The sequence below is a fragment of the Streptomyces sp. NPDC093598 genome (assembly GCF_044764825.1).
Classification (GTDB): Bacteria; Actinomycetota; Actinomycetes; order Streptomycetales; family Streptomycetaceae; genus Streptomyces.
In genome coordinates, this window is the sequence record NZ_JBIWIV010000015.1 from 56,453 (window position 1) to 170,783 (window position 114,331).

Annotated in this window: 100 protein-coding genes and 4 pseudogenes (2 of these 104 cut by a window edge); 58 read left to right on the forward strand and 46 right to left on the reverse strand. The window is 71.7% G+C overall.

The features are described 5' to 3' along the window. The 6 genes and pseudogenes from ACIRDU_RS31280 to htpG form a co-directional block, all read left to right on the forward strand. Window positions 1-804 carry the 3' portion of an arabinose isomerase gene (locus ACIRDU_RS31280; protein WP_403585702.1) on the forward strand. 660 nt of this gene lie to the left of the window's left edge, so 804 of the gene's 1,464 nt are visible here — the last part of the coding sequence; the start codon falls outside the window, past its left edge; it ends in the stop codon at window positions 802-804. Then, window positions 805-1,854, forward strand: a pseudogene (locus ACIRDU_RS31285) (cation:proton antiporter); the annotation flags it as partial. A gap of 490 nt (window positions 1,855-2,344) precedes the next feature. Beyond that, window positions 2,345-2,632 (forward strand): DUF3040 domain-containing protein, encoded by a 288-nt coding sequence (locus ACIRDU_RS31290; protein WP_403585704.1) that lies wholly within the window; start codon window positions 2,345-2,347, stop codon window positions 2,630-2,632. Window positions 2,633-2,828: 196 nt separating this feature from the next. Further along, window positions 2,829-3,707, forward strand: a complete 879-nt coding sequence (locus ACIRDU_RS31295) for a hypothetical protein (RefSeq protein WP_403585706.1) — start codon at window positions 2,829-2,831, stop codon at window positions 3,705-3,707. Between the two features lie 116 nt (window positions 3,708-3,823). After that, on the forward strand, window positions 3,824-4,564 hold the full coding sequence (locus ACIRDU_RS31300; RefSeq protein WP_403585708.1) for a class F sortase: 741 nt from the start codon (window positions 3,824-3,826) through the stop codon (window positions 4,562-4,564). Window positions 4,565-4,650: 86 nt separating this feature from the next. Further along, window positions 4,651-6,549: a molecular chaperone HtpG gene (gene htpG, locus ACIRDU_RS31305; RefSeq protein WP_403585710.1), complete on the forward strand. Its 1,899-nt coding sequence runs from the start codon at window positions 4,651-4,653 to the stop codon at window positions 6,547-6,549. A 13-nt stretch (window positions 6,550-6,562) separates the two neighbouring features. Here the strand turns inward: htpG and ACIRDU_RS31310 are convergent, their stop codons facing one another. The 3 genes from ACIRDU_RS31310 to ACIRDU_RS31320 form a co-directional block, all read right to left on the reverse strand. Next, window positions 6,563-6,814 carry a twin-arginine translocase TatA/TatE family subunit gene (locus ACIRDU_RS31310; RefSeq protein ID WP_403585711.1) on the reverse strand — a complete coding sequence of 84 codons (252 nt, stop codon included), beginning with the start codon at window positions 6,812-6,814 and terminating at the stop codon, window positions 6,563-6,565. Next, a complete protein-coding gene (locus tag ACIRDU_RS31315) occupies window positions 6,802-7,263 on the reverse strand; it encodes a hypothetical protein (RefSeq protein WP_403585713.1) in 462 nt (153 codons plus the stop codon). The genes ACIRDU_RS31310 and ACIRDU_RS31315 overlap by 13 nt, the downstream gene beginning before the upstream one ends. Before the next feature lie 281 nt (window positions 7,264-7,544). Beyond that, window positions 7,545-8,120: a TerD family protein gene (locus ACIRDU_RS31320; RefSeq protein ID WP_403585716.1), complete on the reverse strand. Its 576-nt coding sequence runs from the start codon at window positions 8,118-8,120 to the stop codon at window positions 7,545-7,547. Between the two features lie 146 nt (window positions 8,121-8,266). Here ACIRDU_RS31320 and ACIRDU_RS31325 point away from each other — a divergent pair, with 146 nt between their 5' ends. After that, window positions 8,267-8,653: a BlaI/MecI/CopY family transcriptional regulator gene (locus ACIRDU_RS31325; protein ID WP_403585718.1), complete on the forward strand. Its 387-nt coding sequence runs from the start codon at window positions 8,267-8,269 to the stop codon at window positions 8,651-8,653. A 6-nt stretch (window positions 8,654-8,659) separates the two neighbouring features. Continuing rightward, on the forward strand, window positions 8,660-9,628 hold the full coding sequence (locus ACIRDU_RS31330) for a M56 family metallopeptidase (RefSeq protein WP_403585720.1): 969 nt from the start codon (window positions 8,660-8,662) through the stop codon (window positions 9,626-9,628). 31 nt (window positions 9,629-9,659) lie between these two features. Here ACIRDU_RS31330 and ACIRDU_RS31335 read toward each other — a convergent pair whose 3' ends face one another. The 7 genes from ACIRDU_RS31335 to ACIRDU_RS31365 form a co-directional block, all read right to left on the reverse strand. Further along, window positions 9,660-10,661 (reverse strand): sporulation protein, encoded by a 1,002-nt coding sequence (locus tag ACIRDU_RS31335; RefSeq protein WP_403585721.1) that lies wholly within the window; start codon window positions 10,659-10,661, stop codon window positions 9,660-9,662. 126 nt (window positions 10,662-10,787) lie between these two features. Further along, window positions 10,788-11,162 carry a hypothetical protein gene (locus tag ACIRDU_RS31340; RefSeq protein ID WP_403585723.1) on the reverse strand — a complete coding sequence of 125 codons (375 nt, stop codon included), beginning with the start codon at window positions 11,160-11,162 and terminating at the stop codon, window positions 10,788-10,790. A 148-nt stretch (window positions 11,163-11,310) separates the two neighbouring features. Then, entirely contained in the window at window positions 11,311-13,782 is a 2,472-nt protein-coding gene (locus ACIRDU_RS31345) for a CBM35 domain-containing protein (protein ID WP_403585725.1), read from the reverse strand. Window positions 13,783-13,868: 86 nt separating this feature from the next. Further along, window positions 13,869-14,693, reverse strand: a complete 825-nt coding sequence (locus ACIRDU_RS31350) for a carbohydrate ABC transporter permease (RefSeq protein ID WP_403585727.1) — start codon at window positions 14,691-14,693, stop codon at window positions 13,869-13,871. Continuing rightward, window positions 14,690-15,613, reverse strand: coding sequence for a carbohydrate ABC transporter permease (locus tag ACIRDU_RS31355; protein WP_403585730.1), 924 nt, complete (start codon window positions 15,611-15,613; stop codon window positions 14,690-14,692). Before ACIRDU_RS31355 ends, ACIRDU_RS31350 begins: the two co-directional genes overlap by 4 nt. 2 nt (window positions 15,614-15,615) lie before the next feature. After that, window positions 15,616-16,941, reverse strand: a complete 1,326-nt coding sequence (locus ACIRDU_RS31360; protein WP_403585733.1) for an ABC transporter substrate-binding protein — start codon at window positions 16,939-16,941, stop codon at window positions 15,616-15,618. 71 nt (window positions 16,942-17,012) lie between these two features. Beyond that, complete coding sequence (locus ACIRDU_RS31365; protein ID WP_403585736.1) at window positions 17,013-18,050, reverse strand: LacI family DNA-binding transcriptional regulator; 1,038 nt, start codon at window positions 18,048-18,050, stop codon at window positions 17,013-17,015. Window positions 18,051-18,183: 133 nt separating this feature from the next. Between ACIRDU_RS31365 and ACIRDU_RS31370 the strand changes: the two genes are divergently transcribed. Further along, window positions 18,184-20,292, forward strand: a complete 2,109-nt coding sequence (locus ACIRDU_RS31370) for an alpha-galactosidase (protein WP_403585968.1) — start codon at window positions 18,184-18,186, stop codon at window positions 20,290-20,292. 9 nt (window positions 20,293-20,301) lie between these two features. Here ACIRDU_RS31370 and ACIRDU_RS31375 read toward each other — a convergent pair whose 3' ends face one another. The 3 genes from ACIRDU_RS31375 to ACIRDU_RS31385 all read right to left on the reverse strand — a co-directional run bounded on the left by ACIRDU_RS31375 (window position 20,302) and on the right by ACIRDU_RS31385 (window position 24,506). Next, window positions 20,302-21,417 (reverse strand): acyltransferase family protein, encoded by a 1,116-nt coding sequence (locus ACIRDU_RS31375; RefSeq protein ID WP_403585739.1) that lies wholly within the window; start codon window positions 21,415-21,417, stop codon window positions 20,302-20,304. Between the two features lie 207 nt (window positions 21,418-21,624). After that, window positions 21,625-23,268 (reverse strand): cellulase family glycosylhydrolase, encoded by a 1,644-nt coding sequence (locus ACIRDU_RS31380; RefSeq protein ID WP_403585742.1) that lies wholly within the window; start codon window positions 23,266-23,268, stop codon window positions 21,625-21,627. Between the two features lie 128 nt (window positions 23,269-23,396). Continuing rightward, window positions 23,397-24,506 (reverse strand): GDSL-type esterase/lipase family protein, encoded by a 1,110-nt coding sequence (locus ACIRDU_RS31385; protein WP_403585745.1) that lies wholly within the window; start codon window positions 24,504-24,506, stop codon window positions 23,397-23,399. Between the two features lie 241 nt (window positions 24,507-24,747). Here ACIRDU_RS31385 and efeU point away from each other — a divergent pair, with 241 nt between their 5' ends. After that, window positions 24,748-26,784, forward strand: a complete 2,037-nt coding sequence (efeU, locus tag ACIRDU_RS31390) for an iron uptake transporter permease EfeU (protein WP_403585748.1) — start codon at window positions 24,748-24,750, stop codon at window positions 26,782-26,784. A gap of 50 nt (window positions 26,785-26,834) precedes the next feature. After that, entirely contained in the window at window positions 26,835-28,109 is a 1,275-nt protein-coding gene (gene efeB, locus ACIRDU_RS31395; RefSeq protein ID WP_403585750.1) for an iron uptake transporter deferrochelatase/peroxidase subunit, read from the forward strand. Window positions 28,110-28,260: 151 nt separating this feature from the next. Here the strand turns inward: efeB and ACIRDU_RS31400 are convergent, their stop codons facing one another. The 4 genes from ACIRDU_RS31400 to ACIRDU_RS31415 form a co-directional block, all read right to left on the reverse strand. Next, window positions 28,261-29,754 carry a tripartite tricarboxylate transporter permease gene (locus tag ACIRDU_RS31400; RefSeq protein ID WP_403585752.1) on the reverse strand — a complete coding sequence of 498 codons (1,494 nt, stop codon included), beginning with the start codon at window positions 29,752-29,754 and terminating at the stop codon, window positions 28,261-28,263. Window position 29,755: 1 nt separating this feature from the next. Further along, complete coding sequence (locus ACIRDU_RS31405; protein WP_403585754.1) at window positions 29,756-30,295, reverse strand: tripartite tricarboxylate transporter TctB family protein; 540 nt, start codon at window positions 30,293-30,295, stop codon at window positions 29,756-29,758. After that, window positions 30,292-31,275, reverse strand: a complete 984-nt coding sequence (locus ACIRDU_RS31410) for a Bug family tripartite tricarboxylate transporter substrate binding protein (protein WP_403585757.1) — start codon at window positions 31,273-31,275, stop codon at window positions 30,292-30,294. The genes ACIRDU_RS31405 and ACIRDU_RS31410 overlap by 4 nt, the downstream gene beginning before the upstream one ends. A 237-nt stretch (window positions 31,276-31,512) precedes the next feature. Then, window positions 31,513-33,516: a flavin monoamine oxidase family protein gene (locus ACIRDU_RS31415; protein ID WP_403585759.1), complete on the reverse strand. Its 2,004-nt coding sequence runs from the start codon at window positions 33,514-33,516 to the stop codon at window positions 31,513-31,515. Window positions 33,517-33,824: 308 nt separating this feature from the next. Here ACIRDU_RS31415 and ACIRDU_RS31420 point away from each other — a divergent pair, with 308 nt between their 5' ends. The 10 genes from ACIRDU_RS31420 (at window position 33,825) to ACIRDU_RS31465 (ending at window position 43,555) form a co-directional block, all read left to right on the forward strand. Further along, complete coding sequence (locus ACIRDU_RS31420) at window positions 33,825-35,723, forward strand: NAD-binding lipoprotein (protein ID WP_403585761.1); 1,899 nt, start codon at window positions 33,825-33,827, stop codon at window positions 35,721-35,723. A gap of 141 nt (window positions 35,724-35,864) precedes the next feature. Then, window positions 35,865-36,035, forward strand: coding sequence for a DUF5670 family protein (locus tag ACIRDU_RS31425; RefSeq protein ID WP_184567467.1), 171 nt, complete (start codon window positions 35,865-35,867; stop codon window positions 36,033-36,035). A gap of 91 nt (window positions 36,036-36,126) precedes the next feature. Next, the gene (locus ACIRDU_RS31430; RefSeq protein WP_403585763.1) at window positions 36,127-36,618 is read left to right on the forward strand and encodes a hemerythrin domain-containing protein; all 492 of its coding nucleotides are present in this window, start codon (window positions 36,127-36,129) and stop codon (window positions 36,616-36,618) included. Between the two features lie 412 nt (window positions 36,619-37,030). Next, window positions 37,031-38,146: a Gfo/Idh/MocA family protein gene (locus tag ACIRDU_RS31435; RefSeq protein WP_403585765.1), complete on the forward strand. Its 1,116-nt coding sequence runs from the start codon at window positions 37,031-37,033 to the stop codon at window positions 38,144-38,146. Further along, on the forward strand, window positions 38,143-39,069 hold the full coding sequence (locus ACIRDU_RS31440) for a PmoA family protein (RefSeq protein WP_403585767.1): 927 nt from the start codon (window positions 38,143-38,145) through the stop codon (window positions 39,067-39,069). Before ACIRDU_RS31435 ends, ACIRDU_RS31440 begins: the two co-directional genes overlap by 4 nt. Further along, window positions 39,063-39,824 (forward strand): cupin, encoded by a 762-nt coding sequence (locus ACIRDU_RS31445; RefSeq protein ID WP_403585769.1) that lies wholly within the window; start codon window positions 39,063-39,065, stop codon window positions 39,822-39,824. Before ACIRDU_RS31440 ends, ACIRDU_RS31445 begins: the two co-directional genes overlap by 7 nt. A gap of 59 nt (window positions 39,825-39,883) precedes the next feature. Beyond that, window positions 39,884-41,167: an ABC transporter substrate-binding protein gene (locus ACIRDU_RS31450; protein WP_403585771.1), complete on the forward strand. Its 1,284-nt coding sequence runs from the start codon at window positions 39,884-39,886 to the stop codon at window positions 41,165-41,167. Next, entirely contained in the window at window positions 41,164-42,099 is a 936-nt protein-coding gene (locus ACIRDU_RS31455; protein WP_403585773.1) for a carbohydrate ABC transporter permease, read from the forward strand. Before ACIRDU_RS31450 ends, ACIRDU_RS31455 begins: the two co-directional genes overlap by 4 nt. Next, on the forward strand, window positions 42,096-42,956 hold the full coding sequence (locus tag ACIRDU_RS31460; RefSeq protein WP_403585776.1) for a carbohydrate ABC transporter permease: 861 nt from the start codon (window positions 42,096-42,098) through the stop codon (window positions 42,954-42,956). The genes ACIRDU_RS31455 and ACIRDU_RS31460 overlap by 4 nt, the downstream gene beginning before the upstream one ends. 5 nt (window positions 42,957-42,961) lie before the next feature. Continuing rightward, window positions 42,962-43,555, forward strand: a complete 594-nt coding sequence (locus tag ACIRDU_RS31465; RefSeq protein ID WP_403585778.1) for a hypothetical protein — start codon at window positions 42,962-42,964, stop codon at window positions 43,553-43,555. 110 nt (window positions 43,556-43,665) lie between these two features. On the opposite strand, the gene ACIRDU_RS31470 is transcribed toward ACIRDU_RS31465, so the two are convergent. Continuing rightward, window positions 43,666-44,331, reverse strand: coding sequence for a phosphatase PAP2 family protein (locus tag ACIRDU_RS31470; RefSeq protein ID WP_403585781.1), 666 nt, complete (start codon window positions 44,329-44,331; stop codon window positions 43,666-43,668). 136 nt (window positions 44,332-44,467) lie between these two features. Between ACIRDU_RS31470 and ACIRDU_RS31475 the strand changes: the two are divergent. After that, a pseudogene (locus tag ACIRDU_RS31475) lies at window positions 44,468-45,120 on the forward strand (class I SAM-dependent methyltransferase). A 12-nt stretch (window positions 45,121-45,132) separates the two neighbouring features. Here ACIRDU_RS31475 and ACIRDU_RS31480 read toward each other — a convergent pair. Together ACIRDU_RS31480 and ACIRDU_RS31485 are read right to left on the reverse strand one after the other, a co-directional pair. Beyond that, on the reverse strand, window positions 45,133-47,382 hold the full coding sequence (locus ACIRDU_RS31480; RefSeq protein ID WP_403585783.1) for a heavy metal translocating P-type ATPase: 2,250 nt from the start codon (window positions 47,380-47,382) through the stop codon (window positions 45,133-45,135). A 3-nt stretch (window positions 47,383-47,385) separates the two neighbouring features. Then, entirely contained in the window at window positions 47,386-47,598 is a 213-nt protein-coding gene (locus ACIRDU_RS31485; protein WP_403585786.1) for a heavy-metal-associated domain-containing protein, read from the reverse strand. A 197-nt stretch (window positions 47,599-47,795) separates the two neighbouring features. Between ACIRDU_RS31485 and ACIRDU_RS31490 the strand changes: the two genes are divergently transcribed. Continuing rightward, complete coding sequence (locus ACIRDU_RS31490) at window positions 47,796-48,755, forward strand: hypothetical protein (RefSeq protein ID WP_403585789.1); 960 nt, start codon at window positions 47,796-47,798, stop codon at window positions 48,753-48,755. A gap of 3 nt (window positions 48,756-48,758) precedes the next feature. Here the strand turns inward: ACIRDU_RS31490 and ACIRDU_RS31495 are convergent, their stop codons facing one another. Then, window positions 48,759-50,594 (reverse strand): glycoside hydrolase family 15 protein, encoded by a 1,836-nt coding sequence (locus ACIRDU_RS31495; RefSeq protein ID WP_403585791.1) that lies wholly within the window; start codon window positions 50,592-50,594, stop codon window positions 48,759-48,761. A gap of 91 nt (window positions 50,595-50,685) precedes the next feature. Continuing rightward, window positions 50,686-51,465, reverse strand: coding sequence for a DeoR/GlpR family DNA-binding transcription regulator (locus ACIRDU_RS31500; RefSeq protein WP_403585794.1), 780 nt, complete (start codon window positions 51,463-51,465; stop codon window positions 50,686-50,688). Between the two features lie 116 nt (window positions 51,466-51,581). Between ACIRDU_RS31500 and ACIRDU_RS31505 the strand changes: the two genes are divergently transcribed. After that, window positions 51,582-52,463, forward strand: a complete 882-nt coding sequence (locus ACIRDU_RS31505; RefSeq protein WP_403585796.1) for an SIS domain-containing protein — start codon at window positions 51,582-51,584, stop codon at window positions 52,461-52,463. A 79-nt stretch (window positions 52,464-52,542) separates the two neighbouring features. Next, the gene (locus tag ACIRDU_RS31510) at window positions 52,543-53,403 is read left to right on the forward strand and encodes a ketose-bisphosphate aldolase (protein ID WP_403585799.1); all 861 of its coding nucleotides are present in this window, start codon (window positions 52,543-52,545) and stop codon (window positions 53,401-53,403) included. Here ACIRDU_RS31510 and ACIRDU_RS31515 read toward each other — a convergent pair. After that, a complete protein-coding gene (locus ACIRDU_RS31515) occupies window positions 53,393-54,523 on the reverse strand; it encodes a methyltransferase (RefSeq protein ID WP_403585801.1) in 1,131 nt (376 codons plus the stop codon). The two genes, ACIRDU_RS31510 and ACIRDU_RS31515, sit on opposite strands and share 11 nt — an antisense overlap. Window positions 54,524-54,591: 68 nt before the next feature. Here ACIRDU_RS31515 and ACIRDU_RS31520 point away from each other — a divergent pair, with 68 nt between their 5' ends. The 4 genes from ACIRDU_RS31520 (at window position 54,592) to ACIRDU_RS31535 (ending at window position 58,037) form a co-directional block, all read left to right on the forward strand. Further along, window positions 54,592-55,326: an alpha-ketoglutarate-dependent dioxygenase AlkB family protein gene (locus ACIRDU_RS31520; RefSeq protein WP_403585803.1), complete on the forward strand. Its 735-nt coding sequence runs from the start codon at window positions 54,592-54,594 to the stop codon at window positions 55,324-55,326. Further along, window positions 55,323-56,570, forward strand: a complete 1,248-nt coding sequence (locus ACIRDU_RS31525) for an ROK family protein (protein WP_403585805.1) — start codon at window positions 55,323-55,325, stop codon at window positions 56,568-56,570. The genes ACIRDU_RS31520 and ACIRDU_RS31525 overlap by 4 nt, the downstream gene beginning before the upstream one ends. Before the next feature lie 142 nt (window positions 56,571-56,712). Further along, complete coding sequence (locus tag ACIRDU_RS31530) at window positions 56,713-57,603, forward strand: NAD(P)-dependent oxidoreductase (RefSeq protein WP_403585807.1); 891 nt, start codon at window positions 56,713-56,715, stop codon at window positions 57,601-57,603. Between the two features lie 11 nt (window positions 57,604-57,614). Further along, window positions 57,615-58,037, forward strand: a complete 423-nt coding sequence (locus ACIRDU_RS31535; protein ID WP_403585809.1) for a PPOX class F420-dependent oxidoreductase — start codon at window positions 57,615-57,617, stop codon at window positions 58,035-58,037. An 18-nt stretch (window positions 58,038-58,055) separates the two neighbouring features. Here the strand turns inward: ACIRDU_RS31535 and ACIRDU_RS31540 are convergent, their stop codons facing one another. From ACIRDU_RS31540 to ACIRDU_RS31550, 3 genes are read right to left on the reverse strand one after another with little or no spacing between them, the layout of a single operon-like run. Next, a complete protein-coding gene (locus ACIRDU_RS31540) occupies window positions 58,056-58,964 on the reverse strand; it encodes a phosphotriesterase (protein ID WP_403585812.1) in 909 nt (302 codons plus the stop codon). Beyond that, window positions 58,961-59,539: a DUF4865 family protein gene (locus ACIRDU_RS31545; RefSeq protein WP_403585814.1), complete on the reverse strand. Its 579-nt coding sequence runs from the start codon at window positions 59,537-59,539 to the stop codon at window positions 58,961-58,963. Before ACIRDU_RS31545 ends, ACIRDU_RS31540 begins: the two co-directional genes overlap by 4 nt. Window positions 59,540-59,549: 10 nt before the next feature. Continuing rightward, window positions 59,550-60,128, reverse strand: coding sequence for a TetR/AcrR family transcriptional regulator (locus ACIRDU_RS31550; protein WP_403585816.1), 579 nt, complete (start codon window positions 60,126-60,128; stop codon window positions 59,550-59,552). 163 nt (window positions 60,129-60,291) lie between these two features. Between ACIRDU_RS31550 and ACIRDU_RS31555 the strand changes: the two genes are divergently transcribed. Further along, complete coding sequence (locus ACIRDU_RS31555) at window positions 60,292-60,576, forward strand: SHOCT domain-containing protein (RefSeq protein WP_403585817.1); 285 nt, start codon at window positions 60,292-60,294, stop codon at window positions 60,574-60,576. A 206-nt stretch (window positions 60,577-60,782) separates the two neighbouring features. On the opposite strand, the gene ACIRDU_RS31560 is transcribed toward ACIRDU_RS31555, so the two are convergent. Both ACIRDU_RS31560 and ACIRDU_RS31565 read right to left on the reverse strand, forming a co-directional pair. Continuing rightward, window positions 60,783-61,325: an ATP-binding protein gene (locus ACIRDU_RS31560; protein WP_403585820.1), complete on the reverse strand. Its 543-nt coding sequence runs from the start codon at window positions 61,323-61,325 to the stop codon at window positions 60,783-60,785. Between the two features lie 183 nt (window positions 61,326-61,508). Further along, on the reverse strand, window positions 61,509-61,832 hold the full coding sequence (locus ACIRDU_RS31565) for a hypothetical protein (protein WP_097214997.1): 324 nt from the start codon (window positions 61,830-61,832) through the stop codon (window positions 61,509-61,511). Window positions 61,833-62,338: 506 nt separating this feature from the next. On the opposite strand from ACIRDU_RS31565, the gene ACIRDU_RS31570 reads away from it, so the two are divergent. Further along, window positions 62,339-63,463 (forward strand): PLP-dependent cysteine synthase family protein, encoded by a 1,125-nt coding sequence (locus ACIRDU_RS31570; RefSeq protein ID WP_403585822.1) that lies wholly within the window; start codon window positions 62,339-62,341, stop codon window positions 63,461-63,463. A 10-nt stretch (window positions 63,464-63,473) separates the two neighbouring features. Here the strand turns inward: ACIRDU_RS31570 and ACIRDU_RS31575 are convergent, their stop codons facing one another. Together ACIRDU_RS31575 and ACIRDU_RS31580 are read right to left on the reverse strand one after the other, a co-directional pair. Continuing rightward, the gene (locus ACIRDU_RS31575) at window positions 63,474-63,941 is read right to left on the reverse strand and encodes an SRPBCC family protein (RefSeq protein ID WP_403585824.1); all 468 of its coding nucleotides are present in this window, start codon (window positions 63,939-63,941) and stop codon (window positions 63,474-63,476) included. Between the two features lie 63 nt (window positions 63,942-64,004). Next, complete coding sequence (locus ACIRDU_RS31580) at window positions 64,005-64,835, reverse strand: DeoR/GlpR family DNA-binding transcription regulator (RefSeq protein WP_403585827.1); 831 nt, start codon at window positions 64,833-64,835, stop codon at window positions 64,005-64,007. A gap of 288 nt (window positions 64,836-65,123) precedes the next feature. Here ACIRDU_RS31580 and ACIRDU_RS31585 point away from each other — a divergent pair, with 288 nt between their 5' ends. Then, entirely contained in the window at window positions 65,124-67,487 is a 2,364-nt protein-coding gene (locus ACIRDU_RS31585) for a hypothetical protein (RefSeq protein ID WP_403585829.1), read from the forward strand. Between the two features lie 7 nt (window positions 67,488-67,494). On the opposite strand, the gene ACIRDU_RS31590 is transcribed toward ACIRDU_RS31585, so the two are convergent. The 4 genes from ACIRDU_RS31590 to ACIRDU_RS31605 form a co-directional block, all read right to left on the reverse strand. Then, window positions 67,495-69,930: a right-handed parallel beta-helix repeat-containing protein gene (locus tag ACIRDU_RS31590; RefSeq protein ID WP_403585831.1), complete on the reverse strand. Its 2,436-nt coding sequence runs from the start codon at window positions 69,928-69,930 to the stop codon at window positions 67,495-67,497. Window positions 69,931-70,084: 154 nt separating this feature from the next. Then, window positions 70,085-70,690 carry a hypothetical protein gene (locus ACIRDU_RS31595; RefSeq protein WP_403585834.1) on the reverse strand — a complete coding sequence of 202 codons (606 nt, stop codon included), beginning with the start codon at window positions 70,688-70,690 and terminating at the stop codon, window positions 70,085-70,087. A gap of 109 nt (window positions 70,691-70,799) precedes the next feature. After that, a complete protein-coding gene (locus ACIRDU_RS31600) occupies window positions 70,800-71,681 on the reverse strand; it encodes an MOSC domain-containing protein (protein ID WP_403585836.1) in 882 nt (293 codons plus the stop codon). Window positions 71,682-71,725: 44 nt separating this feature from the next. After that, the gene (locus ACIRDU_RS31605) at window positions 71,726-72,154 is read right to left on the reverse strand and encodes a DUF6643 family protein (protein ID WP_403585839.1); all 429 of its coding nucleotides are present in this window, start codon (window positions 72,152-72,154) and stop codon (window positions 71,726-71,728) included. Between the two features lie 297 nt (window positions 72,155-72,451). On the opposite strand from ACIRDU_RS31605, the gene ACIRDU_RS31610 reads away from it, so the two are divergent. Continuing rightward, window positions 72,452-73,735, forward strand: a complete 1,284-nt coding sequence (locus ACIRDU_RS31610) for a TerD family protein (protein WP_403585971.1) — start codon at window positions 72,452-72,454, stop codon at window positions 73,733-73,735. Between the two features lie 13 nt (window positions 73,736-73,748). On the opposite strand, the gene ACIRDU_RS31615 is transcribed toward ACIRDU_RS31610, so the two are convergent. Beyond that, complete coding sequence (locus ACIRDU_RS31615) at window positions 73,749-74,939, reverse strand: glycosyltransferase (RefSeq protein WP_403585841.1); 1,191 nt, start codon at window positions 74,937-74,939, stop codon at window positions 73,749-73,751. 39 nt (window positions 74,940-74,978) lie between these two features. Between ACIRDU_RS31615 and ACIRDU_RS31620 the strand changes: the two genes are divergently transcribed. Beyond that, on the forward strand, window positions 74,979-75,764 hold the full coding sequence (locus ACIRDU_RS31620) for a glutamate racemase (RefSeq protein ID WP_403585844.1): 786 nt from the start codon (window positions 74,979-74,981) through the stop codon (window positions 75,762-75,764). A gap of 114 nt (window positions 75,765-75,878) precedes the next feature. Next, complete coding sequence (locus ACIRDU_RS31625) at window positions 75,879-76,433, forward strand: hypothetical protein (RefSeq protein ID WP_403585846.1); 555 nt, start codon at window positions 75,879-75,881, stop codon at window positions 76,431-76,433. A gap of 42 nt (window positions 76,434-76,475) precedes the next feature. On the opposite strand, the gene ACIRDU_RS31630 is transcribed toward ACIRDU_RS31625, so the two are convergent. Continuing rightward, complete coding sequence (locus ACIRDU_RS31630) at window positions 76,476-77,552, reverse strand: O-antigen ligase family protein (protein WP_403585848.1); 1,077 nt, start codon at window positions 77,550-77,552, stop codon at window positions 76,476-76,478. Window positions 77,553-77,769: 217 nt separating this feature from the next. On the opposite strand from ACIRDU_RS31630, the gene lnt reads away from it, so the two are divergent. From lnt to ACIRDU_RS31650, 4 genes are all read left to right on the forward strand, one after another. Continuing rightward, window positions 77,770-79,386: an apolipoprotein N-acyltransferase gene (lnt, locus tag ACIRDU_RS31635; protein WP_403585850.1), complete on the forward strand. Its 1,617-nt coding sequence runs from the start codon at window positions 77,770-77,772 to the stop codon at window positions 79,384-79,386. A 68-nt stretch (window positions 79,387-79,454) separates the two neighbouring features. Next, entirely contained in the window at window positions 79,455-79,934 is a 480-nt protein-coding gene (locus ACIRDU_RS31640; protein WP_403585852.1) for an NUDIX hydrolase, read from the forward strand. A gap of 54 nt (window positions 79,935-79,988) precedes the next feature. Then, window positions 79,989-80,789 carry a 3-hydroxybutyrate dehydrogenase gene (locus ACIRDU_RS31645; RefSeq protein WP_403585855.1) on the forward strand — a complete coding sequence of 267 codons (801 nt, stop codon included), beginning with the start codon at window positions 79,989-79,991 and terminating at the stop codon, window positions 80,787-80,789. Window positions 80,790-80,864: 75 nt separating this feature from the next. Beyond that, on the forward strand, window positions 80,865-82,769 hold the full coding sequence (locus ACIRDU_RS31650) for a helix-turn-helix domain-containing protein (protein ID WP_403585858.1): 1,905 nt from the start codon (window positions 80,865-80,867) through the stop codon (window positions 82,767-82,769). Window positions 82,770-82,811: 42 nt separating this feature from the next. Here the strand turns inward: ACIRDU_RS31650 and ACIRDU_RS31655 are convergent, their stop codons facing one another. Beyond that, window positions 82,812-84,203, reverse strand: a complete 1,392-nt coding sequence (locus ACIRDU_RS31655) for an MFS transporter (RefSeq protein ID WP_403585861.1) — start codon at window positions 84,201-84,203, stop codon at window positions 82,812-82,814. A gap of 660 nt (window positions 84,204-84,863) precedes the next feature. Between ACIRDU_RS31655 and ACIRDU_RS31660 the strand changes: the two genes are divergently transcribed. Continuing rightward, window positions 84,864-85,247, forward strand: coding sequence for a VOC family protein (locus ACIRDU_RS31660; protein WP_403585864.1), 384 nt, complete (start codon window positions 84,864-84,866; stop codon window positions 85,245-85,247). A gap of 26 nt (window positions 85,248-85,273) precedes the next feature. On the opposite strand, the gene ACIRDU_RS31665 is transcribed toward ACIRDU_RS31660, so the two are convergent. Both ACIRDU_RS31665 and ACIRDU_RS31670 read right to left on the reverse strand, forming a co-directional pair. Next, window positions 85,274-85,747 carry a transposase gene (locus ACIRDU_RS31665; protein ID WP_403585973.1) on the reverse strand — a complete coding sequence of 158 codons (474 nt, stop codon included), beginning with the start codon at window positions 85,745-85,747 and terminating at the stop codon, window positions 85,274-85,276. 44 nt (window positions 85,748-85,791) lie between these two features. Next, a pseudogene (locus ACIRDU_RS31670) lies at window positions 85,792-86,097 on the reverse strand (transposase); the annotation flags it as partial. Between the two features lie 518 nt (window positions 86,098-86,615). Between ACIRDU_RS31670 and ACIRDU_RS31675 the strand changes: the two are divergent. The 5 genes from ACIRDU_RS31675 (at window position 86,616) to ACIRDU_RS31695 (ending at window position 92,712) form a co-directional block, all read left to right on the forward strand. Beyond that, entirely contained in the window at window positions 86,616-87,785 is a 1,170-nt protein-coding gene (locus ACIRDU_RS31675; RefSeq protein WP_403585866.1) for an alpha/beta fold hydrolase, read from the forward strand. Between the two features lie 470 nt (window positions 87,786-88,255). After that, on the forward strand, window positions 88,256-90,844 hold the full coding sequence (locus ACIRDU_RS31680; RefSeq protein ID WP_403585869.1) for a hypothetical protein: 2,589 nt from the start codon (window positions 88,256-88,258) through the stop codon (window positions 90,842-90,844). Window positions 90,845-91,018: 174 nt separating this feature from the next. Next, window positions 91,019-91,144 (forward strand): hypothetical protein, encoded by a 126-nt coding sequence (locus ACIRDU_RS31685; RefSeq protein ID WP_403585872.1) that lies wholly within the window; start codon window positions 91,019-91,021, stop codon window positions 91,142-91,144. Window positions 91,145-91,343: 199 nt separating this feature from the next. Then, window positions 91,344-91,898: a GDSL-type esterase/lipase family protein gene (locus ACIRDU_RS31690; protein WP_403585874.1), complete on the forward strand. Its 555-nt coding sequence runs from the start codon at window positions 91,344-91,346 to the stop codon at window positions 91,896-91,898. A 430-nt stretch (window positions 91,899-92,328) separates the two neighbouring features. Continuing rightward, window positions 92,329-92,712 (forward strand): hypothetical protein, encoded by a 384-nt coding sequence (locus ACIRDU_RS31695; RefSeq protein ID WP_403585877.1) that lies wholly within the window; start codon window positions 92,329-92,331, stop codon window positions 92,710-92,712. Here the strand turns inward: ACIRDU_RS31695 and ACIRDU_RS31700 are convergent, their stop codons facing one another. The 3 genes and pseudogenes from ACIRDU_RS31700 to ACIRDU_RS31710 all read right to left on the reverse strand — a co-directional run bounded on the left by ACIRDU_RS31700 (window position 92,713) and on the right by ACIRDU_RS31710 (window position 94,368). Next, the gene (locus ACIRDU_RS31700; protein WP_403585879.1) at window positions 92,713-93,177 is read right to left on the reverse strand and encodes a hypothetical protein; all 465 of its coding nucleotides are present in this window, start codon (window positions 93,175-93,177) and stop codon (window positions 92,713-92,715) included. It lies immediately after the preceding gene. Between the two features lie 132 nt (window positions 93,178-93,309). After that, window positions 93,310-93,730, reverse strand: a pseudogene (locus tag ACIRDU_RS31705) (amino acid ABC transporter substrate-binding protein); the annotation flags it as partial. 308 nt (window positions 93,731-94,038) lie between these two features. Continuing rightward, window positions 94,039-94,368 carry a helix-turn-helix transcriptional regulator gene (locus tag ACIRDU_RS31710; protein ID WP_403585882.1) on the reverse strand — a complete coding sequence of 110 codons (330 nt, stop codon included), beginning with the start codon at window positions 94,366-94,368 and terminating at the stop codon, window positions 94,039-94,041. A gap of 129 nt (window positions 94,369-94,497) precedes the next feature. Between ACIRDU_RS31710 and ACIRDU_RS31715 the strand changes: the two genes are divergently transcribed. The 4 genes from ACIRDU_RS31715 (at window position 94,498) to ACIRDU_RS31730 (ending at window position 102,907) form a co-directional block, all read left to right on the forward strand. Next, complete coding sequence (locus ACIRDU_RS31715) at window positions 94,498-94,881, forward strand: STAS domain-containing protein (RefSeq protein ID WP_403585885.1); 384 nt, start codon at window positions 94,498-94,500, stop codon at window positions 94,879-94,881. Window positions 94,882-95,185: 304 nt separating this feature from the next. Then, entirely contained in the window at window positions 95,186-99,457 is a 4,272-nt protein-coding gene (locus tag ACIRDU_RS31720) for a HAMP domain-containing protein (protein WP_403585887.1), read from the forward strand. A 103-nt stretch (window positions 99,458-99,560) separates the two neighbouring features. Continuing rightward, the gene (locus ACIRDU_RS31725) at window positions 99,561-102,050 is read left to right on the forward strand and encodes a SpoIIE family protein phosphatase (protein WP_403585976.1); all 2,490 of its coding nucleotides are present in this window, start codon (window positions 99,561-99,563) and stop codon (window positions 102,048-102,050) included. Between the two features lie 119 nt (window positions 102,051-102,169). Then, the gene (locus ACIRDU_RS31730; RefSeq protein ID WP_403585890.1) at window positions 102,170-102,907 is read left to right on the forward strand and encodes an SDR family oxidoreductase; all 738 of its coding nucleotides are present in this window, start codon (window positions 102,170-102,172) and stop codon (window positions 102,905-102,907) included. Between the two features lie 8 nt (window positions 102,908-102,915). On the opposite strand, the gene sigJ is transcribed toward ACIRDU_RS31730, so the two are convergent. After that, complete coding sequence (sigJ, locus tag ACIRDU_RS31735; RefSeq protein WP_403585892.1) at window positions 102,916-103,830, reverse strand: RNA polymerase sigma factor SigJ; 915 nt, start codon at window positions 103,828-103,830, stop codon at window positions 102,916-102,918. 70 nt (window positions 103,831-103,900) lie between these two features. Next, on the reverse strand, window positions 103,901-105,577 hold the full coding sequence (locus tag ACIRDU_RS31740) for an NAD-dependent malic enzyme (RefSeq protein WP_403585893.1): 1,677 nt from the start codon (window positions 105,575-105,577) through the stop codon (window positions 103,901-103,903). A gap of 169 nt (window positions 105,578-105,746) precedes the next feature. On the opposite strand from ACIRDU_RS31740, the gene ACIRDU_RS31745 reads away from it, so the two are divergent. The 9 genes from ACIRDU_RS31745 to hypA all read left to right on the forward strand — a co-directional run bounded on the left by ACIRDU_RS31745 (window position 105,747) and on the right by hypA (window position 112,878). Further along, window positions 105,747-106,211 carry a DUF6069 family protein gene (locus tag ACIRDU_RS31745; protein WP_403585895.1) on the forward strand — a complete coding sequence of 155 codons (465 nt, stop codon included), beginning with the start codon at window positions 105,747-105,749 and terminating at the stop codon, window positions 106,209-106,211. Window positions 106,212-106,409: 198 nt separating this feature from the next. Further along, window positions 106,410-107,924, forward strand: coding sequence for a hypothetical protein (locus tag ACIRDU_RS31750; protein ID WP_403585897.1), 1,515 nt, complete (start codon window positions 106,410-106,412; stop codon window positions 107,922-107,924). Window position 107,925: 1 nt separating this feature from the next. Beyond that, window positions 107,926-109,014, forward strand: a complete 1,089-nt coding sequence (locus ACIRDU_RS31755) for a hydrogenase expression protein HypE (protein WP_403585900.1) — start codon at window positions 107,926-107,928, stop codon at window positions 109,012-109,014. Between the two features lie 94 nt (window positions 109,015-109,108). Beyond that, window positions 109,109-110,902, forward strand: coding sequence for a nickel-dependent hydrogenase large subunit (locus ACIRDU_RS31760; protein WP_403585902.1), 1,794 nt, complete (start codon window positions 109,109-109,111; stop codon window positions 110,900-110,902). Next, window positions 110,895-111,443 (forward strand): NifU family protein, encoded by a 549-nt coding sequence (locus tag ACIRDU_RS31765; protein WP_403585905.1) that lies wholly within the window; start codon window positions 110,895-110,897, stop codon window positions 111,441-111,443. Before ACIRDU_RS31760 ends, ACIRDU_RS31765 begins: the two co-directional genes overlap by 8 nt. Continuing rightward, on the forward strand, window positions 111,440-112,036 hold the full coding sequence (locus ACIRDU_RS31770) for a DUF5947 family protein (protein WP_403585907.1): 597 nt from the start codon (window positions 111,440-111,442) through the stop codon (window positions 112,034-112,036). The genes ACIRDU_RS31765 and ACIRDU_RS31770 overlap by 4 nt, the downstream gene beginning before the upstream one ends. A gap of 42 nt (window positions 112,037-112,078) precedes the next feature. After that, window positions 112,079-112,285, forward strand: a complete 207-nt coding sequence (locus tag ACIRDU_RS31775; RefSeq protein ID WP_403585910.1) for a hypothetical protein — start codon at window positions 112,079-112,081, stop codon at window positions 112,283-112,285. 85 nt (window positions 112,286-112,370) lie between these two features. Next, window positions 112,371-112,520 (forward strand): hypothetical protein, encoded by a 150-nt coding sequence (locus tag ACIRDU_RS31780; protein ID WP_403585912.1) that lies wholly within the window; start codon window positions 112,371-112,373, stop codon window positions 112,518-112,520. Between the two features lie 7 nt (window positions 112,521-112,527). Then, window positions 112,528-112,878 (forward strand): hydrogenase maturation nickel metallochaperone HypA, encoded by a 351-nt coding sequence (gene hypA / locus ACIRDU_RS31785; RefSeq protein ID WP_403585915.1) that lies wholly within the window; start codon window positions 112,528-112,530, stop codon window positions 112,876-112,878. A 52-nt stretch (window positions 112,879-112,930) separates the two neighbouring features. On the opposite strand, the gene hypE is transcribed toward hypA, so the two are convergent. Together hypE and hypD are read right to left on the reverse strand one after the other, a co-directional pair. After that, window positions 112,931-114,001, reverse strand: a complete 1,071-nt coding sequence (gene hypE, locus ACIRDU_RS31790; protein ID WP_403585917.1) for a hydrogenase expression/formation protein HypE — start codon at window positions 113,999-114,001, stop codon at window positions 112,931-112,933. Then, window positions 113,994-114,331 carry the end of a hydrogenase formation protein HypD gene (gene hypD / locus ACIRDU_RS31795; RefSeq protein WP_403585919.1) on the reverse strand. The gene runs 808 nt beyond the window's last position, so only the last 338 of its 1,146 coding nucleotides appear in the window; the start codon falls outside the window, past its right edge; its stop codon occupies window positions 113,994-113,996. Before hypD ends, hypE begins: the two co-directional genes overlap by 8 nt.

Genomic DNA, 114,331 nt, shown 5'->3' on the forward strand with positions numbered 1-114,331 from the left:
TTCGGCTCGCACGTGGAGGTGCTGGAGTTCGACGACCTGAGGCACCGCGTGGAGCGCGTGACCGAGGCGGAGACCCGGGAGCGGATGGCGCTCGCCCGGCAGATCTTCACCCTCGACGAGAGCGTGGTGGAGGAGGACTTCGCCTGGGGCGCGACCGTGTCCGTCGCCCTGGACCGGCTGGTGGCGGACTTCGAGCTCGACAGCCTCGCCTACTACCACCGCGGCCTCGACGGTGAACTGCACGAGCGGCTCGGCGCCGGCATGATCCTCGGCGCCTCACTGCTCACCGCCCGGGGCGTCCCCGCGGCCGGCGAGTACGAACTGCGCACGTCCGTCGCCCAGCTCGCCTCCCAGAGCGTCGGCGCCGGAGGCTCCTTCACCGAGATCCAGGCCCTCGACTTCGAGGACGGCGTGGTGGAGATGGGCCACGACGGCCCCGCCCACCTCGCGGTCGGCGCCCGCGACCCGCTGCTGCGCGGCCTCGGCGTCTACCACGGCAAACGCGGCTGGGGCGTGAGCGTCGAGTTCGACGTCCGGCACGGGCCCGTCACCCTGCTCGGCCTCGGCCAGGACGCCGACGGCAGCCTGTCGTTCGTCACCTCCGAGGGCACCGTCGTACCGGGACCGCTGCTGGAGATCGGCAACACCACCAGCCGCGTCGACTTCGGCCGCGACCCGGGTGAGTGGGTCGACGCCTGGAGCGCCACGGGCGTCGGCCATCACTGGTCCCTCGCGGTCGGACGCCACGCGGCCGACTTCAGGGCGGCCGCGAGCCTGCTGGGCATCGACCACCGGCAGGTGTGACACACCCCGGGCCTGGTCATCGTCGAGGACGCCCACGACTTCGAGATGCTCTCCGCGCTCGGACTGGTGCTGTTGCTGTTCTACCTGGGCCTGGAGTTCCACCTGGACGAGCTCAGGAGCGGCGGCCGGCGCCTGCTGACGGCGGGTGGCATCTACCTGCTGCTCAGTGTCGGCGCTGGGCTGGGATTCGGCTTCGCCCTGGGGTGGGGCGTCCGGGAGGCGCTGGTCCTCGCCGGTGTCCTCGGGATCTCCTCGTCCGCCATCGTCACCAAGATCCTCATCGACCTGGGCCGCATCGGCCGCCCGGAGACACGCCTCATCCTGGGCGTCATCGTGGTCGAGGACATCTTCCTCGCGCTGTACCTGGCCGCCCTCCAGCCGGTCATCGGCGGCGCCCACGGCGTCGGCGACATGGTCCTCCAGGGTGCCAAGGCCTTCGGCTTGCTGCTGTTGCTGGCCGCCGCGGCCCGCTACGGCACGAAGCTGGTCGGGCGGCTCGTCGCGACCCGCGACGATGAACTGCTCGTCATCGGCTTCCTCGGCGCGGCCGTCCTCGTGGCGGGAGTCGCCGAGGTCCTCGGGGTCGCCGACGCCATCGGCGCGTTCATGGTCGGCCTGATCCTGGCCGGTACCCCCTCCGGCCCGCGCATCCGGGACCTGGTGCACCCGCTGCGCGACGCCTTCGCGGCCATCTCCTTCTTCGCCTTCGGGCTCTCCGTCCACCCCGGCGACATCGTGTCCGTCGTCGGACCGGCCGCCGCGGCGGCCACCTTCGTCGCCCGCGGGGAGTTCGCGCTGATCCTGGCCGCCATGGCCGCCGGCGCCGGGCTCGACGCCCGGCTCGCCCCGTTCATAGCCGGGTACGTCCTCGTCCTCGCGGTCCTCGGACCCATCGCCGCCGGACGCGCGCACCTGCCCGCCCGCGTGCTCCGGGCCGGCCAGGGCCACCTGCCCCGCCCCCCGGCCCCGGCGCACGACACCGAGCCCGACGGCACACCGTCCGCTCCCGGGCACGCCCAGCGTTCGATCAGCCCCACACGGACGGCGTAGCGGGTCGGTTCCGGACGGTCCTCGCGGCCGAGCTTCCGGAGCAGGTCGGGCGCGGTGCCGCTCCACGTCCTCGACATCGCCCGGTGCGCCCGATCCCCGGCAGCAGAGCGGTCACGACGAGCGCGATGGGCGTTCAGCGGGAGAGTCCGCCGGAACGCGGGCACCGCGCACTGCCTCCTCGACACACCCGGCCGCGCCGCCATCCGTGACAGCACCCATTCCCGGACCGAACACCCCCTCGCGGCCGGGCGTTCGTACAGCACGGCCACCGGGAAGGATGAGGGTGGGGCCCGATGGTGGAAGCAGCTGGAGGGGGGAGACGCTGAAGCCCAGGTGAGACAGTCGCGGCCGGCCGCACCGCCGCACCGCCGCACCGCCGCACCGCCGGCCCGTCTCCCTCCGCACCGTCACAGGGCCCGACACCCCACGACGTGTCATGGCCTCGGCCGTGCCCTGTCTCGAAGCGCTCGGGTTCCGGGAAGGAGAAGCCGTGCCCCAGTCCGAGGACCAGCGTCTGGTCGATCTCGAAGCACGACTCGAGCGGGAGGACCCCCGGTTCACCCGGGCCCTGAGAACCGGTCGCCCGGCCCGGCTCCGGGAGTACCGCCGGACCGGAGCCTGGTGGGGGCTGGCACTCGGCGTGGCCGTGCTGGGATCCGGCATCGCCCTGGCCCATGGGCTGCTGATCGCGGGTGGGCTGGTCCTGGTCGGCATGGCGGCCCAGCTCGCCGATCCGGACCCGGCCCGTATGACGCACCGGGGGTTCGGGCGACGCTGACACGGGCGGAACCGCCGGGCCCCTCCGCCGACGGCCGGACACGCGCGGTGTGCCGCCGTCAGGGTGTCGTCGTAACCCATGTGACCGCCCTGGATGGTGGGACGGCCCGGCATGACTGACGGTGGTGCACGTCGAGGCCGGGTCTCGTGAGCTGGCGAGGCGTCAGCTGCCCGGCCCGCGACGGAAGGATTCACCGATGCGCTCTGCCCGCATGCTGCTCGCGACGGCCACCGCCACGGCCGCCCTCGCGATCACCGCACCCGCCGCCTATGCCGTGGCGATGGGTGACCAGGACCACGACTCCACTTCCTACAGCAAGGAGCACCACAAGGACGACAACCACCACGCGCCGCGTGGCGGCGTGCACGCGGGTGGCGGAGCGCTGGCCGCCGTGACCGCGGACGAGGACTGGGACAGCTCCAGGCACGACAAGGACGCCCACGGCGACAAGCGCGACGACGAGGGCAAGCACGAGGACCACGGCAAGGAGAACGGGCACGACAAGGGCTCCTGGGAGGGCAAGCACGACAAGCCGCACGGTGGGATGCACACCGGTGGCGGAGCGCTGGCCGCCGTGACCACGAACGACGACTGGGACAACTCCAGGCACGACAAGGACGCCCACGGCGACAAGCGTGACGACGAGGGCAAGCACGAGGACCACGGCAAGGAGAACGGGCACGACAAGGGCTCCTGGGAGGGCAAGCACGACAAGCCGCACGGTGGGATGCACACCGGTGGCGGAGCGCTGGCCGCCGTGACCGCGAACGACGACTGGGACAACTCCAAGCACGACCCGGACACGTACCGGGACGGCGAGCGCGGCGAGGACGGCTGGGGCGACAAGCACGAAGAGGACGCCTACGGCGACAAGGACTGGGGCGACAAGCACGAGAAGGGTTCCTGGGAGGGCAAGCACGACAAGCACGACAAGCCGCGCGGCGGGATGCACACCGGTGGCGGCGGTCTCGCCTCCGCGCCGGGCGTGACGGCCGGCGGTCTCGCGGCGCTGGCGGTGGCCGGCACGGGCCTGTACGCGCTGCGACGCCAGAAGGCCTCGCGGGGCACCGTCTGACCGATGCCCGACCTCATAGCAGCCGTGGCCGCCGCACGTGCCCCTCACGTCGCGGCGGCCCGGCTCGTCCTCCCACGTGCCGTGCCCGCTGCCGTGCCCGAACGAGGTGGTCCCTGATGGCAGACAGTCCCCCCGCTCCTCCCGTCCCCGGTCCCGACCCCGCCCCCGCCCCCGCCCCTGAACCGTCCAAGCGGCGATTGCGCAGCGTCGTGACGGTGCTCTGGGTGGCTGCCGCCCTCGCCCTGACCGTGAGCCTGGTCGGCGGCCGTGGCGAGTCGTCCGACGCCGCCGGCCCGCCGCACGCACCGCCGGCCGTGACCGCCTCGGCCGTACCCGACCTGCCCGACACGCCGACCACGTCCGCGGCGCCGCACCGGTCCGCCGCGTCCGAGGCCGGTCCGCACCTGCCGCCGTCCCGGCCGGTCCGCCTGCTCATCCCCAAGATCTCGGTCGACGCGCCCTTCACCGACCTCGCCATCGGCCCCTCGGGCCAACTGGAGCCCCCGCCGCCGAACGACACCAACCTCGTCGGCTGGTACGCCAAGGGGCACACGCCCGGAGAGGCGGGTACCGCGATCATCGCCGGCCACGTGGACACCAGGACCTCCCCGGCCGTGTTCGCGGGCCTCAGCGAGCTGAGGAAGGGCGACCGGTTCCAGGTGGTGCGGGCCGACGGCGGCAAGGCGACCTTCGTCGTCGACGCCACGGAGTCCTTCGACAAGGACGCCTTCCCCAGCGACCGCGTCTACGGCGACACAGCGGACGCCCAGGTCCGGCTCATCACCTGCTCGGGTGCCTACGACCGTGAGGCCCGGGACTACACCGAGAACCTGGTCGTCTTCGCCCACCTCGTCTGACTTCCGGGGCACCGGCCTGACTTGGTGTTTTACAGTGACTCTCACCAGTTCAGGCGACTGTGGGACCTGTGAGGGATTCGCGAACCATGACGACCGAAACGTTTGAGTTCCAGGTAGAGGCACGTCAGCTGCTCCAGCTGATGATCCACTCGGTCTACTCGAACAAGGATGTCTTCCTGCGGGAGCTCGTCTCCAACGCCTCCGACGCGCTCGACAAGCTGCGTCTGGAGAAGCTGCGGGACGACTCGCTCGACGCCGACGTGTCGGACCTGCACATCGAGCTCGACGTCGACAAGGAGGCCCGCACGCTCACGGTGCGGGACAACGGCATCGGCATGTCGTACGACGAGGTCGGGCGGCTCATCGGCACCATCGCCAACTCGGGAACGGCCACGTTCCTGAAGGAGCTGAAGGAGGCCGAGGACGCGGCCGGGGCCGACGGGCTCATCGGCCAGTTCGGTGTCGGCTTCTACTCCGGCTTCATGGCGGCGGACGAGGTGACGCTGGTGACCCGCCGCGCCGGCGAGAGCCAGGGGACCCGCTGGACGTCGCGCGGTGAGGCCACGTACACGCTGGAGAGGGTCGACGACGCGCCGCAGGGCACGTCCGTCACGCTCCACCTGAAGCCCGCCGACCCCGAGAACCAGCTGCACGACTACACCTCCGAGTGGACCATCCGGGAGATCGTCAAGCGCTACTCGGACTTCATCACCTGGCCCATCCGGATGGTCCCGGAGGCGAAGGACGGGGAGGACGCGCCCGAGCCCGAGACGCTGAACTCCATGAAGGCCCTGTGGGCACGCTCGCGCGACGAGGTGTCCGACGACGAGTACCACGAGCTGTACAAGCACATCAGCCACGACTGGCGCGAGCCGCTGGAGACGATCCGGCTCCAGGCCGAGGGCACCTTCGAGTACCAGGCCCTGCTCTTCGTCCCCTCGCACGCCCCGCACGACCTGTTCACGCGGGACTTCAAGCGCGGTGTCCAGCTGTATGTCAAGCGCGTCTTCATCATGGACGACTGCGAGGCGCTGCTGCCGCCGTACCTCCGCTTCGTCAAGGGCGTCGTCGACGCGCAGGACCTCTCGCTCAACGTCTCCCGCGAGATCCTCCAGCAGGACCGGCACATCCGGATGATGCAGCGCCGGCTGACCAAGAAGGTGCTGTCCACGGTCAAGGAGCTCATGACCCGCGACGCCGAGCGCTACGCCACGTTCTGGCGCGAGTTCGGCACCGCGCTGAAGGAGGGCCTGGTCACCGACCCCGAGAACCGCGACGCCCTCCTCGCCGTCTCCTCGTTCGCGACCACGCACTCCGACGACGAGCCGGCCACCCTCGCGCAGTACGTGGAGCGGATGAAGGACGGCCAGGACGACATCTACTACATCACCGGCGAGTCCCGGCAGAGCATCGAGAACTCCCCGCACATGGAGGCGTTCCGGGACAAGGGCATCGAGGTCCTGCTCCTCACCGACGCCGTCGACGAGGTGTGGGTCGACGCCGTGGGCGCGTACGAGGGCAGGAAGCTGCGGTCCGTCGCCAAGGGTGAGATCGACCTCGACGCCGAGGGTGCGGAGAAGGCCGGCGAGGAGCGGGAGAAGCAGGCCGAGGAGTACGCCGGGCTGCTGGGCTGGATGCGGGAGCGGCTGGACGAGGACATCAAGGAGGTGCGCCTCTCGACGCGGCTCACCGTCTCCCCGGCCTGCATCGTCTCCGACGCCCACGATCTGACCCCGGCCCTGGAGAACATGTACCGGGCGATGGGCCAGGAGGTGCCGCGCACCAAGCGGATCCTGGAGCTCAACCCCGGCCACCCGCTGGTGAAGGGCCTGCACCAGGCGTACCGGGCGAGCGAGGACCGCACGGAGCTCGCCGAGTCCGCCGAGTTGCTGCACACCCTGGCGGTGCTCGCCGAGGGCGGCCAGCCCAAGGACCCGGCGCGCTTCGTCAGGCTCGTGGCGGACCGCCTGGAGCGCACGCTGTAGTCACGGCGACGGGTCAGGGGTGGTCCGGGGCGCTCGCCGCCCGGGCGCCGGTCCCGGGTGTGCCGGTGCCCGGCGGGACGATCTCGCCCTGGACCACCCGCGGCGCGGGCGCCGTCCCGGCCTCCTCGTCCTTCGCCGCGCGCGCCTCGGCCTTGAGGATGCGGGCCGCCTTGCCGGCCGAGCGGGTCAGCTCGGGGAGTTTCTTCACCCCGATGACGGCTATGACGACGATGAGAATGATCGCGAGCTCGCTCAGTCCGAACATGGTGTCCTGTCCTCTCTCGCCCGGGCCGGGCACGGCGTGAGCGTATCGGGCGCGGAGCACGGCGTGATCGCCGTCCCGGGATGCGGCACCAGGTGCCGGCGCAGGTGCGGCAGCATCCCGCGGTCGAGCAGTTCCTGCCGCCGGACCAGGCGGGCGTGCTCCACCTGGTCGGCGGCCGGGAGCGCGCCGCGCCGGCGCAGGGCCGTGTGCAGTACGGCGGCCAGGGTGACGAGGCCGGTCACGGCCGCCACGAGCGCCAGGGTCCAGCCGGCCGCGACGAGCGACCCGGGCAGCGGGCCGAGGGCGTCGGCGGCGTGCAGCAGACCGCCGATCAGGAGCAGCGCCGCCGCGGACGTGCCCGCCACGAGCGGCGTGAGCACCGCGAGGGCCGGCAGCAGACTGCCCGACCCGAGCAGACCCCGTGCTTCGTGCCGGGCGGCCCTGCGCACGGCGAGACAGGAGCGGTACGGCTCGCCGGCCGCCGCCGCGATGTCGTCGGCGTGGGCGAGCGCGTGGGCGCGCAGGTGTGCTGCGGCCTCGCCGGTCGGGTCGGCGTCCAGGGCGCCGCGGATGTCCGCGGTGCCCTCGCCTGGTGCAGTACGGCTTCGAAGTCCGCGCGGTCCTCGGGGCGCAGGCGGAGCGGTTCGGCCACATGGTCTCCCGGTCGGTTGCCGATGCGCCGCCGGGCCCGGCCACACGCGGGCGGGCCCGGCGGCGCGGTCGGTCCCTGTCAGACGCTGACGCCGAAGTCGGAGGCGATCCCGGCCAGACCCGAGGCGTATCCCTGGCCGACGGCACGGAACTTCCACTCCGAGCCGTGCCGGTAGAGCTCGCCGAAGACCATCGCGGTCTCGGTGGATGCGTCCTCGGACAGGTCGTAGCGGGCGATCTCCTGACCGCCGGCCTGGTTCACGACCCGGATGAAGGCGTTGCGGACCTGCCCGAAGCTCTGGCCGCGGTTCTCGGCGTCGTGGATGGACACCGGGAACACGATCTTGTCGATCTCGGCCGGGACGGCGGCGAGGTTCACCTTGACGGACTCGTCGTCGCCCTCGCCCTCACCGGTGAGGTTGTCGCCGGTGTGCTCGACCGAACCGTCCGGGCTCTTGAGGTTGTTGTAGAAGACGAAGTGCTGGTCCGAGGGGACTTTGCCGGAGGCGTCGAGGAGCAGGGCGGAGGCGTCGAGGTCGTAGTCGGTGCCGGTGGTGGTGCGCACGTCCCAGCCCAGGCCGACGAGGACGGCGGTGAGACCGGGTGCCTCCTTGCTGAGCGAGACGTTGCCGCCCTTGGACAGGGAAACTCCCACGAGGTACTCCTTCTTGAGCGCTTGACGGGTGTGGTGTGGATGCCACTCTGAAATCTACAGCAATGTAGAAGTGGACGGGACCCGGACCGGCGGATCTATACGATGTCCGTACGGGCAACGCAGGGCGGCGAAAGGGAGGCAGGGCGGTGACGGACCCCGGGCAGCGTCCCCGGCGGGGACAGGGCGAGCTGGAGGCGCTGGTGCTGTCGGCGCTGCGGGAGGCGGACGGCCCGGCCACGGCCGGCTGGGTGCAGGAACGCCTCGGCGGTGACCTCGCGTACACGACGGTGATCACGATCCTGACCCGCCTGTTGGGCAAGGGGGCGGTCACCCGGGAGCGGGTGGGCCGGTCCTTCGCCTGGACACCCGCCTCCGACCAGGCGGGCCTGGCCGCCCGCAAGATGCGCAAGGTGCTGGACGCCGAGAGCGACCGGGGGGCCGTGCTGGCCAGCTTCGTCACCGGTCTCGGCCCGGACGAGGAGCAGTTGCTGCGTGACCTGCTGGATCAGGCCCAGGACGAAGGGGAAGACTGACGCCTCATGGGGGTCTTCGTCTTTCTGCCGCTGATCCTGCCGCTCACGACCTGGCCGGTCGCACGCCTCGCCGAACAGCATCTGCACCCGCGCACCGCGACCCGGCTGCTGACGGTGCTCGCCGTGGTGCTGGCGCTGTGCAGCACGGTGTGCCTGGCGCTGGTGATGGTGGTCGGCACCGCCCAACTGCCCGGCAATCCGCTGCCCGACGGCTGGTCCGACCCCGAGGTGCGGGCGGCGCTCCCGTACGACGAGGTCGTGGGCAAGGCCGCGATTCCCGCACTGTGTGCGGTGGTTGTCGCCTGTGTGCGGACGGTGCGGCGGCACGGACGGGTGCGCCGCCGGGCGCATCTCGCACTGGCCGGGCTGCGGGAGACCGAGGTGGCGGTGCTGCCCGACGCCGTGCCCTACGCGTACGCGCTGCCGCCCGCGGGGCGATGGGGCGGCGGTACGTCGCGTGTCGGCCCGGGGCGCGGACGCGTCGTGGTGACCACGGCGCTGCTGGACCGGCTCCGGCCGGCCGAGCGCCGGGCCCTGTTCGCCCACGAGCGGGCGCACCTCGCCGCACGGCACGACCGGTACCTGCTCGCCGTGCAGCTCGCGGCCCGGGCCAATCCGTTCCTGCGGCCGCTGCGTACCGCCGTGGCGTACACGGCGGAGCGGTGGGCGGACGAGGAGGCGGCCCGCGTGATCGGCAGCCGCCGCACGGTGGCGCGGGCGATCGGCACGGCCGCGCTCGTCTCGCGGGGCACCCCGCTGCCCACGCTCGCGGGCCTCGCCGCTCCGGGGCCGGTACCGCGCCGGGTGGCGGCGCTGCTCGGCCCGGCCCCGGCCGGGCACGACTGGCCGCCGGCGTTCACGTCGGTGGGACTGGCGGCATGGGGCGCGGCAGCGGGGACGGCCGTCTCGGCGATGTCGTCCGCGAACTCGGCCGTGACGATGGTCCTCATCCTGCACGCGGCGACGCCCCTCTGAGGGGGGCCGGGCGGGCTGCGAACGCCCGGTGTCAGCCCTCGTCTTCCTCGTCGCCCTCGAAGAAGTCCCCGACCTCGTCGACGACTTCGCCCGCGACCATGCCGCCGACGACCCCGGCTGCCAGTCCGGCCGCGCCCGCGGCGACGGCCGTACCCATGCCGGGGCCCGAGCGGTGGCCGTCGTGATGCCGGTCCTCGTGCCCCTGGCCGCCCGGGCCGAAGGGGGCGGGGGAGCCGTGGCCGGCGGGCGAGCCGTACGACGCCCGGTGCTCGGCCATGTGCCGCATCCAGCCGTCGACGATCGCGGGCCAGTCCTGCTGCTCGGCCCCTTCGTGGGAGACGGTGAACCGCATCAGCGCGTCGTGGCCCGACGACAGGAAACCGCCCCGCCTGTCCGCCTCCAGGACGACCTCCATGCCGCCCGGGTTCGCCAGGAACGTCAGCTCGACCTCGGTGAACTGCTGCGCGTACCGCGGAGAGGGGAGGAGTTCGATCTCCTGGTAGAAGGGCAGCCGCTGGCCCGACCCGCCGATGCGCCCGTATTCGAGGTCGGCCGACCTGAAGCCGAACCCGAGCCCGCCGAAGGCCTCGAGTACGGCCTCCTGCACGGGCAGCGGCGTGACGTTGAGCTGGTCCAGGTCGCCCTTGTCCCTCGCGCCCGCCACCGACAGCTCGGTGCGCACCCCGAGGACCACGCCCAGGCTCTGCCCGCGCAGTTCGGTGACCGGCGTCTCCCACGGCACGATGACGCTGAACGGCACGCTGCGCCGCTCGCCCTCCGCGAGCCGGAAGCCGCCGCCGACGGTGAAGCGGTCGAAGGCCACGACGCCCTGGCTCTCACCGCCCTCGTGCTCCGCCTCGACCCGGGCCACCAGCTCCAGGGTGATGTGCTCGATCTCGAAGTCGGCCTTGCCGCCCACGAGATGGACCTGTCCGGTGAGCGTGCCGCCGGGGCGGACGGAAGCGGGATCGAGAACCGTGTCGACCGTGGGACCGCCGACACCGAGCGCGCCGAGCAGTCGCTTGAACACCATGGTGGCGTCCACTCCTTCATGTGGGGGTACTTACATCTACAAACGTGTAGAAGTATAAGGGGTCGACACGACGGTGCCGCAGCCCGCCTCTCGGCGGACTGCGGCACCGGTACCCGCTGACGGAGGTCAGCAGTCGCGTATGGGGTTGGTCTCGCTGTAGATCGCGGTGTCCTTCATCCAGCCGAGCTGCCCGTTGTCGGCCACCGTCAGCACCCAGCGGGTGGGGTGCGGGCCGCCGACCCAGGCCTGGTTGTCGAGCTTGCAGTAGAACCAGCTCGGGTTGGAGTGCATGTAGCCCACCACCGTGGTGGGGTCGGGGTAGCGGCGGTTGTTGCCGACGGAGCCGTAGACCGCCGCGCCGGACACGTTGTGGCACCAGGTGCGGATGCCGTCCCCGTACGCCCAGCAGTTGTCGGCGGCGGAGGCGCTGGGCGCCATCGCGACCCCCAGGCCGCCGGCCAGAACCGTCGCCGCCAGAACCGAACCCAGCTTCGTACGCATGGAACTCCCCGTGGTCGTGGCCCGAACCGGGCCGTCGTCATGGCCGCCCGGACGTGCGGCGGCCATGGCAACAGACGGTGGGCGAGGGGACTTCGGTTGCGGAGGAGCACACCTCGATCCTCCGCAACCGTCCCGCGTCACCGCACGCTCAGCCCACGACCCGGCCGAGTTCGATCCGGTCGATGTCCGGCGCCCAGGCGGTGGCGTTGGACAACGTCACCTTGTTCGCGCCCTTCGCCAGATCGACCGGGACGCCGACCGTCCAGTAGTCGTCCTGGCTCCAGGTGTTCTTGAAGGTGACCTTCTGCGGCGCCGCGCTCCCTACCGTGATGTCCGCCGTACGGGACATGATGTCCGTGTTGTAGGCGTGGCCGTTGTCCCGGCGGTCGTTGTGGGCGTAGTGGACGACCAGCACATAGCGGCCGGACCGGGGTGCGTTCACCGTGAACTCGGCGGTGCTGGAGGGGCTGTTGCCCAGCCGGCCGATGTACGAGCCGGCGGACGCGTGCGGCGAGTCGACGAGACTCGCGCCACCCGCGAGCGCGGCCGAGGCGCCCTCGTAGGAGAGGGTGCCCGAGGTCGAGCCGTCACCGGAGACGTCCAGGGAGCGGACGGCGGCGTGGCCCGACGTCGTCGCGACGCGGTTGTTGCCCGCGACGAGGTAGAGCCGCAGCGGGCGGCCGGGCGCCGCCGTGACCGTCTCGCCGTGCAGGGCGAGCTTCACCGCCGCCGAGGTCCGCGGGGTCACCGTGTAGTAGCCGTCGCGCGGGGCGTAGACGTCGAAGACGGCCTTGTCGCCCGAGCGCAGGACCAGGGCGCCGGTGCCCACACCGGCCGAGGACGAGTAGTCGTACGACGGCTCGCCGCTGATGTCCGCCAGGGTGGCCTCGTACGAAGCCGAGGCAGCGCCGGTGCGGGCCGTCAGGTCGATCCGGTCGAGCGTGACCTCGGCGTCGCCCTTGGACAGCACCAACTGGTGTGTGCCCGCTTTCAGCCGGACGCCGACGACGTCCTTCTTGGCGCGGTAGGTCCAGTTCTCGGTGGACGGGTAGGTGACCGTCACCGGGTCGGCGCCGTCGACGATCAGCTTCTGTGTGGCGGGCCCGCCGGACTGGTTGCCGTACAGGATCGCCAGGTCGTAGGAGCCGTCCTTCGGCACGTTCACCGTGAAGGCGACCTTGCTGCCGGCCTGGTTGAGGGAGCCGACGTCCTTGGTGCCGGAGGCCGCGTAGCCGTTGGCGTTCTGCACGGTGCCCTGGGTGTAGACCTTGCCGTCGGTGAGGGCGGCGTCCTCGGCCTCGTACGACGCCGACCACGGGACGGAGGCGGCGGCCGGGGTGCCCGAGCCGCCGGGGGTGAGGACGATCCGGTACGCCGACATCTTGTGCAGGCCACGCAGCGGGACGGTCACCGAACCGTCGTCCGCGACCTTCACCTTGGTGCGCGCCAGGACGCGCGGGGCCGCGTGCTGCCCCTCGTATCCGGACCAGGCGGCCTCGGCGACGGTCGCGGTGACCGTACGGCCGAACACGGAGCGGGGGACGTTCTTCACGACCACGTCCGAGTCGCCGTCCGAGCCGCCGAGCAGCACCTGGGCCTGGCGGCGGGAGGTGTCCAGCGAGGCGAGACCCTGGAGGGTGTCGATGGTGTTCGGCTGCGGCGCCGTCACCTTCACGGTGTTCCCGGTCAGGCCCGCGTACCAGCGGAACAGCCACCAGCCGCCGTTGGGGATGTTGGAGCGCACCACGTGGCCGCTGAGATTGCCGGCGGCGTCCCAGTACGCCATGTTGGCGTACACCTTGTTGCGCTCGAACATCGACACCCACTGCACGAGCTGCCCCGGCACGGACAGGTCGCGGCGGTTGGCGTACTCGTCGATGTTGATCTTCAGCGGCGCGATGCCCGCCTCACGCTCCAGCTTGCGGTAGTCGTCGTAGTGCGCCTGGAAGTCGCGCAGGGAGCCGGAGCCGAGTTCGTGCCAGGTCATCACCTGGGGCACGACGTTCTCCCGCTTGGTGAAGGCGAGGAAGTCCTTCAACAGGCGCGTGTGATAGGCGGCTTCGTTGGGACCGGCGATCCGCGCGTCCGGGTCGATCGCACGGATCCGCTGGTACACCGTCTTCCAGTCCTTGAAGAACCGGTCGCGGTTCTTCTCGTACTGCGCCTGGTCCTGGACGTCGAGCTCGTACCAGATCTGGTCGGGCTCGTTGAACGGGATGTAGACGAAGCGGTCGCTGTTCGGGTCGGCCGACACCTCCTTGACGATCTTGTCGACCTTGGGGAGGTAGTCGTCGATGCCGAGGTCCTCGTACGGCCACTTGGCGTAGATGTCCTGCATCATCACGTTGATCTCGCCGCCGCCGCTGCGGAAGAACGACTTGGAGACTGTGAGCGCGTCGCCGTTGGGGTGCTGGGCGCCGCCCTCCGGCTTCTGCGAGATGCTGGTGATCTTCAGGGGCTCCATCACGGCGTCGCTGGGCACCCCGTCGTCGCTGAGCCCGTAGAGGGAGCCGTTGGCGCCGAGCATCACCGGGCCCTCGGAGGCGTCGAGGTCGACGGTGAGGCGTTGCGGGTCGGCTGCGGCTGCCGCGGGACCGGCCGCGGGGAGGGTGGCTGCCATGGCGGCTGCTCCAAGTAGTGCTGCGAACAGGGCGGTTCTGGTACGGGATCTCGTGCGGGTGGGGGTGATCACTGTTGGACCTCCAGTCACTTGACGGCTCCACTGGTGATTCCGGACACGATCTTTCGCTGGCCGACGAGGAACACGGCGACCATGGGCAGGCTCATCACCACGACGTACGCGAAGACGAGATGCCAGTTCTCGAGGTAGAGCTGGGCGCTGGCGACCTGGTAGAGGTTGAGCGGCAGGGTGGCCCGGTCTCCGCCGCCGAGGACGAAGAACGCGTAGAAGACATCGCTCCAGGCGTAGAGCATCACCATGATCGTCGCCGTGGCGATGACCGGCCGGAGCAGGGGCAGGACGATCCGCCAGAAGATCCGGGACGGCGTCGCCCCGTCCATCCGGGCGGCTTCCTCCAGTTCCACAGGGATGGCGCGGATGAAGCCGGTCATGAAGAAGATCGACGTCGACAGGTACATGCCGGTGTAGACGGCGATCATGCCGGGCCGGGAGTTGGCCAGCCCCAGCTGCCGCAGCTCCATGACGATGGTGATGACGGCGGGCGGCAGCAGCAGCCCGCTGATGCACAGCGCGTACGCCGCCGACACCAGCTTCGACTTCCGGCGCGCGAAGACCCAGGCGGCGCCCGCGCCCAGGAGCAGCACCAGGACCACCGAAGGCACCACGACCAGCAGGGAGTTGAGCAAGCCGCGCAGCATCTCGCCCTCGCCGACGGCGTCCGCGTAGTTGCCGGCGGGCTGCCAGTGCCGGGGCAGGTCCAGGTTGGGGGTGATCGCCTCCGCCTGCGGCTTGGCCGAGGTGACGGCGACCAGCCACAGCGGCACGCCCACGGCCAGCCCGGCCAGCAGCATGACCAGCGCGGGGCGGCCGTAGCGCCACACCGGGTTCATAGCATCTGCTCCCTTCGCCGGAGCCCCACGACCAGCGGAACCGCCACGGCGACCACGACCAGGAAGAGGACGAGGCTCATCGCGGAGGCCTGGGCGTACAGGCCCTGTCCGAAGATCCGGAACATGTAGATGTTGAAGACCTCGGTGGAGGCCGCCGGCCCGCCGCCGGTCGTGGCCTGGACGATGTCGAAGGTGTTCATCGAGCCGATCAGCGCCGTGGTGACGTTGAAGGTGACGGCTGGTGCGAGCATCGGCCAGCGCACCGACCAGAACGTCCGCCACGGCCCGGCTCCGTCGATCCGGGCGGCTTCCAGCATGTCGCCGGGAATGCCCTTCAGCCCCGCCAGATAGATCAGCATGGCCAGGCCCATCCACTTCCAGCCGTGGATGAGAGTGACGATCACCAGCGTCCAGGTCGTCGAGCCCAGCCACGGGATGTCCGTGCCCAGCACGGAGTTGACGGCTCCGTCCTGATCGAGGAGCGCCTGGAAGACGTATCCGGTCGCCAGGGCCGAGATCAGCACCGGCAGGAAGAAGACGGCCCGGAAGAACCGGTTGAAGCGGCTGTCGTCCTCCAGCAGCAGCGCCAGCACCAGCCCGAAACCGTTCTGGAACACCGCCGCCAGCAACGCGTACACCAGCGTCGTGCGGATCGCGCGCAGCAGCGAGCCGTCGTCGGCGATGGTCCGGAAGTTGTCCAGGCCCGTGAAGGCGATGTCCGCGTGGTACGACGACCAGTCGGTGAACGGGTAGTAGAAGTTGAGCAGGTTCGGGACCAGGAAGAAGCCCGCGAAGACGGCGATCGCCGGAAGCGCGAACCACCAGGGGTGGTGCACGGCGGCGCGCGGAAGCCGTCCCACGCCCTTGGGTGTGCCTGGTGCGGATGACTGCTTGCCGGTACGTACGATCGTGTCCGCCATCGTCAGAAACCGGGTGCGCCCTGGGCCTTGGCCACCTGTGCGAACTGGTCCTGGATCGCCTGCGCGACCTGCTGCGGGCTCTTCTTGCCGAAGATCATGTCGGCCAGGTAGAGGTGCGTGTCGGGCGCGACGATGGCCTTGGCCTGGAACACGCCGATGGCCTTGGGCAGGGCCGCGACCTGGGCCTTGGACGTCTCGGGCAGCCCGTCGGGCGTGGGGACGGACGGCTGCACGGACGGGATCTTCATCGCCTTGATGTAGTCCGGGTAGTCCGGCCCGAGCCAGAAGGCGAGGAACTGCCGGGCCGCGTTCTGCCGCTTCTCGTCACCGGTCTTGAAGGCCACCACCCCGTTGGTCTGGTCGGGGGAGTACAGGCCGGTCGCGGAGGAGTTGGCGACCGGGAACCAGCCGATCCTCTTGTCGATCTCGGCGGTGGAGTACTTGGCCTGCAACTGGCTTTGGAAGGAGGTGACGTTGAGGACCATGCCGGCCTCGCCCTTCCACAGGGCGTCGGCCTGCCCGGTGAACGTGCCCGTGCGGTAGTTCTTCTGAGCGAGCCCGGCGCCGAGCAGCTTGTCCTTGTACTTCTTGATCGCGCCGACCACGACCGGGTCGGTCCACTTCTTCTTGCCGGCGTTCAGGTCCGCCCACCACTGCCGGTCGAGGTCGGTGAGCTGGATCTGCATCTGCCACTGGAGCGGCCACTTGTCGCCGCCGGCCTCGTAGAAGGCGGCCGCGTCGGTCTTGTCGGCGACCTTGTGGCCGAGCGCCAGCAGCTCGTCGTAGGACTGGGGGAAGTCCTTCTCGGCGATGCCCGCCTGCCTGAAGACGTCCTTGTTGTAGTAGACGCCGAGCATGGCGGGGCTGGTGACGATCGCCGCGTAGCGCTTGCCGTCGATGACGCCGAGGGACTTCTCCGTGTCCCCGAGCTCGGAGACCCAGGGCTCGCCGTCGAGGGTGAGCAGGTTCTTCTGCGGCTGGACGAACGGCAGTGTGGAGATGGAAGGCTGCCAGAACATCAAGTCCGGGCGGTCGCCGGACGCCAGCTTCGTCGGCACGTTCTGCTCGTAGAGGTCCGGGATCGCCTGGGTGTCGACTTCGGCGCCGGTGGCCTTCTCGAAGGCGTCGATGACCTGCTTCGGCGCGTTGACCGTGTTCTGCGCGGTCCACATGGTCAGCTTCACGCCGTCCAGCCGCGCGGTCGGGTTCACCGCCGTCTGCTCGGCGTCGTCCGAACCGGAGTCCCCGGCGGTGGGATCACTGCACGCGGTGGCGGCCAGTCCGGCGGCACATATCAGCGCCAGGGCGGGGAGAACTCTTCTGTGCATCTCGTGCCTTTCCGAGCAGGCGGTTCGGTTCAGGAGGCGGTGCTCACAACTGCGGTGCTCTCACGGGCTGTTCAGTCGTCGGCGGGCGGGGGCCCGGAGCTCTCCCGCACCACCAGTTCCGGCACGGACACGGGGTGCGGGGCGACCGGGGCGGACTCCTCCAGCGCGCCGTGCAGCAGGGCGAACGCGGCCCGGCCGAGGCCGGTGAAATCCAGGCGTACGGTCGTCAGGGCCGGGGTGAGGAAGGCGGAGTGCGGGGCGTCGTCGAACCCGGCCACGCTGACCTCGCCCGGCACGGACCGGCCGGACTCGTGCAGGGCGCGGAGCACACCGAGCGCGAGGTCGTCGTTGCCGCACAGGATCGCGGTGACCGACGGGTCCCGCGCCAGCTTCAGCCCGGCCGCGTGACCGCCCGCCGGTCCCCAACTGCTCTGCGCCGGGCGGGGTTCGGGTGCGCCCGCCTCCTTCAGCGCCTGCCGCCAGCCGTTGGTGCGGGCGCTGGTGCGGCGGGTGCATGACGGGATGGCGACGTAGTGCACGGTCTCGTGGCCGAGCGAGAGCAGATGGCGGGTCGCCTGGTAGGCGGCCTCCCGGTCGTCGGTCCACACCCAGGGGCTGTCGCCGCCCGGCGGGCTCGCCGGGGTCTCGACCACGCCCACCACGGGCAGCCCGTCGGGAACGGCTCCCAGCGCCCGCACACCGGCCGGATCGTAGGCGATCACGACGATCCCGCCGCCCGCGTCCGCCGCGCGCTGCACCTCGGCGGCGACGGCCGCGTCCTCGGCGGATTCCAGGACGCCGATCCCCACGGCGTAGGACGCGGCGCGGGCGGACTCCTCGATGCCCTGGAGGATCGAGGCGTAGCCGTAGTGCGTGGTGTTCGCGGTGAGCACGGTCACGGTGCGGGTGCGCCCGCTGGCCAGGGCGAGGGCGGTGGCGTTGCGCCGGAAACCCAGCTCCTCGATGGCCGCCAGCACCCGCTCCCGGGTGGACGGCCGGACACTGGGATGGCCGTTGATCACCCGCGAGACCGTCTGGTACGAGACCCCGGCGGCCGTGGCGACGTCCCTGATGCTCGCAGGGCGCCTTGTGTGACCGGTCACATTCATGCGAGGATTGTGACCGGTCACACATGGGTCGTCAAGAGACCGTAACGAGGGATTCACGCGGACCTCCGCTCCCCGGCAACGGGGCGGGGCCAGGAGGGGGAGCACCTTGACCGGCACGGCGGATGCGGCGCACATGGCCTCCAACCAGCGGCGGAACGAGTTCACTTGGGGGCACGAGGCGCTCGACGCCCGGTTCGCCGTGGCCGCCGACGGGACGCCGCGACTTCTCCGGCTGGCGCACCCCGACGACGACCGCCGAGCCGTCTCGCAGTCGGCCGCGCTCCCGCTGGTGGAGCTCACCGCCCTCGGCCACGGCAGCGGCTGGTCCGGCCCCCGCTTCACCGGCACGGCCTTCGGCGCCCGGCTCGCCCACCGCGGCCACCGCACCGGCAGCCGCGAGGGCTGGGAGTGGCTGACCGTCGAACTCCACGACCCCGCAACCGGGTTGACGGCGTTCGCCGAACTCACCTCCCCCACCGGCCTGCCCGTCCTGCGCTCCCGTGTCCGGCTCCGCAACGACGGCCCTGAACCCCTGGTCGTCCAGTCGGTCAGCAGCCTGCTGCTCGGCGGGCTGCCCGCCCCGGACGCCCTCGACGTCCACCGGGCCCGCAACGACTGGCTCGCCGAATGCCGTTGGTACGCCGAGCCGCTGCGCGCGTCCGTCGCCGACATCAACACGGACGTCCACGAGCACGACAGCCGGGCCGCCCTCGCCCTCACCGGGCGCGGCAGCTGGCCCACCGACGGCCATCTCGCCATGGGCGCGCTGACCGAGCGGGACGGCGGCCGGGCCTGGGTGTGGCAGGTCGAGTCCCCGGCCGGCTGGCGCTGGGACCTCGGCGAACGCGCCCACGGCACCTGCCTGGCGCTGAACGGCCCCACGGACGCGGAGCACCAGTGGCGGGTCCGGCTCGCCCCGGGCGAGGAGTTCACCACCGTCCCCGGTGCCCTGGCCCTCGGCCCCGACCTCGACGCCGCACTGGGCGCCCTGACCTCCTACCGCCGGGCGGTCCGCCGCCCGCACCCCGACCACACCGCCCTCCCCGTCGTCTTCAACGACTACATGAACACCCTCATGGGCGACCCGACCACGGCCAGGCTGCTCCCGCTGATCGACGCCGCCGCCGACGCCGGCGCCGAGTACTTCTGCATCGACTCCGGCTGGTACGACGACGACACCCGGGGCTGGTGGGACAGCGTCGGCGCGTGGCAGCCCTCGCCGCGCCGCTTCCCCGACGGCGGCATGGAAGCCGTCCTGGACCGGATCCGGGAGCGCGGGATGGTGCCCGGGCTGTGGCTGGAACCGGAGGTCGTCGGGGTGCGCAGTCCCGTCGCCGCCGAGCTGCCGCCCGAGGCGTTCTTCCAGCGCGACGGTGTACGCCTCACCGAGCAGGGCCGCCACCAGCTCGACCTGCGCCACCCGGCCGCCCGCGCCCACCTCGACAAGACGGTCGACCGGATCGCCGGCGACTGGGGCGTGGGCTACCTCAAGCTGGACTACAACATCGTCGTCGACCCCGGCACCCAGGCTCCCGGCGACCTCGCACCGGGAGCGGGCCTGCTCGGCCACGCCCACGCCTACCTGGACTGGCTCTCCGGAGTCCTGGACCGCCACCCCGGCCTCGTCGTCGAGAACTGCGCCTCCGGCGGCATGCGCATGGACGGCGCCACCCTCGCCGTGGCCCAGCTCCAGTCCACCAGCGACCAGCAGGACCCGCTGAACTACCCGCCCATCGCCGCCGCCGCGCCCACCGTGGTCCCGCCCGAGCAGGGCGCCGTCTGGGCCTACCCGCAGCCCGAGTACGACGACGACCTGATCGCGTGGACCCTCGGCGGGGCCCTGCTAGGCCGCATCCACCTCTCCGGCCACCTGAACCGCATGTCGGACCACCAGCGCGCCCTCGTCCGGGACGCCGTGGACCTCTACAAGTCGATCCGCGGGGACCTCGCCCGGGCCCTGCCGTTCTGGCCGCTGGGCCTGCCCGGCTGGACGGACGACTGGCTGGCACTGGGACTGCGGGCCCCCGGCGACGGCACGGCGTACCTCTCGGTCTGGCGGCGCGGCGGACCCGATGAACTCCACATTCCCGTCCGGCACCTGGCGGGCCGGGCCGTCCGGGCGGATGTCCTGCACCCGTCGTCGCCGGGGGCGGGCCGGGCGGTGTGGGACGGGGAGGGGCTGCGGGTGTCCGTGCCGCGCACGCCCGGGGCGCTGCTCATCCGGCTCGGTCAGGAGCCGTGAGAGGGGGTCTCACGCGCGTACGGCGTTTCGCTGCCGCGCCTGATCGCGCGCGTCCCGGCGGAACGCCCACGCCATGTCGGGCTCCATCACCCAGCGGAACACCCGCCGCACCGGCGGGGTGCACAGCGCGGTCACGAGCACCGCGGCGACGACCGTCACGACCATCTCGCCCAGGGGCCGGTGCACCCACGCCGGGTCGTACCAGCCCCAGAACTTGGACCCCTGCGCCACGAAACCGTGCAGCAGGTAGCCGTAGAGGGTGCCCGCGCCCAGCACGGTGAACCAGGCGCGGCGGCCGGGCACCCAGGCGAGGAAGCAGGCGACCAGCACCGACGAGCAGCCGAAGGTCACCAGCGTCATGACGGGCCCGTACCAGGAGGGCGCGGCCAGCTCCTCGGCGCTGTCGCGGTGGTAGAACCAGGCACCGCTCATCCGCGGCACCGCCCAGTAGGCCACGACGAGCGCCCCGGCGAAGACCGGCACGGCCAGGATCCGCGCCGCTCGGCGCCGCACCAGGCGGAAGTGCTCGGGCCGCAGCAGCAGACCGAGGACGAAGTACGGCAGGAACTGCAGCGTGCGCTGAGCATCGAGGTCGTTGCCGATGGACGGCGAGAGCGTCGCCGGCATCGCGATGAGGAGGGCGATCGGCAGTGGCCACCGCACGCGCTGCCAGATCGGCGTGGTCAGCCGCCAGATGAACAGGGCCGCCAGGAACCAGGTCAGGTACAGCGGGTCCAGCAGGCTGACCGGCCGGTCCGGCTCCTGGTCGGTCCACCGCGTGAACAGGGTGTACGCCGTCTCGAAGACGATGTACGGCACGGCGAGGCCGGTGATCAGGCGCCTGATCCGCCCCGGGCTCGCGTCGAAGGAGCGCGAGAAGTAGCCGGAGATCACGATGAACGCCGGCATGTGGAAGGCGTACACGACCATGTAGAGCGCGCTGACCGCCCGGCTGCCGTCCCGCAACGGCTCCCAGGAGTGCCCGATCGCCACCAGCACGATCGCCAGGTACTTGGCGTTGTCGAAGAACGCGTCCCGCCGGCCGGCCGGTTCCGTCGCGGGCGGCGCCTTCCGTTCCGTCCCGCCGGTCGCGACCGCGCGGATGCGCAGGGTGTCCTCGCTCATCACGCCTCCCGCGCCGGGTTCGGGGAACCCGGACGGGCGTTCACGCGTCTTGCCGGAGATACGGCGGTGGGGTGCCGGTGCGACATCCCCGCCGCCTGACCACTGAGTGGTGGCGCAAACCGCTTTCCGTCGCGCTGTAGCGCGGGTCACATCAAGGGTGGTGCCGCCGCGCCCGGAGCACGGCGGCACCATTGCACGGGGCTGGGATCAGCTCACGGAGCAGTCGGCGCCGTTGAGGGTGAAGGCGGTCGGGCTGGAGTTCGAGGTCGACCGGGTGGCCGTGAAGCCGAGGGTGACCGAGCCCGACGCGGGGATCGTCGCGGTGTACGAGGCGGCCGCGACGCTCACCTCGGAGCCGCTCTGGGTCGCCGTACCACCCCACAGGTTGGTGATGCGCTGGCTGTCGGGGAAGGTCCAGCGCAGCGTCCAGCCGTTGATCGCCGACGTGCCGGTGTTGCGCAGGACGATCTCGCCCTGGAAGCCGCCGGACCAGTTGCCCGTCACCCGGTAGCCGACACCGCAGGCCGACGGCGAGCCGCCGGGCGAGGTCGTGACCGTCACCGTGGCCGAGCGGGGCGAGCGGTTGCCGGCGGCGTCGCGGGCGTAGACGGCGAAGGTGTGGGAAGTGGCGGGCGACAGACCGGTGAGGGTGGCGGTGGTCCTCGTGGTGCTCGTGACGGCCGACTCCGTGCCGCCGCTGATCCGCACGATGTCGTAGCCGGTGACGCCGGTCGCGTCGGAGGCGGCGGCCCAGGTCAGGGTGGCGGACGAGGCGGTCACCCCGGAGACGGTCGGGGTGCCGGGAGCGGTCGGGGGAGTGGTGTCGCCGCTGCTGCCGGAGTAGATCGCGGCCTCCTTGGCGGTGGCGGCGATGCCGTTGGCGCCGTTGAAGAGGCGCTGCCCCCAGCTGGTGAGCCGGTTCGGGTCGAAGTCGGTGACCAGGTCGAGGTATCCCACGTCGCTGCTGTTGCCGCTCCACGACCAGCCGAGGTAGCCGAGGCGGAGCTGCTGGGTGGTGGCCAGGATGGTGTTCTCGTCGGGGTCGCCGTCCGAGTGGTTGTGGCCGAATTCGCCGACCACGATGGGGAGTTCGGCCTCGACGAAACGGTTCAGATAGTCGTCGACCTTCGCGGCCGTGTTGTAGACGCCGTACATGTGGACGGAGAAGACCGTGTTGCGGTCGGGGTCGGCGGCGAAGACGGACGCGGCGTTGTCGCGCATGGTGAACGCCCAGTCCTGGCCCCAGTTGGGCGCGTCGACCATGAGGGTGTGGTCGAACCCGGCGCCGCGCAGCTTCTGGATGGCCGCTTTGGTCTCGGCCGTCCACGCCGTGTGGTTGCTGTTGCCGAACGGCTCGTTGCCGATGTTGACGATGACGTAGTCCTCCTGGCCGGCCAGGGCGCTCTTCACACTGATCCAGTAGTCGGCCGCGCGGGAGAGGGTGGTCGCTCCGCTCTGGTCGCCGTACCCCGTGGTGTCGTGGACTTCGAGGACGCAGATGAGCCGGTTCTGCTTGCACTGGGAGACGACGTTCGCCACGTCCGCGGTGTCGTTGCGCGTCCAGCGGTCACCGTTGGCCAGGACCACGCGGATCGTGTTGGCGCCCTTGGCCTTGATGTGGGCGAAGGAGCTGATCCGGTTCGGGTACCAGGTGTGGGCGTGGTTGACGCCACGCATCACGAAGTCGTTCCCGTTCGCCTCCAGCAGCCGGCCGTTCTGGATGCGGAAGCCGGTGGGCGCGGCCTGGGCCGGCGGGGTGAGGACGAGGAAGGACAGGAAGAGAGCGAGCAGGGTCGCGGCCACGGTGGCCAGGCGTGGGGCGGTGGGGGTTGGGGTGGGGCGGAGTCTCATGACGGCTCCATAAGTGGGGTTCGGGTGGGGCACGTTGACGGTCGCGCTGTCGTGCTGAACGGGGTCCTGCCCCGGGGCTCGGCCGGGGCGGGCCCGCAGCCCGGACGCTTGTGGCCCGGCGGCGGCTGTCATCCGGCCGCTGCCTTCCCCGTGCAGGTGACGGTCGCCGCCGGGGTGCCGGCCGTGGCCGGGGCGGAGGCGGTGAAGCCGAACGTGGCGCTCGCGCCCGGGGCGAGGGCGCCGTTCCAGGCCGCGTTCGTGACGGTGGCCGTACCGTCGGCGGCCGTGGTGTGGGTGCCGTTCCAGACCTGGGTGAGGCGCGCGCCGTTCGCCGGTACGACGGTCGTGGTCCATCCCGAGACGGCGGAGGCCGATGTGTTGGTCACCGTCACTTCGCCCTGGTAGCCGCCCTGCCAGGAGGAGACCGCCCGGAAACGTGCGGTGCAGGCGGCGGGGTCCTCGCCCGGGTCACCCGGATCACCCGGGTCCTGCGGGACACCCGCGTCGAGGACCGCCGCGAGGGCCGGGAACCAGCGGGCGGCGATCTTGTTGTCGCCGGAGGCGTTGGGGTGCACGCCGTCGTAGGTGTCGGTCGCCGTACTGAAGCCGGTCCACTGGTCGACCACGGTGACGGGGGAGCGGTCGGTGCCGGTGGCCCGGGCCCAGCCGGGAATGCGCGCGTTGAAGTCGACGACGCGCTGCGCACAGGCCGCACAGCTGCTCGGGTTCATGGGGATGAGCTGCGCGACGAGGATCCGCATGTCCGGATTCGAGGCCCTCATCTGCGCCACGAGCTTGGTGTAGGCGGCGAGGATGCGGTCGGGCGCGATGCTGCTCCAGACGTCGTTCGTGCCGAAGTGCATGACAACGATGTCCGGGCGGGTGGAGGCCAGCCTGCCGGGCAGCAGGTTCCGGTCCGCCACGTTGGTCACCAGCTCGCCGCCATGACCCTCGTTGTCGCCGTCGTGTGCCTGTCCGCAGCCCTGCGGGGGGAGGGTGCCGACGAAGTCGATGTCCTTGTATCCGCTGTTGACCAGCCGGTTCCACAGCACGGCCCGCCAGCAGCCCGGAGAGCCGGTGATCGAGTCGCCGAGCGGCATGACGCGGACCGGGTCCGCCGCGGGAGCGGCTGTCGCACGGGGTGCCGACGTGAGGCCGAGAGGGAGGAGCAGGGCGGCCAGCAGGCCGAGGACGAATACGACACGTAGGTGCGGGGACGAGTGGGGGGTTCCGTGCATGGTGGTCCCTTCCCATGGATGAGGTGGGAGCGCTCCCACATCATCAAGCCATCGTTGTCATTGACGCGTCAAGAGGTGTGGTGGTGTTGGCGCTCCCCGAGGACTTTTGCCGGGCCATGAGGCATTCATGACCGGATGCCCAGCGAGCCGAGTCCATGATGGTCGGCGTCGGTAAGGCATGCCTTGGCTAACTCGCTTCCGGCGGGTGGGCCGGGGCATTGGGCCGGGAGGGCCGCGGTACATGTGGGACGACTCGTTTCCGAGCTTTCTGATCGGGCTGAGGGAGGGACTGGAAGCCGGGCTCGTCGTCTCCGTGCTGGTCGCCACCCTCGTGCGGGCCGGGGCGAAGTCGCGGCTGCCGCAGGTGTGGACCGGGGTGCTGGCCGCGATCGCGCTCTCGATGAGCTTCGGTGCCGTCCTCACCTTCACGGCCGCCTCCCTCTCCACCCCCGCGCAGGAGGCCTTCGGCGGCGCCCTGAGCATCGTGGCCGTCGCCTTCGTCACCGCGATGGTGTTCTGGATGCGGCGATCCGCCCGCAGCCTGGCGGGTGAGATCAAGGAGAAGGTCACCGAGGCGCTGACCATGGGCGCCGGAGTCCTGGTCCTCACCTCCTTCCTCGCGGTGGGACGCGAGGGCCTGGAGACCGCCCTGTTCCTGTGGACCACCGCCCGCGCGGCGAACGAATCGGCCGGGCCCCTGACCGGTGCGGGTGTGGGGCTCGTCCTCGCGGCCCTCCTGTGCTGGGCGCTGTACCGCCGGGTGCTGCGGATCAACCTCACCCGCTTCTTCACCGTCACCGGCGCGGTCCTCATCGTCATCGCCGCAGGCGTACTCGGCTACGGGCTGCGCGACCTCCAGGAAGGCGCGGTCCTGCCCGGCGGCACGGCATACGCTTTCGACCTGAGCGGCAGCGTCGACGCCGGCTCCTGGTACAGCGCTCTGCTCCAAGGCGTTCTCAATCTGACTCCGGCCATGACCTGGCTCCAGGTGGTCGGGTACGCCGGGTATCTCGCCGTGGTGATGACGCTGTTCGCGCGGGGGCTGCGCGGAGTGCCGGGCGTTCGGCAACGTGTGGCCACCACGCCGCCCCGGCCCGCGAGGGTGACACCCCACGGGCCCACCCGCCCCCGCCGGCTCCTGCCCGTCGCCGTCGTCGCGGTCCCCGCCCTCCTGGCCGGCCTCTTCATAGCACTGGCGCACCCCAAGCCCGCCGCCGGCGAGACCGTCGCCGTCTCCGGGACGGACTGCGGTCAGGGCTTCGCCCCGCCCAAGCCGGGGCGGCAGGACTTCCGGATGCACAACACCGGGAACCAGACGTCCGAGGTGTACCTGATCGACCCTGCCTCGAACGCGGTCTACGGCGAGATCGAAGGCCTGGCCCCCGGCACCACCCGGGACCTCGTCGCCACCGTGGCGGGCGGAACGTACGCCTGGCGTTGCGTGCCGGCCGACGGCAAGGCCGTCACCTCGAAGGCGGTCCGGGTCGGCGGCGCCGCGGGCGCCCACGCCGTCGTCCCCGTCTCCGAGCGGGACCTCGCCGCGCCGCTCCAGGCGTACAAGGCGTACGTGAACCGGGGGCTGGCCACCCTCGTCACCCAGACCCGACAGCTCAGCGACGACATCCGCGCCGGGCGGCTGGGCGCCGCCCGCACCGACTGGCTGACCGCGCATCGCACCTACTCCTCCCTCGGCGCGGCCTACGGCACCTTCGAGGACTTCGACCAGAAGATCGACGGACGGCCCGACGGTCTTCCGGACGGCGTGCACGACAAGGACTTCACCGGCTTCCACCGGATCGAGTACGGGCTGTGGCACGGTGAGTCGCCGACCGGACTCCAGAGGATGGCACAGCGGTTGGCCGTCGACGCCGCCGGGCTGCGGAAGGCCTTCCCGCACCAGGACTTCGACCCCTCCGACCTGCCCCTGCGCACCCACGAGATCCTGGAGAACACCCTCCAGTTCGAGCTGACCGGCGACACCGACCAAGGCAGTGGCACCGGGCTGGCCACCGCCGACGCCAACCTCGCCGGCACGCGTGAACTGCTCACGGTGCTCAGGCCGTTGCTCACCTCGCGGGCCCCGAAGCTGCTTCCCACCGTCGACGCGGACATCGCGCGACTGCAGAAGCTGCTCGACTCCGAGCACCACGGGGCCGGCTGGACCCCCGTCGACCGGCTCGACCCGGCCGCGAAGGCCCGGATCGACGGGGCCGCGGGGCAACTCCTCGAAGATCTCTCGCCGGTGCCGGATCTGCTCGAGATCAGGAGGTCCGCATGAGCGTCCGGCGGCGACACCACTCCGCAGAAGACTCCGAAGGGAACACCTCCATGCCGTCCGCCGACACGCCGCCGCGGGGCTGCCCCGCCCACGCCGGCCGCCGCTCCTTCGTGAAGACGGCCCTGGGCGCCGGAGCGGCCGGAGCCGTCCTGGCCGGGGGCGGGCTCGCCCTCGCCGAGAGCGGCAGCGGTACGGCCCGGGCGGCCGGGCAGCAGGACGCCGCTCCGGTGGCCTTCCACGGGACCCACCAGGCCGGGATCCTCACTCCCGCGCAGACGGCCGCCGCCTTCGTCTCCTTCGACGTCATCGCCGACGGCCGTGCCGAACTGGCCGACCTGCTGCGGACGCTCACCGAGCGGGCCCGCTTCCTCACCTCCGGAGGCACCCCGGCAGACCTCGGCGTCGGCGCCCCGCCCTCGGACAACGGCATCCTCGGCCCGGTCGTCCCGGCCGACGCGCTCACCGTCACCGTGGGGGTGGGCGCCTCCCTCTTCGACGACCGCTACGGACTCGCCCGGGCCAGGCCGCGCCGGCTCACGCCGATGCGGACCTTCCCCAACGACAACCTGAACCCCGCCGAGTGCCACGGCGACCTGTCCCTGCAGATCTGCGCGGCCCGCCAGGACACCGTGCTGCACGCGCTGCGCGACATCGCCAAGCACACGCGGGGCGCGATGCAGATCCGGTGGCGCGTCGACGGCTTCCAGAACACGCCCCGGCCCAGCGGCGCCCAGCGCAACCTGCTGGGCTTCAAGGACGGCATAGCCAACCCGGACGTGGCGTCGGCCCGCGAGATGGACCACCTGGTGTGGGTCGGACAGGGGCAGGGTGAGCCCGCCTGGGCGGCCGGGGGCAGCTATCAGGTCGTCCGGATCATCAGGATGCTCGTGGAGTTCTGGGACCGGGTCTCGCTGTCCGAGCAGGAGCTGATGTTCGGCCGGCGCAAGGACACCGGCGCCCCGCTGGACGGAGCCAAGGAGACGGACACCCCTCACTACGCCAAGGACCCGCACGGCACGGCGATCCCGCTGGACGCGCACATCCGGCTCGCCAACCCGCGCACCGCGAAGACCGACAACTCCCGCATCCTGCGCCGGGGCTACAACTACGACCGGGGCGTCGACAACGTCGGCGACCTCGACATGGGGCTGGTCTTCTGCTGCTACCAGCAGGACGTGCGCCGCCAGTTCGAGGCCACGCAGACCCGGCTGATCGACGAGCCCCTCGTCGACTACATCTCCCCGACCGGCGGCGGCTACTTCTTCGCCCTGCCCGGCGTGCGGGACTCCTCCGACTGGCTGGGCAGAGGGCTGCTCTCGGCCTGACGCGCGCAGACCCCGGCCTGAAGTCCCGCCTCTGTCAGAACGGCGACCCGCACGCGCGAGGTTCAGGAACGCGCGTACGGGTCACCGCGGCCGGCGAGGTGGAGATCCGCTTCCCGGACGGCACCCGGGAGCAGGTGCCGCGCTGACCGGGTCAGGCCGCGGTACGGCTCCGCGTCACCGCCTTCCTCAGCAGCGGCCACACCAGCAGCAGCACGATCACCGCGTACACGGTCACCGCGAACGGCGTGTTGACCAGACCGGTGACGCTGCCGTCGCTGATCTGCAGGGCGCGCCGCAACTGCTGCTCGGCGTTCGGGCCGAGGATCACACCGATCACGGCGGGCAGCACGGGCAGCCCGTAGCGGCGCATGCCGAAGCCGATCAGGCCGATGATCAGCAGGATCACCAGGTCGATCACCTCGCCGCCGACCGCGTACGCGCCGACCGCCGCGAAGAACATGATCCCGGCGTAGAGGTACGGCCGCGGGATGCGCAGCAGCTTCGCCCACACCGGCGCCAGCGGCAGGTTCAGCGCGAGCAGCAGCACCATGCCGACGAACAGGGAGGCGATCAGGCCCCACACCAGGTCGGGTTCGCGCTCGAAGAGGAGCGGGCCGGGCTGGATGCCGTACTGCTGGAAGGCGGCCAGCATCACGGCCGCGACCGCCGTGGTGGGCAGGCCCAGGGTCAGCATCGACACCAGCGTCCCCGCCGCCGAGGCCGACGCCGCCGACTCCGGGCCCGCGACGCCCTCGATGGCACCCTTGCCCCACTCGTCCTTGTGCTTCGACAGGCGCTTCTCCGTGACGTACGACAGGAACGTGGGGATCTCCGCGCCGCCCGCCGGGATCGCGCCGAACGGGAAGCCGATGAACGGGCCGCGCAGCCATGACTTCCAGGTCCGGTTCACGTCGTCGCGCCCCAGCCACGGCCGGCCCACCGGTATCGGCTCCGGCGGTCTGCGCCGCAGATGGGCCGCCACCCACAGCGCCTCACCGATCGCGAAGAGCCCGACCGCGACGATCACCACGTCGATGCCGTCGGCGAGTTGGAGCGAACCGAACGTCAGGCGCTGCTGTCCGGTCATCTGGTCCAGGCCCACCAGACCCAGGGTGAGACCGATCAGCAGGGAGGCGAGGCCCCGGATGCGGGAGGAGCCGAGCACCGAGGTCACCGCGATGAACGCCAGCACCATGATGGCGAAGTAGTCCGGCGCGCCGATGTCGACGGCGAGTTTCGCGACCGTCGGCGCGAGCGCCACCAGCAGCAGCGTGCCGATCAGGCCGCCCGCGAAGTGCCCGACGGCGGCCGCCGCGAGGGCCTGGGCGCCGCGCCCGGACTTGGCCATGGGGTTGCCCTCCAGGGCCGCCACCACCGCCGCGCTCTCACCGGGTGTGTTGAGCAGGATGGAGGTGGTCGAACCGCCGAACATGGCGCCGTAGTAGATGCCCGCGAACATGATGAACGCGCCGATCGGGTCGAGCCCGTACGTCACCGGCAGCAGCAGTGCGACCGCCATCGCCGGGCCGATGCCCGGCAGCACGCCGATCGCCGTGCCGAGCAGCACACCGATCACGGCCCATAGGAGGTTGATCGGCGTGAGGGCCGTGCCGAAGCCGTCCAGAAGGGAGTTGAAGGCATCCATGTCACAGCACTCCCATCAGCGGACCGCCGGGCAGGGGCACTCCGAGCAGGTTGTTGAAGACGGTGTAGGTGACGAGGGAGAGCCCTGCGGCGATGAGCGGATCGCGGTCGATCCGCCGGCTGCCGAGCGCGAACGCCGCGCCCCAGAACAGCAGCGCACCCGCGATGGGGAAGCCGAGCGGTTCGATCAGGACGGCCGCCCCGAGGAACACCCCGGCGAGCAGCAGCACCGTGCGCCAGTCGGCGGGCTCGGACAGGTCGACGTCCTCACCGCCCTCGGCCTGGCCCCGGCCGCCGCGCAGGACGTCCACGGCGAGCAGCGCGGCGATGACCAGCAGACCGGCGCCGACCACGACCGGCACGGTCTTCGGGCCGACCGGGCCGCGCTGGGCGATGTCGACGTCCATGGTGAGCGCGTCGGTCAGGACGAGGACACCCAGTGCCAGCAGAAGTACGCAGACGCCGAGTTCGGAGTGCTCGCGCAGCCAGGAGCGCCGTTCGCCACCGGTCTCGGCGGGGGGAATGTCGGTCTGCGTCGTCACAGTCCCAGCTCCTTCAGCACCGAAACCACCCGCTTGTCCTCGGCGTCGAGGAACGCGCCGAACTTGTCACCGGTGAGGAAGGCGTCGTCCCAGCCGTTCTGCTTCAGGGACGTCCGCCACTCGTCCGAGTCGTGCAGCTCCTCGACCAGCTTCACGAGCTTGTCGCGCTCCCCGTCGTTCAGGCCGGGCGGCGCGACGATGCCCCGCCAGTTGGTGAAGCTCACGTCGTAGCCCGCCTCCTTCAGCGTGGGCGCGTCCAGGCCCTCGACGCGCTCCGGGCCGGTGACCGCGAGGAGACGCAGCTCGCCCGCCTTGATCTGGTCCAGATACTCGCCGACCCCGGAGACACCGAAGGCGACCTTGTTGCCGAGGATCGAGGCGAGCAGCTCGCCGCCGCCGTCGAAGGGGATGTAGTTGACCTGCTTCGGGGGGATCCCGGCGGCCCGGGCCATCAGCATCGGAGCGAGGTGGTCGGGGCCACCGGGCGAGGAGCCGCCGCCCACCGGGAGCTTGCCCGGGTTCTCCTTCCAGGCGCCGATCAGGTCGTCGATCGTCTTGTACGGCGAGTCCTTGGCGACCACCACCACGTCCTGCTCCTCGGTGAGCCGGGCGATGGGCGTGGTGTCGCCGAGCGTCTTCGGCGCGTCGTTGGAGCGGACGGCGCCCACGACCCCGAGGCCCATGGACATGGCGAGCTTGCCGTTGCCGTGCTCGCTCACCAGTCGGCTCAAGCCCACCGTGCCGCCGGCACCGGGCAGGTTGAACACCTCGATGTTGTGGGTGAGTCCGGCGTCCTCGGCGTTCTTCGCGGCCGTGCGGGCCGTGATGTCGTAGCCGCCGCCGGGCGTGTTGGGGACCATGAAACGCAGGCCCGGGATCTGTGTGCCGGTCTCGGAGCCGCTGCCGGTGGTCAGCAGCGGCGGTCCGACGAGCACCAGCACGGCGGCCCCGAGCAGGGCGAGGGGAGTGCGCAGGCGCACGAGTGCCACCACCTGTCGGTTCGTCGATGCGGGTAGGTAAGCGCCCTGTGGGGGAGGGTGACGTGGGCCACATGGTGCCCGGGCGGCGACGAGCTGTCTCTCTTGCGGAACCAACGGAGGTTGTGGTCATTGCGGTAACCGGGACGCCCGCACGGCGACGAACCCGCGCCGCGACAAGCGAAAGGCCCCGGCGCCGGTGCGCCAGGGCCCTCGCATGCGTGACGGTTTCAGCGCCCCTTACGCGGTGTGGATCTCCAGGGCGGCCCGCACGGCGGACTCCAGGGCTCCCTCGATCCACGCCGGCTTGACGGACGTGTGGTCACCGGCGAAGTGCAACGGCCCCTCCCGCAGTGGGATGACCGGGAGCAGCTCCGTGTGCTGCCCGGGCAGCAGCACGGACGCCTCCCCATAGGCGTACGGGTCGCGCAACCAGCTCTGCGTACGTCCCGCGCCGGTGTAGAAGACCTCGATGCGCTGGCCGTAGACCTGCTGGAGACCGCACAGAGCGTGCGGGTAGCGCGCCTCGTCGTCCAGGGAGTCCCAGCGCAGCGCGTCGTCCGCCCAGCTGTAGGAGGCCAGCACGACACCCCCCGCACTGCCCGGGACCGGGTGGGAGGGGTGGAACATGAACCGGTTGGCGTTGTCCGACACCGAGCCGCCACCCACGACGCCGGCCGCCTCGGGCTGGTCGCGCGCACTCGCGCGATTGGCGGCGTAGTGGGTGCGCTGACCGGCTGTGATGTGCCCGCCGGGAACCGAGGGGTGAGCGCCGAGGAGGGTGCCGTCGGCGGCGGCGCGGCCGGTGCGGTACGCGTCGTACAGGCCCGGGTCGACGGCGTTCAGCTCCCGCTTCCAGTCGGCCTCGTCGAACTCCCACCAGCGGCGGCTGAACTCCAGCAGCACCTTGGTCGCGCTGTCGTAGTGCAGTTCACAGACCGCGCGGCGCTTGCCGTACGACATGGGCGGGTCGATCTGTACGTGGCGCAGGCCGGAGAACGGCACCGTCACCACGGCGACATCCGCGGTGAACTGCTCGCGTACGACCGGGCCGTCGCGGCCCTCGGACACGGTGTCCACCCACACGTGCGGGCCCTTGCCCCGGACGTGGCCGGCGTCCGGCGCGGGGCGATCGGGGTGGTGGTACTCGATGCGCGTGACACGGCGGTCGAACCGCACGTCCTCGCGCACACGTTCCAGCAGGGCGTCCGGCAGGACCGCCGTGCCGCCCTCCAACTCGTAGAACGGGGTGTCGGGGCTGATGAGGGAGGAGCCGATGAAGCTGTGGATGAAGGAGAGCGGGAGGCGTGAGGTGAGGTTCTCCAGGGTGCCGATCAGGTCGATGGTCCGCTCGTCCAGTCCGGCGTGCTCGGTGAGGAAGCGGAACATGGACCAGTCACCGAACCGCCGCACCACGCGGGCCCAGCCCCGCAGCCGCTCCGGAAGCGGCTTGTCGACCCGTTTGCCGTCGGAGCCGACGTAGCTGAACTCGTCGCGCACCGGGTCCAGCGCCGAGCGCAGGATGGCGGCGGCCGGGGTGTCCCAATGAGCCTTGGGCACGCCGAAGGACCGGTTCACGCGCCGGGGCGCGCGGGCGTAGTCGGTGCGCCGTACGCGGATGCCGTTGACGTGGATCCAGGTGCGGCCGGCGGGGCGCCCTTCTGCGTCGACGTCGACGTAGTGGAAACGCCGCTTCTTGAGGTCGAACTGGTCGATCAGTTCCATCACCAGGGGGTGGCTGCCGGGGAGGCGCATCGCGCCCGCTTCGGCGTACTGGCGGGGATCGGCGAAGGGTTGTTCGGCATCCTCATGGCCGCCGTTGCGGAAGGTCTTGATGCGTCCGCCCGCCCGGTTGCCGTTGGCCTCCAGGACCGTGACCCGGTGACCGGCCTTCTTCAGCAGCCAGGCGGCGACCAGCCCGGCCGGACCGGCGCCGATGACGAGGACGTTTCTGGGGCGCGTGCGGCGCTGAGCCGGCAGCCCCTTCTTGAGGACGCGCTGGTAGCGCGGGACGAGGGGACGGTCGTCGGAGTCCAGTACGAGCAGTGCGCGGGCGACGGCGAGGCACCGGTCGAAGTCGGCGCCGCGCTTGCCGTCCGGGGCGGCCGGGGCAGCCGGTGCGGGCAGGGCCGTGGCGGCACCGCCGGTCAGGGCCGTCGCCACCGTGGCCGTGCCGGCCACCGCCGCGAAGCTCCTCCGGGAGAGACCGCCGTCCGAGTGCACCACCGCGTGATCTTCAGTCATGGCGGCCTTTGTACTGGCGGCCTCGTCCGGGCGCCGCCTTTCGCCCGGGCGTTGACCCGAAGGAGCGAAGCCGGCCGCAAACCCTGACGTCACAGCGGGTCCGCCGGCGCCGGTGACCCCGGGCAACCCGAAGGAATGAATGCGGAGCGAACCGCGTCTGCCGCCGGGATCGAGCCCGCAGACTGCGACATGCGGATGCACATCCGTGCTCTCCGGCCGTCGGCGTGACGGCGCGACGGCGCAACGGCGCATCGCCTGTGCGGCGCCGACCGGCCTCAGGAGAGCCCGGGGTGACGGAGGGGGGAAGAGTGGCGCAGCGGCGCGCTCCGTTGGGTGACCGAGCCCGTTACTGGTTCGACAGCACCCTTGCCCGCGGTGCCTCGGCGATCGTCGGCTGGATGGCGCTGCTGTGCCTGGCCGTCGTCGTCCCGGCCAGCGCGGTGGTGGTGTGGACCGACCCCGACGCGCCGCAGTCGCTGCCGGACCGGCTGGCAGCGGTGTGGCACCTCACCGGCGAGACCCTGCGACTGGGCGGCGCGACGGGTACGCCGCTGCGCGTGACGATGTCGGTGCTGCTCGCCCTGGTCGCCCTGCTGTACGTCTCGACGCTCGTCGGCCTGATCACGACGGCGCTCACGGAGCGGCTCACCGCGTTGCGGCGGGGCCGATCCACCGTGCTGGAACACGGGCACGTCGTGGTCCTGGGGTGGTCCGAGCAGGTTTTCACGGTGGTGAGCGAGCTGGTGGCCGCCAACGCCAACCAGCGGCGCGCGGCGGTGGCCGTGCTGGCGGACCGGGACAAGACGGCCATGGAGGAGGCCCTGAGGACCAAGGTGGGCCCCGTCGGCCGTACGCGGCTGATCTGCCGCAGCGGCCCCACCACCGACCCGGCGGTGCTCACCCTGACCAGTCCGGCGACGGCCGGTGTCGTGCTGGTCCTGCCCCGCGACGAGCCCGACGCCGATGCCGAGGTGGTCAAGACGCTGCTGGCGCTTCGGGCGGCCCTGCCCGGGGAAGAAGCCCGGCCGCCCGTCGTCGCCGCCGTCCGGGACGACCGCTACCGGCTGGCCGCCACGCTCGCCGCCGGACCGGGCGGCGTCGTCCTGGAGGCCGACACCGTCACGGCCCGGCTGATCGTCCAGGCCGCCCGCCGCCCCGGGCTCTCCCTCGTCCACCAGGAGCTTCTCGACTTCGCCGGCGACGAGTTCTACCTCGTCTCCGAACCGGCCCTGGCCGGCCGCCCGTTCGGCGACGCGCTGCTGTCCTACCCGACGTCGAGCGTCGTCGGGATCGTACGCGGCGACACCCCTGTGCTGAACCCGCCGGCGCAGACGCCGCTCGCCGAGGAGGACCTGCTCATCGTCATCTCCCGGGACGACGACACGGTCTGGCCGGCCGACTGCGCGGAGTCGGTCGAGAAAGCGGCGATGGCCTCCGGCCCCGCGACGCCCGCACGGCCGGAGCGGGTCCTCCTGCTGGGCTGGAACCGTCGAGCGCCGCTCATGGTCGACCAGCTGCGCCGCCGCGCCCTGCCCGGATCAGCCGTCGACGTTGTCGCGGACGGCGGTGAAGCGACGGTCCGGCAGGTGAGCGAGACCGACGCGCACCACGGCGCCGATCTGACCCTGACCCTGCACCCTGGTGACGTCACCCGTCCCGAGACCCTGCGCGATCTGGACGTGCACTCCTACGACAGCGTGATCGTGCTCGGCCAGGACCCGTCCCCCGGGCAGCCACCGGAGGACCCCGACAACCGCACGCTCGTCACGCTCCTGCTGCTGCGCCGGCTGGAGGAAGCCACGGGGCGCGAAATCCCCGTCGTCACCGAACTGATCGACGACCGCAACCGGGCGCTGGCCCCCATCGGACCCGGAGCCGACGTGATCATCAGCGGCAAGCTCATCGGCCTGCTCATGGCGCAGATCTCCCAGAACCGGCACCTTGCAGCCGTGTTCGAGGAGCTGTTCTCCGCCGACGGCACCGGCATCCGCCTGCGGCCGGCCGGTGACTACGTGCTGCCCGGGTGTGAGACGACCTTCGCCACCGTCGTGGCCGCGGCACGTCAGCGCGGCGAATGCGCCATCGGTTACCGAAGCCGCGACGAGGCGTCGACGAGCCCGGGCCACGGGGTGCGGATCAACCCGCCCAAGGCCGAACGGCGCCGCTGGACGGCCGGGGACGAGGTGATCGTCGTCGGCAAGGACTGAGACAGCCGAAGGTGAACCGGCCTCGGTGCCGCCGCCCGGCCAAAGCGAACCAAGTGCCCCTGATCCGGGTGAAGAAACAAGAAGATTCGACTGTGTGTTCGCCTTCGGGCAGGGCACCAGAGGGAGCGGAGGTTGATGACTATGGTTCCCCTGCTTCTCGTCCTGCTGCTGGCCCTGGTCCTGTTCGGTGCGGGCTTCGCACTGAAGGCCCTGTGGTGGATCGCGGTGATCGTGCTGGTCCTGTGGCTGCTCGGCTTCGTGCTGCGTACCGCGGACAGTGGTGGCCGCAAGGGCCGCTGGTATCGCTGGTAGACGGCAGACCGCCACCTGTGGCGAACAAAACGTCAGGAATGGGGTAAACGAAAGTGACCCGGATCTCTCCTAGGAAAGGCGTTCCTGTTCCATGGCCGATACACAAGATGTCGTAGAACTCATTCTTCAGGACCACCGGCGCATGGAAGACCTCTTCCGTCAGATGCGGAGCGTGGAAGCCGACCGGGCGGGTGCGCTGCGGGAATTCGCGGATCTGCTGATCGCGCACGCGCAGGCCGAGGAGGCCAAGGTCTACCCGGCGCTCAAGCGGTACAAGAACATCGACGACGAAGAGGTCGAGCACGGCGAGCACGAGCACGACGAGGGCAACGAGGCCCTTCTGGAGCTCCTCGAGGTCGAGGAGGTCGGCTCCGAGGAGTGGGACTCGAAGCTCGAGGAGCTGGTGGAGGCCGTCACCCACCACGCCGACGAGGAGGAGCGCACCATCCTCAACGGCGCGCGGGAGAACGTGGCGATGGAGCGCCGGGAGGAGCTGGGCCGGGCGTTCGCGCAGGAGCGTGAGCGTCAGCTGAAGGCCGGCTGCGGTTCCGTGGAGAACGTACGCAAGATCGTCGAGTCCTGACCCGACCCTGCCGGCCCTGCCGGCCATCACCCCCGGGTGATGGCCGGCAGGGCCGGTTGCTGTCGCCGTGCGGTCGAAGCCGGCCCTGTCCATCGTGTCGTGCGGCCCGAGCGCGCAGCTCTTCCAGGTGAGGTGCTGCCGGTGCGACAGAACGGTAGGGACGGCCCGCGGGCTGATCACTCCGGCTGGCAGCCGGTCGGTGGTGGGCCGGCCCCAGCGGAGGGGCGGGGGAATGCCGTTTCCGTGGCGGGGGCAACAACCTGAATCTCTGCCCCAAGCTGGGACAATGCTCGGGCGGACCTTGTGCAGGTCGCTGCAGGGGGGTTGTCCAGACATTCTCTCGCGCCTAGGGTCCCTTCCGAGTGCAAGCGCTTTCCAAGCGCGTGTCCGCCGGCCGTCCGAGGAGCGTCGCATGTCCTTGTCCCCCACCCGCCGCCGCGTGGCCGTCGTCGGCACCGGAGCCATCGTCGGCGGCAGCCATCTGCCCGCGCTGCGGGCCCACTGCGACCGGGTGGAACTGGTGGCCGCCGTCGACGTGGACCAGGAGCGGCTCGACGCCTTCCGTGAGCTGGCGGGTGAGCAGGTCGCCGGGTACACCTCGATGGACGCGATGCTGGACGCCGTACGCCCCGACCTGGTCCTCATCGGGACGCCGCCCTCCCTGCACCGGGACCAGACGGTGGCCGCGCTGAAGGCGGGCGCCTGGGTGCTGTGCGAGAAGCCGCTGACCCTGTCGCTCGCCGAGTACGACGAGATCGCCGCCGCCGAGGAGGCCTCCGGCGCGTACGCGGCGGTCGTCTTCCAGCACCGCTACGGATCCGGCGCCGTGCACGCCCGCGAGCTGATCACCAGCGGCGAGCTGGGAGCCCCACTGGTCGCGCACTGCCAGACCACCTGGCACCGGGACGCGGCGTACTACGCGGTGCCGTGGCGCGGAAAGTGGGCCAGCGAGGGCGGCGGGCCGACCATGGGCCACGGCATCCACCAGTACGACCTGATGCTGCACCTGCTCGGTGAGTGGGAGGAGATCCGCGCGATGGCCGCGCGCCTGGTCCACGACACCGAGAGCGAGGACGTCTCCACCGCCCTGGTGCGGTTCAGGAGCGGCGCCCTCGCCACGGTCGTCAACAGCGTGCTCTCCCCGGACGAGGTGAGCCGCATCCGCATCGACTGCGCGGACGCCACGGTCGAGCTCACCCACCTGTACGGCCACAGCAACGACAGCTGGGCCTACACCCCGGCCCCGCACGTCGCCTCCGAGCGCACCACCGCCTGGCGCACCCCGGCAGGCGACGTGCCCAGCTCGCACACCGCCCAGCTGGGCGCCCTCCTCGACGCCTACGACACCGGCACCCGGCCCCCGGGCAGCGGCCGGGACGCCCGCGCCACCCTCGAGTTCGCCGCCGCCCTGTACAAGGCGGCGTTCACCGGCCGCTCGGTGCACGCGGGGGAGATCGTCCCCGGAGACCCCTTCTACGAGGCGATGCACGGCGAGTACCCCGACTGGGCCCCCAAGGAGCGCGCATGACCATCCGCGTCACCCACACGCACGGCGAGGACATCGCCGTCACTGCGGCGAACGGCACGGAGATCCTCCGCTACGTCTACCGCCCCGACCCGGATCCCTTCGAGTCCCGCAAGCCCTACGCCCACCCGGTGCGTACGCTCTCCGGCCGCACGGTCACCGGCTACCGCCCGAACGACCACCGCTGGCACAAGGGCCTGCAGATGACCGCGAGCCATCTGTCCGGCCAGAACTTCTGGGGCGGCAACTGCTACGTCCACGGCCAGGGTTACCTCCCCCTGCCCGAGCGCGTCGGCTCGATGCGGCACGACGGCTTCGCGGACGTCACGGTCGAGGACGACCGGCTCGCCCTCACCGAACACCTCACCTGGATCGAGAACGGCGGCGAGGAGTGGGCGCGCGAGGTGCGTGGACTGACCGTCCACTCGGTGGACGAGGAGGCCGGTTCCTGGGCCCTGGACTGGTCGATCCGCCTCACCAACACCCGTTCCGAACCGCTGGCCTTCGGCTCCCCGACCACCGCGGGCCGTGAGATGGCCGGCTACACCGGACTCCAGTGGCGCGGCCCGCGCGACTTCACCGGCGGCACGGTCTTCGCCCCGGACACCGACGCCGACGCCGGTAAGCTGATGGGCACCCAGGGCCCCTGGCTCGCCTTCACCACCGAGCACGACGACGTCGACGGCCACTCCACCCTGGTCTTCGCGCACGCCCCCGAGAACCTCGACGGCACGTCACCGGTCCACGAGTCGCACTGGTTCGTCCGCTCCGAGCCCTTCCCGACGGTCGCGTTCTCCTGGGCGTTCTACGAGGAGTTCGAGCTGCCGCCGGGCGAGTCCTTCGCGTACCGCTACCGGCTGGTGATCGCCGACGGCGCCTGGGACCGCGACCGGGTGGGCACGTACCTGGAGGGTCTGCCGTGGTGAGCGATGCGAAGCCCGGCCTGCCGCACCCGCTGCCCGGCGCGATCGGCCTGTCCCACCTCAGCGCCTACGACTGGGAGGCCGCCGACGGCGTCTGCGGCGGCAGCCCGCACCTGCACCTGGTGTGCACGGAGGCGTACGTCGTCACCGGCGGCCGGGGCGCGGTGCAGACGCTGAGTCCGGACGGCTACCGGGACATCCCCCTCGAGGCCGGATCCCTCGCCTGGTTCACGCCGGGCACCGTGCACCGCATGGTGCAGGGCGGCGATCTTCGCATCACCGTGCTGATGCAGAACAGCGGTCTGCCCGAGGCGGGGGACGCCGTGTTCACCTTCCCGCCCGAGGTGCTCGCCGACCCCGACCGGTACGCCGCCGCCGCGGCCCTGCCGCCCGGCACCGGACCGGAGACGGCGGCGGCCGCCCGGCGCCGCAGGGACCTCGCGGTCGAGGGCTACCTCGTCCTGCGCGAGGCACTCGTCGCCGGCGACAACGGCCCGTACCTGGAGTTCCAGCGCGCAGCCGCCCGGATCGTGCGCGACAAGGTGCCCACCTGGCGGGCCCTGTGGCGGGAGGGCGCCCTGGCCACCGCCAAGCGCACCGGCGCCCAGCTCGACGCCCTGGCCGCCGGCGAACCCGCCTACCTGGGCGAGGCCACCGCCCACGAGGCCGCGCCCACCCGGCTCGGCGGCTTCGGCATGTGCGGCCGGCGCGACGAGTACACGCTGCCCGGCACCACGCTGCCGTACCAGGGGGAGTAGCAGCCGGGGGGACCTGAGGGGGGCTCAAGCGAAACTCCGTGGAGAGGAGCGACTTCGGCATGCCCGGACACAGGACGAAGGGGTTCTGCGCGTCGGCCGCCGCACTGGCACTGTGTGCCCTGCTGGCGGGCTGCGGAGGATCCGGGGAGTCCGCCGGCGGCGGCAGGGTCGTGCTGCGCTACACGTGGTGGGGCAACCCCGACCGCGCGGAACGCACCGAGCAGGCCGTCGCGCTGTTCGAGAAACAGCACCCGGACGTCGACGTGACCACGTCGTTCTCCGGCTACGACGCCTACAAGCAGAAGCTCGCCACCCAGGCCGCCGGCGGTGACGCCCCGGACGTGATGCAGCTGGACTACCGCCAGATCGACCAGTACGCCTCCGGCGGGGTCCTGCTCGACCTGGCGCGACAGAAGTCCGTCCTGCGCACCTCCGAGATCGACCCGGGCCTGCTCGCCACCGGCCGCGTGGACGACGTCCAGTACGCGATCCCGCAGGGCCGCGGCACCGAGACCGTCGCCTACGACGTCGCGACCTGGAAGAAGTCGGGCGTTCCCCTCCCCGGCGAGAGCTGGACCTGGAGCCAGTGGGCCGACACCATGCGCGCTCTCGCCAAGAAGACCGGCAAGCCCGGGGCGACCGACCCCGGCCAGAGCGAGGACGCCTTCGAGGTCTGGCTGCGCGGCCAGGGCAAGGCCCTCTACACCGAGGACGGGGAACTGGGCTTCACCGCCGGCGACCTCACCCGCTGGTGGACCTTCACCGACACGCTGCGACGGGAGGGTGCCGTCTCGCCCGCCGAGCAGACCACGCAGCTCGACGGCTCCGTCGAGAACACGCCGCTGGGACGCGGCAAGTCCGTCACCGACGCCAACTGGGACGCCCCGGCCAGCGGCTTCCTCGCCCTGGTGCCGACCGGCGTCGCCCTCGCGCCCATGCCGTCCGGCGAGGACGGCACACCCGGCCAGTACTTCAAACCGTCGATGTTCCTCGGCGTCTCCGCCAACACCGGCCATCCGAAGGAAGCGGCACAGCTCGTCGACTTCGTGATCAACGACCGGGAGGCCGCGAAGATCCTCGGCGCGAGCCGGGGCATCCCCGTCAACGAGACGATCCGTGACGAGATCGGCCCGCAGCTCAAGGACTTCGACAGGACCATCGCCGCCTTCCAGGCGTCCCTGGAGGGCAAGCTCGAGGACCCGCCCCAGGCGCCGCCCTCGGGCGACAACGCCCTGCAGAGCACCTTCCAGCGCGACTACGACCAGGTGTCCTACGCGCGCATGTCGCCCCGCGAAGCGGCCGAGAACTACGTCACCGAGGCGAAGGCGGAGCTGAGGTCATGACCACCACCGCGATTCCCGCGGAGGCGGAGCGCGCCGCCGCCGCCCCGAAGCGCCGCCCCAAGCGTGAACGCGAGGGCGCCGCCTGGGTGTTCCTCTCTCCCTGGGTGCTCGGCGCGATCGTCCTGACGCTGCTGCCGATGGCCGTGTCGCTGTACCTGTCGTTCACCGACTACGACCTGTTCAACCCGCCGAAGTGGGTGGGGCTGCGCAACTACGTGCAGATGTTCACCGAGGATCCGCGCTACTGGCGCTCGGTCGTGACCACCGTGACCTATGTCGTCGTCGCCGTGCCCCTCCAGCTGGCGCTCGCCCTGGTCGTCGCGCTGGCCCTGAAGGGCATGAAGCGCGGCAAGGGCTTCTACCGCTCGGCGTTCTACGCCCCGTCCCTGCTCGGCGCGTCGATGTCCATCGCACTCGTCTGGCGGGCGATCTTCAACGACGGCGGCACCGTGGACCACCTGCTCGGCACCGGCGGCTGGGTCAACAAGCCCGGCTGGGCGCTGCTCGCCGTGGCGCTGCTGACGGTGTGGCAGTTCGGGGCGCCGATGGTCATCTTCCTCGCCGGGCTCCAGCAGATCCCGGCCGAGCTGTACGAGGCGGCGGCGTGCGACGGGGCCTCCAAGTGGCGGCAGTTCCTGTCGGTCACCGTGCCGATGCTCTCCCCGGTGCTGTTCTTCAACCTGGTCCTGCAGACCATCCAGGCCTTCCAGGTGTTCACCCCCGCCTTCGCGGTCAGCGCGGGCAAGGGCGGACCGGCCGACTCGACCCTCGTCTACACCATGTACCTCTACGACCGCGGCTTCGTCGCCTCCCACATGGGCTACGCCTCCGCCATGGCCTGGGTGCTGCTCCTCGTGATCGGCGTCGTCACGGCGGTGCTGTTCCGCACCTCGCGCTCCTGGGTCTTCTACGCCTCCGAGGGGGACCGGTGACCTCCACGACCGTTGTCCGCAAGCCCGTTCGCCGGGGCCGCATCGCCCTGCACGCGGGCGCTCTGGCCGCTCTGCTGGTCATGCTGTACCCCCTGGCCTGGCTGCTGGCCACCTCGCTCAAGCCCGCCGACGAGGTCATCGCCAGCCTCGATCTGCTGCCCACTCACCTGGAGTGGTCGAACTACACGACCGCTCTCGACGGGGTCAACGACGTGTCGATCTGGCGGCTGCTCGGCAACTCGCTGCTGATCGCGGGCGGCGCGGTAGCCGGCAACGTCATCAGCTGCTCTCTCGCCGCCTACGCCTTCGCGCGGCTGCGATTCCGCTTCCGCGGGCCGCTGTTCGCCTTCATGATCGCCACCATCATGCTGCCGCACCACGCGGTGCTGATCCCGCAGTACATCATCTTCAACCAGCTCGGCCTGGTGAACACCTACTGGCCGCTGATCCTGCCGAAGTTCCTCGCCACCGAGGCGTTCTTCGTCTTCCTCATCGTGCAGTTCATGCGCGGTCTGCCGCGCGAGCTGGAGGAGGCGGCGCGGATCGACGGCTGCGGGCCCTTCCGCAGCTTCTTCCAGGTCGTGCTGCCGCTCACCCGGCCGGCCCTGATCACCACCGCCATCTTCACCTTCATCTGGACCTGGAACGACTTCTTCACCCAGCTCATCTACCTCTTCGACCCGGACAAGTTCACCCTCACCCTGGCGCTGCGCTCGTTCGTGGACGCCTCCAGCACCTCCGCGTTCGGCCCGATGTTCGCCCTGTCGGTGATCGCACTGCTGCCGATCGTGCTGTTCTTCCTCGCCTTCCAGCGGTTCCTGGTGGAGGGCATGGCCAGCTCCGGACTCAAGGGGTGAACGCGATGGGCACTCGTGAGGCGGGTGAGGTGTTCGGCCCGCGCATGACCCTGTTCGCCGACGTGCTGAGCGTCGGCCTCGCCACGGCGGCGGCCTGCCTGCCCCTGGTCACGGTTCCGGCCGCGTTGTCGACGGCGTGCGCCGTCCTGCGCGGCGCGGGACGGGACCAGCCCGTCACGGCGGGGCGCTACTTCGCCCTGCTGCGGCGGCGGTTGCGCGCCGGCGACCTGGTGGCGGGAACCGTCGCCCTGGCGGGTCTGCTGCTGTTCGCCGCCGACGTGGCGCTGGCCGGGGCCGGGCTGCCGGGGGCGCCGCTGTTCGCGGTGGCCGCCGCGGTGATCGGCGCGTGCGCGGCGGTGGTCGGACTGCGGGCCTGCGGACGCCCGGAGTCGCTCACCGACTGGCGCGCTGCCGTGCGCGGGGCGGGCCGGGACGCCGTGGCGGACGTGGGCGGCAGCGGCCTGGTCCTGCTCGCCGTGGCGACCGCCGCGCTGTGCGCGTGGATGCTGCTGCCGCTGGCCTTCCTCGCCCCCGGGCCGCTGGCCCTGGCGCTCACCGCCGTCGACGTACGCCGGTCCGCCGCGGCCCTTCTTCACTAGCCGGTTGAGCCGCGTACGACCCCTCTGGCTCAGCCGCGCACAAGCCCCCGGGCTCAGCCGCGCACGCTGCCGGCTCAGCCGCGTACGAGCCCGCCGATGCTGATCCGCGGCTATGAACGGGCCGCCGTCAGGAGGGCCTGGGTCTTCGCCGACGGGGTGGCCGCTGCCGCCGCCAGGGCCGCGGCGGCACTCGCGATGCCGAGGACCGCGCCCGCCGCCACGTCGCCCGGGTAGTGCACGCCCGTGTGGACGCGGGAGTAGCCGACGGCGCTCGCCAGCGCCCCGAGCGGGACCGCCGCGGGGGGCAGGACCACGCCTACGGCGGTGGCGAACGCGACCGCCGACGCCGTGTGCCCGGACGGGAACGACGCCGAGGTCGGCATCTTGACGTGCCGGTCCACCGTCACCCGGGCCGCCTCCCGGTCCGGCCGCGCCCGGCGCACCAGACGCTTGCCGAGCAGGTTGGCGGAGGCCGAGGCCACGGCGATCGCCCCGACGCCGACGACAGCGGCCTTGCGCGGCCGCTTCCCACCCAGGGCCAGGGCGGCGGCGATGGCGAACGAGATCTTGGAGTGATCGGCTGCGTGGGACAGGTGGCGCAGCGTCCGGTCCAGGGTCGGTGTGGGGGTGGCGGCCACCGCCGCGTACAAGGCGCCGTCCACGGCCCTGAGATCGCCGAACACGGCGCCCAGGAGCCGGCCGCGTCCGCCCGCGGGACCCCGGGTGTTCTGCAGCGGACGGAGGGCGTCCGCGTCTGTCGTCCTCGGATCGGTCATGTGCTTCTCCCCGCAGTGGCCTTCCCCAGCAAGGTACCGGCTCGCGCCCGGCGCACGCTCGGCGCCCCTGCGAGCCGGTACCTCCCGGGTGCCCGGACGGCGGACCACCACCCCGGTGAGCCGCGACACTGAGCTCATGTCACCTCCGACCCGACGGGTCCCGCACGCACTGGAGCGTTTCCACGCCGTCCGCCCGTGGGACCACAACGCCCACTTCCACCGCTGGATCCTGCGGCAGTTCCCCGAGCGGGTGGGCAGCGCCCTGGACGTGGGATGCGGCACCGGCGACCTGGCCCGGCTGCTGGCCGGCCGGGTGCAGCGCGTGCACGCGATCGACGCCGACCCGGAGATCACGGCCCGGGCGCGGGAGCTGACCCCGGCGGCAGCCCCGGTGACGTACACGGCGTCCGACGCCCTGATCGGCCTCGGCGACCAGCCGTACGACGTCATCACCTGCGTCGCCGTCGTACACCATCTGCCGTTCACCGAGGCTCTCGAGGCCTTCCGCGACCCTCTCACCCCCGGCGGCCTGGTGATCATCGGCGTGGTCCGGGAGCGGACGTCCGTCGACCACCTGCTCGGCATCGCGTCGATCCCGCTCAACATCGTCATGGCGCTGCTGAAGAACCGGGGCCGCCCAGCGCCTCGCCCGGTCTCGATGACCGCCCGCACCGTCCGGCGGACCTGGCCTTCTCCGAGATCGTGCGCGAGGCCCGGGCCGTGCTGCCCGGCGCCCGCCTGCGCCGCCGCCTGTTCTGGCGCTGCACGCTGGTGTGGCGCCACCGCTGACCCACGGGCATCTCAGCCGGCGGCCCGGAACGTGCGCAGCCGCAGCGAGTTGCCGACCACGAAGACCGACGAGAAGGCCATGGCCGCTCCGGCGATCATCGGGGTGAGCAGGCCGGAGGCGGCCAGCGGGAGGGCCGCCACGTTGTAGGCGAAAGCCCAGAACAGGTTGGAGCGGATGGTGCCGAGCGTGCGGCGGGCGAGCCGGATGGCGTCCGCCGCGGCCCGCAGGTCGCCCCGGACGAGGGTCAGGTCGCCGGCCTCGATGGCGGCGTCCGTGCCGGTGCCCATGGCCAGACCCAGATCGGCCTGGGCGAGGGCCGCGGCGTCGTTGACACCGTCCCCTACCATCGCCACCGACCGGCCCTCGGCCTGCAGCCGCTCGACCACGTCGACCTTGTCCTGCGGGAGCACCTCGGCGATGACCTCCTCGATGCCCACCTCGCGGGCGACGGACCGGGCCACCGCCTCGTTGTCACCGGTCAGCAGGATCGGCGTGAGGCCGAGCGCCCGCAGCCGGCCGACCGCTTCCGCACTCGTGTCCTTCACCGCGTCGGCCACCTCCAGCACCGCACGTGCCTCGCCGTCCCACGCGACCGAGACGGCCGTGCGCCCGGCCTCCTCGGCCGCCGCCCGGGACCTGGCCAGGCTGTCCGGCAGTTCCATCGCCCAGTCGGCCAGCAACCGCTCCCGGCCGACGAGCACCGCGTGGCCCTCGACGACGCCCTGCACGCCGAGTCCGGGCACGTTGGCGAAGTCCTCCGGCGTGGGCAGCGCGCCCAGCTTCTCCAGCGCCCCGTCGGCCACGGCCCGGGCGATCGGGTGCTCGGAGGAGTGCTCCAGCGCACCGGCCAGCCGCAGCACTTCGGCCTCGTCCGTGCCCTCGGCGGTGTGCACGGCCAGCAGTGTCATACGGCCGGTCGTGACCGTGCCGGTCTTGTCGAGGACGACGGTGTCGACCCGGCGCGTGGATTCCAGGACCTCCGGGCCCTTGATGAGGATGCCGAGCTGGGCGCCCCGCCCGGTGCCGACCATCAGCGCGGTCGGCGTCGCCAGCCCCAGGGCGCACGGGCAGGCGATGACGAGGACGGCGACCGCCGCGGTGAAGGCGGCCGTCAGCCCGACGCCGTTGCCCAGCCAGAAGCCCAGCGTGCCCAGTGCGAGGGCGATCACGACCGGCACGAACACGGCGGAGATCCGGTCCGCGAGCCGCTGCGCGGCGGCCTTGCCGTTCTGCGCGTCCTCCACCAGCCGGGCCATCCGGGCCAGCTGCGTGTCGGCACCCACCCGCGTGGCACGCACGACGATCCGCCCGCCGACGTTGATCGTGGCGCCCGTGACCGGGTCGCCAGAGCCGACCTCCACGGGCACGGACTCGCCGGTGAGCATCGAGGCGTCCACGGCCGAGGAACCCTCGACGACCGTCCCGTCCGTGGCGATCTTCTCGCCGGGCCGGACCAGGAAGCGGTCGCCGACCTTCAACTCCGCGACGGGGACGGTCTCTTCACGGCCACCGTCCCGCAGCACCGTGACGTTTTTCGCGCCCAGCTCCAGCAGCGCCCGCAGCGCCGCGCCCGCCTTGCGCTTGGCGCGCGCCTCGAAGTACCGCCCCGCCAGGATGAAGGCGGTCACGCCGGCGGCGGCCTCCAGGTAGATGTTCCCGGCGCCGTCCGTGCGCTCGATGGTCAGCTCGAAGGGGTGCGTCATGCCCGGCGTGCCCGCGGTGCCGAAGAACAGCGCCCACAGCGACCACAGGAACGCGGCCGAGGTGCCCACCGAGATCAGCGTGTCCATGGTGGCCGCGCCATGCCGGGCGTTGGTGAACGCCGCCTTGTGGAAGGGCCACGCCGCGTACACCACGACGGGCGCGGCCAGCGTGAGCGACAGCCACTGCCAGTACTCGAACTGCAACGCCGGGACCATGGCCATGGCCACGACGGGAACCGACAGCACCACGGCCGTGACCAACCGCTCGCGCAGCGGCCGCAGTTCATCGGCCTCCTCGGCCGAACCGGTCCGCTCGGCGGGGGGCGCCGGTTCCCGCGCGGTGTACCCGGTCGCCTCGACGGTGGCGATGAGATCGCCGACGGAGACGTGGCCGGAGTAGCTGACCTTGGCCTTCTCGGTCGCGTAGTTGACGGTGGCGGTGACCCCGTCCATGCGGTTGAGCTTCTTCTCGATGCGCGCCGCGCAGGAGGCGCAGGTCATACCGCCGATGGCGAGTTCCACCTCGGCATCGGTGCCGGTCGTCGTACCGGTGCTCATGGCTCAGACCCTCCCGGTCAGCTCGTAGCCGGCCTCGTCGACGACCTCCGCGATGGCGGCGTCGTCGGGCTCGGCGGCACTGGTGACGGTGACGTGGCCGCTGCCGAGGTCGACCTCGACACCGCTGACGCCGTCCAGCTCGCCGATGACCTTGGTCAGCGTGGCCTTGCAGTGGCCGCAGGACATTCCGGAGACGGCGTAGGTGGTGGCGGGCATCGGGTGCCTCCTCTGGGCGGTCGAACAGCTGGGGAGATACGGGGCGGGGGTATCCCTCGCCGACTTCCTGTATACCCCTCAGGGGTATACGATGCAAGCGCGAGAACAACTTGACTTGATACCCCCCTGGGGTATCGTGAACTGCATGGAGGCCCCGCATCCGAGCGGGGGACCGGGATCTGAAGGAGCCGACGGCCATGAACACCGGACTGAGGATCACCACCTTCGCCGCCGCCCTGGCAGCGACCTTCGGCGCGGCCTACGGCGTCGGACAGGGCATCGACCCCGTCGTGGCCGACAGCCCCCCGAAGCACGAGGGCGACCACACCCGCCCCGCACCGGAAGCGGAGCGCGGCGGCGGCCACGGCGGACACGACACGCCCCCGGCCGGCGGACTGCAGATCTCCGAGGGCGGCTACACGCTCGACCTCCGGACCCCGCGCGTGACCGCGGGCGAACAGGCCGACCTGCGCTTCACCGTCCGGGGCGCCGACGGCCGCGCACTCACCGCCTACCAGCGCGAGCACGACAAGGAACTCCACCTCATCGTGGCCTCACGCGACCTGGTCACCTACCGCCATCTGCACCCCACCCGCGCCGCCGACGGCACCTGGAGCACCCCCGTGGAACTGCCCCGCGCGGGCGGCTACCGCGTCTTCGCCGACTTCACCCCGGCCAAGCAGGACGCCGAGAACCTCACCCTCGGCGCGGACCTCGCCGCCTCGGGCCCGTACGAGGCCCGGCAACTGCCGCCGGTGAGCACCACGGCCCGGGTCAACGGCTACGACGTGCGGCTGACCGGCGCCCTGAGCCCGGGCAAGGCGAGGGAACTGAAGCTGAAGGTCTCCCGCGACGGCAAGCCCGTCACCGACCTCCAGCCCTACCTCGGCGCGTACGGCCACCTGGTCGCCCTGCGCTCCGGCGACCTCGCCTACCTGCACGTCCACCCGAACGGCGAACCCGGTGACGGTACGACCAGGCCCGGCCCGGACATCTCGTTCACGGCCACGGCACCCAGCGCCGGCTCCTACCGCCTGTTCCTCGACTTCCAGCATGACGGAAAGGTCCACACGGCGGCGTTCACCGTCCGCGCCGGGGGAGCGGCGGCCGGGTCCGACACCCCCGCGGGGCATGAGGACGAGGGCCACGGGCACTGAGCGTCAGCCGAGCGCCCGGTCCAGGTTGAACGCCGCGCTGATCAGCGCCAGGTGCGTGAACGCCTGCGGGAAGTTGCCCTGCTGCTCCCCGGTGTGGCTGACCTCCTCGGCGTACAGGCCGAGATGGTTGGCGTACGTCAGCATCTTCTCGAAGGCCAGGCGCGCTTCGTCGATCCGGCCGGCGTGCACCATCGCCTCGACGTACCAGAACGAGCAGATGGAGAACGTGCCCTCGTCGCCGCGCAGCCCGTCCGGGCTCGACCGGGGGTCGTAGCGGTAGACCAGGGAATCGGACACCAGCTCCTCGGTGAGCACGTCCAGCGTGGACAGCCACTTCGGATCGGTGGGGGCGATGAACTTCGTCAGCGGCATCATCAGCACGGCCGCGTCCAGCACGTCACCGTCCTCGTGCTGGACGAACGCCCGGCGCTCCTCGCACCAGCCCCGGCTCATGATCCGCCGGTAGATCGTGTCGCGGCACTCCCGCCAGCGCGGCAGGTCGGCCGGCAGACCGCGCCGGTTGGCCATCCGGATGGCCCGCTCGATCGCCACCCAGCACATCAGCCGCGAGTAGAGGAAGTTCTTGCGCCCGCCCCGCGTCTCCCAGATCCCCTCGTCGGGCTGGTCCCAGTGCGCGCACACCCAGTCCACCAGTGCGCACACGTCGTCCCAGTGGCCGCTGGAGATGGGCTTGGCCCACTTGTCGTAGAGGTAGATCGAGTCGATCAGCGCGCCGTAGATGTCGAGCTGGAGCTGGTCGGCCGCCGCGTTGCCGACCCGTACCGGCGCGGACCCGTGATGGCCCTCCAGGTGGTCGAGGGTGCGCTCGGGCAGCTCGGTGCGCCCGTCGATGCCGTACATGATCTGAAGCGGGCCGGAGCTCTTGCCGTCGCCCGGGCTGATGTGCCGGGTCACGAAGTCCATGAACGCCTCGGCCTCCCCGGTGAAGCCCAGCCGCAGCAGGGCGTAGACGCAGAAGGCCGCGTCGCGCACCCACACGTACCGGTAGTCCCAGTTGCGTTCGCCGCCGAGTTCCTCGGGCAGGCTCGTCGTCGGCGCGGCCACGATCGCCCCGGTGGGCGCGTACGTGAGCAGCTTCAGCGTCAGCGCCGAGCGGTGCACCATCTCCCGCCAGCGGCCCTTGTACCGGGACGCCGCCAGCCAGCGCCGCCAGTACGCCACCGTCGCCGCGAACTGCTCCTCGGCCTCCGTGCGCGCACACCGGCGGGGCGTCACATCGCCGCCGACCTTGTCCAGCGCGAACACCGCGGACTCGCCCTCGGAGAGTTTGAAGTCGCCGCGCACGTCCGGCCCGTCGGCCTCCAGCGGCACGGTCGCGGTCAGGGCGAGCGCCAGCCCCTCCGCCTCGAACACCGCGGTATCACCGGTCAGCCGGACGGTGTGCGGCAGGCAGCCGTAGTCGAACCGGGGCGCCACCCGTGTACGGAAGGGGATCGAGCCCCGTACGCACACCACCCGCCGGATCAGCCGGTGCCGCTCGGCCTCGGCCGGCTCGCCGTCGACCGGCATGAAGTCCTGCACCTCGCCGACCCCGTCCTCGGTGAAGAACCGGGTGATCAGGACGTTGGTGTCGGGGAAGTAGAACTGCTTGGTCCGCGCCGGCACGGTCGCCGCCAGTTCGAAGCAGCCGCCGCGCTCCGCGTCGAGGATCGAGGCGAACACGCTCGGCGCGTCGAAGGCCGGGCAGCAGTACCAGTCGATCGTGCCGTCGGTCCCCACCAGGGCGACACTGCGCAGATCGCCGATCAGCCCGTGCTCCGCGATCGGTACGTACCGCCGGCCGCCCGGCACGCCCCGGTCCGGTGCCGTTCCGCCCATGACAGCCTCCCTGCCCCGGTAGGCGCCTCAGCCCCAGCCTAGAACCGCCGACCGACGGCCGCTGTCAGGCGCCGCCGTCAGACCGCCGCCGTCAGACCGTGACGACCCGCAGGCCGGCCTCCTCGAACCGCCGCACCGTCTCCGCGTCGGCCGCCGTGTCCGTGACCAGCGTGTCCACCGCGTCGGCCGCGCAGATCCGGGCGAACGCCCGCTGCCCGAGTTTGCTGGAGTCGGCGGCCACCACCACCCGCTCCGCCCGCTCGCACAGCAGCCGGTTGATCGCGGCCTCCGCCTCGTCGTGCGCCGCGGCGCCGTGCGCCACGTCGAAGGCCACGACACCGAGTACCGCCACATCGACGGTGATCTGCCCGAGCACCCCGTCCGCGAGCGGCCCGACCAGCTCGTACGACTGAGCCCGCGCCACCCCGCCGGTCAGCACGATCCTGAACTGGGGTCGCACCACCAGTTCACCGGCGATGTTCAGCGCGTTCGTCACCACGGTCAGAGCGGGCGACCCGGACGCCAGATCCCCGCGCACGGCCAAGGCCCGCGCCACCTCCGTCGTGGTCGTTCCCCCGGTCAGGCCGACCGCCTCACCCGGCGCCACCAGATCCGCCACCGCCCTGGCGATGCGCTGCTTCTCGGAGGCGTGGCGGGCCGTCTTGTAGCGCAGCGGCAGCTCGTACGACACACCGTGCACGACCGCGCCACCCCGGGTGCGCACCAGCATCTGCTGCTCGGCGAGCCCGTCGAAGTCACGGCGGATCGTCGCCGCCGACACCCCGAGCTCCGCCGCCGCGTCCTCCACGTCCAGCCGGCCGCGCTCCACGAGCAGTTCCAGCAGCGCCTTCCAGCGGGCGTCGCGCGACATCCGCACCTCCACCTCTCGATCTCCGGCGACCCTAGCGCACCCGATCCGGCCACATGCTTGATGATGCTTGAAAGGTCCCTATATCTTGCAGGAACAATCAGAGCGGAGGGTGCGGTATGACGCATGTCGAGGACGAGCTGACCAGCCAGCCCGAGTGCTGGGCCCGCGCCGCGTCGGAGGCGGCCCGGTACGCGAAGGTGCTGCCGGCGCCGGGGGAGCGGGTCGCGATCGTCGGCTGCGGCACCTCGTACTACATGGCGCAGGCGGCCGCGGCCCTGCGCGAGGGCGCGGGCCAGGGCGAGACCGACGCGTTCGCCGCATCCGAGTTCCCCTACGGCCGCCGCTACGACCGGGTCGTCGCCCTCACCCGCTCCGGCAACACGACCGAAGTCCTGACCCTGCTGGATCGGTTGCAGGGCGGCACCCGCACCACCGCGATCACCGCCGACCCGGACACACCCGTGCGGACGGCCGCCGGTGAACTGGCCGTCCTGGACTTCGCGGACGAACGCTCCGTCGTCCAGACCCGGTTCGCGACCACGGCCCTCACCCTGCTCCGCGCCCACCTCGGCCTCCACCCCGGCACCGCCGTCACCGACGCGCGCACCGCCCTGACCGAGCCGCTGCCCGAAGGTCTGGTGAATTGCGGGCAGTTCACCTTCCTGGGGCGCGGCTGGACCGTCGGCCTGGCCGACGAGGCGGGGCTGAAGATGCGCGAGGCCGCTCTGGCCTGGGCGGAGTCCTACCCGGCCATGGAGTACCGGCACGGCCCCATCAGCGTCAGCACGACGGGGACGGCGACCTGGATGCTGGGCGACGCGCCGGACGGACTGGCCGAACAGGTCCGCGGCACCGGCGCGTTGTGGATCGCCGGGCGCCTCGACCCGCTCGCCGAACTGGTCCGCGCCCAGCGCCTCGCGGTAGCCGTCGCCGCGTCCCGCGGGCTGGACCCCGACCACCCGCGCCACCTCACGCGCTCGGTGATCCTCGCGCCCTGACCTGGGGCTGCTCACGGCGACAACAGGCCGCAGCCGATTCCCTGCGACCTCATCCGAACGACAGGCCCCAGGAGATTCCGTGCCCCTGACCACCACCGGTGACCTCGTCACGCGCGCCGCCACGGCCGGCTCGGCCGTCGCCTCCTTCAACGTCATCACGCTGGAACACGTCGAGGCCGTCATCGCGGGCGCCGAGTCCGTGCACGCCCCCGTCGTCCTCCAGGTCAGCGAGAACGCGGTCAAGTTCCGTGGGGGACAGCTCCTCCCGCTCGCCCGCGCGGCCGTCGCCGCGGCCGAACACGCCGCGGTTCCCGTCGCGTTGCACCTCGACCACGTGCAGAGCGACGCCCTGCTGCACCGGGCCGCGGACGCCGGCTTCAGCTCCGTGATGTACGACGCGGCCCGGCTGCCCTACGCCGAGAACCTCGCCGCGACCCGGGCGGCGGTCGACTGGGCGCACGCCCAAGGGCTTTGGATCGAGGCCGAGCTGGGGCAGATCGGCGGCAAGAACGGCAGACCCCCGCTGGACGCGCACGCCCCCGGCGCACGCACCGACCCCGACGAGGCGCGGGCGTTCGTCGCCGACGCGGGCGTGGACGCCCTGGCCGTCGCCATCGGCAGCTCCCACGCCATGACCACCCGTACCGCAGCCCTCGACCACGCCCTGCTCGAACGCCTGTCGGCCGCACTGGACGTCCCGCTCGTCCTGCACGGCTCCTCCGGCGTCCCGGACGACGAACTCACGGCGGCCGTCGCCGGCGGCATCACCAAGGTCAACATCGGCACCGCCCTGAACATCGCGCTGACCGGTGCGATCCGGGACTTCCTCGCCGAGCGGCCCGAGGCGGTCGACCCGCGCAGCTACCTGACCCTCGCACGGGAGGCGATGACACGGGCGGTGGCGAGGACCCTGAGGACCCTCGGCGCCGCTACCGTTTGACGGCCTTCAGCACCACGAACTTCGGGTCGCTCGCGACCAGGCGGCAGTTGCCGAACAGCTTCCGCAGCGTGACGTGGTAGCCCAGGTGCCGGTTGCCGATCACCCACAGCTCCCCGCCCGGCCGCAGCGCGCGCCGGGCCCCGGTGAACATCCTCCGGGCCGTGGTGTCCGTCGTGGCCTGGTGGGAGTGGAACGGCGGGTTGTTGAGGACCAGATCGACACTGCCGGCCGGCACGCCCGCCAGCCCGTCGCCCACCCGGAACTCGGCATGCCCCGGCGTGCCGTTCGCCTTGTACGTCGCCTCCGCCGAGGCCACGGCCTGGAACGACTCGTCCACGAACAGCACCTCGGCGTCCGGGTCGGCCAGCGCCACCGCCGTGCCCACCACGCCGTTGCCGCACCCCAGATCCACCACCCGGCCGCCCCGGGCGTCCGGCAGGTGCCGGAGGAGGAACCGCGTCCCGATGTCGAGCCGGTCGGCGCAGAAGACCCCCGCGTGGTTGACGACGGTGCTTCCCGCGGCCGGGCCGGCGTCGTCCTGCAGCGTGTAGACGTACGGCCACGGATTGCCGGGCCGCTCCAGCGCCGGATCCGGCGTGCAGAAGATCAGCCGGGCCTTCTTCTCGGCGAGCGAGGTGCGGGTCGGGCCGAGGATCCGCTCGAACAGCCGGAGCGTCGAGGTGTGGATCTCCTTCACCATCCCCGTACCGACGACGACCGTCCCCGCGTGCACGGCCGGCGCCAGCCGCAGCAACTGGTCCTCCAGCAGCGCCAGGCTCTTCGGCACCCGCACGAGCAGCACATCGATCCGCCCCGGCGGCGGGTCCTGCGTGGTGAGCAGCCGCACCGCGCCCGGTTCGGCCCCGGCCCGCGCGAGGTTGGCCCGGGTCGCCTCCTGTGCGAGGTAGGAGTCGGTGATCTGCACCGGCCGGTGCGCCGCGAGCGCCGTGACCAGCGCGCCCCAGCGGTCCCCGACGACCACGACCGTGCCGTCCAGTGGCACCCGCTCCGCGTCCAGATGCCTGAGCAGATACTCGTCCGAGGCGTCCCAGGCGCGCAGCCTGTCGCGCGGATCCTCGGGGAAACGGGTCAGCGCCGGCTCGCCCCACGGCGTCGTCATACGGTCGTTCATCGTGCGACCAGGCTAGCCGAGCCGCAGCTCAGGCCGTGTCGGGCACCATGGAAGGCATGGACGCCGAGCTGTTCCCGAGGGCCCGTACGCAGGTGGCGCCCGGCGCCGTGCACGTGCCCGACTGGCTGGACGCGGAAGGCCGGCGGGCGCTGCTCGACGCCTGCCGCGAGTGGGCCCGGCCGCCCGCCGGCCTGCGCACGGTCCGCACCCCGGGCGGCGGCACCATGACCGCCCGGCAGGTCTGCCTCGGCTGGCACTGGTACCCGTACGCCTACGCCCGTACCGTCGTCGACGGGGACGGCGCACCGGTGAAGCCGTTCCCGGAGTGGCTCGGCGAACTGGGCCGCCGGGCGGTCCGCGACACCCTCGGCGGACCCGCGCCGGCCTACGACATCGCGCTGATCAACTTCTACGACGCCGACGCCCGCATGGGCATGCACCGCGACAGCGACGAGAAGTCGGACGCGCCGGTGGTGTCGCTGAGCCTCGGCGACACCTGCGTGTTCCGCTTCGGCAACACCAGGACGCGCACCCGGCCCTACACCGACGTCGAGCTGCGCAGCGGCGACCTGTTCGTCTTCGGCGGCCCGTCCCGCCTGGCCTACCACGGGGTCCCGCGGATCCTCGCGGGCACGGCACCGCCCGGGCTGGGGCTCACGGGCCGGCTCAACATCACGCTCCGGGTCAGCGGCCTCCGGCGCCCGGCGGAAACGAGCCCCGGCGGCTCGGCGGGGCCCGGCGGGCACGCTCGGCCACCATCCCGGCGGATCATGGGAGACTCGCCCTCATGAGCGGGAAGGCGGACCCCCGGCAGGCGGGGGATGGGGGCACCTCGAGGACGCGGCTGGACCGGGGGCGCGGAGCGCTCGGACCCGCGCTGGAGCTCGTACACACCGGACGCGCGCCGACCCGGGCCGTGCTCACCGCCGAGCTCGGGGTGACGCGGGCGACGGCCGGCGCGGTCGCCGCCGAGCTGGAGGCACTCGGGCTGATCCGGGTGGACGCCCGTCCCGGCGCGGCGGCAGGCTCGCAGGGCAGGCCCTCCCACAGGCTGGCCGTCGCCGGTGACGGGCCCGTCGCGCTCGCCGCGCAGGTGCACGCCGACGGGTTCCGGGCGGCGCTGGTCGGGCTGGGCGGCCGGATCGTCGCCACCGCGCCCGGCTGCGAGGTCGTCGACGCCGACCCGGCCAAGGTGCTCGCCTCCGTCGTCACGGCAGGCGCCGAGCTGCTGCGCGAGACCGGACTGAGGTGTGTGGGCGCGGGCCTCGCCGTACCGTCCGCCGTCGCCGAACCCGAGGGGCTGGCGCTGAACCCCCTCCATCTGGCCTGGCCCGCGGGCGCGCCGGTCCGGGACATCTTCGCCGAGCAGGTGCGCGCGGCCGGCCTCGACGGGCCCGCGTTCGCCGCGAACGACGTCAACCTCGCCGCCCTCGCCGAGCACCGGCACGGCGCCGGCCGCGGCGCCCGCGACCTGCTGTGCGTGGCCACCGGCCACCGTGGCGTGGGCGGCGCGCTCGTCCTCGACGGCCGCCTCCACCGCGGCAGTTCGGGCCTCGCGCTGGAGGTGGGGCACCTCACCGTGCACCCCGAGGGCCGCCCCTGTCACTGCGGAAGCCGCGGTTGCCTCGACGTGGAGACCGACCCGCTGGCCTTCCTCACGGAGGCCGGGCGGGAACCGGGCCCCGAGGTGTCCCTGCTCCAGCAGTCCATCGACCTGATCCGCCACCACTACGACGACCCGGGCGTGCGCGCCGCCGCCGAGGCCCTCGTCGACCGCCTCGGTCTCGGCCTCGCCGGCCTGGTCAACATCCTCAACCCGGACCGCATCATCCTCGGCGGCCTGCACCGCACCCTCCTCGACGCCGACCCCGGCCGCCTCCGCGCGGTCGTGGCCGACCGCAGCCTGTGGGGCCAGAGCGGCGGTGTCCCCATCCTGCCCTGCACCCTCGACCACAACAGCCTGGTCGGCGCGGCGGAACTGGCCTGGCAGCCGGTCCTGGACGATCCGCTCGGAGCGCTGACCGCCCGGGGGTGACCGGGGGCCGTGCGTGGTCCGGCGAGACCGACCCCACTGGTATCAGGCTTGTCCGCGCCGCTTCCGGGAAGGCGCGCCGCTGAGCGGGCAGGCTGGGCCGCAGGCAGTCCGCCCGCACCGCACCACCGAGGAAGTTGACGCAATGACCGACAAGCTCACCGTGAGCGTCCTGGGCACCGGCATCATGGGCGCCGCGATGGCCCGCAACCTCGCCCGGGCCGGACACACGGTCCACGCCTGGAACCGCACCCGGGCCAAGGCCGAGCCGCTGGCCGCCGAGGCCGTACGGATCGCCGGCACCCCCGCGCAGGCCGTCCGGGACGCCGACGTCGTCCTGACCATGCTCTACGACGGTCCCGCCGCGCTGGAGACGATGCGCGAGGCCGCCCCCGCCCTGCGCCCCGGAACGGCCTGGGTGCAGTCCACCACCGCGGGCATCGAAGACGTCGCCGAGCTGGCCGCCTTCGCCCGCGAGCACGGCCTGGTCTTCTACGACGCCCCCGTCCTGGGCACCCGCCAGCCCGCCGAGGCCGGGAAGCTGACCGTGCTCGCGGCCGGCCCCGCCGAGGGCCGGGACAGGGTGACGCCTGTCTTCGACGCCGTCGGCGCCCGGACCGTGTGGAGCGGCGAGGACGGGGCGCTGGGCGGTGCCACCCGGCTGAAGCTCGTCGCCAACAGCTGGGTCCTCGCCGTCACGGCCGCCGCCGGTGAGGCCCTCGCCCTGTCCAAGGCCCTCGGCGTCGACCCGCACGGCTTCCTCGACCTCGTCGCCGGGGGGCCGCTCGACATGGGCTATCTGCGCGCCAAGTCCGATCTCGTCCTCCAGGGCAAGCTCACACCGCCCCAGTTCGCGGTGACCACGGCCGCCAAGGACGCCCGGCTGATCGTCCAGGCCGGCGCGGACAACGGCGTACGCCTGGACGTCGCCGAAGCGGCCGCCGCCCGCATGGAGCGCGCCGCCGCCCGGGGCCACGCCGACGAGGACATGGTCGCGGCCTACTTCGCCAGCTTCGACGAGAAGACCGACTCCTAGGAGATTCCCTCATGTCCAAGCCGCCGCTGCCGCCCGAGGCCGACGCCCTGCTGAGCCGGCCCAACCCGTGCGTCATGGCCACACTGCGCTCCGACGGCGCACCGGTCTCCACCGCCACCTGGTACGTGTGGCAGGACGGCCGGGTGCTGGTCAACCTCGACCAGGGCCGGGTCCGCCTGAAGCACCTGCGCCGCGACCCGCGCGTCACTCTCACCGTCCTCGCCGGCGACGACTGGTACACCCACGTCACCCTCATCGGCCGCGTCACCGAGATGTACGACGACGAGGACCTGGCCGACATCGACCTCCTCGCCCGGCACTACACCGGCAAGCCCTACCCGGACCGCGTCCGCCCCCGGGTCAGCGCCTGGATCGAGGTCGAGCGATGGCACGGCTGGGGCTCGATGAAGGACAGCGACCAGGCCGGCGGCTGAGGCCGCCGATGACGCCGGTCAGCGCCACTGGGCCCCGAACGCCCGGCCCGGGTTCTCCGTGAGGATGCGCCCCACCAGCTCCTCGCCGACGGCGTCGACGAGCCGGGGACGCACCCGGCGCAGCAGATACGGCATCCCGGGGCCGCCGCCCACCGAGCGGGCGGCGGCCGTGGTGGTGTCGGCGCCCAGCAGCACCCGGTCGCCGAACCCGGCGTCGGCGAGGGCCCGTACGGCGTCCGGCATGCGCCAGTCCGTGGCGTGGTGGGCGAGTGACGGTCCGTCGAAGGCGAGATAGCAGCCGGACTGCGCCGCCTGCCGGTGGACCACAAGGTCGGGGGAGCGGTTGAGGTGCCCGAGCACCACCCGGTGCGGCGGCACCCCCGACTCCCCGCACAGCAGGTCCAGTACGTCCAGCGCGCCGGTACCCATCTCCAGGTGCACCGCGATCGTCGCGCCCGTGGCGTGATGCGCCTCGGCCGCCGCCGTCATGGTCCAGCGGGCGTGCGCGTCCAGGGCGTGGAAGCCGCCCGCGACCTTGACGAGCCCCGCCCGCACCCCCGACGTCCCGATCCCCGCGGTGAGTTCGGCGACGAAGACCTCGGCGAGCCGGCCGCGCAGCCCGGCGAGTGTGTCCTCGGCGTAGTGCACGGCCTGGTGCAGACCGGTCGCCGCCACCACGTGCACCCCGGTCTCCCTGGACAGCGGCGGCAGATCGGCGATCCGCCGCCCGAGCCCGTACGGCGTCCACTGCACGACGGCCCCGCCGCCCTGCTCCCGGAACGCCACCAACTCCGCCCGTGCCGCCGCCACGCTGCGCAGCTCCTGGCCGGGCAGCCGGGGACTGCCGAAGAACAGATGGTCGTGCGCGTCGCACACGCCCAGTTCTCCCGGAGGTACGTCCCCCAGCACCGTGCGGACCGCGCTCACCACCGGCGTCCTCGCGGCAGCCGGTCCCGGCCCGGCGCGGACAGGTGCAGCACCTCGAAGACATCGCCGTCGGTCGTGGGCGTGTCCTGCTCCCAGAGGGAGAACTGCACCAGTTCCCAGCGGCTCGTGTCCACGGCCGCGGCGGCGAGCAGGGCCCCGTCCTCCGCCGCCGACCGCCGGGCCTCGTCCACCGCGTCCGCCACGGCATCGGCCAACAGCCCGCCGTGCGGCACGGATCGGCGTCGCCGTACCGCGAACCGCGCGCTCGAGCCGTCCCCTTCCTCGTACGCGAGGCCCGTCCACTGCCGCGCCGACGGCCGCCCGAAGTCGTCGGCCACGCCCTGGAATCCGCCGCCCCACAGGAAGGAGTTCATGCCCTCGACGGTGTTCCAGAGGTAGAAGGGGGCGTACGCGTTGACCGGAGATCCGCGCAGGCCGCGCTCGCGTATCAGGTAGGCCTTGAGGCCGAGCCCGTCCCAGTCGTCGAGCAGACGGCCCCGGCGGGCGACACGGTCGCGGATGATGCCCATGTCGTAGTCGGCGGGCAGGGTGATCTCGTACTGCATGGCGTGCACGAAAGTCTCCTCACGAGGTCCGCGGTGCCAGCAGGGAGAGCAGTCCCCGTACCCCCGCGTCGAACGCGGCGGGGGACCCGCAGGCGCGGGCCAGCACGTATCCGCCCTGGACGGTCGCGACGACCGCCGCCGCGATCTCCCCGCCGTCCAGGCCGGGCGCGAACTGCCCCTGCTCCTTGCCCTCTTCGACGATCCCGGCGATCCGCCCGCGGAGCCAGTCGAGCGTCTCGTCGACCGGCGCGCGCAGCTCGGCGCTCGCGATCACGTCCGGGTCCATCGTCAGCCGGCCGACCGGGCAGCCCCGCAGCACGTCCCGCTCGCGCCGCAGATACGCCTCGATGCGCTCGTAGGGCGTGCCCGGGCCGTCGAGTACTCCCGCCGCGGTGGCCCGCATCTCCTCGGCGGTCCGCCGGATCGCGGCCAGTGCGAGATCGGGCTTGCCCTTGAAGTGGTGGTACATGCTGCCCTGCCCGGCGTCCGCGCGCTCCAGGATCGCCTTGGGACTGGTGCCCGTGTAGCCGCGCTCCCACAGCAGCTCGCGGGTGGATTCGATCAGCCGTTCCGGGGTGCTCATGCCTGCACTGTACATACCAGTAGTTACAGAAGTCGAGCGTCAACGGAGCAGCCGGGACCCGCCCGCCTACTCCCCGCGAGGTACGCACAGTGCCGCTGGCCGTACGACGACCGGGGCCCCTCGCGGGACGACTCTCGAAAGCGGCACAAGACATCACGCGATCGAGGAGTGGAACGACATGCAGACCCTGGCGAATCTCGGCGACGGCGGCGGGCCCGGCCCGTGGATCCTGCTCTTCCCGGTGATCTGGGCGCTGGTGATCGGCGGCGGCGTCGCGCTGCTGCGCCGCACCGTGTGGCGCGGACGCCGCGGCGGCCCCTGGCGGCAGCCGCCCGTCGGGAACGACTCGCCCATCGCCGTACTCGGCCACCGCTTCGCCTCCGGCGAGATCGACGAGGACGAGTACTGGCGCCGACTGTCCGTGCTGAACGAGGAGTTCGGCCGCAAGGGAGGTGCGACCTGACGGGGACCGCCACGACTCACGCGCCTGGCTGTCGTCGTGGCCGGGGGACTCTCGGCCGCCGCTCTCGCGGGCTGTGCCCGGCCCGGCGCGCGGCACGCCTGGACGTGCTGCGGGCCATCGCCACGGAGTGAGCGGCGTACACCCCGGGAGCTCACCCGGCGGCGTACGCCCCCGTGGCCCCCGGCGGGACGTTGGTCACCGCCCGGTCAACCGGCAACGGCGGACCGGGCGGGAGCATGGTCGGGCCGGAGCCCGTCGGTGGAGGCTCCGACCTCGGCGAACCTGCGCGCGGGCTTCTCCTGGACCGTGCGCCGCGACCTGAGCGGGGGCGCCGTCACCACGGGGGCGGACGTCGGCAGGGTGAACCACACGACCTTGCCGGACTCGCCGTCCGGCCGGACGCCCCAGCTCTCGCTCATGGCGGCCACCATCGCGAGCCCTCGCCCGCGGGTCGCCAGCGGCGCGATGTCCTGAGGGTCCTCGACCACGGGCATCCGTGGATCGCCGTCGCGCACCGAGACGGTGAGCCGGTCGAGCAGCAGCTCCATCTCCACGGTGCACGTCTTGTCGGGCTGGGCATGCCGGTGGACGTTGGACAACAACTCCGTCACGCCGAGCGAGGCCCGGTCGATCAGGGGATCCAGATGCCAGTAGCGCAACTGCGCAGAGACGATTCTGCGGACCTGGCCGATCCGCGACGGCAGGGCTTGGAGCTCCACCGTGCAGTGCCTGCTCGGATAGCTGATCACGGCTGCGACTCCCCGACGTGAGGTCCGGAAGAACACGGAGTTCGGATCCAGCAGGGCGTCTGCGTGACACTGCCGCCTGCTGTCGTGGCCGGCGGGCTGGTTCGCAGCGTTATCGCCGGTAAACCCAGAGTGACGTGAGACAAGAGTGGCGCAGGGGGCGAGGTACCGCAACTCGCGGACATCTCAGTCGCCACGCCCCGCTGCCCTGCGCACGGCCTCGATGAAGCGCCGCGCGGCCGGCGGGCCCGGCTCTCCCGGAGCGGGGTCGTGGTCGCCCAGGGTGAGCAGGTACCGGTTGCCGTTGAGATCCGCCGTGGCCCGGTCATCAGGGCCGAACCAGGGCTTGGAGGCGCGCACGGCCTGCACCGGCGCGCTGTCGATCTCACTGCCGTAGCTGGTCAGCAGCTCGAGCCGGCCGTCGCTGATCCGTACCTGCCCGGCCCGGGTGAGCGAACGCAGCCGCTTGCCGATCCGCACGCCCGTGGCCCTGAACTCCGGCTCTCCCATGCCACCCGCCCCCTGGTGCGCGTCGGTGTACCGGCCCGCTGTGTGCGAGGCCCGGTACGGGCTCGTGTCCTGATCCAGTGTGCCCCGTCCGGACGATCGGTCCCCTCCCGGTGGAGTGTCCCGCCCGGTCCGGGCCTCGGCCCGGGCGTGCGGTGTGTCTCGCCGTACGCCGCCCCCGGGGGCGAGGTGCCCGTGCCCGGAAGGCGGCTCCGGACGGTGTGTCGTACCCCCGCGGTCACCCGCCGGGGCCTTGGTCCCGCCGTGCAGTCTGCCCCCGCCCTGCGTCGAGCACCAGTGCCCGCGACGCCCTCGCCGGGGGCGCCCGCAGCACGCTCGCCAGTGCGCCCCCGGGTCCGCGCGCCCCCTTGCCCCGGGCCCTGCCCCTGGGGGCGCTTTGGGGGGCTCAAAGATGCGTTTATGCAGGTGAGAAGCGTGCGCAACGTGCTTATGATCGGAGGTGTCGGCCCGCGCGACGCGTCGTCGGCGCGCAGCGTTAGGAGCCCCCTGTGAGCACTCCCCAGCAGACCCGGACCGGCGTGACCCTCGACGTCGACCACAGCGACACCGCCTACCGGGCGTGGCTGAAAGAAGCCGTCCGCAGAGTCCAGGCGGACGCCAACCGCTCGGCCGACACCCACCTGCTCCAGTTCCCCCTGCCGGAGCGGTGGGGCATCGACCTGTACTTGAAGGACGAGTCGACCCACCCCACCGGCAGCCTCAAGCACCGCCTCGCCCGGTCCCTCTTCCTCTACGGCCTCTGCAATGGCTGGATCCGGCCGGACCGGCCCGTCATCGAGGCCTCCAGCGGATCGACAGCGGTCTCCGAGGCCTACTTCGCGAAGCTGATCGGCGTGCCCTTCATCGCCGTCATGCCCCGCACGACGAGCGCCGAGAAGATCCGCCTCATCGAGTTCCACTCCGGCCGATGTCACTTCGTGGACGACCCCCGCACGATGTACGAGGAGTCCGCCCGTCTCGCGGCCGAGACCGGCGGCCACTACATGGACCAGTTCACCTACGCCGAACGGGCCACGGACTGGCGCGGGAACAACAACATCGCCGAGTCCATCTTCCGCCAGCTGCGCCTGGAACGGTTCCCCGAGCCGGCGTGGATCGTCGCCACGGCGGGCACCGGCGGCACCTCCGCGACCCTCGCGCGCTACGTCCACTACATGCAGTACGACACCCGCGTCTGCGTGGCCGACCCCGAGAACTCGTGCTTCTTCGAGGGCTGGACCACCGGCGATCCGGACGTCACCTGCGACTGCGGCTCCCGTATCGAGGGCATCGGCCGGCCCCGGATGGAACCGAGCTTCGTGCCTGGCGCGATCGACCGGATGATGAAGGTGCCCGACGCGGCCAGCGTCGCCGCCGTCCGCGCCCTGGAGCGTGCCATCGGCCGCAAGGCGGGCGGCTCGACCGGCACGGGGCTGTGGAGCGCGCTGAAGATCGTGGCGGAGATGGTGTCCGAGGGACGGCAGGGCAGCGTCGTGACCCTGCTGTGCGACCCGGGGGAGCGGTATCTCGACAAGTACTACTCCGACGCCTGGCTGGCCGCCCAGGGGCTGGACATCGAGCCGTACACGGCCGCGATCGACTCGCTGCTGAAGACGGGCGTCTGGCCCGACTGAGCCCGGGCCCTCAGGCGTTCAGCCGCCGGTCCAGTGCCGCCATGGCGTCCCGGAACGCCCGTGCCTGGCCCCCGCGCACCGCCTTCATGGCCAGCCGGTACACGGCCGTCCCGTCGGTGGCGAAGGTCCACCGCACCCGGGTGCCGCGGCCGGCCGGCGCCAGCCGCCACTCCTCGGCTATCGCCCGCACGCCCGGCACGTTGGTGACGTCGACGCGATAGGCGTACACCTCGGGCGCCTCCGCCGCGATGATCGACTCGCGGAACCGGATGCCGCCGGTGAGCGTGATGTCGCGCCCCGCACCGGCGTCGACCGGGCGGGCGGCCGCCACCTGCGGGAACCACTCGGCCCAGCCGGGCACGCTTTCGAGCGCGTGGTAGACCTTCTCCGCCGGAGCGGAGATCTCCCGGGCGAAGACATGCCGAACGGGCGCGATCCCGACGAAATCGAGCCCTACCGGGCGCAGTCGGCGAGTCATGGACGGAGCCCTCCTGGGCGTGAGCGGGCGATACCGAGAAGCGTCACCGTGACCGGCGCCCCGTCAGATGTCTGCGTCGTCCTCGGGCTCCCCGGCCACCACCAGCCGCCGCAGATGTTCCGCGACCACCCCGCGCGCCTCGTCGGGCAGGCCGGCGTCCGTCACGAGCGTGTCGATCCGCTCCAGCGAGGCGAACGAACTCAGCCCCACCTTGCCCCACTTGGTGTGGTCCGCGACCACGACCACCCGGCGGGCCGACTGGACGAGCCGCCGGTTCGTCTCGGCCTCCGCGAGGTTCGGCGTCGACAGGCCGGCCTCGACCGATATGCCGTGCACACCGAGGAACAGCAGGTCGAAGTGGAGCGCCGCGATCGCCTGGTCGGCCACCGGCCCCACCAGCGAGTCGGAGGGCGTGCGCACCCCGCCCGTCAGGACGACCGTGGCCGCGCCCTGCCGCGGGCCCGAGGTGCGCTGCGCCGCGTGGAACACGTCGGCGACCCGCACCGAGTTGGTGACCACCGTGAGGTCCGGGACGTCCAGCAGCTGGTGCGCCAGCGCGAAGGTCGTCGTACCGCCCGACAGGGCGATCGCCGCGCCCGGCGCGACCAGCTTGGCCGCGGCGCGTGCGATGTCCTCCTTGGCGGTCAGCTCCAGGCCGGACTTGGCCTCGAAGCCCGGTTCGTGCGTACTCGCCTCGACCACCGGGACCGCGCCGCCGTGCACCTTCTCCAGCACGCCCTGACGGGCGAGCGCGTCGAGGTCGCGGCGGACCGTCATGTCCGACACGCCGAGCTTGCGGGTCAGCTCGTTGACCCGGACCCCGCCCCGGCGGCGGACCTCGTCGAGGATCAGGGATCGCCGCTGCTCCGCGAGGAGGTTCTGATTCTCGCTCACGTACGCTCCGGTCCTTTCGCCTCAATGCCGTCCGACAGGCCCTGCACCGGCTCCGACCAGGACATTCTTCCTGGCTCCGGTACGAGGACGTCCCATCCTCGCATGTCGCGGCGTGTAGAGCGCCACCGACTGCGCGTCGCGCACACGTCACCGGTGGTCCATCCGTCGCCGCGGTTCATCACGGATCGGGGAGATTCCGTGACAGGAGGTGTACGGCGCCGCGGAAGTGGAGATCCTTGTGCCCGCACGGGCAGAGCCGACGGCGTGTCACGGGGGAAGTGCGAATCAGTGGAACGTGCGCAGGAACACGCGTCGACCGGCGGACCGGACGGCCTGGCCACGCGGCCCGGCGAGTCCGGGACCGCACTGGAACTCCTGGTCCACGGCGTGGGCGGCACCACGCCGCAGGAGATGCTCAACGATCCGCGCACGGTGCGGATCACCGGCGACGGCACCGCGGCCGTCTTCCGGCGCGCCGACGACGTCGATGCCGAGCACAGCCCCGACGACCGCCGCCGCGACGGACCGGTGCCCGAGGCCTACGTCTGGTGCAACCTCACCTCCGGCAACGGCACCCGCGCCCTGTGGCTGTTGCTGCTGCCGTTCATGGTCGTCAACCTCGCCCACTGGATGCGCCCCACCGCCCACGGCCGCCGCCGCACCGTGCGCCTGTACGGCCTCCTGGTGCGGCTCACGGCGCTCACACTGACGGTGCTGCTCGTCGCGGCGGCCTGCGAGGTCGCCCTCGACCTGGCGGCCTGGCAGTGCGCGGGCACCGCGGCCTGCGCCGACCGCCACTCCTGGCTGGGCTTCCTCTCACCCACCGTCTCGGACGGCGGCTGGTGGAGTGCCCCGGGGCGAAGGCTCGCCCTCGCTGCGGCCGTGCCCACCGCCCTGACCGTCCTGCTGTGGTACCTGTCCCGGCGTACGTGGAGCGACTACGAGTCCCAGCAGCCCATCGAACGTGCCCCCGAGCCCGAAGGGGACGGCGGCCCGACCGCCCTCGGCCGGCCCGGGTTCTGGTACGGACGCCGGCTGGTGGCCCGGCTGCGCGCCGCGCACACCGCCGCCGGCCTGATCACGGTCGCCGCCGCCGTCGGCAGCGCCGCCGCCCGTCACGACCGCCGGCCCGGCGGCCCCGCCGTCCTCGACACGTTGGGCCTGATCCTGGAGGCGGCCCTGGCCGCCTGCGCGGTCGCCGTGGTGTGGGTGGTGTGCCGCCGGGGCCGCAGCGAGCGACGGCTGGACCGCGAACTCGACGAGCGTTTCGTACGGCGCCTGCCGCTCGCCGCGCTCGTCCTGCTCGCCCTCGCCCTGCTGTACGCCGGGTGGGAGCGCCCGGGGTGGACGTCGGAAGGGCGACTGCCGGGTGATACGACCTTCGGCGGGATCGCCATGGTCCAGGGCCTGCTCGTGATCGTCCTCGGCGTCGTCGCCCACGTCCTGCACCGCACCGACCCCGACCGGCGGGCGGTGCTGCGCGGCCTGGGCGGACCGGCCGTGGCGATGCTGGCCTGCGCACTGGGCGGGGTGATGTCCGGCGGCGTGTCCCAGCGCGTGTCCGACTGGCTGGACGGCACCGGGGCGTCCATCGAGGGCCCGCCGGTCCTGCTGACCTGGCAGGCGTCCGTGATCCCGCCACTGCTGGTCGTGCTGCTGGGGCTCATCGGCTGGCTGGCCCACCGCGCCTGGCAGCTCGCCCGCGCGGAGCGCGTCGCGGTGGCACTCGACTACCCGGACGAGGAGCTCGACCCCGCCCGCACCCGCCGTATCGCCTACACCCGGGCGATGGCCGCGCTCACCGACCGGGGGCCCCGCGTCGTCGCCGTCACCTCCGGCGTCACGTTGCTGCTCGGCGCCGGAGCCCTCGTGGGCGCCCTGGCCACCGACGAGACCCCGGGTCAGGCCGCGCAGGGCACCTACCCCGTCGTCCACGGCGCCGCCGAGACCGCCCAGGCCCTCGGCTCCTGGCTGATCGGCCTCGGTTTCATACTGTTCGTCACCTGGGGCCGGCGCGCCTACAAGGACGCCGCGGCCCGCCGCACCATCGGCATCCTGTGGGACGTCGGCACCTTCTGGCCACGCGCCTCCCACCCCTTCGCCCCGCCCTGCTACGCCGAGCGCGCGGTGCCCGACCTGACCTGGCGGATGGCGACCTGGACCCGCGTCACCGGCGGACGGCTGGTCATCTCCGGGCACTCGCAGGGCAGCGTCCTCGCCGCCGCCGCGGCCTGGCAACTCGCCCCGTCCGCCCGCAAACGGGTCGCGCTGCTGACGTACGGCTCCCCACTGGAGCGCCTCTACGGCCGCTGGTTCCCGGCACACTTCGGGCCCGCGGCGCTCAGTTCCCTGCACCGGGACGTCGACTGCTGGCGGAACCTGTACCGGCGCACCGACCCCATCGGCGGCCCGGTGCGCCTGACCGGCGAACGCGGCGCGCAGGTCGACCACGCCCCCCTGATGGACCCCCTCGCCTACGGCCGCACCGATCTCCTGCCGCTGCCCGCGCCCATCCTCGGCCACTCCGACTACCAGGCCGACCCGGCCTTCGCCGAGGAACGCCGCAAGCTGCTGGCCCGGCTTCGACCGGAGGACCCGGCGGTCCGGGAGGTGCCTTCGCCGCGTCACCTGCCCGAGCCGCCCGCCGCTTGAGGGGGACTCAGAGGAGCTCGGGCAGATCCTCGGCGTAGAGCAGCGTCAGGTCGTCCGTGCTCGGCTCCGCGAGCTGGGCGACCCGGCTCGCATGCCGCTCCACCATCGCCTCGAAGGTCTGCCGCGCCGTACGGCCGTTGCCGAACGCCGGGCCCTTGGGGAGCACCGTGAAGTACTTCCGCAGGGCCTCCGCCGCGCCCGCCGCCAGCCGGTACTCGTGTTCCTCCGCCTGCTGCTCCACGATCCGCAGCAGGTCCTCGGGGCCGTAGTCGCTGAAGGTGATGGTCCGTGAGAAGCGGGATGCCACCCCCGGGTTGATGGACAGGAAGCGCTCCATCTCGGCCGTGTAGCCCGCGACGATCACCACGACCGCGTCCCGGTGGTCCTCCATCAGCTTCACGAGGGTGTCGATGGCCTCCTTGCCGAAGTCGCGGCCCGCGTCCTCCGGGGACAGTGCGTACGCCTCGTCGATGAACAGCACGCCGCCGCGCGCCTTCTCGAAGGCCTCCTGCGTACGGATCGCCGTCGAGCCGATGTGCTCACCGACCAGGTCGACCCGGGACACCTCGACGAGATGGCCCTTCTCCAGCACGCCGAGGGAGGCCAGGATCTCGCCGTAGAGCCGCGCGACCGTCGTCTTGCCGGTGCCGGGGGAGCCGGTGAAGACCAGGTGCCGCTTGACCGACGCCGCCTTCAGGCCCGCCTGCTGCCGGCGCCGGCCGACCTCGATCATGTCGGTGAGGGCACGCACCTCGCGCTTGACGCTCTCCAGGCCCACCAGCGCGTCCAGTTCACCGAGGACGTCCTTGGAGGAGCGGGCCGGCTGCTCGGGCTCGGCGACCGGCGCCGGGGGCTCCGGTTCGGCGCGCTGCCCCGGGAGCGCACCCAGCAGGCCGGGGGAGTGGCTCACCGTCTGCACGGCCGTCTCCCGCGCCGCGGGCGCCCGCAGCCCACCGCTCTCGTCGCTCGTGCAGTCCTCGACCAGAGGACTCGCTCCGGACGCCGCGTCCGCACCGCTGTCCGCGAACTCGTAGCCGCCGCGTGCGCACCGCTCCGTGCGGCACTTGCGCAGCGTCGTACGGCTGCCGTCGATCACATGGAAGCCGTAGCCGCCGCTGCCGGTGACCCGGCAGTTCAGGAAGCTGCCCCGGCCGCCGGCCGACACATAGACACCGGCTTCCGCCGGGGAGTCGATCGTGCAGCGCTCCACCGTGGGGTCGGCGCCCTTGGTGACGATCACGCCGGTCTGGGTGCCGTCCACCGTGCAGTTGCTGAGCGTGCCGCCGCTGCCGTGGTCGCGGAACCAGGCGCCCGTCGCGGCGTCCCGGATCCGGCAGTCGTCGAGCTGCGCGGTCGCGCCGTCGCTCACCGACACGGCCGTGTTGCGCACCTGCGAGAGGTCGGTGTCGACGACGTCCGCGCGCGAACCGCGGTCCAGGACGAACAGCGCGTCCGGCACGTCGTGCACCCGGCACGAGTCGAGCACCGCCGTCGCCCCGTCGCTCACCCACACCGCCGGGTAGTCGCCCGTGCTGTCGAAGATCTCGCACTGGTTGGCGTCCACGCGCGTGCCCGGGTCCCACACGGACAGGCCGTTGCGCCCGAACTGCCGCACCGTGGTGCGGGTCAGCGTGAGAACGGACCGGGAGCGCAGATCGACCGCGTTCTCCGGGATGTCGTGGATACGGCAGTCGGCGAGCGTCAGGACGGCGTCCGTGTCGAGGGTGACCCCGTCGGCCGTCGTGCGGTGCACATCGCAGTCGGTGAGGTGGGCGGTGGCCCGGCCGGTGATCTGCACACCGCTGCCCCGGACCTCGTAGATCTCGCAGCCCACCGCCTCCAGCGCCGAGTTCTCCCCGGTGGCCGACAGGCCGGAGCCCGAGGTGTGGTGGATCCGGCAGCGCTCCAGGCGGGGGTGGGCGCCGCCGCGCACCGCCACACCGGCCTGGCCGGCCGCGACGACCTCGCACTCCTCGAACACGCCGCCCGCACCGTCGAGTACGGCGATGCCGATGCCCGCCGGGTTGTCGACCGCGCAGCGCCGGACCGTGGGCCGGGCACTGCCGCGCACCTCGATCCCGGCCGCCGACCGCGTCACGACCCGTACGTCCAGCAGCTCCGGCGTGCCCTCCTCCACCAGCACGGCGGGGGCGGCCGCGTCCTGGCCCTCCACGTGCAGGTCCTGGACCACCGCCGAGGCGCGCACGGTCAGCGGCACTCCGTCCACGGGCGCGATCCGCACCGAGCCGGGGGAGCCCTCGGGGCCGCGCAGGGTCACCGCGCGCTCCAGGACGAGGTTCTCCCGGTAGGTGCCGGGGGCGACGGTGAGGACGTCTCCGTCGGCCGCGGCCTCCAGGGCGGCGGCGAGCGATGCGTACTCACCCGTGCGGCGCCGCCACCGCGACGTGCCGGTGTGCGTCACCTGGACCGTGCCCTGTGCCATGGTGTAGCTGTGCCCCCACCTCGGTCGTACGGATGGCTCGTCCGCCCTCGGGGCGCGTCCCTGGGGCTCGCTCGCGCGCGGGTTGTGCCGAACGGTTCGGCCGGACCACCGTAGCGTGCGCGCGGGTGGTGGGTTGACCAGAGCCGGAAGGCCGTCAGCTGCCGGTGCCCGTCCTGCCCCAGTCCGGGCCCGCCTTGTCCCATGCCTGGTCCCAACGGGCGTACCGGCGGCGGACCATGCGCCAGACGATCAGCCGTCTGCCGCCCTCTATGAGGCCGCCCGTCGCCAGGGCCGCCCCGAAGCCGGCGAGGACCGCGTGCGTCGAGGCCGTGGCGGAGTCGAGGGGGCGGGCCACCATGCGGCCGTGCCGGTCGGTCCATATCCGGAACGTGTCGCCCGGCTGCGGGTTCTTGAGGCTCGCCAGGACGGGCCCCTGGCGCGTGGTGCCGTCCGGTGCGGTCCAGTCGGCGAGGACGCGGTTGCGCAGGTCCCGGCCCGACGACGTCTCCGGGTCGGCGTCCAGCGGGGAGCGGTCCAGCTTGCGGACCACGGTGGCCGTCACCAGATGACGCGCTTCGTGCTGTGCTCGCACGGAGCGCTGGAGCGCGTCCTGAGCGGTTCCCCCGACGAGCGAGCCGGCCACCGGGGCGGCCAGCAGGATCAGCAGCAGGGCGGTCAGCGCCACCCAGGCCTCGGTCAGGTCGGTCGCGCGGCACAGTGGATTGCGCCGCCAGCGCCAGAGTCCGCTGATCGCTCGCACCGCCTGCACCCCCTTCCCGCTCCGTGATACTCCCCGGCGGAGCCGTCCGTGCGCGGGCCCGTGGAAGAGAGAGCGACATCACCCTCCCCGAGGGCCTCTCATGAATTTCTCACACAAGCCCAACGCCCGGGTCCGCGGTGCGGTTCCCGCGGCGGCCGGAGAGCTGTTCGAGGATCCTGACCGGGTCCCCTACCCGGATCGTGCCGGGGGACAGCGGCACCAGGTTCTGCCCGAAGACCGGCTTGCCGCCGAGCCGCCGGTGCCGCCCCAGGCTGAACAGGGGCTCGCGGCCGCGCTCGCCGGTGTCCTGGTCGGTGGTGGTCACCACGCACCGGCCGCAGGGCTTGGCCACGCGGAACCGCACCTCCCCGACGGCGAGGAGCGACCAGCCGTCCTCGGCCCAGGCGGGGGTGCCGGCCACGACCACGTTCGGCCGGAAGCGGTCCATGGGCAGCGGGCCCTCGCCGGCGTGCTCGCCCTGCGCGATCAGGGAGTTGAGGGCGTCGAGCGAGGACGTCGAGGTGAGCAGCAGCGGGAAGCCGTCGGCGAAGGAGACGGTCTCACCGGGCCGTGCGAACTCCTCGGCGAGGGGCCGGCGCACGGCAGGGTCGTCCATGTACGCCAGGCGCACATCGATGCCGAGACAGGAGCTGAACCAGGCGTGCGCGGCCTCGCCCTCGGCCGGGATCGCCTCGACCTTGTCGCGGAAGATCTCCACCGGCACGGTGGCCAGGGGCCGGGGGACGGGCACCGCCAGCGGTCGCATGCCGGGCGCGGACAACCGGACGCCGCCACCGGGCAGAAGCTCTGCGGCGGCGAGCGCGAGGCGCGGCTGCCGACGCTGTGTGACGACCATTCCCCCGTCGTCGATCAGCACCCAGCGCCGGTCTCCGGCCAGCCCCCAGGGCTCCACGACGGCCTGCCGGGGCGCCAGGCCCCGGACCGCCTTGACCGGATGGATGTGAATCGAGTGCAGGTGGGCGTTCCCCATGGGGCCATCGTGCCAGTCGGCACTGACAGCCCCCGGAGGCCGGCTCAGTACCCGCGGTACTGCTGGTTGTTGTACGGGTCCTGATAGGGGGCCGGGGCCGGCCGGGGAGCCGCGGGGCGCATCGCCTCGTAGCCCGCGGGGGCCACCGGACGCGGCTGCTGCGGCTGGGGGCCGGGGTAGCCGCGCGGAGCGGTGGCCTGCTGCGGGATGTACGCCGCGGGTGCCTGTTGCAGCGGCGCGGGCTGCTGCGCCTGCGGATAGCCGTAGGCGGGCTGGGAGGGAGCTGCCGGAAGGGCGGGCAGCGCCGACGGGAGGGCGGGCAGGTTGCCGCCCGGCATGTCGTACTGAGCGGGGACCCGGATCGGGGCGATCTGCGGGGTGCCCCGCTCGGCGACGAGCCTGTCGTAGATCGGGGTGTCCGGGAAGGAGGCGGAGTAGTAGCCGCCGCCATAGGTGGAGCGGGGGGAGGTCATGGCACATAAGTTAAGCCCACGATGTGCTGGTTGGGGAGACCGATAAGAGGGTTGTTTTCCGTGTCCGCAGTGACCCGGGATCCCCAATGCGAGCGAACTCGGCAAAAAGGGGCGGCGAACGGGGTCCTGATCGTGTATAGGCAGAGTTCCGGCCGGGTTACCAGCGGTTGGCCACCGGTCTTCCGGGCGCTCTCGCATGGGACTTCGCCGCGGCAAGGAATAGGTTGTGCGGACGGAACTCGACGGACGGCCGGGACGGGCCTGGCGCGGTGACACGCAATGGGGGCGGACATGCAAATGCTGAAAGGTTCAAATATTCCGGTGCCCACCGCAGAACTGCGGGTGGAATTGGGATGGCGGGCCGGACCCGGAGTGCCCGACGCCGACGCCTCCGCTTTGCTGTTGGTAAGCGGCAAGGTCCGCTCGGACGCGGACTTCGTCTTCTACAACCAGCCCGCGCACTCCTCCGGCGCGATCCGGCACGAGGGCAAGCGCGACGCCGGCGGCCGGGTGACCGACACGCTCCTCGTCGACCTCGCGCGCGTGGAGCCCGCGATCGAGACGGTCGTCCTCGCCGCCTCCTCCGACGGCGGCACCTTCGGACAGGTCCCCGACCTGTACATCGAGGTCAAGGATGCCGCCCAGGGCGCGCCGGTGGCCCGCTTCGACAACCCGGGCGCCACCACTGAAACCGCTTTCGTGCTGGGCGAGTTCTACCGTCGCCAGGGCGCCTGGAAGTTCCGCGCCGTCGGCCAGGGCTACAGCAGCGGACTCCAAGGGCTGGCCACGGACTACGGCATCACGGTGGACGAGCCGCAGCAGGCGGCACCGGCACCGGCCATGGCCCCGGCACCTGCCGCGGCCACGCCGCCCGCCGCGTACCCGCCCCCGCCGATGCCGCAGCCCGCGGCACCGCCCCCGCCCGCCGCACCGCCCGCGCCCGTCCGCCTCACCAAGGTGACGCTCACCAAGGCGGCCCCCTCCGTCTCGCTCACGAAGCAGGGCGGCACCTCCGGCGCGTTGCACGTGAACCTCAACTGGCAGGTGCGCAAACAGTTCTCGGGGTGGAGCGGCAAGTTCGGGCGCCCGACCGCGATGCACTCCGACCTCGACCTCGACCTGTGCGCGCTGTACGAACTCGACGACGGAAGCAAGGGCGTCGTACAGGCCCTCGGCAACAGCTTCGGAGCGCTGCACCAGCCTCCGTACATCCACCTCGACGGCGACGACCGCACCGGCGCCGTGTCGACGGGTGAGAACCTCACCATCAACCTCGACCACAAAGCCGCCTTCCGGCGCATCCTCGTCTTCGTCACCATCTACGAAGGCGCCCGCTCCTTCGCCGATCTGCACGCGTCGGTGACGCTCCAGCCGCAGTACGGGGCGCCGATCGAGTTCTCGCTCGACGAGTGCACGGTCCCCTCGCTCGTATGCGCCCTCGCCCTGATCACCAACACCGGCGGCGACCTGGTCGTCCAGCGCGAGGCCCGCTACCTGGTGCCCGACCGCGGGGTGAGCCCGCAGCGGACCGTCGACCACGCCTATGGGTGGGGCATGAACTGGACCCCCGGCCGGAAGTGACTCCCGGCCGCCGTCAGCCCTCGTCTGGCACGGCGTCCGGACGGGCGTAGGTGCGGCCCTTCCAGGCCGCACCGCGCCCCCGGTAGTGCTGCACCGCCGAGTCGACCGTCATGAGGAGATAGAGGAACGCGGTGAACGGCAGCAGGGGAGCGAGCCACAGCGGCTGCCGGTAGTAGCGGAGCATCGGGATGTACGTCCCCGTCATGACGAGCCACGCGAGACCCCCGAGGACCGCCGCCGGCGTACTGCCGGCGGCGAGGCCGGCCAGGACCGCCACGGGCGGGACGAGATACACCAGCGCCAGCCCGGCGACCGTCCCGGCCAGCAGCAGGGAGCTGTGCCGCAGCTGGGCGTACGCGCTGCGCGACACCATGCGCCACAGGTCGTGCAGCCGCGGATACGGCCGCACGCTGTCCACCCGCTCGGCCAGTCCCAGCCAGACGCGGCCCCCGCCGCGCTTGACGGCCCGCGCCAGCGCCACGTCGTCGATCACGGCGTGCCGGATCGCCTCCGGGATCCGCGCCCGCTCGGCGGCCTCCGCCCGCAGCAGGACGCAGCCCCCGGCCGCGGCCGCCGTCCGTCCCCCCTTGCCGATCCGGCGGAAGGGGTACAGCTGCGCGAAGAAGTAGACGAACGCCGGCACGACGAGCCGTTCCCACCCGCTCTCCACCCGCAGCCGGGCCATCTGGGAGACGACGTCGTACCCGCCGGAACGGGCCGCCGCCACCAGCTCCCGCAGACTGTCCGGCGCGTGCGCGATGTCGGCGTCCGTCAGGAGGAAGTACTCGGGCTCACGCGCGCGTGCCAGCCCGATGCCGTGGCGCACCGCCCACAGCTTGCCGGTCCAGCCCGCCGGAGGCTCGCCGGGCGAGCCCACGGTCAGCGGCAGCCCGCCGTGCCGGTGTGCCAGCTCACGCGCCACCTCACCGGTGCCGTCCGAACTGCCGTCGTCGACGAGGAAGATCTCCGCCCGCCCCGGATAGTCCTGAACAAGCAGCGACGGCAGCGCGGCCGGCAGCACGGCCGCCTCGTCGCGGGCGGGGACGACGACGCACACCGACGGCCACGCGTCCGGCTCCTCGCGCGAAGGCAGCCGTACATCGGTGCGCCAGAAGAAGCCCTGGCAGAGCAGCAGCCACAGCCAGGCGAGCAATGATCCAGCGGCAGTCCACACAACGGCGCTCACGCGCGCAGTCTGCCCCACCGGACCTGCCCGAGACGGCTCATCGTCTATCGTGATCGGGTGAAGATCGCGCTCATGGACTCCGGAATCGGTCTGCTGGCGGCCACCGCCGCGGTACGGCGACTGCGCCCCGACGCCGATCTCGTGCTCTCCTTGGACCCCGAGGGCATGCCGTGGGGTCCGCGCACCCCACAGGACCTGACCAGGCGCGCCCTGGCCGTCGCCGAGGCCGCCGCCGCGCGCCGCCCCGACGCCCTGATCGTCGGCTGCAACACCGCGACCGTGCACGCGCTCACCGCCCTGCGCGCCCGCCTGGAACCGGGACTCCCGGTCGTCGGCACGGTCCCGGCGATCAAACCGGCCGCGGCCGGGGGCGGGCACCTCGCCATCTGGGCCACCCCGGCCACCACCGGCAGCCCCTACCAGCAGGCCCTGATCCGGGACTTCGCCGGTGGCGTGCCCGTCACCGAGGTGCCGTGCTGGGGCCTGGCCGAGGCCGTGGAGCACGCGGACGAGGCGGCGATCGACGCGGCCGTGTCCGCGGCCGCCGCCCTCACCCCGGAGGAGGTGACCACCGTCGTCCTGGGCTGCACCCACTACGAACTGGTCGCCGAGCGCATCCGGACCGCCGTCCAGCGCCCCGGCCGCCCGCCCCTCGTGCTGCACGGCTCCGCCGGCGCCGTCGCCGCCCAGGCCCTGCGACGGCTCGGCGAGCAGCCCGCGCCGGGAGCCACACCGCACGGCACGCTCACCGTCCTGCTCAGCGGACGCGAGGGCGCGCTCCCCGCCCCCGCCCTGGCGTACGCCGAGGGGCGCCTGCTGCAGGCGGTCACACCCGCCGGCTGACCGGAACCCGTCACCGACGGTCATCGCCGAGCCGGACCGGCCCGACGCCCGGCCGGCGCAGTCACCCTCCGCCACGAGGTACCAGCGGAACGAAACCTGAGTACTCTCAAAGACATGAGGGACCACCGCCACGGCGACAACGCCCCCCACCCGCACTCGGAGGTCTGGACCGGCCGGGCCACCAACCGGGTGCAGTGGCTGCTGGCGCTCGTGGGCGCCGCCTGCATGGCGCTCGGCATCGAGCTGGCCGTCGACTCGGCATGGAAGTCCGGTATCGCCCCCCTCGTGATGGCCGTCGTCGGGTGCATCGCCGCCGGGCTGCTGGTCCTCTTCGGAACCCTCGCCTTCGTGCACGTCGCCCTGCGGGTCGACGAGGAACACCTCGAGGTGCGCTGCGGCCACATCGGCGTACCCCGCCGCCGCATCCCGCTCTCCCACGTGGCCGGCGCCACGTACATCTCCCATGTCACCCCCCGCCACTGGGGCGGCTGGGGTTACCGATGGCGGCCCGAGAAGGGCACCGCGGTGGTCGTGCGACGGGGTGAGGGCGTCGAGCTGGAGCTGTGGGACGGGCACACCTTCACGATCACCGTGGACGACGCCGAGGCGGCCGTACGGGTGATCGAGGCACGGCTGCGGCCCACCAAGCCGGGCGCCCCCGCACACTGAATCACCGGGGTGCTCGTCACCGGTTGTGATCGACAGTGGTGATCACTGACCGTGATCACGAGGCCCTGGCGCGACCGCCGTGGCCCGTGCTTCCGGAGTGCGGCCCGCCGGTTCGAGAGGGCGCGCCGTGGCCATCCCCGCCAGCAGGCCCGCTCCCACCGACACCGCGGTGAAGCTCAGCGCGTTGCCGATCGCGGCGATCGCAGCGAGCGCCGTCAGGGCCGCGCCCGCGGTGAGCGCCACCGGGGTCGGACGCGGGCCGCGCCACAGCGCGTACAGGACCCACCCGAACGCCGCCGCCAGCAGGACCACGCCGACGATGCCCTGTTCGGCCGCCTGCTGCAGGGGCGCCGAGTGGGGCTTGCCGTCGGACAGCAGTGACTGGGCGGACGTCGTGCTCAGCTCCCCGAAACGGCCCGGGCCGGCTCCCAGGGCGGCGTCCTCGCCCAGCAGATGCCAGGCGTCCTGCCACAGCTGGACGCGGTGCGGCGTGAGCCGCCCCTCCAGAGCGGACACGAAGCCGCTCGGCACGACCCGTGCGGCGATCGCCCAGATCAGACCGGTCACCAGGGCGGCGACCGCCGCCAGGGCTGCCATACCGGCGCCGCGGTGACGGGCGCGGCCGGCGGCCAGTGAGCACACCAGCACCGCGAGACAGGTCACGAAGCCACTGGTCGAGCCGAGCACGGCCGCGAGCACCGCGGTCCCGGCGGCCAGCAGGCGCAGGGCGAACCGAACGGCCGGAACCGGCGCGGCCCAGGCCGCGCAGCACGCGGCGCCGGCCGACAGCGTCAGTACGGCGGCGGTGGCCCCGGCATGGCCCAGGGGCGCGGCGATCTGCGGGCCCGGCGCGAGGTGCGGGACGGCCACGGTCAGCGCGATGCCGGCCAGCGCCCCGGCCGAGGGCGCGCCGACGGGCAGCAGCGCCCCGCTGATCCGCCCGGCGGCGTACCCGGCTGCCACGGCCAGCACCGCCAGGAGTACCCCCTCGGGTCTGCCGTCGTGCACGGCCGCCGTGATCAGGGACCAGCCGGCGCAGGCCCCCAGCACCACGACACCGGCCGCGTCAGAAACGATTCGTCTCTCGCCGTCCGCGTCCGCCCCTGAAGCGGACGTCATCCCACTGGAACCCACCCCGCCCGCCCCCCGGCGCACCCGTCGCCCCCGACCTGTGAAGACCCCGGTCGGCATGGGCCGCGACGGGCCGTACGACTGAGGCTTGGCACACCGTAACGGCTGGTGAAGAGTTTGGGGATGTGCCGTGACGAAATGAACAGGTCGTCCGTCGTGCCTACCGCGCTGTCGGTCCCGAAGTTGCGCGTCTTACACTCCGGGAGTGACCGTCACCGCAACCTCCGTCGGCGAGTCGGACCAGCTGAAGCCGCGGATCGCGCCAGGCGCGCGGACGTGGGCCCGGCGGCTGGTACGTCTCGTTCCGGCCGCCGCGGCCGCCCTCTCCGGCCTGCTCCTCTACGTCTCCTTCCCGCCCCGCACCCTGTGGTGGCTGGCCCTGCCGGCCTTCGCCGTCTTCGGCTGGGTGCAGCGCGGCCGCGGTTGGAAGGCGGCACTCGGGCTCGGCTACCTCTTCGGGCTCGGCTTCCTGCTGCCGCTGCTGGTGTGGACCGGAGTGGAGGTGGGTCCGGGCCCCTGGCTCGCCCTGGTGGCGATCGAGGCCCTCTTCATCGCCCTGGTCGGCGTGGGTGTCGCGGCCGTGTCGAAGCTGCCCGGCGGGCCGGTGTGGGCGGCAGCCGTGTGGATCGCCGGCGAGGCGGCACGCGCGCGTGTGCCCTTCCACGGCTTCCCCTGGGGAAAGATCGCGTTCGGACAGGCGGACGGGGTCTTCCTGCCACTCGCCGCGGTGGGCGGCACACCGGTGCTCGGCTTCGCGGTCGTGCTGTGCGGCTTCGGACTGTACGAAGTCGTCCGGCTGGCCGTGGAACGGCGGCGGACCGGTGAGGTACGGCGCGCCGCGGCGGCCGTGGGCCTGCTCAGTCTGGCCGTCCCGGTCGTGGGCGCCGTCGCCGCCCGGCCACTGGTCAGCGACACGGCGGAGGACGGCACCGCCACCGTCGCGGTGGTCCAGGGCAACGTGCCCCGCGCCGGCCTCGACTTCAACTCCCAGCGGCGCGCCGTACTCGACTACCACGCGCGCGAGACGGAACGCCTGGCCGCCGAGGTCAAGGCCGGCAAGGTCGCGCGGCCGGATTTCGTGCTGTGGCCGGAGAACTCCTCCGACATCGACCCCTTCGCCAACCCCGACGCCCGCGCCGTCATCGACACCGCGGCCAGGTCCATCGGCGTGCCCATCTCGGTCGGCGGTGTCGTCGAGCGGGACGGCAAGCTGTACAACGAGCAGATCCTGTGGGACCCGGCGAAGGGACCCGTCGACACCTACGACAAGCGCCAGATCCAGCCGTTCGGCGAGTACCTGCCGCTGCGCTCGCTCATCGGCGCGATCAACAAGAACTGGACGGCGATGGTCCGCCAGGACTTCAGCCGGGGCACCGAACCCGGCGTGTTCACCATGGACGGCGCCAAGGTCGGCCTCGTCACCTGCTACGAGGCCGCCTTCGACTGGACCGTGCGCTCCGAGGTCACCGACGGCGCCCAGATGATCTCCGTGCCCAGCAACAACGCCACCTTCGACCGCAGCGAGATGACCTACCAGCAGCTCGCCATGTCCCGCGTACGCGCGGTCGAGCACAGCCGGACCGTGACGGTGCCGGTGACCAGCGGTGTCAGCGCGATCATCATGCCGGACGGCAGGATCACCCAGAAGACCGGCATGTTCGTCGCCGACTCACTGGTGCAGAAGGTGCCGCTGCGATCCTCGCAGACCCCCGCGACACGGCTCGGCATCCTGCCGGAGATCGCCCTCGTACTGGTCGCGGCCGGTGGAGTCGGCTGGGCCGTGGGCGCCGGGCTGCGTGCGCGACGCGCCGGTGACGTGTAGCCGTACGCCGGTCGCACGCCGCCCGAATCGCGCAGGGCCGCCCGAACGGGCCCATTAGGGTCGACGGCATGGCTACTCCCGACTTCATCCGCACACTCCGTGCCTCGGCCGGTCATCAGCTGCTCTGGCTCCCCGGGGTCACCGCCCTCGTCTTCGACGACGAGGGCAGAGTGCTGCTCAACCGCCGGGCCGACACCCGCAAGTGGTCCGTGCTCGGCGGCATCCCGGACCCGGGGGAGCAGCCCGCGGCCTGCGCGGTGCGGGAGGTCTACGAGGAGACGGCCGTGCGCTGCGTCGCCGAACGGGTCGTCGTCGTGCAGGCCCTGGAGCCCGTCACGTATGAGAACGGCGACATCTGCCAGTACATGGACATCACCTTCCGCTGCCGGGCCGTCGGCGGCGAGGCGCGGGTCAACGACGACGAGTCGCTGGACGTGGCCTGGTTCGACGTCGACGCCCTGCCCGAACTCGACGACTTCGGGCTGCTCCGGATCAAGCAGGCCCTGTCGGACGCCCCCACGTGGTTCCATCCCACTGCCTCAGGCTGAACTATGGGGCGTGACCACATGGGGTGGGGCAGGGGCGCTGCCTAGGGTCGAACCATGACCGCGCCCCGTGCCCTCCTGGCCCCCCATGCCCGCCCGCTCGACCTGGGCGGCCGCACCGCGCTCGTCACCGGCGCCGCCGGCGGCATCGGCCGTGCCTGCGCGCTGCGGCTCGCGGCCGCCGGGGCCAAGGTGAGAGCCGTCGACCGGGACGCCGCGGGCCTGGAGGCACTGGCCGACCGGGCACACGGCCTCGCCGGCGCGGTGGAGCCGCACGTCCTCGACCTCACCGACCTGGACGCCGCCGAACTCGCGGCCGCGGGCACCGACGTCCTCGTCAACAACGCCGGCATCCAACTGGTACGCCCCATCGAGGAGTTCCCGCCGGACGTGTTCCACACGGTGCTCACCGTGATGCTGGAGGCCCCGTTCCGGCTCATCCGCGGGGCCCTTCCCCACATGTACGGGCAGGGGTGGGGCCGCATCGTGAACGTGTCGTCCGTCCACGGGCTGCGCGCCTCGGCCTACAAGTCGGCCTATGTGGCCGCCAAACACGGCCTGGAGGGACTGTCCAAGACCACCGCCCTCGAAGGCGCGCCCCACGGTGTCACCTCGAACTGTGTGAACCCCGCCTATGTGCGCACGCCACTGGTCGAGAAGCAGCTCGCCGACCAGGCGCAGGCGCACGGCATCTCCGAGGAACGCGTCCTGGCGGAGGTGCTGCTCAAGGACAGCGCCGTCAAGCGGCTCATCGAACCGGAGGAGGTCGCCGAGGCCGTGGCGTATCTGTGCGGTCCGCAGGCGTCCTTCGTGACCGGCACCTCGCTCGTGCTCGACGGTGGCTGGACCGCCCACTGAGCAGCCGGTCCCGTCGGCCCGGGGAGTTGTCCACAGGGCTGACGGGACGGCCCGGTCATGGTGAATCCTGTGAGCATGTCCAGCGATCATGTGCAGTCCGCCGAGATGCCGTTCCTCGAGCTCCTGGCCAGGGGCGCGTCGGCCGACGCCTATGAGCAGCCGGAGCTGCTCGCGCGTGCCGAAGGGCGCCCGGCGGAATGGATCGCCGCGCTCCGGCAGGCCAAGCCGCTCGCCCTGCGCGTGCGCGCCGAGCTGGAGGGGCGACGCCGACGCGAGGCCGAGCTCTCCGCACTGTTCGAGACGGCCCACGACCTCGCGGGCCTGCGCGACCTCGACGCGGTACTCCAGGCGATCGTGCAGCGCGCCCGGTCGCTGCTGGGCACGGATGTCGCCTACCTCAGCCTGCACGACACGGAGCGCGGCGACACCTACATGCGGGTCACCGAGGGCTCGGTCGCGGCCCGGTTCCAGCAGCTGCGGCTCGGCATGGGGGAGGGGCTCGGCGGCCTGGTCGCACAGACCGCGCGCCCCTATGTCACCGACGACTACTTCAAGGACGACCGTTTCCAGCACACCCTCGCCATCGACGCGGGGGTGCGGGACGAGGGGCTGGTGGCCATCTGCGGGGTGCCGTTGACGCTCGGGCACCACGTCATCGGCGTGCTGTTCGCCGCGGACCGGCGCGCCCGGGTCTTCGAGCGGGAGCAGATCGCCCTGCTCGGCTCCTTCGCCGCCCTCGCCGCGGCCGCCATCGACACCGCCAATCTGCTCGCCGAGACCCGGTCGGCCCTCGCCGGCCTCGAGCGGGCCAACGAGATCATCCGGGACCGCAGCGGCGTCATCGAGCGCGCGTCCGACGTGCACGACCGGCTGGCCGAACTCGTCCTGCGCGGCGGCGGAGTGCACGACGTGGCCGACGCGGTCTCCGAGATCCTCGACGGCACCGTCCGGTTCGCCGAGCCCACCGCGACCCCGGCCGGAGCGCTGGAGACGTCCCGCGCGGAGGGCCACGCGGTGCGGCACGGGGACGACTGGATCGCCGCCGTCACGGCGGGCGGCGAACTGCTCGGCGCCCTCGTGCTGCGCGGGCACCCGGGGCTCGACCCCGTCGACCAGCGCACCCTGGAGCGTGCCGCCATGGTCACCTCCCTGCTGCTCCTGGCCCGCAGATCCGCCGCCGAGGCCGAACAGCGCGTGCGCGGTGAGCTGCTGGACGACCTGCTCGACGCCCGTGACCGCGACCCGCGCCTGCTGCGGGAGCGCGCGGCCCGGCTGCACGCCGACCTCGACGCGCTCCATGTCGTGCTGGCCGCGCGGCCGGAGGGCGGCGCGGCCGATGCCGACCAGGAGGCGGACGCCCGCAGACGCCTGGCAGCGGCGGCGTCCCACCTGGCCGCGACCCGGCACGGCCTGGCCGCCACGCGGGACGGGGGCACCGTCCTGCTGCTGCCCCTCGGCCCTGGGGACACCGCGACCGGCCTGGCCCGCCGCGCCGCCCGGCACCTGGGCACAGCGGTCCACGCACCGGTCACGGTCGGTGCTTCCGCACCCGCCGAGGGCCTCGCCACCCGCCCCGAGAGCGTGGCCACGGCCTACGCGGAGGCCCGGCGCTGCCTCGAAGCCCTGCGTGTCCTCGGCCGTTGCGGGGACGGGGCCGCCGCCGAGGACTTCGGCTTCCTGGGTCTGCTGCTGGCCGGTGACCGGGACATCCCGGGCTTCGTCGACCGCACCATCGGCCAGGTCATCGCCTACGACCGGCGACGCGGCACGGAACTGCTGCGCACACTCGACGCGTACTTCGCCTGCGGCATGAGCCCCGCCCGTACCAAGGACGACCTGCACGTCCATGTGAACACGGTCGCCCAGCGCCTGGAGCGAGTCGGCCGCCTCCTCGGCGACGACTGGCAGAGCCCGGCCCGCGCCCTGGAGATCCAACTCGCCCTGCGGTTGCACCGGTTGTCGGAGCCGGCACAGCACTGACCCCCGTACGCGCGGACGCACGGGGGCCGGACTCGGGGTGCATCAGACGGCCCGGGCGTCCTCCGCCCCGGCCACCGTCCGGTCCGCGTCGGCTCCGGAGGGAAGGGCGACATCGGCCAGGTCCCGGTGGCGGGTCTCCTCGGCCGCCGCCACCGCGACGACCGTGAGCACGGCGGCGGCGATGACGTACAGGGCGATCGGCGTGGAGCTGCCGTAGTCGGACAGCAGTGCGGTGGCGATCAGCGGCGCGGGCGCGCCCGCCGCGACGGAGGCGAACTGGGCGCCGATCGAGGCACCGGAGTAGCGCATCCGGGTCGCGAACATCTCGGAGAAGAACGCGGCCTGGGGCGCGTACATCGCCCCGTGCAGGACCAGCCCGACGGTGACGGCGAGGAGCAGGTTGCCAAAGCCGCCGGTGTCGATCAGCGAGAAGAACGGGAACATCCACAGCCCGACACCGACCGCACCCACGAGATATACGGGGCGGCGGCCGATCCGGTCGGACAGCGCGCCCCACGCAGGGATGACCACGAAGTGCACGGCCGAGGCGATCAGCACCGCGTTGAGCGCGGTCTGCTTGGAGACATCGGCCGAGGTGGTGGCGTAGACGAGGATGAACGCGGTGATGACGTAGTAGCTGATGTTCTCCGCCATGCGCGCCCCCATCGCGACCAGGACGTCACGCCAGTGGTGCCGCAGCACGGAGACGAGCGGCAGCTTCTCGGCTTCCCCCGCGCGGTCCGCCTTGCGGGCCTCGGCCTGCGCCAACGCCTGCTGAAAGACCGGCGATTCGTCGACAGACAGACGAATCCACAAACCGACGATCACCAGCACCCCGGAGAGCAGGAACGGCACCCGCCAGCCCCAGCTGCCGAAGGCGGCGTCCGACAGCAGGGCCGTGAGCAGGGACAGCACACCGGTGGCGAGGAGCTGCCCCGCCGGCGCGCCGGTCTGCGGCCACGACGCCCAGAACCCGCGCCGCCGGGCGTCCCCGTGCTCCGACACCAGCAGTACGGCACCGCCCCACTCACCGCCGAGCGCGAAGCCCTGGACCAGCCGGAGCACGGTGAGCAGCACCGGCGCTGCCGTCCCGATGGAGGCGTGCGTCGGCAGCAGCCCGATGGCGAAGGTCGCCCCGCCCATCAGCAGCAGACTGAGCACCAGCAACTTCTTGCGCCCGAGCCGGTCGCCGTAGTGCCCGAACACCAGCGCGCCCAGTGGCCGGGCGGCGAATCCGACCGCGTACGTCAGGAACGACAGCAGGGTGCCGACGAGCGGGTCGGAGTCCGGGAAGAACAGCTTGTTGAACACGAGCGCGGCGGCGGAGCCGTAGAGGAAGAAGTCGTACCACTCGATGGTGGTGCCGATGAGGCTGGCGGCGACGATGCGACGGAGGTTCCCGGGGGGTGGGGGAGCGGTGGTTGCGGAGGCCATGTGCGCCACTTCCTCGTGTGCGGTGGGGACGGGTACGTGTGGCACACCGTAGGAAGGTGCAGGTCAGGGGCACATGTGGTGGGACAACATACTTCGGGGCGCCGTTGTGCGTGAGGCCACCATGCCTGCTGGCGGAGCGACGATGGTGAGGCCTGGAGAGCGGCGAAACAAAGTGCTGTCCGGGAAGCGTGGTTGGGGGGTGATGCAACGGTGGCGTGCTCTCACCCGTGCTGGTCGGTGCTGACTGATTCCCACGTCATCGCGTGTGTTCGTCTCTCGCGTGCTGACTTTTTGCATCAGAGGCGGATCGGGCCCATAGCTGCGCTGCGGGAGGCGGCCCGAAGGAAGTCCGCGACGGCTGGCGGGCCCGCACAGTGGGTGGGGGCGGCGGCCAGGCTGCCGACGCCATCGCTCACCATCCGCAACGCGGTCGGGTCGTGGCGCAGGCCAAGCACACCCGCGTCGGCGGGAAGGCGGGCTCATCGGTGAGGATGGATGGTCCGCGCGCCCTCCCGCGCGAGCCGGTTCAGGCGTGCGGCCTGACCGGCAGAGTGCCTGACGCTGTCCAGGTGACAAGTGCTGCCAGTGCCCGAGTTGTGTGCGCGATGAACGAGCGCAACTCGATGGCGTCTGGAGTGGAAATCAGGAAGGCTCGCGCGCATGGTTTCGGTATTGCAGAACATAGCGATTGACTGCGCGGATGCCTACGAGCTGGCCCGGTTCTGGAGCAGGGTGACCGGCCGTCCGCTGCACCCGGAGGACAAACCGGGTGATCCGGAGGTTCAGGTGCTGCTGGCGGAGGGCCCAGTGCTGTACTTCAACCAGGTGCCCGAGTCCAAGACGATCAAAAACCGGATCCATCTGTGTTTGCGCCCAGAGACCTCGCGCGAGCAGGAGGTGGAACGACTGCTGGGCCTCGGCGCCACCCTTGTCACCGATCTCCGGAATCCCGATGGCTCTGGCTGGGCGGTCCTTGCTGATCCCGAAGGCAACGAGTTCTGCGTTCTGCGCAGCGAGTCCGACCGAGCCGCCATGACTTCCTGACGCTTCTGCGACCATCCTGGCCTATCTCACAGTTTGTCGTACCTCGTGGCCACGGCGCGGTTCCTCTTGAGGCGGTTGATCCCGCATTCGACCGCGTGCCGGGCCTTGTAGTCCTGCGAGTCGAACCTCGGCGGCCGGCCGCCGAGCGAGCCGCGCTTCTTGCGGTGGCGGGCCCGGTCGACCTTGTCCGGGATGGTGCGGCGGATCCCGCGCCGCCGCAGGTAAGCGCGGTTCTTCCGGGATGCGTACGCCTTATCGGCGCGCAAGCGATCGGGTCGGGTGCGCGCCCCGCCAGGCCCGAGACGCGGGACGCGGACCTTGTTCGGGACGGGCTCGAACTGCGGAGTATCGCCCCGCTGCCCGGCCGTGATCACGATGGACATGGGTTTCGGGCCCTGTTCGACCGCCAGATGCGGCTTGGTCGTCGGGCCGCCACGCGAGCGCCCCAGCCCGTGGTCGCCCGGCTCGACTGCGACGCCGCCGGGCGGCTCCTTCGGCAACTCCCCTTTTTCCTCGCCCCGGCGGCGTGCTGGTGGGCCCGGCATACCGTGGAGTCGACGTTGAGGTCCCACGTGATCAAGCCCTCGGCGTCGACCCGGGCCTGGAGCGCGGTGAAGATCCGCTGCCAGATGCCGCTGCGCCGCCACCGGCGGAACAGGTCGTACACCCGGCCCCACGTCCCGTACCGCGCGGGCAGGTGCCGCCACGGGATGCCGGTACGGACCCGGAACCGTATGCCGTCGATCAGTTGTCGCCGGGGCCATGTCGGCGGCCGACCGGGCTTCTTGCCCCTCGGCAACAGCGGCTCGTGCACGGCCCACTGCTCGTCCGTCAGGTCTCCACGCGCCACGAACCAAGATCACCCCACGTGCAAGATCCACTTTTGATACACCCCCTGGCCGAGGCTGTCGCACCTACACTGCGCGAGATCTTCGCGTCCTGTGTCAGGCGGCCACTGCCGACTCCGGCAGGCCCTTGAATCTTGGACAGGCGTGGGACGTTGGCCGAGAGTTATCGTGAATGAAAGCGTATGAGCCCGATGTCGGCAGCGAATATGGGCTGCCAGACGACGCCCGCCGTGAGCCTCGCGCTATCCCCACCACCGCGGAGTTGTGGGTTCATGGACGGCTGAGGGACAAGCACGGGCGGAACCGAGCGTGACACTGCAACTACCGTCGAGAGCGCGTTTGCCCAGGGTACGCGGATCGAAATTCGCGGGATGGGCTGGACAGGCCAGCGGACGGTCGAGCTCCGGTCGACGGGCAGTGCATCGCGATCAACCGCGTCCCGCAGGGCCGCCCCGAGGACCCCGGTAGCGGCGGAGCGGCAGGGCCGACAAACCGGAGACGGAGCCATCGGAGCGCAGTCATGGCAGCACCAGTCCTGAAAGACCACCTCATTCCGTGGACCTCGACCATCCCTGCGAACAAGGGCAAGCCCGCCACGCTCTTCGTGCGGGAGCGCAACGGCACCAAGCCGAACAAGCCGCGCGAGCCCGTTCTGATGCTGCACGGACGCAGTGTGCCGGCGCTGGCGGGCTTCGACCTCCAGCACGGCACATACAGCTGGGCCACATTCCTGGCCGAGGCGGGCTACGACGTGTTCGTCATGGACCTCCAGGGGTCCGGCCGGTCCACGCGCCCCGAAATGGACGACCCACGCAACGTGAACCCTGCCCAGAAGCCGCTCCTGGACGTTCATCCAGGAGGTGCCTCGGGCCCTGTGCAGTACGCCTCCCAGCTGGACAACTCCCAGAGCAACTGGGACGAGGTCCACAAGGTCATCACCTACATCAAGGACCTCACCGGCGCGTCCAAAGCCCACCTCATCGGCTGGTCGGCCGCCGCACAGCAGCTCGGCCCGTATGCCATCCGGCACAAGGAGAACGTCAAAAGCCTGCTCCTGCTCGCGCCGATCTTCCCTCCCAACGGCAGGCAGAGCAAACCCGGGACGCGCTGGGACCCGCCGGTGCAGCTGCCACAGAGCGAACCGGCTTCCGTGTTCGGCTTCCCCATGACCCTCACCACCAAGGCGGGTTTCACCACGGCGTGGGACAGGGACGTGAAGTGCCACAAGCAGCGGGAGGAGGGGATGGTCGATGTGGTGTGGGATGCGATCATGGAAAATGACGCCGTCGGTGCCAAGTGGGGTCCCGACGTGGCGGGAAAACCCTCGGGCGTCGTGCGGGTGAAGAACCAGTACTGGTGGGGCTGGAACTCCACCACTGTGCCGCTGGACGACATCCTCGGCTCCGACGTCCCCGTGCTCATCATCTACGGAGACCTCGACTCCACGGTCAACACACCAGCCAACCTCGGGCTGCTGCACTTCTCGGTGCCCGCGCTCTACGACGCCATCCCCGGCGCGCACAAGCTGATGTTCCGCATCGCCTGCGCAGGCCACCAAATCCTTTGGGAGCGCCAGGCCAATGCAGTGCACAGGATGTCCCGGCAATGGCTCAAGGACGGCACTGCGGAAGACCTCGCGAAAGGCAGCTACTTCCTGGACGAGGACGGGGTCCTCACCCCGATGGACTGACAGCTTCGTGCCGTACGCCACCCGACAACGCCTACCAGCGCACCACCGGAGACGGACGGGACAGCAGCACCCGCTCAGCTACGGGCACGTGCTCCGGACCCGCACGTCAAAGACCCGCCTGAGATGAAAGGTGGGCCGAGGAAGGGTCACATCGTCATACCGCGAGTTCAGCGAGATGCGCCGCATTGCGTGGAGCCGAGGGGAATCGCATGTCTTTTGAGGTTACGCAGAACGTGCACGAGCAGCGGGACCGAGCTGGTCGGCTTCGCCATATGGAGCATGTGCAGGAGCCATACAGAGCGAGCACCGCCATCCCGCTCAGTCCCGGTGCAGCGGCGAACGAGTATCTGCGTGAGGTGGCACCTTTGTACGAGGTCCCCTCCGAGTGGATCGCTGGCCCGGGTACGACAAATGGACAGGGCGGTGGGCCTGGTGAGGTGAGGCTGAGATGGGAGCAGGAGTCGTCCGTCATGGAGACGTCGGTTGTCTCCTATCAGCAGTCGTACGAGGGGTTGCCCATCTGGGAGGCGGGCCTTTCGATCACGGCTCACGACTCGCCGGCCAGGGTCACCAGCTCCACGAGTTCACTTCACTACGACATCAAGATCGGCAGGCCGCAGGCCCCGGCAGGTACACCGGAGGGGTCCGGCAAGGACTTGGGCGAGGACGAGCTGCTCACGGTCTTGGGAATCAGTCGTCAACCGAGTGGTCCTGACAGCGTGGGGACCGAGCGGAACATCAGGATCAACAGTAGGCGGCAGCTCGTCTTCCAGTACGACCCGGCACAACGCCTCCATCCAGAAGTGTCCGAGGAAGCCCGTCGGGGACTGCTGCAGGAAGCTCCGCCCACACTGCCCCTGCCGCCTGTGCCAGAGCAGATCCGGGCAGATGAGCACTACGTGGTCACGGAGTACCTCTTCACGTACCCGATGCCGGAACTCGGTGAGGTGCATTGGCGGGCGTTCGTGGAGCCGTCAACCCGGTCAGTGCTCTACCTGCGGGCGTTCGTCTCCTGTGCGACGGCAAACGTGTACACCACGGACCCCATCACCAGGACCGGCAACGCGGCCCTTACCGCGACTGCCAACCCAGGCACCGTCACAACCACCAACCCCGGCGAGCTCAATTACTGGCGCACCCCTGTCACCCTGCCCCAGCTCCCGCCGACGAGTCCTCAGGGCCTTGTCGGATCGCGGGTGTCGGTCGTCGACTTCCAGACGCCCACCGCGGCGCCGCCGACCTCGCCGGCACCCGGCTCGTTCGACTATTCCGTGCCCAGCGACGACTTCGCTGCAGCCTGCGCCTACAACAACATCGAGTCGCTCTTCCAGTTGATGGAGGGGATGGGCTTCAACCTGGCCACCTATCTCGACGGCACGACGTTCCCCGTCGAGATCGACCATCGCAGCGAGACCGACGTCAATGCACACTCGTTCGGCAATGCCAGCGGCACCGGCATGGGGCGTTACACGTGCGGCCTGGTGCAATCCGGGTCGACGGTGAGCATGTCATGTGACGCCAGAGTCATGGTCCACGAGTTCGTCCACGGGCTGCTCTATGACACGGTCCACTCGGCGAACCTCGGTTTTGTCCACAATGGTGGCGACTCGTTGGCGGTGATTCTGCACGCCCCCGACTCGCTGGCACCTGACCGCTTCCTCACCTTCCCGTGGGTACCGGCAGTCCCTCGTCGCCAAGACCGGCAGGTCAGTGAGGGCTGGGCCTGGGGCGGAACCAACGACGACAGGGGTTACCAGAGCGAGGAGATCCTGTCGACAACGATGTTCCGCATCTATCGGTCGACAGGCGGCGATTCGTCGTACCCGAACGTGCGCCGGTTCGCCGCCCGCTACCTGGCATACCTGCAACTTCGGGCCATCGGCTCGCTTGCGACCAGCCCCATTACGCCCACACCCGATGCGGGGGTCTTCGCTACTGCACTGATGAACGCCGACCATGGCACCGCCATCTTCGAGGGCCACCCGGGTGGCGCGTTCCACAAAGTCGTTCGGTGGAGTTTCGAGAAGCAAGGCTTCTATCAGCCGCCCTCGGCACCTACCCCGGTGACGGCTCCCGGCGCGCCCCCGGCAGTCGACGTCTACATCGACGACGGGCGGGCCGGCGAATACGCACCGTACCTGGAGAACTTCTGGGAGACGACCGACATCTGGAACCGCCTCACAGCCGATGGCGGTACAACTCACGAAACACCGATCCTCAACGTTTCCAACTATGTGTATTGCCGGGTCAAGAACCGGGGGACGCAGAAGGCGCACAATGTCGTCGTCAAGGGCTATCACTCCCGCCCCACCGCCGGGTTGGTATGGCCGAGTGACTGGCAATCCATGACGACCGCATCCCTTTCAGTCCCCGGGGGCTTGGCCTCCGGTGGCAGTACTGTGGTCGGGCCCTTCACATGGACCCCGGCCGTGGAAGGGCACGAATGCCTGCTCATGACCGTCTCGGCCGATGGCGACCTCCCCAATACCGAGACCGTGAACGGCCCGCTTCCACCTGCACGTCTGGTGCCCTTCGACAACAACATCGCACAGCGAAATGTCGCACCGATCCCCGGCGGCGGTGGAGTCGAAGCCCTCGTCGGGGCCTTCGCAGGACGGCGGTTCCAGGTCAACAACCCCTATGATCGGACCGTTTCGGTCAAGATGGAAGCGACTCTGCCGGAGCCTCTGGCGCGCCGGAACTGGCGCATGAAGTTCGCCAATCCCGGGGGCCCTGCGTTCGAGCTTGGCCCACTGGCAAGTCGGGAGGTTCGACCACGCCTGATCCCGGGCGGCGGCTTCCAAGCGAACGAAGTTGCAGGCACGACCATCAGCATCCGCAGCCTCGTCGACGGCATGGTGTCGGGGGGTATGAGCTACGCCATCGATGCCGAGCTTCATGAGCCGCCCCAAGAGCAGCTCGGCCGCTCAACCGAGCGGAATCCATCTCGCGAGGCAGCCGCACGACTGCTCGACTGCCTCGACCTGCCGAACAACGACATCCAAGAGGTACGCGTTCGGCGGGTCACTGTGGAAATCGACCTGGGCCCGGAGCAATAGACTGTAGTGACACAGGGGCCTCGCCAGAGGCCCCCGAAACATCCCGGCCTTGGATGTTCCTGATATCGCGATCAACAGCGACGTCTCCACGAGAAACTACGTTGCCGCCGACCCGAGCGACATGGCAGGCGATGGCCGTTCGACCTGATGCTGTCGGTTCTCGGCCCTTGGTCCGTGATCATCGCGCTCGCCGACCGCCAAGCGCGGCCCACGGACACCGAGGACGTCTCGGTCGCCGCCGTACGGTTCGGAAACGGAGCCGTAGCCACCATGGTCAAACTCCCTGCTGTCTCCTCGTGAGACGTAGCAATCTCGCCTTCTCGCTCGCCGGCACCGCCGCCGAACTCCGGTACGGCCCTTCCGTCTCACCGCACCGGCGAACGCCGCGAACGGGCGGCTGAAAGGCAAGACGATGTACCCGTTCGGCGACAGCATCGTCTACGGCCACAAGTAGGCGCGCGGTTTCGTCAACCTGACGGCCGAACGCGAGCTGATGCCCGTGACCAAATACGCTGTGAACGGCGCGGCGATCGGCCCCGTCGGCGGAGCGGGTCAGATCATCACGCAGGTGAGACGCGCCGCCTCCCGCTCGCCCGACTACGTGGTGTTCAACGGCGGCACCAACGACGCCGATCTCGTCTACCACCACCGGTACAAGATCGGCGCGATGGCCGACGGCTTCGACCCCGCCACATTCGACCATTCCACCTACGCGGGATCGCTCGAGACCACCCTCTCCACCATGCGGACGAAATGGCCGAGCGCGCGCATCGTGTACGCCGCCGTCCACAAGCTCGGCTCCCGCGACTGGGACACGCAATTCGCACTCCGCTCGGTGACCCTGCAGCTCTGCCACAAGTGGGGCGTCAAGGTCGCGGACGTCTTCAACGACACCACCCTGGACACCCGCACCGACGGCCAACGGGTGGCGTACACCTTCAACGACCTGGTCAACGGTTATCCCGGAACCGGCGGCACCGGCACACATCCGAACATCGCCGGCATCACCGATTTCTACGTCCCAGTGCTCACCACCGCGCCGGCCCAGCCGTGACGGCGAGAGAGGACAAGCCCCGGCCTTCACACATGTCGGGCCCACCGGGACTCCTCCGCGCGGGGCTCCCTGTACACGGTCAGCGCCGAACGGCCCCTCAGCCACGAAAAGAAGACGCGGCCCGGCTGGCGTCGCCAACGCGACGTTGGCCGCCGAGGAGGTCAGCGTCGTTGTCTACCGGGCGGGCGGCACCACAGCGGGACTGATCAACGGCACGCTCGGGTGCGACGGCCCCCGCGTCACCGGCCTCCCGGTCCGGCAGATCCTGCTCGGTCCAGATGCATTTGCCGCACGGTAGGAACGCCCAGGTCAGCGGCACATGTGGTGGGACTCGTACTTGGCGGGTCGGCTATGCGTGCAACCACCATGCCCGCTGGGCGAGGCTGCGTGCGATCTTGGAGGTCATCCGGCATACCAGGGGGCGAGAAGCTTGAGTGGGCAAACCACCGGTCAGTGGTACGTGCTCGTGGAGACCAACGAGTCTCATGGCGGGGGCAGCAGTTGGGATCTGACGGACAAGGTGCACGTCGAGGGAGGAAGGGAGGAAGCCCTGTCCCGGGCTCAGGAGATGAGCATGTCCCTCGTGCCGGGAAGGTCCGATACGGAGAAGTACGGCCGCACCGTGTTCCGCACCTCGGAGACCAGTTGGCTGGTAGAGGTGACGTACTCGTTCTGGTACGAGGACTTCGATCACCCGTCCACGATGTCGCACCACTTCCGCATCTCCGTCGCGGAGCTGGTGGCCACTCGGGAGACACCGGCCGCCGAGCCACCCAAGAAGGGCTGGGTGCGCAGAGTGATCAACCGCAGGTAGTCAACGGGCGGCCCGACCGCCGCCGACCGGCTGGACCGTCGGCCGCTCCGTGCCCGCCCATGACGCTCGGTGGCTCACCACCCCCCGGCGCACAAGTCGGCGAGCGCCTGGGGCGTGGGCGGCGCTGGTGGTGTTCGCGACGGCGGTGACGAGGGCGAGGCCTGCCAAGATCGCCGAGGCGGAGTCGCTGATCATCGCTGCGCGGGCGAGTGCCGGCCGGTGGGGTGGTCGGCCGCCTGCTGCCGGATCCGCCGAGGGCGCGGTGAGCTCGCCGTCGGCACCGCCGCCGGTGAGCATGGGGAGCAGGGGCGCGAAGGGGGCCGCCGCGCCTTGCACATGGGCCATCAGTGCGACGAGGGCGAAGGGCCCGAGCAGGGCGACGAGAGCCCCCGTCGGCACCAGGAGGAGGCCGCCGGGCCGGTCGGCGCGTTGCCGGGACAGCCGACACAGGACGATCCCGAGCACCACGACCGCCGCGAGGAGCAGTGCGGAGACACCGGCCGTATGTCCAGCTGTGAGGGGAAGTCCCGGCTGCCGGAACTCCAGTAGACGACCATGCCACGGCGGAAGGACGCCGCCCTGACCTTGCCCGTGTCAGGGTGCCACGGCCAGTCGCCGGCGCAGCGCCGTCCAGACCCGGGCGCCGAGCGGGGTGAGGCGCTCGGGCATGTAACGCAGGAACGGGATCGCCGCGCCGTCGTCGCCCGGCAGCGTCGCCCGTCCGGCGAACTCCGGCTGTCCGGCCGGAGCGCCGATCATGACGTCGGCGAGGCGCTGGTCGCGGCGGACGGACCGCCACGATCGACACCGCCGGTTGCGGGTGACCGGTCAGACGAAGGAGGGCCGTCGCTCACCGGTCGACGAGTTCGTCGCACAGGGCCGGGCGCCAGTGCCCGCGCGTCGAGTTCGATGAGGGTGCCGGCGCGTGGAGCGACGTACTCCCGCAGAATGCGGGCCCCGGACGCCAGTGGACACTCGGCTCGGCCGCTACGGCGATCCGAGTGCGGCCCGTGCCGAGGTGTTCGACTCCGGTGGCCTTGCCCTGTCCGGCCTCGCCCTGACTCGCCCCGCGGCCGCCCTGCGCATCCGCGAGGTCCTGGAAGGGGGGGCGCCGGGCGTCACCGCGATCCAGGAGGCCATCACGGGTTACCTGAAGGACGAACAGAAGCTCGGCCGGGTGGCTGAGACCCTCGCCCCGCACACCGTGGCCCTCGCCGTCGTCGGCACCGCGCACCACCTGTCGGTGACCAGCTGGCCAGGCACACCGGACCCGTGGCCTGCCATGACGAGCCTGGTGGCCACGCTGGTGAAGGGCCCTGAGGGGCGCTACTGCGCGACCGGTTTCCTGACGCGGTCCGTCTCGTCCTGTACGAGCAGGGAGAGCAGGGAAGCCACGGAGAGGCCGGCTTCGGCCGGGTGGCGCAGCACCTTGTCCGGGTCGATGCGATAGGTGTTCGTGCGCCCGTCCCGGGTGTGGGAGAGGTAACCGTCCTTCTCGAGATCGGAGATGATCCGCGCGACGGCGCGCTCGGTGAGCCGGCAGCGGGCGGCGATGTCACGAATGCGGACGTTCGGGTTGTCGGCGATGACGGCCAGTACGCGAGCGTGGCTGGTGATGAACGTCCATCCGGTGTGGGATGCGGGCACTCCTACCATGCCCAGCATTTTAAGGTGCCATCGTTGCCGGAACGTAGATACGTGACATACTTTTCATGCAACAGATGACGTGCTCCCGTAGGGGAGAGCCACAGAAGGAGCCCCAAGGTGCCCTGGGACGAGGCAGGCATGCCTGCGCTCACGCGCGACATCGGCGGTGAGCCGCTGCGGGAACCGGCCGCGGCCTATGCCTCCGGAGGGGCCGCCGTGTCGCAGTACGAATGGCGCGGTGCCTGGGTCGTGACCGCCCGCGGCTCCTACGACATGGACACGATCACGCCGTTGGCGGACGCGCTGGAGACCGCGGCAAAGAAGTTCCCGAAGGTGGTCCTGGACGCCTCCGGTATCACCTTCGCGGACTCGACGCTGCTGAACCTGCTGATCCTCACCCACCAAGCGGGCACCCTGCGCGTGGTCGCGCCGTCACCGCAGCTGCGGCGGCTCTGCGAGATCACCGGGGTCGACAGCATTCTGGAGATCAGGGACACGGTCGACGCCGCCGCCGCGTCCTGAGCCGCCTCTCGCGCGGTCCATGCGCGGCGTGGCCAGGACTTCTTCGTCGGAAGTGACGCTGCCGTGAAGGTTCCCGCCGGTGTCGCTTCGAGGGGGCTCGTGACGCGGCGCCGCAGTTCGGCCAGGATGGCGGCTGCTGCTTTGTTCAGGGTTCGAAACGTGGGTTAACCTGCGGCGTATTTCCACATCACACACACATCCGTGACTGCGGAGATGCATGCACGACAACCGGGCCGCCCATCGGCCCGGCGGGTTCCGAGTTCTCGGATTCCGAGGACTCTTGGGGAGCGGAACGAGGGTGCGCATGACCAGCGACAGCACTGGGGTTGTCGACGCGGTGCCGGGCGACCAGGAGCTGCGACGGCTGCTGGCCGGTCTGACAGCCGTACGCGACGGAGACTTCGGCACCCGCCTGCCGGACGACGCGGACGGCCTCATGGGCGACATCGCCAAGGTCTTCAACGGCATGGTGGACCAGCTGTCCGTGTTCACCTCCGAAGTCACGCGGGTGGCCCGTGAGGTCGGTACCGAGGGGACGCTCGGCGGGCAGGCCGAGGTGCCGGGGGTCTCGGGCACCTGGGCCGACCTCACCGACTCGGTCAACGCCATGGCGGGCAACCTGACCACACAGGTCCGCGACATCGCCCAGGTGGCCACGGCCGTGGCCAAGGGCGACCTCTCCCAGAAGATCGACGTGCCCGCCCGCGGCGAGATCCTCCAGCTGAAGGAGACCGTCAACACGATGGTCGACCAGCTGTCCGCGTTCGCCGACGAGGTGACGCGTGTCGCCCGCGAGGTCGGCAGCGAGGGACGCCTCGGCGGCCAGGCACAGGTACCGGGGGTGGCCGGTGTCTGGCGCGACCTGACCGACTCCGTGAACCACATGGCGGGCAACCTCACCAGCCAGGTCCGCTCCATCGCCCAGGTGACCACGGCGGTCGCGGAAGGCGACCTCTCCCAGAAGATCACCGTGGATGCGCGCGGTGAGATCCTGGAGCTGAAGAGCACCATCAACACGATGGTCGACCAGCTGTCCGCGTTCGCCGACGAGGTCACGCGCGTCGCCCGCGAGGTCGGCACCGAAGGGCGCCTCGGCGGGCAGGCGGACGTCAAGGGCGTCAAGGGCACCTGGCGCGACCTCACCGACTCGGTGAACTTCATGGCGGGCAACCTCACCGGCCAGGTCCGCAACATCGCGCTGGTGGCGACCGCCGTCGCCAAGGGCGACCTCTCCCAGAAGATCACCGTGGATGCGCGCGGTGAGATCCTGGAGCTGAAGAGCACCATCAACACGATGGTCGACCAGCTGTCCGCGTTCGCCGACGAGGTCACGCGCGTCGCCCGCGAGGTCGGCACCGAAGGGCGCCTCGGCGGGCAGGCCCAGGTGCGCGGTGTGTCGGGTACCTGGAAGGACCTCACCGACAACGTCAACGTGATGGCGTCCAACCTGACCGGCCAGGTCCGCTCCATCGCCCAGGTGGCCACCGCCGTGGCGCGCGGCGACCTGTCGCAGCGGATCACCGTGGAGGCCGCGGGCGAGGTCGCGGCGCTGGCCGAGGTCATCAACACGATGGTCGACACGCTGTCGGCCTTCGCCGACGAGGTCACCCGTGTCGCCCGCGAGGTCGGCACCGAGGGACGTCTCGGGGGCCAGGCGCACGTGCCGAACGTCGCCGGCACCTGGAAGGATCTCACCGACAACGTCAACTCGATGGCCAACAACCTCACCGGTCAGGTGCGCAACATCGCGCTGGTGACGACCGCGGTGGCCAAGGGCGACCTGTCGAAGAAGATCGACGTGGACGCCCGCGGTGAGATCCTCGAACTCAAGACGACGATCAACACGATGGTCGACCAGCTGTCCGCGTTCGCCGACGAGGTCACCCGTGTCGCCCGCGAGGTCGGCACCGAGGGACGCCTCGGCGGACAGGCCGAGGTCGAGGGCGTCTCCGGCACCTGGAAGCGCCTGACGGAGAACGTCAACGAGCTGGCGGGCAACCTGACCCGGCAGGTCCGCGCCATCGCCGAGGTCGCGAGCGCCGTCGCCGAGGGCGACCTGACGCGCTCGATCACCGTGGAGGCGTCCGGCGAGGTCGCCGAGCTGAAGGACAACATCAACTCGATGGTGGAGTCCCTGCGCGAGACCACCCGGGCCAACCAGGAGCAGGACTGGCTCAAGACCAACCTCGCGCGCATCTCGGGTCTGATGCAGGGCCACCGCGACCTGCCCGTGGTCGCCGAGCTGATCATGGACGAGCTGGTCCCCCTGGTGTCGGCCCAGTACGGGGCCTTCTACCTCGCCGAGGACGGCGACGAGGGGCCCGAACTGCGGCTCGTCGGCTCCTACGGCTACCCGGAGGACAGCGGCAGGCCCTCCCGCATCGCCTTCGGCCGCACGCTGGTCGGTCAGGCCGCGCGCAGCCGGCGCACCATCATGGTGGAGGAGCTGCCGGACGGCTACGTGACCATCTCCTCGGGCCTCGGCCAGGTGGTGCCGACCGCGCTGGTGCTGCTGCCCATCGTGGTCGAGGGGCAGGTCCTCGGCGTCATCGAGCTGGCGTCGGTCACGCCCTTCACCCAGATCCACCGGGACTTCCTCGCACAGCTGATGGAGACCATCGGCGTCAACGTCAACACCATCGTGGCCAACGCCCGCACCGACGAGCTGCTGGTCGAGTCGCAGCGCCTCACGGTCGAACTCCAGGCCCGCTCCACCGAGTTGCAGGTGCAGCAGGAGGAACTGCAGCGCTCCAACGCGGAACTGGAGGACAAGGCCTCGCTGCTGGCGGCGCAGAACCGGGACATCGAGGCGAAGAACCTCCAGATCGAGCAGGCCCGCCAGGAACTGGAGACCCGCGCCCAGCAGCTGTCGCTGGCCTCGAAGTACAAGTCGGAGTTCCTGGCCAACATGAGCCACGAACTGCGCACCCCGCTCAACAGCCTGCTCATCCTGGCCCAGTTGCTGGCGCAGAACCCCTCCCGCAACCTCACGCCCAAGCAGGTCGAGTACGCGCAGATCATCCACTCCGCCGGCTCGGACCTGCTCCAGCTGATCAACGACATTCTCGACCTGTCGAAGGTCGAGGCCGGGAAGATGGACGTCACGCCCGAGCGGGTGACGCTGCGGCAGCTCATCGAGTACGTCGAGGCCACCTTCCGGCCGATGACGACGCAGAAGAGCCTGGACTTCACCGTGACGACCGCTCCCGGCGCGCCCGCGGACGTGCTGACGGACGACTCCCGGCTGCGCCAGGTGCTGCGCAACCTCCTGTCGAACGCCGTGAAGTTCACCGAGCAGGGCGGCGTGGAACTGAGCATCGAGCCCGCGGCGGACGAGGAGGTGCCCGAGGGCGTGGTCCGGGGCGCCGCCGTGGTGGCCTTCCGCGTCAAGGACACCGGCATCGGCATCCCCGAGCAGCACCTGGAGACGATCTTCGGCGCCTTCCAGCAGGCGGACGGCACGACGAGCCGGAAGTACGGCGGGACCGGCCTGGGCCTGTCCATCACGCGGGAGATCGCCCAACTGCTCGGCGGTGCCGTGTCGGTGCACAGCACGCCCGGCCAGGGCAGCACGTTCACGCTCTTCCTGCCGGTGGCCCGTCCCGACTTCGAGGAACTGCTCAGTCACGGCAGGACCCCGGAGCGGGCCTCGGCCGAACCTGCGCCGCAGGGACTGTCCGGCTCGGTGCCGGTGCCCCAGATCGGGCCCGGTCCCCGTCCCCGGCGCCTGCTCGTCGTGGAGGAGCGGTCGCGCGGTCTGCTGACCCTCGTCGCGGAGAGCGTGGTCGCCGACCTGACGCACGGCCGCGCCGACGGCGCTCAGGGGCCCGCGGTCGACATCATCACCGCCGTCGGCGCGCAGGAGGCGGCCGGTGCCCTGGCGTCCGAGCCGTGCCACTGCGTCGTCCTGGAGCTGGGCATGCGGGACGACGAGGCGTCCCGCTTCCTCCAGGCCCTGGAGGGCGACTCGGCGCTGACGAGTGTTCCGGTGCTGGTGCACAGCAGCCACCCCGGGGACGCGCCGCTGGACGAGACGCTGCGCTCCCGCTCGGCGGGCGGCGCCCTGGAGCTGCTGTCCAGCCTCGACGAACTGCGTGAGCGCATCGCCCTGCACCTGTCCGCCGAGGAACCAGGGGACGTGCTGTCCCTCGTCCGGACCGAGGGACCGCAGCAACTGACGCCGCCCTCCGTCGACGACGCTTCGGCCGGCCGTACCGTCCTCGTGGTCGACGACGACGCGCGGAACCTCTTCGCCCTGAGCGGGATCCTGGAGCTGCACGGCTTCCGCGTCCTGCACGCCGAGAACGGGCGCAGAGGCATCGAGACCCTGGTGAACAACCCGGACGTCGCCCTCGTGCTGATGGACGTGATGATGCCCGAGATGGACGGCTACACCGCGACTGCCGAGATCCGCCGGATGCCGCAGTACGCCGAGCTGCCCATCATCGCCGTCACGGCGAAGGCGATGCCAGGAGACCGGGACAAGAGCCTCGCCTCGGGCGCCAGCGACTACGTCACCAAGCCCGTCGACACCCGCGACCTCATGGCCTGCGTCCGCCGCTGGCTGCCCGCATGAGCGCACCGGCGCCCGACCCGCACACCCGCGGGGCGGGCGCCTCGCAGCGCCTGTCGTTCCGCGCCCCAGGGCGCTCCAGTCGAGGAGCATCCACACCGTGAGCATGTCCGAGCAGCCGCGCGAACCGGGTCAGGGCGGCGAGCCGAAGCGCGACTCGGCCGCCGGTCCGGAGTCTCCTCCGCCGTCGGTGCCGTCCGACGCGGTGCCCCACGGGCAGCCGGTGTCCCCCGACGACGCGCCCGCCGACCTCGAGGAGCTCTCACAGGCCTCCCCGGTGGGACGGCTCGCCGCCACCGTGGAACGGCTCAGCAGGGAGGTGCGGGCCGCCCAGGCGGAGGCCGAAGGGCGGGCCCTGATCGAGCTCGCCAAGGGCGTCCTGGTCGAGCGGCTGAAGTGCGGGCCGGCCCAGGCCGCCCGGCAGCTCGCCCAGTTGGCCGAACAGGCCCAGGTCACCCCGCTGGAACTCGCCGTCGACGTCATCAACCAGGCCGCCCGGGACCGGATGTCCGAGGTGACGGACGCCTTCCTCGCCGCCACCAAGGCCGCCGACGAGGCGGAGTCCGAGTCGGCCGCCGTACGCCTGCGCGCGGCCGAGAGCGGCGTACTGGCGGCGGACGACGCCCAGGCCGTGGCGGATGCCCTGCTGGAGCAGGCGCTGCGTCCCCTCGGCGCGGTGGCGGTGGCCATCTGGGCCGTGGGCCCGGACGGCTCGCTCACCCTGGCGGGCAGCGCCGGCTTCTCACCGGCCGAGGCCGCGCGCTGGCGTTACGTCCCGCCGGACGTGGTGACCGTGGCCCGGCGGGGCCTCATCGAGCGCGAGGGTCAGTGGATCACCACCCTCGGCGCGACCGGACTGCCCAGCATCGGCCTGCACCACCACCCGGAGGGCGGCCGGGTCGCCCTGCCCGCCGGCACCGGAGGGCGCATCCACGGCGTACTGGAGATCGCTTGGCCGGCCCCGCTGGAGCCGCAGCCTCCGCAGATCGTCCGCCAGGTGGAGGCGCTGGCCGAACTGTGCGCCCACACCCTGGAGAGTTACACGCCACCACAAGGAGCGGCCCAGGAGCCGCGTGTCCTGCCGGACGCCGCCGAGTTGATGGACCTGGCCGACGGGCTGTACGACCCCGCCCTCGTCCTGGTGCCGCACCTGGACGGTGACGGCCACCTGGTGGACTTCCGCATCCAGCACGTGAACAGCCGGTTCCTGGACCCCGCGGGCCGGCCGCGGGCGGTCGTGAGCGGCGCGCTGCTTCTGGAGGCCTATCCGATGGCCGCCGGGGAGAGCGAGTTGTTCCAGCGCGTCGAGCGGGTCTACGCCACCGGTGAACCCTTCCGGACCCGCCGGATGAACCTCACCGCCCTGGTCGACCAGGTCCCCCTCTCGGCGGTCGCGGACATCAGCATCAGCCGCCACGGCATGTCCGTACTCCTCATCTGGCGTATCGAGGACGAGACGGCACGCCTGGCGAGCCTGCTCCAGCACGCCCAACGGCTCGGCCGTATCGGCGGGTTCGAGGAGAACGTGCTCACCGGTGAGATCACCTGGAACGGGCAGCTCTTCGACCTCTACGGTCGCCCGCAGACGAGTACCCCGGTGGCCCTGGAAGAGCTGCCGGCCCACGCCCACCCGGACGACGGCGTCTCCATCCGTCGCTTCCTGCGCACGCTGCTGCACCACCGGCGGCCTGCGGCAGCGGCCTTCCGGCTTCAGCGGCCGGACGGGGTGACGCGCCACATCCGGATCGTCGCCGAACCCGTGCTCGACACCGACGACCGGCTGCTTCTGCTCCGCGGCGCCTACCAGGACATCTCGGCCCAGCACTGGACCGAGGTGGCGCTCGCCGCCACCCGCGACCAGCTGGCGCACACCGAGCAGCAGGCCCACGAACGCAACCGGCTGACCCTGCAGTTGCAGCACGCCATCATGCCCCCCACCCAGGCCCCGTTGCAGGTGGCCGGCCTCCAGGTGGCCGTGCGCTACCGGCCCGCGGAGACCGAGCAACTGGTGGGCGGGGACTGGTACGACGCCGTCGTCCTGCCGTCCCGGATGGTGCTGCTGTGCGTGGGGGACGTGGCCGGTCACGGCATCGAGGCCGCCACCAGCATGGTCGTCCTGCGCAACGCGCTGCGCGGCCTGGCGGTGACCGGCGCCGGGCCGGGCCAGCTGCTGTCGTGGCTCAACATCGTGGCGCACCATCTGACGGGCGCCGTCACCGCGACCGCGGTGTGCGGTCTGTACGACCCGGTCCGGCGGACGCTGCGCTGGGCCCGGGCGGGCCACCTGCCGCCCGTGCTCGTCCGGGACACCGAAGCGGCTCCCCTGCCCCTGGTCAAGGGCCTGCTGCTGGGGGCCGTCCCCGAGGCCGTGTACGAGGAGACCGAGATCCAACTGGCCCCCGAGGACACCCTGCTGATGTACACGGACGGCCTGGTCGAACGCCGCGACCGGCCGGTGGAGGAGTCGCTGACCCACCTCCTGACCACCGCCCGCACCGCACCCACCACCCTCGACCAGCAGTTGGACCGCCTCCTGACCTACAGCAAGTCGGACACCGACGACGACACGTGCATCGTGGGCATCCGGGTCGGGTGAGGGAACCGGCTCGCCTGCCGCCACCGTGCCGACGGAGTGAGTTCCCGGCCCGGCTGTCACAGATCCGGGTCCCGTCCTGTCTCTCCGGTGAGTCAGCACATCGGCGAACGGAGACAGTGATGAAGATCGTGATCGTCGGCGGTACGGGTCTGATCGGCTCCCAGGTGGTCGCCCTCCTGCGCGAGGGTGGTCACGAAGCCGTACCGGCCGCTCCCTCCACGGGGGTCGACATGCTCACCGGCGAGGGACTGGCAGCAGCCCTCACGGGCGCGGACGCGGTCGTGGACGTGTCGAACTCGCCGTCCTTCGACACCGAACCGGCTCTGGACTTCTTCACCCGCTCGGCCCGGAACCTGTTCGCCGCGGAGAGGCAAGCGGGCGTCCGGCACCACGTCGTGCTCTCGATCGTCGGCGTCGACGAGGTGCCCGGTTACGGCTACTACGAGGCCAAGGTGGCCCAGGAGAACGCCGCGCGCGGCAGCGGCGTGCCCTACAGCATCGTGCGCGCCGCCCAGTTCTTCGAGTTCGTCGCCCCGGTGATGCACATGTCCACCGAGGGAACCGAGGTGCGGCTGCCGTCGACCCGCCTGCGTCCGGTCGCCTCCGCCGACGTCGCCGTGGCCGTCGCCGAGGCGGCGCAGGGCGAACCGTCGAACGGCATCCGCACCATCGTGGGCCCCGAGGTGTATGGGCTCGACCGGCTCGGTGAGATCACCCTGGCGATGAAGCCCGACGGCCGCACCGTCGTCAGCGACGAGAGTGCCGGCCTGTTCGCGGGCATGCCCGACGTACTCACCGGCGACGGGAGCGCGCACCTCGCGGCCACCCGCTACGAGGAGTGGCTCAAGCAGAACTGAGCCGGCGGCTAGGGGCGGTCGGTGACCCTGCGGGCCGACCGCTCGTACGCCCTCAGCTTCTCGGGCGCCAGCACCCAGTACAGCCCGTCGATCCCGTCGGGCCTCACGGTGACGCTCACCAGCGCTACGGCGGCCCCGCCCTGCATCAGCAGCAGGCTCGGCTGCCCGTTGGCCTCGACCACGCCGTACTCGGCGGCCGGGAAGAACGTGTGGGCGAACGCGGTGACCCTGGCCACGCGCGTGGGCCCGACGAGCTCCAGCCGGGCCACGCCGCGCATGCCGTTGCCGTCGGCGTAGGCCACGACGTCGGCCGACAGCACACTCTCCAGCGCGGCGACGTCACCGTCCCGCGCGGCGGCGACGAAGGCGTCGAACAGACGCCGGTGCTGTGCCGTGTCGACCGGTTCACGGCGCTCTGCGGACAGCCGTTTGCGTGCCCGGCTGACGATCTGCCGCGTGTTGGCCTGGCTCAGCTCCAGCATGCTCGCGATCTCGTCGTACGCGTAGTCGAACGCCTCGCGCAGCACGTACGCCGCCCGTTCCACGGGGTTCAGCCGCTCCAGGATCAGCAGCACGGCCAGCTCCAGCGCCTCGCCGCGCTCCGCGCCGACCTGCGGATCGACGCTGGTGTCCACGGGTTCCGGAAGCCACGGCCCCACATAGGCCTCGCGGCGGACCCGCGCCGACCGGGCCACGTTGATCGCCAGCCGTGTGGTGATCTTCGCCAGGAACGCGCCCTGGTCCAGCACCGCGCTCCGGTCGGCGCCCTGCCAGCGCACCCACACGTCCTGCACCACGTCCTCGGACTCGGTCACGCTGCCCAGGATCCGGTAGGCGATGCCGAACAGCCGTGGACGCACCTGCTCGAACGCGTCCGCCGCCGCGTCCAGCGCGTCGTCGGGGAGGGGCCGCTGCTGGTCCATGGTGCCGATGCCTCCGGGGTCGACCGTCGTGTCCCCGACAGTACGTCCCCCGGAGTACCGGCATGCGCTCCTAGTCCTCGTACAGAGGCGTCCACTGCGCCCGGGCGACGGCCTCGCGCAGCTCCTCCTCCGTGGCCTGCGGGGCCACCCCGTCCTCGACGGCGGCGAGGGCCGCGGCCAGGGCGATCTCACGGGCGGCTTCCCGCATCCCGGTCAGCGGCGGCAGCAGCGGCACGGGGCCGTCGTCGCCGTCCGCCGCCCGGACCGCGCACCGCGCGACGGCCCGGGCCGCGGCCACGAGCATGCGGTCCGTGACACGCGTGGCCCGGCTCGCGGTCACCGCGAGGCCCATGGCCGGGAAGACGTACACGTTGTTCGACTGCGCCACCGGCACCCGGCGCCCGTCGACCGTCAGCGGCGGGAAGGGCGAGCCGGTGGCGATCAGCGCCCGGCCGTCGGTCCAGCGGGTGAGGTCCGCCGGCTCGGCCTCGGAGTGCGAGGTGGGGTTGGACAGCGGGAAGACGACGGGCCGTTCACAGGTCGAGGCCATCTGCCGCACGATCTCCTCGGTGAACGCGCCGTGCGCCGTCGACAGCCCGATGAGCGCCGTCGGCTCGACGCGGCGCACCACCTCGGCGAGGCCGGTGCCGTCCCAGTCGGCCACCTCGCTGTCGTCGCGCGCGAACATCCGCTGCTGCGGGGTCAGTTCGGACCGCGAGGACACCAGCAGGCCGTCGACGTCGAGGATCCAGAACCGTGCCGTGGCCTCGTCCTCCGGCAGGCCCTCGTCGATCATGGCCGTACGGATCATGTCGGCGACGCCGATGGCGGCCGACCCCGCGCCCAGGATCACCACGCGCTGCTCGGGCAGCGGGGTTCCGGCCACATCCGCCGCGGTGGACAGGGCGCCGAGCGTGACGGCCGCGGTGCCCTGGATGTCGTCGTTGAACGTGAGCAGCCGGTCGCGGTAGCGGGAGAGGATCGGATGGGCGTGGGCGGTGGCGAAATCCTCCCACTGCAACAGCGTGCCGGGCAGCTCCGCCTCGACCGCCGACACGAACGCCTCGATCATCTCGTCGTACTCGGCACCGGTCAGCCTGCGGTCACGCCGGCCCAGGTAGCGGGGGTTGTCGAGCAGGGTCTCGTTGTCGGTGCCGACGTCCAGCAGGATCGGCAGGGTGCGGGCGGGATGGATACCGCCGATCGCCGTGTAGAGGCTGAGCTTGCCGATGGGGATGCCCATGCCGCCGACACCCTGGTCGCCCAGGCCGAGGATGCGCTGCCCGTCGGTGACGACGATGACGTCCACGTCGTGGTCCCGGTGCGGGCGGTTGCGCAGGATGTCCCGGAAGCGGTGCCGGTCCTCCCAGGTCAGGAACAGACCGCGCGGCCGGCGGTAGATCTCGCTGAACTTCTGGCAGGCCTCACCCACCGTCGGCGTGTAGACGACGGGCAGCAACTCCTCCAGGTACTCGGTGACCAGACGGTAGAAGAGGACCTCGTTGGTGTCCTGGAGCTGCCGCAGGTAGATGTGCCGGTTGAGGGGCTTGTCGTAGCCGTGGAACGCCTCGTAGGCGCGGGCGACCTGCTCGTCCAGGGTTTCCACGGCGGGCGGCAGCAGCCCGTCGAGTCCTAGCTTCTCGCGTTCGCGCCGGCTGAAGGCGGTGCCCTTGTTGACCAGCGGGTCGGCCAGGGTCGTGACGGCGGGGCTCGTGGTGGGGCGGGGGTGATGCGTCGGCTGGTCCATGAGTACCGCCTTCCCGTGACTCGCCGGTTTGTGCGGGTGACGTGTGCCATCCGGATGAACTGTCCCGCTCCGTGGAAACGGTGCCGGGCCGCCGATGAGTTCCGCCGTGCCGACCGGTCCACCTCTCCGTAAGTCCCACCGAGCCCACCACCCGTCGGGAGACAGTGACATGAGTGTGACGACGCCTCAGAGCCAGGCCGCGCGGACCGAGTCCCGCAGCGCCCTTCTCACCACCCTCCCCGTGTGGCTGGTCGGCATCCTGGCCACCGTCGCCGGTGCCGTCGTGACCGAGGCGTTCGCGCTCGTCGCGCGGGCCGCCGGTGTCCCGATGGAGGCGGCCGGCCCGGGCGCCGAGGAGGCCGCGGAGATCCCGGTCGGCGGCTTCTTCGGCGGAGTGGCGTTCTGGTCGGTCGCCGGGATCGTCCTCGCCGTTGCGCTCGCCCGCTGGGCCAAGCGGCCCGCCCGCACGTTCACGGTGACCACCCTCGCGCTCACCGCACTGTCCCTCGCCGGCCCGGCCGTCGCCCCGCACACCGCCCTGTCCACCCAGATCGTCCTGGCAGCGTCCCATGGGGTGGCCGCCGCGGTCGTCGTCCCGCTGCTGGCACGCAGGCTCGCCCACGCACAGCGCTGACCCCCACGACCGGCACGGGCCCGTCGCGCCTCGGCGCCGACGGGCCCGGTCGTTGTGCTCTTCGTCCCGCGCCACCCGGCCGCCGCCCCGAGACCACCCCGAACGGCCCAATCACGCTGCCCTTGAGGAGGCAAGGGGGGATGAGTGGTGTGACCGTGGTGGAAGTGATGCGTGTGCACACAGGGACAAGGAGTCGCGATGGCGGAGGCAATGGTCGAGGGCGGCATGCGGGGCGCTGCCACGAAGGGCGGCGCGGGCCCGTCCCCGGGCGTCCTCGAGCAGCTCAGCGCCGTCGCCGACGCCGTCCTCTACGAGGGTTACCTCCTCTACCCCTACCGCCGCTCCTCCGCCAAGAACCGCGTCCGCTGGCAGTTCGGCGTGCTGTTCCCCCGGGACTGGGTGGAGGCGGACGGTCCCGTCGCCCCCGGTGTCTCCGGCTCAGCCGATTCCTGGTACCAGCAGACCGAGTGCCTGCTGCGGGTCCAACAGCCGGTCAGCGCCCGCCTGCGCGTGCGGGTCCGCTACCTGCAGATGCAGCGCAAGCAGGTGGAAGAAGCCGGCCAGGGCCCCGTGGAGTCGCTGCGCACCGGCGACGGCACGGTGCATCTGACCTTCGACGAGGCCCTGCCGCGCGAGTGCGAGGCCGAGGTCCCGCTCGACGAGCTCCTTCGGGGCGCACGCACCGTCGCGGTGGGCGCCGCGGCAGGTGAGGACATCGAGCCGCTGCCCGACGGCGCCGGGCGGGTGGTGCGCACCCGTGAGGAGATCCGGGCCGAGACCACCGTCACCGCCGAGCGGCTCTCGGACGACCTCTGCCGGGTCCGCGTACGGACCACGAACACCGCGCCCGCCCCGCCACCGCGCACCGCGCGGGACGAGGCGTTGCGCCGGGCCCTCATCGCCACGCACACGCTTCTCGGCGGCGACGGAGTCGAGTTCGTCTCGCTGATCGACCCGCCCACGGACCTGGAAGCACCCGCCCGCGCCTGCCGCAACGAGTTCACCTTCCCCGTGCTCGGCGGCGAAGCCGGGGACACCGGACACGTCGTGCTGTCCGCACCGATCATCCTGCCCGACCACCCCCAGATCGCCCCCGAAAGCCCGGGCGACCTGCACGACGCCGCGGAGATCGACGAGATCCTCACGCTGCGCACGATGCTGCTGACCGACGAGGAGAAGCGCGAGGCACGGGCCACCGACCCGCGGGCGGCGGCGATCCTCGACCGGGTCGACACCATGCCGCAGGAGGTCTTCGAGCGGCTCCACGGTGCCGTCCGTTCCCTGACACCGGTCGCCCCCACGGCGCCCGCCGACCGTCCCGCCTGGTGGCAGGAGGGCGCCGACCACGGCCTCTCCCCGTCCACCGACACCGTGCTCGTCGACGGCGTCCCCCTCGCCGGCGGCAGCCGCGTACGGCTGCGCCCCCGAAGACGCGGCGCCGACGCCCAGGACATGTTCCTGGCCGGGCGGACCGCCGAGGTCGCCGCCGTCTTCCACGACGTGGACGGCAGCGTGCACCTCGCCGTGACCCTCGACGACGACCCGGCCGCCGAACTGAACAACTGGTACGGCCGCTTCCACTACTTCCGGCCCGACGAGCTCGAACCCCTCGAGCCCGCCGGCTCCCGGGACGAGCCGCCGGCACCGGCTCCCGCCGCAGCTCCGGCGCGGCACACGACCGACTCCGAGACCCCCGCAGCGGAGGCCGAGTGACATGACAACCCACAGCAGCACCACCGAAGTCAGCAAGGAACCCGAACGGTCCGAGGACCGGCAGGGCATCGACGAGATCCACATCCTCTGGATCTCCGAGGGCATGAGCTGCGACGGCGACACCGTCTCGCTCACCGCCGCCGACCAGCCCTCCATCGAGGATCTGGTGCTCGGGCTGATCCCGGGCCTGCCGAAGGTGAACCTGGTCAACAAGGTGCTCTCGCCCAGCCTGGGCGGCGAGGACTTCCTCGCGCCCTACCGGGCGGCCGTACGCGGCGAACTGGCCCCGTTCATCCTCGTCATCGAGGGCTCGATCCCCAACCAGAACATCATCGAGGGCGACGGCTACTGGACGTCCTTCGGCAACGACCCGGAGACCGGTGAGCCGCAGACCCTCAACTGGTGGATCGACCAACTGGCCCCCAAGGCCTGGGCGGTGGTGGCCGCGGGCACCTGCGCCACCTACGGCGGCATCCACGCCATGTCCGGCAACCCGACGGGCTGCATGGGCCTGGCCGACTACCTGGGCTGGGACTACACCTCCCAGGCCGGCCTGCCGGTCGTCAACGTGCCCGGCTGCCCGATCCAGCCCGAGAACTTCATGGAGACCCTGCTCTGGGTCCTCTACCACGCGGCCGGCTCCGCGCCCCCGCCCCCGCTGGACCACATGCTGCGCCCCCAGTGGCTGTTCGGGAAGACGGTCCACGAGGGCTGCGACCGCGGCTCGTACTACGAGCAGGCCAACTTCGCCAAGGACTACAACTCACCCAAGTGCCTCGTGAAGACGGGCTGCTGGGGCCCGGTCGTCAACTGCAACGTGCCCAAGCGCGGCTGGATGGGCGGCCTCGGTGGCTGCCCCAACGTCGGCGGCATCTGCATCGGCTGCACGATGCCCGGCTTCCCCGACGCGTTCATGCCGTTCATGGACGAGCCCCCGGGCAGCACCCTGTCGTCCATGGTCATCAAGCCGTACGGGTCCGTCATCCGCCGGCTGCGCGGCGTGACCAACGAGCTGGTCAACCACGAGCCCAAGTGGCGCCACAACCAGCGCAAGCTGACCAGCGGCTACGACCCGCGCTGGCGCCCCTGATGAAGGGCCCCCTGATGAAGCGCCTCGGGACGAGACGTCCCCGGACGAACCCCACCACCCCACACACCACCGACAGCGAGGGGCAGTAGCGCAGATGACCACCACCGAGGCCCGGCCCACGGACCGCAAGCCGCCACAGCTCGTGGACATGTCCTGGGATCCGATCACGCGGATCATCGGAAACCTGGGCATCTACACGAAGATCGACTTCGCCAACCGGGAAGTCGTCGAATGCCACAGCACCTCGTCGCTGTTCCGCGGCTACTCCGTGTTCATGAAGGGCAAGGACCCGCGCGACGCGGGCTTCATCACGTCCCGGATCTGCGGCATCTGCGGCGACAACCACACCACCTGCTCCGACTACGCCCAGCAGATGGCCTACGGCGTCAAGCCACCCCCGCTGGCCGACTACATCGTCAACCTCGGCGAAGCGGCCGAGTACATGTTCGACCACACGATCTTCCAGGACAACCTGGTGTTCGTGGACTTCTGCGAGGCGATGGTCAAGGCCACCAACCCCAGCGTGCTGGCCCGCGCCGAACGCACCGAGGCACCCCGCGGCGACATCCACGGCTATCGCACGATCGCCGACATCATGAAGGCCTTCAACCCCTTCGAGGGCGAGGTATACAAGGAGGCCCTGAAGGTCAGCCGGATCACCCGCGAGATGTTCTGCCTCATGGAGGGGCGGCACGTCCACCCGTCCACGCTGTACCCGGGCGGCGTCGGCACGATGCCGCAGCCGAGCGTCTTCACCGACTACCTCAGCCGGCTCATGAAGGTCATCGACTTCGTGAAGAAGGCCGTCGCCATGAACGACGACGTCTTCAACTTCTTCTACGAGGCGCTGCCCGGCTACGAGGAGGTCGGCCGCCGCCGGGTCCTGCTGGGCTGCTGGGGCGCCTTCCAGGACCCCAAGACGGTCGACTACCGCTACGAGACGATGAACTCCTGGGGCAAGGACATGTACGTCACCCCGGGCATCATCGTCGACGGCGAACTGGTCACCAACAACCTCGTCGACATCAACCTCGGCCTGCGCATCATGCTGGGCAGCTCGTACTACGAGGACTGGGTCAACGAGGATCCCTTCGTCACCCACGACCCGCTCGGCAACCCCGTCGACATGCGCCACCCGTGGAACCAGACCACCGTCCCGGTCCCGCAGAAGCGCAACTTCGACGACAAGTACAGCTGGGTGATGAGCCCCCGCTGGTTCGACCAGCGCACCGGCGACCACCTCGCCCTCGACACCGGCGGCGGCCCGCTGGCCCGCCTGTGGTCGACCGCGCTGAGCGGCCTGGTCGACACCCCGTACGTCAAGGCCACCGGCCACAGCGTGCGCATCTCCCTGCCCAAGGGCGAGTCCCTGCCGGAGACCACCCTGGAGTGGCGCATCCCGCAGTGGAGCAACACCATCGAACGGGACCGCGCCCGGCCGTACTTCATCGCCTACGCGGCCGCCATGGCCCTCCAGTTCCTGGAAGAGGCCATGGGGATGGTGCGCGCGGGCGAGACCAAGGTGTTCGAGAACTACGAGGTGCCCGACGAGGCGATCGGCTGCGGCTTCCACGAGGCCGTGCGCGGCGTCCTCTCCCACCACCTGGTGATCAAGGACAAGAAGATCGCCAACTACCACCCGTACCCGCCCACCCCGTGGAACGCCAGTCCCCGCGACATGTACGGCACCCCCGGCCCGTACGAGGACGCCGTCCAGGGCCAGCCCATCTTCGAGGAGAACGGGCCGGACGACTTCAAGGGCGTCGACATCATGCGCACGGTCCGCAGCTTCGACCCCTGTCTGCCGTGCGGTGTGCACATGTACGTCGGCAAGGGCAAGACACTGACCACCCTGCACTCGCCGACGTACGGGGCGAACCATGGCTGAGGCCACCGCCGCCCGCCTGGCGGACCCGGACGTCGAGGCCAGGCTCGGCAGGCTCGACGAGCTGCTGGAAGGCCTCGAGTCCGCGCCCGGCCCCACGACACGCTTCGCGACCGAGGCGGTGGCACTGCTGACCGAGGTCTACGGCGAGGCCCTGGCCCGCGTCCTGGACCACGCGGACGAGCAGCTGGCCGAGCGCCTCGCCGACGACGAGCTGCTGGGACACCTGCTGGTGCTGCACGACATCCACCCCGAGCCCGCCGAACGCCGGGCGGCCCGTGCGGTCGAACGGCTGCGGCCCGCCGTGCAGGAGCGCGGCGGCGACGTGGAGTGGGCCGGGGTGGAAGGGCAGGTCGCCCGGGTGCGTCTGACGACGGGCCGCGGGTGCGGGTCCGGCTGCGGCGGCAAAGGCTCCGAGGTCACCGACGCGGTCAGCGCGGCGGTGCTCGCCGTGGCACCCGAACTGACGGCGGTGGAGCCCCTCACCGAGACGGCCCCCGCGTTCGTCCCCCTGGCCACGCTGACGCACCGGGGCGCACCGTGACCACCGACGGGGCACTGGCCCGCCTCATCCGCGCCTCGGCCGACCGCACCACGGCGGCCGAGCGGGAGGTGTGCGACCTGTGCGCCGCGCCGGTCGCCGACGAGCACGCCCACCTGTACGACACCGGGCAGGAGGAGGTGCGCTGCGCCTGCGGCCCCTGCTCGGTGCTGTTCGCCGAGGCGGCGGCGGGGGACGGCCACTACCGGCTCGTGCCCCGGCGCCGGGTCAGGTTGCCCAAGGTCGACACGGCCGCGCTGGGCGTACCGGTCGGCCTGGTCTTCTTCGTGCCCCGGGCGGACGGCACCGTCACCGCCGAAGGCCCCAGCCCCGCCGGAGCCATGCGGTGGGAGGTGGACGCGGCGGCCTGGCAGGAGCTGTCCGGCACGGTTCCGCAGCTCGCGACCGTGGAACCCGAGGTGGAGGCCCTGCTGGTGAACACCGTCCACGGCCTCGACCACCACTGGATCGTGCCGATCGACGACTGCTACCGGATGGTCGCCGTCGTACGCCGGGAGTGGCGCGGCCTGTCCGGCGGCGGCCGGGTCTGGCCGGCCGTCGAGCAGTTCTTCGAAAACCTCACCGAGCGGCCATAGCCACGCACTCCGCAGGTCGGAGGCGAGGAAGGAGAGCACCCCATGGGCAGCATCAGAGTGGGCCGGCCCCAGGCGAAGCCCGACACGCCCCGGCACGTCGCCGGCATGCACCAGGGCAACAAGGGTCCGCACGAGCAGCAGAAGGGGCACCACGAGGACGGCACCGCCGACGCGCGCCGCTCCACCGGGATCCGCTGGAAGCGGCATGACGCCCTCGCGGAGACCATGCCGAACATCTCGCCGGGATGAGCACCGAGAAGAGAACGAGCAGGGAGTCACCGCAATGACACGAGTACCACGAGTACGCAGACCCGTCGCGCGCAGGCGGGGCAGGATGAGCGGACAGCGGGTGCTGAAGGCCGAGGCCGTCCTGGTGGGCGGTGTGACCCTGGCCCTGCTGTGCTGGGAGTGGCCCAGCCTGAGGCGGGAGATGCGGCTCTGGCGGATGTCCGGCGGATTCCGCGCCGGCCACCGCTACCCGTGAGCCGGCCGTGCACGAACTGTCGATCGCGACCGCGATCGTCGAGCGGGCCGACGAGCTGGCCCGGGCGGACGGGACGGACGCCGTCTCGAAGGTGACCGTCCGGGTCGGCGAGCTGGCGGGCGTCGTCCCCGACGCCCTCGGTTTCGCCTTCGAGGTGGCCCGCGACGGCACCGCCCTCGCGGGGGCACGGCTCGTCGTCGAGCAGATCCCCGCGCAGGCCTGGTGCGGCCCGTGCGCCGAGGAGTTTGCGGTGGGCATGCCCCCGTTCTTCTGGTGCCCGCGCTGCGACCAGCCCTCCAGCGACCTGCGCAGCGGCCGGGAGCTGGAGATCGCCGGGATCGAGCCCGTACCGGCATAGACAGGCGAGGGGCCCCGCCGACGCGTCGGCGGGGCCCCTCACCGTTCTCCGGTCAGCAGATGCGCGGCAGCTGCTCCCCGAGCGGCAGGTCCACCACCCGCGTCCCGCCGAGGCCGGTGGCGACCACCACCATCCCGGGATGCTCGGCGACGCACTCGCCGATCAGCGTGGCCCCGGCACCCTGCGGATGGGCCCGCATCGCCGCCAGCACCTCCTCCGCCGCCGACGAGGGCACGAAGGCGACCAGCCGTCCCTCGTTGGCGACGTAGAGCGGATCGAGTCCGAGGAAACCGCAGGCGTTCGCCACCGCGTCCGGCACCGGGACCGCCCGCTCCCGCAGCCGGACACCGGTCCCGGACGCACGGGCGATCTCGTTGAGGGACGCGGCCAGGCCGCCCCTGGTGGGGTCGCGCAGCACGTGGATGTCCGGGCTGACGGCCAGCATCGCCGCCACCAGATCCGCCAGCGGCGCCGTGTCGCTGGCGATCTCCACCCCGAACTCCAGCCCTTCCCGGACGCTCATGATCGCCACGCCGTGCAGCCCGATCGGGCCGCTGACGATGACCGCGTCGCCGGGCCGGGCGCGCTGGGGCCGGATGTCCACCCCGTCGGGCACGACCCCCACCCCGGCGGTGGTGACGTACACCCCGTCGCCGTGCCCGGACTCCACCACCTTGGTGTCACCCGTGGCGATCGTGACCCCGGCCGCCGCGGCCGCCGCCCCCATCGAGCGCGCGATCCGCTCGACGACCGTCAGCTCCACTCCCTCCTCCAGCACGAAGGCCGCGGAGAGATACGCGGGCACGGCACCGCTCATCGCCAGGTCGTTGACGGTGCCGTTGACCGCGAGGTCGCCGAGGCTGCCGCCGGGGAAGAACAGCGGCCGGACCACGTACGAGTCGGTGGAGAAGGCCAGCCGCGCGCCGCCCAGCTCCAGGACGGCGGAGTCGGCGAGACCGGACAGGACGGCGTTGCCGTAGGCAGGGGTGAAGATCTGCTCCATCAGCTCCGCCGACAGCGCGCCCCCGCCGCCGTGCCCCATGACCACGACCCCCTGGTCGCGCAGCGGGGCGGGGCAGGTGAAGCCCGCCGGGTCGACCACATCGGCGAGTCGCTCAGACAACGGGAGCCACCTCCTCCTGCCGCGCCCCACCATCGGCCTGCGGCGCCGGGGCGTTCATCCGGCGGTACAGGTAGTAGGCCGCGCAAGCGCCCTCGCTGGAGACCATGGTGGCGCCGAGCGGGGTGCGCGGGGTGCAGGTGGTGCCGAACGCGGCGCACTCGGTCGGCTTGATCAGGCCTTGGAGGACCTCGCCGGCACGGCACTCGGCGGGCTCCTCGGTTCGGATCCCGCCGACGTCGAAGCGGTGCTCGGCGTCGTACGCGCGGAAGGCGTCCGTCAGCCGCCAGCCGCTGGCCGGGATCCGCCCGATGCCCCGCCAGGACCGGTCGG

Bases quoted from the DNA above. Each gene is read 5' to 3' on its own strand.
- ACIRDU_RS31495 (WP_403585791.1), bottom strand. From the start codon at position 50,594: ATGGGCGGAACGGCACCGGACCGGGGCGTGCCGGGCGGCCGGCGGTAC.
- ACIRDU_RS31745 (WP_403585895.1), top strand. From the start codon at position 105,747: ATGAGTGTGACGACGCCTCAGAGCCAGGCCGCGCGGACCGAGTCCCGC.
- ACIRDU_RS31375 (WP_403585739.1), bottom strand. From the start codon at position 21,417: ATGAGCGAGGACACCCTGCGCATCCGCGCGGTCGCGACCGGCGGGACG.
- ACIRDU_RS31470 (WP_403585781.1), bottom strand. From the start codon at position 44,331: ATGACCGATCCGAGGACGACAGACGCGGACGCCCTCCGTCCGCTGCAG.
- ACIRDU_RS31340 (WP_403585723.1), bottom strand. From the start codon at position 11,162: ATGCGTACGAAGCTGGGTTCGGTTCTGGCGGCGACGGTTCTGGCCGGC.
- ACIRDU_RS31335 (WP_403585721.1), bottom strand. From the start codon at position 10,661: ATGGTGTTCAAGCGACTGCTCGGCGCGCTCGGTGTCGGCGGTCCCACG.
- ACIRDU_RS31455 (WP_403585773.1), top strand. From the start codon at position 41,164: ATGACCACCACCGCGATTCCCGCGGAGGCGGAGCGCGCCGCCGCCGCC.
- ACIRDU_RS31675 (WP_403585866.1), top strand. From the start codon at position 86,616: ATGGCAGCACCAGTCCTGAAAGACCACCTCATTCCGTGGACCTCGACC.
- ACIRDU_RS31565 (WP_097214997.1), bottom strand. From the start codon at position 61,832: ATGGGAGAGCCGGAGTTCAGGGCCACGGGCGTGCGGATCGGCAAGCGG.
- ACIRDU_RS31300 (WP_403585708.1), top strand. From the start codon at position 3,824: ATGGCAGACAGTCCCCCCGCTCCTCCCGTCCCCGGTCCCGACCCCGCC.
- ACIRDU_RS31720 (WP_403585887.1), top strand. From the start codon at position 95,186: ATGACCAGCGACAGCACTGGGGTTGTCGACGCGGTGCCGGGCGACCAG.
- ACIRDU_RS31435 (WP_403585765.1), top strand. From the start codon at position 37,031: ATGTCCTTGTCCCCCACCCGCCGCCGCGTGGCCGTCGTCGGCACCGGA.
- ACIRDU_RS31535 (WP_403585809.1), top strand. From the start codon at position 57,615: ATGTCCAAGCCGCCGCTGCCGCCCGAGGCCGACGCCCTGCTGAGCCGG.
- ACIRDU_RS31345 (WP_403585725.1), bottom strand. From the start codon at position 13,782: ATGGCAGCCACCCTCCCCGCGGCCGGTCCCGCGGCAGCCGCAGCCGAC.
- ACIRDU_RS31755 (WP_403585900.1), top strand. From the start codon at position 107,926: ATGACAACCCACAGCAGCACCACCGAAGTCAGCAAGGAACCCGAACGG.
- ACIRDU_RS31525 (WP_403585805.1), top strand. From the start codon at position 55,323: ATGAGCGGGAAGGCGGACCCCCGGCAGGCGGGGGATGGGGGCACCTCG.
- sigJ (WP_403585892.1), bottom strand. From the start codon at position 103,830: ATGGACCAGCAGCGGCCCCTCCCCGACGACGCGCTGGACGCGGCGGCG.
- ACIRDU_RS31630 (WP_403585848.1), bottom strand. From the start codon at position 77,552: ATGACGTCCGCTTCAGGGGCGGACGCGGACGGCGAGAGACGAATCGTT.
- ACIRDU_RS31555 (WP_403585817.1), top strand. From the start codon at position 60,292: ATGCAGACCCTGGCGAATCTCGGCGACGGCGGCGGGCCCGGCCCGTGG.
- ACIRDU_RS31520 (WP_403585803.1), top strand. From the start codon at position 54,592: ATGGACGCCGAGCTGTTCCCGAGGGCCCGTACGCAGGTGGCGCCCGGC.
- ACIRDU_RS31430 (WP_403585763.1), top strand. From the start codon at position 36,127: ATGGCCGATACACAAGATGTCGTAGAACTCATTCTTCAGGACCACCGG.
- efeB (WP_403585750.1), top strand. From the start codon at position 26,835: ATGCCGTCCGCCGACACGCCGCCGCGGGGCTGCCCCGCCCACGCCGGC.
- ACIRDU_RS31380 (WP_403585742.1), bottom strand. From the start codon at position 23,268: ATGAGACTCCGCCCCACCCCAACCCCCACCGCCCCACGCCTGGCCACC.
- ACIRDU_RS31370 (WP_403585968.1), top strand. From the start codon at position 18,184: ATGGCCTCCAACCAGCGGCGGAACGAGTTCACTTGGGGGCACGAGGCG.
- ACIRDU_RS31725 (WP_403585976.1), top strand. From the start codon at position 99,561: ATGTCCGAGCAGCCGCGCGAACCGGGTCAGGGCGGCGAGCCGAAGCGC.
- ACIRDU_RS31490 (WP_403585789.1), top strand. From the start codon at position 47,796: ATGAACACCGGACTGAGGATCACCACCTTCGCCGCCGCCCTGGCAGCG.
- ACIRDU_RS31465 (WP_403585778.1), top strand. From the start codon at position 42,962: ATGGGCACTCGTGAGGCGGGTGAGGTGTTCGGCCCGCGCATGACCCTG.
- ACIRDU_RS31780 (WP_403585912.1), top strand. From the start codon at position 112,371: ATGAGCGGACAGCGGGTGCTGAAGGCCGAGGCCGTCCTGGTGGGCGGT.
- ACIRDU_RS31515 (WP_403585801.1), bottom strand. From the start codon at position 54,523: ATGACGACGCCGTGGGGCGAGCCGGCGCTGACCCGTTTCCCCGAGGAT.
- ACIRDU_RS31295 (WP_403585706.1), top strand. From the start codon at position 2,829: ATGCGCTCTGCCCGCATGCTGCTCGCGACGGCCACCGCCACGGCCGCC.
- ACIRDU_RS31365 (WP_403585736.1), bottom strand. From the start codon at position 18,050: ATGAATGTGACCGGTCACACAAGGCGCCCTGCGAGCATCAGGGACGTC.
- ACIRDU_RS31625 (WP_403585846.1), top strand. From the start codon at position 75,879: ATGAGGGACCACCGCCACGGCGACAACGCCCCCCACCCGCACTCGGAG.
- ACIRDU_RS31750 (WP_403585897.1), top strand. From the start codon at position 106,410: ATGGCGGAGGCAATGGTCGAGGGCGGCATGCGGGGCGCTGCCACGAAG.
- ACIRDU_RS31765 (WP_403585905.1), top strand. From the start codon at position 110,895: ATGGCTGAGGCCACCGCCGCCCGCCTGGCGGACCCGGACGTCGAGGCC.
- ACIRDU_RS31680 (WP_403585869.1), top strand. From the start codon at position 88,256: ATGGAGACGTCGGTTGTCTCCTATCAGCAGTCGTACGAGGGGTTGCCC.
- ACIRDU_RS31590 (WP_403585831.1), bottom strand. From the start codon at position 69,930: ATGGCACAGGGCACGGTCCAGGTGACGCACACCGGCACGTCGCGGTGG.
- ACIRDU_RS31415 (WP_403585759.1), bottom strand. From the start codon at position 33,516: ATGACTGAAGATCACGCGGTGGTGCACTCGGACGGCGGTCTCTCCCGG.
- efeU (WP_403585748.1), top strand. From the start codon at position 24,748: ATGTGGGACGACTCGTTTCCGAGCTTTCTGATCGGGCTGAGGGAGGGA.
- ACIRDU_RS31550 (WP_403585816.1), bottom strand. From the start codon at position 60,128: ATGTACAGTGCAGGCATGAGCACCCCGGAACGGCTGATCGAATCCACC.
- ACIRDU_RS31440 (WP_403585767.1), top strand. From the start codon at position 38,143: ATGACCATCCGCGTCACCCACACGCACGGCGAGGACATCGCCGTCACT.
- ACIRDU_RS31500 (WP_403585794.1), bottom strand. From the start codon at position 51,465: ATGTCGCGCGACGCCCGCTGGAAGGCGCTGCTGGAACTGCTCGTGGAG.
- ACIRDU_RS31360 (WP_403585733.1), bottom strand. From the start codon at position 16,941: ATGCACAGAAGAGTTCTCCCCGCCCTGGCGCTGATATGTGCCGCCGGA.
- ACIRDU_RS31400 (WP_403585752.1), bottom strand. From the start codon at position 29,754: ATGGATGCCTTCAACTCCCTTCTGGACGGCTTCGGCACGGCCCTCACG.
- ACIRDU_RS31645 (WP_403585855.1), top strand. From the start codon at position 79,989: ATGACCGCGCCCCGTGCCCTCCTGGCCCCCCATGCCCGCCCGCTCGAC.
- ACIRDU_RS31730 (WP_403585890.1), top strand. From the start codon at position 102,170: ATGAAGATCGTGATCGTCGGCGGTACGGGTCTGATCGGCTCCCAGGTG.
- htpG (WP_403585710.1), top strand. From the start codon at position 4,651: ATGACGACCGAAACGTTTGAGTTCCAGGTAGAGGCACGTCAGCTGCTC.
- ACIRDU_RS31330 (WP_403585720.1), top strand. From the start codon at position 8,660: ATGGGGGTCTTCGTCTTTCTGCCGCTGATCCTGCCGCTCACGACCTGG.
- ACIRDU_RS31350 (WP_403585727.1), bottom strand. From the start codon at position 14,693: ATGAACCCGGTGTGGCGCTACGGCCGCCCCGCGCTGGTCATGCTGCTG.
- ACIRDU_RS31385 (WP_403585745.1), bottom strand. From the start codon at position 24,506: ATGCACGGAACCCCCCACTCGTCCCCGCACCTACGTGTCGTATTCGTC.
- ACIRDU_RS31485 (WP_403585786.1), bottom strand. From the start codon at position 47,598: ATGCCCGCCACCACCTACGCCGTCTCCGGAATGTCCTGCGGCCACTGC.
- ACIRDU_RS31425 (WP_184567467.1), top strand. From the start codon at position 35,865: ATGGTTCCCCTGCTTCTCGTCCTGCTGCTGGCCCTGGTCCTGTTCGGT.
- ACIRDU_RS31605 (WP_403585839.1), bottom strand. From the start codon at position 72,154: ATGACCTCCCCCCGCTCCACCTATGGCGGCGGCTACTACTCCGCCTCC.
- ACIRDU_RS31775 (WP_403585910.1), top strand. From the start codon at position 112,079: ATGGGCAGCATCAGAGTGGGCCGGCCCCAGGCGAAGCCCGACACGCCC.
- ACIRDU_RS31715 (WP_403585885.1), top strand. From the start codon at position 94,498: ATGCCTGCGCTCACGCGCGACATCGGCGGTGAGCCGCTGCGGGAACCG.
- ACIRDU_RS31355 (WP_403585730.1), bottom strand. From the start codon at position 15,613: ATGGCGGACACGATCGTACGTACCGGCAAGCAGTCATCCGCACCAGGC.
- ACIRDU_RS31575 (WP_403585824.1), bottom strand. From the start codon at position 63,941: ATGACTCGCCGACTGCGCCCGGTAGGGCTCGATTTCGTCGGGATCGCG.
- ACIRDU_RS31760 (WP_403585902.1), top strand. From the start codon at position 109,109: ATGACCACCACCGAGGCCCGGCCCACGGACCGCAAGCCGCCACAGCTC.
- ACIRDU_RS31660 (WP_403585864.1), top strand. From the start codon at position 84,864: ATGGTTTCGGTATTGCAGAACATAGCGATTGACTGCGCGGATGCCTAC.
- ACIRDU_RS31710 (WP_403585882.1), bottom strand. From the start codon at position 94,368: ATGGTAGGAGTGCCCGCATCCCACACCGGATGGACGTTCATCACCAGC.
- ACIRDU_RS31530 (WP_403585807.1), top strand. From the start codon at position 56,713: ATGACCGACAAGCTCACCGTGAGCGTCCTGGGCACCGGCATCATGGGC.
- ACIRDU_RS31480 (WP_403585783.1), bottom strand. From the start codon at position 47,382: ATGAGCACCGGTACGACGACCGGCACCGATGCCGAGGTGGAACTCGCC.
- ACIRDU_RS31310 (WP_403585711.1), bottom strand. From the start codon at position 6,814: ATGTTCGGACTGAGCGAGCTCGCGATCATTCTCATCGTCGTCATAGCC.
- ACIRDU_RS31740 (WP_403585893.1), bottom strand. From the start codon at position 105,577: ATGGACCAGCCGACGCATCACCCCCGCCCCACCACGAGCCCCGCCGTC.
- ACIRDU_RS31505 (WP_403585796.1), top strand. From the start codon at position 51,582: ATGACGCATGTCGAGGACGAGCTGACCAGCCAGCCCGAGTGCTGGGCC.
- ACIRDU_RS31655 (WP_403585861.1), bottom strand. From the start codon at position 84,203: ATGGCCTCCGCAACCACCGCTCCCCCACCCCCCGGGAACCTCCGTCGC.
- ACIRDU_RS31450 (WP_403585771.1), top strand. From the start codon at position 39,884: ATGCCCGGACACAGGACGAAGGGGTTCTGCGCGTCGGCCGCCGCACTG.
- ACIRDU_RS31650 (WP_403585858.1), top strand. From the start codon at position 80,865: ATGTCCAGCGATCATGTGCAGTCCGCCGAGATGCCGTTCCTCGAGCTC.
- ACIRDU_RS31600 (WP_403585836.1), bottom strand. From the start codon at position 71,681: ATGGGGAACGCCCACCTGCACTCGATTCACATCCATCCGGTCAAGGCG.
- ACIRDU_RS31640 (WP_403585852.1), top strand. From the start codon at position 79,455: ATGGCTACTCCCGACTTCATCCGCACACTCCGTGCCTCGGCCGGTCAT.
- ACIRDU_RS31610 (WP_403585971.1), top strand. From the start codon at position 72,452: ATGCTGAAAGGTTCAAATATTCCGGTGCCCACCGCAGAACTGCGGGTG.